General features: G+C 40.6%; 101 protein-coding genes (2 of these 101 cut by a window edge). 34 read left to right on the top strand and 67 right to left on the bottom strand.

The genetic code is table 11. The annotated features are described in order from the left end of the window. The 3 genes from HWV03_RS08565 to HWV03_RS08555 form a co-directional block, all read right to left on the bottom strand. Positions 1-887 carry the 5' portion of a hypothetical protein gene (locus HWV03_RS08565; protein ID WP_211679320.1) on the bottom strand. 487 nt of this gene lie to the left of the window's left edge, so 887 of the gene's 1,374 nt are visible here — the first part of the coding sequence; it begins with the start codon at positions 885-887; its stop codon lies beyond the left edge, outside the window. A gap of 133 nt (positions 888-1,020) precedes the next feature. Beyond that, positions 1,021-1,896, bottom strand: a complete 876-nt coding sequence (locus tag HWV03_RS08560; protein ID WP_211679319.1) for an HNH endonuclease — start codon at positions 1,894-1,896, stop codon at positions 1,021-1,023. Next, a complete protein-coding gene (locus tag HWV03_RS08555) occupies positions 1,897-3,570 on the bottom strand; it encodes an AAA family ATPase (protein WP_211679318.1) in 1,674 nt (557 codons plus the stop codon). Between the two features lie 511 nt (positions 3,571-4,081). On the opposite strand from HWV03_RS08555, the gene HWV03_RS08550 reads away from it, so the two are divergent. The 3 genes from HWV03_RS08550 (at position 4,082) to HWV03_RS08540 (ending at position 5,837) form a co-directional block, all read left to right on the top strand. Next, positions 4,082-4,297, top strand: coding sequence for a hypothetical protein (locus tag HWV03_RS08550; RefSeq protein WP_255547128.1), 216 nt, complete (start codon positions 4,082-4,084; stop codon positions 4,295-4,297). A 143-nt stretch (positions 4,298-4,440) separates the two neighbouring features. Beyond that, positions 4,441-5,202 carry an SDR family NAD(P)-dependent oxidoreductase gene (locus tag HWV03_RS08545; protein WP_211679317.1) on the top strand — a complete coding sequence of 254 codons (762 nt, stop codon included), beginning with the start codon at positions 4,441-4,443 and terminating at the stop codon, positions 5,200-5,202. After that, positions 5,202-5,837, top strand: a complete 636-nt coding sequence (locus HWV03_RS08540; RefSeq protein WP_211679316.1) for a TetR family transcriptional regulator — start codon at positions 5,202-5,204, stop codon at positions 5,835-5,837. The genes HWV03_RS08545 and HWV03_RS08540 overlap by 1 nt, the downstream gene beginning before the upstream one ends. A gap of 22 nt (positions 5,838-5,859) precedes the next feature. Here HWV03_RS08540 and HWV03_RS08535 read toward each other — a convergent pair whose 3' ends face one another. Together HWV03_RS08535 and HWV03_RS08530 are read right to left on the bottom strand one after the other, a co-directional pair. Beyond that, positions 5,860-6,510: a DUF2268 domain-containing putative Zn-dependent protease gene (locus HWV03_RS08535; RefSeq protein ID WP_211679315.1), complete on the bottom strand. Its 651-nt coding sequence runs from the start codon at positions 6,508-6,510 to the stop codon at positions 5,860-5,862. 121 nt (positions 6,511-6,631) lie between these two features. Beyond that, complete coding sequence (locus HWV03_RS08530; protein WP_211679314.1) at positions 6,632-7,369, bottom strand: hypothetical protein; 738 nt, start codon at positions 7,367-7,369, stop codon at positions 6,632-6,634. 359 nt (positions 7,370-7,728) lie between these two features. Here HWV03_RS08530 and HWV03_RS08525 point away from each other — a divergent pair, with 359 nt between their 5' ends. Further along, positions 7,729-8,061, top strand: coding sequence for a sulfite exporter TauE/SafE family protein (locus HWV03_RS08525; protein ID WP_211679313.1), 333 nt, complete (start codon positions 7,729-7,731; stop codon positions 8,059-8,061). 82 nt (positions 8,062-8,143) lie between these two features. Here HWV03_RS08525 and HWV03_RS08520 read toward each other — a convergent pair whose 3' ends face one another. Continuing rightward, the gene (locus HWV03_RS08520; RefSeq protein WP_211679312.1) at positions 8,144-9,643 is read right to left on the bottom strand and encodes an ABC transporter substrate-binding protein; all 1,500 of its coding nucleotides are present in this window, start codon (positions 9,641-9,643) and stop codon (positions 8,144-8,146) included. Then, positions 9,624-10,664: a Gfo/Idh/MocA family protein gene (locus HWV03_RS08515; RefSeq protein ID WP_211674976.1), complete on the bottom strand. Its 1,041-nt coding sequence runs from the start codon at positions 10,662-10,664 to the stop codon at positions 9,624-9,626. Before HWV03_RS08515 ends, HWV03_RS08520 begins: the two co-directional genes overlap by 20 nt. 232 nt (positions 10,665-10,896) lie before the next feature. On the opposite strand from HWV03_RS08515, the gene HWV03_RS08510 reads away from it, so the two are divergent. The 5 genes from HWV03_RS08510 to oleD all read left to right on the top strand — a co-directional run bounded on the left by HWV03_RS08510 (position 10,897) and on the right by oleD (position 16,991). Continuing rightward, on the top strand, positions 10,897-12,117 hold the full coding sequence (locus HWV03_RS08510; RefSeq protein ID WP_211679311.1) for a multidrug effflux MFS transporter: 1,221 nt from the start codon (positions 10,897-10,899) through the stop codon (positions 12,115-12,117). A gap of 106 nt (positions 12,118-12,223) precedes the next feature. Next, on the top strand, positions 12,224-13,273 hold the full coding sequence (locus HWV03_RS08505; RefSeq protein ID WP_211679310.1) for a 3-oxoacyl-ACP synthase III: 1,050 nt from the start codon (positions 12,224-12,226) through the stop codon (positions 13,271-13,273). 4 nt (positions 13,274-13,277) lie between these two features. Then, positions 13,278-14,156 carry an alpha/beta fold hydrolase gene (locus tag HWV03_RS08500; protein ID WP_211679309.1) on the top strand — a complete coding sequence of 293 codons (879 nt, stop codon included), beginning with the start codon at positions 13,278-13,280 and terminating at the stop codon, positions 14,154-14,156. Positions 14,157-14,161: 5 nt separating this feature from the next. Then, complete coding sequence (gene oleC / locus HWV03_RS08495; RefSeq protein ID WP_211679308.1) at positions 14,162-15,898, top strand: olefin beta-lactone synthetase; 1,737 nt, start codon at positions 14,162-14,164, stop codon at positions 15,896-15,898. A gap of 25 nt (positions 15,899-15,923) precedes the next feature. Beyond that, on the top strand, positions 15,924-16,991 hold the full coding sequence (oleD, locus tag HWV03_RS08490; protein WP_211679307.1) for a 2-alkyl-3-oxoalkanoate reductase: 1,068 nt from the start codon (positions 15,924-15,926) through the stop codon (positions 16,989-16,991). A 71-nt stretch (positions 16,992-17,062) separates the two neighbouring features. On the opposite strand, the gene HWV03_RS08485 is transcribed toward oleD, so the two are convergent. The 6 genes from HWV03_RS08485 to HWV03_RS08460 all read right to left on the bottom strand — a co-directional run bounded on the left by HWV03_RS08485 (position 17,063) and on the right by HWV03_RS08460 (position 22,443). Then, positions 17,063-17,599 (bottom strand): GNAT family N-acetyltransferase, encoded by a 537-nt coding sequence (locus HWV03_RS08485; protein ID WP_255547127.1) that lies wholly within the window; start codon positions 17,597-17,599, stop codon positions 17,063-17,065. A gap of 7 nt (positions 17,600-17,606) precedes the next feature. Beyond that, on the bottom strand, positions 17,607-18,449 hold the full coding sequence (locus HWV03_RS08480; protein WP_211679306.1) for a mechanosensitive ion channel family protein: 843 nt from the start codon (positions 18,447-18,449) through the stop codon (positions 17,607-17,609). Positions 18,450-18,713: 264 nt separating this feature from the next. Next, the gene (locus HWV03_RS08475; RefSeq protein WP_211679305.1) at positions 18,714-20,276 is read right to left on the bottom strand and encodes a methyl-accepting chemotaxis protein; all 1,563 of its coding nucleotides are present in this window, start codon (positions 20,274-20,276) and stop codon (positions 18,714-18,716) included. A 550-nt stretch (positions 20,277-20,826) separates the two neighbouring features. Beyond that, positions 20,827-21,015 carry a hypothetical protein gene (locus tag HWV03_RS08470; RefSeq protein ID WP_211679304.1) on the bottom strand — a complete coding sequence of 63 codons (189 nt, stop codon included), beginning with the start codon at positions 21,013-21,015 and terminating at the stop codon, positions 20,827-20,829. Between the two features lie 47 nt (positions 21,016-21,062). Continuing rightward, positions 21,063-21,944 (bottom strand): DMT family transporter, encoded by an 882-nt coding sequence (locus HWV03_RS08465; RefSeq protein WP_211679303.1) that lies wholly within the window; start codon positions 21,942-21,944, stop codon positions 21,063-21,065. A 64-nt stretch (positions 21,945-22,008) separates the two neighbouring features. After that, the gene (locus tag HWV03_RS08460) at positions 22,009-22,443 is read right to left on the bottom strand and encodes a RidA family protein (RefSeq protein WP_211679302.1); all 435 of its coding nucleotides are present in this window, start codon (positions 22,441-22,443) and stop codon (positions 22,009-22,011) included. A gap of 102 nt (positions 22,444-22,545) precedes the next feature. Between HWV03_RS08460 and soxR the strand changes: the two genes are divergently transcribed. Then, the gene (gene soxR, locus HWV03_RS08455; protein WP_342357633.1) at positions 22,546-23,007 is read left to right on the top strand and encodes a redox-sensitive transcriptional activator SoxR; all 462 of its coding nucleotides are present in this window, start codon (positions 22,546-22,548) and stop codon (positions 23,005-23,007) included. A 218-nt stretch (positions 23,008-23,225) separates the two neighbouring features. Here soxR and HWV03_RS08450 read toward each other — a convergent pair whose 3' ends face one another. Continuing rightward, positions 23,226-24,320, bottom strand: coding sequence for a YdcF family protein (locus HWV03_RS08450; protein WP_211679300.1), 1,095 nt, complete (start codon positions 24,318-24,320; stop codon positions 23,226-23,228). A 230-nt stretch (positions 24,321-24,550) separates the two neighbouring features. On the opposite strand from HWV03_RS08450, the gene HWV03_RS08445 reads away from it, so the two are divergent. Continuing rightward, the gene (locus HWV03_RS08445) at positions 24,551-25,717 is read left to right on the top strand and encodes a methyl-accepting chemotaxis protein (RefSeq protein ID WP_255547126.1); all 1,167 of its coding nucleotides are present in this window, start codon (positions 24,551-24,553) and stop codon (positions 25,715-25,717) included. Positions 25,718-25,862: 145 nt separating this feature from the next. Here the strand turns inward: HWV03_RS08445 and HWV03_RS08440 are convergent, their stop codons facing one another. After that, positions 25,863-25,991, bottom strand: a complete 129-nt coding sequence (locus HWV03_RS08440; protein WP_255547125.1) for a hypothetical protein — start codon at positions 25,989-25,991, stop codon at positions 25,863-25,865. 111 nt (positions 25,992-26,102) lie between these two features. Here HWV03_RS08440 and HWV03_RS08435 point away from each other — a divergent pair, with 111 nt between their 5' ends. Then, complete coding sequence (locus HWV03_RS08435; RefSeq protein ID WP_211679299.1) at positions 26,103-27,314, top strand: MFS transporter; 1,212 nt, start codon at positions 26,103-26,105, stop codon at positions 27,312-27,314. Positions 27,315-27,441: 127 nt separating this feature from the next. Here HWV03_RS08435 and HWV03_RS08430 read toward each other — a convergent pair whose 3' ends face one another. The 3 genes from HWV03_RS08430 to HWV03_RS08420 form a co-directional block, all read right to left on the bottom strand. Beyond that, positions 27,442-28,455: a lipase family protein gene (locus HWV03_RS08430; RefSeq protein ID WP_211679298.1), complete on the bottom strand. Its 1,014-nt coding sequence runs from the start codon at positions 28,453-28,455 to the stop codon at positions 27,442-27,444. A 79-nt stretch (positions 28,456-28,534) separates the two neighbouring features. Further along, entirely contained in the window at positions 28,535-31,213 is a 2,679-nt protein-coding gene (locus HWV03_RS08425) for a hypothetical protein (protein ID WP_211679297.1), read from the bottom strand. Positions 31,214-31,709: 496 nt separating this feature from the next. After that, positions 31,710-32,627: a LysR substrate-binding domain-containing protein gene (locus HWV03_RS08420; protein WP_211679296.1), complete on the bottom strand. Its 918-nt coding sequence runs from the start codon at positions 32,625-32,627 to the stop codon at positions 31,710-31,712. Positions 32,628-32,786: 159 nt separating this feature from the next. Between HWV03_RS08420 and HWV03_RS08415 the strand changes: the two genes are divergently transcribed. Then, positions 32,787-33,470, top strand: coding sequence for an aspartate/glutamate racemase family protein (locus HWV03_RS08415; protein WP_342357629.1), 684 nt, complete (start codon positions 32,787-32,789; stop codon positions 33,468-33,470). A 449-nt stretch (positions 33,471-33,919) separates the two neighbouring features. Here the strand turns inward: HWV03_RS08415 and HWV03_RS22740 are convergent, their stop codons facing one another. The 6 genes from HWV03_RS22740 to HWV03_RS08390 all read right to left on the bottom strand — a co-directional run bounded on the left by HWV03_RS22740 (position 33,920) and on the right by HWV03_RS08390 (position 39,942). After that, a complete protein-coding gene (locus HWV03_RS22740) occupies positions 33,920-34,168 on the bottom strand; it encodes a DUF6868 family protein (RefSeq protein WP_446724896.1) in 249 nt (82 codons plus the stop codon). A 1,403-nt stretch (positions 34,169-35,571) separates the two neighbouring features. After that, positions 35,572-35,898, bottom strand: coding sequence for a VF530 family protein (locus HWV03_RS08410; protein ID WP_211679294.1), 327 nt, complete (start codon positions 35,896-35,898; stop codon positions 35,572-35,574). Between the two features lie 324 nt (positions 35,899-36,222). Next, the gene (locus HWV03_RS08405; protein ID WP_211679293.1) at positions 36,223-36,684 is read right to left on the bottom strand and encodes a hypothetical protein; all 462 of its coding nucleotides are present in this window, start codon (positions 36,682-36,684) and stop codon (positions 36,223-36,225) included. Positions 36,685-36,688: 4 nt separating this feature from the next. Further along, positions 36,689-37,972 (bottom strand): aminotransferase class I/II-fold pyridoxal phosphate-dependent enzyme, encoded by a 1,284-nt coding sequence (locus HWV03_RS08400; protein WP_211679292.1) that lies wholly within the window; start codon positions 37,970-37,972, stop codon positions 36,689-36,691. 452 nt (positions 37,973-38,424) lie between these two features. Then, positions 38,425-39,297 (bottom strand): SDR family oxidoreductase, encoded by an 873-nt coding sequence (locus HWV03_RS08395; protein ID WP_211679291.1) that lies wholly within the window; start codon positions 39,295-39,297, stop codon positions 38,425-38,427. A gap of 27 nt (positions 39,298-39,324) precedes the next feature. Then, entirely contained in the window at positions 39,325-39,942 is a 618-nt protein-coding gene (locus tag HWV03_RS08390) for a hypothetical protein (RefSeq protein ID WP_211674954.1), read from the bottom strand. Between the two features lie 204 nt (positions 39,943-40,146). Here HWV03_RS08390 and HWV03_RS08385 point away from each other — a divergent pair, with 204 nt between their 5' ends. Then, the gene (locus HWV03_RS08385; RefSeq protein ID WP_211679290.1) at positions 40,147-40,695 is read left to right on the top strand and encodes a TetR/AcrR family transcriptional regulator; all 549 of its coding nucleotides are present in this window, start codon (positions 40,147-40,149) and stop codon (positions 40,693-40,695) included. Positions 40,696-40,871: 176 nt separating this feature from the next. On the opposite strand, the gene HWV03_RS08380 is transcribed toward HWV03_RS08385, so the two are convergent. Next, positions 40,872-41,465, bottom strand: a complete 594-nt coding sequence (locus HWV03_RS08380; RefSeq protein ID WP_211679289.1) for a type VI secretion system-associated protein TagO — start codon at positions 41,463-41,465, stop codon at positions 40,872-40,874. Positions 41,466-41,866: 401 nt separating this feature from the next. Here HWV03_RS08380 and HWV03_RS08375 point away from each other — a divergent pair, with 401 nt between their 5' ends. Next, positions 41,867-42,967, top strand: a complete 1,101-nt coding sequence (locus HWV03_RS08375) for a site-2 protease family protein (RefSeq protein ID WP_211679288.1) — start codon at positions 41,867-41,869, stop codon at positions 42,965-42,967. A gap of 57 nt (positions 42,968-43,024) precedes the next feature. Here HWV03_RS08375 and HWV03_RS08370 read toward each other — a convergent pair whose 3' ends face one another. The 6 genes from HWV03_RS08370 to HWV03_RS08345 all read right to left on the bottom strand — a co-directional run bounded on the left by HWV03_RS08370 (position 43,025) and on the right by HWV03_RS08345 (position 50,768). Then, positions 43,025-44,119, bottom strand: coding sequence for a lipocalin-like domain-containing protein (locus HWV03_RS08370; RefSeq protein WP_211679287.1), 1,095 nt, complete (start codon positions 44,117-44,119; stop codon positions 43,025-43,027). Continuing rightward, the gene (locus HWV03_RS08365) at positions 44,116-46,551 is read right to left on the bottom strand and encodes an FtsX-like permease family protein (RefSeq protein WP_211679286.1); all 2,436 of its coding nucleotides are present in this window, start codon (positions 46,549-46,551) and stop codon (positions 44,116-44,118) included. Before HWV03_RS08365 ends, HWV03_RS08370 begins: the two co-directional genes overlap by 4 nt. 28 nt (positions 46,552-46,579) lie before the next feature. After that, positions 46,580-47,257, bottom strand: a complete 678-nt coding sequence (locus HWV03_RS08360) for an ABC transporter ATP-binding protein (RefSeq protein WP_211679285.1) — start codon at positions 47,255-47,257, stop codon at positions 46,580-46,582. Positions 47,258-47,349: 92 nt separating this feature from the next. Then, a complete protein-coding gene (locus HWV03_RS08355; protein ID WP_255547124.1) occupies positions 47,350-48,219 on the bottom strand; it encodes an FHA domain-containing protein in 870 nt (289 codons plus the stop codon). Positions 48,220-48,258: 39 nt separating this feature from the next. After that, positions 48,259-49,182, bottom strand: coding sequence for a GGDEF domain-containing protein (locus HWV03_RS08350; protein ID WP_211679283.1), 924 nt, complete (start codon positions 49,180-49,182; stop codon positions 48,259-48,261). Positions 49,183-49,553: 371 nt separating this feature from the next. Next, positions 49,554-50,768, bottom strand: a complete 1,215-nt coding sequence (locus HWV03_RS08345) for a DEAD/DEAH box helicase (RefSeq protein WP_211679282.1) — start codon at positions 50,766-50,768, stop codon at positions 49,554-49,556. Positions 50,769-51,116: 348 nt separating this feature from the next. Here HWV03_RS08345 and HWV03_RS08340 point away from each other — a divergent pair, with 348 nt between their 5' ends. Continuing rightward, positions 51,117-52,214 carry a YcjF family protein gene (locus tag HWV03_RS08340; protein ID WP_211679281.1) on the top strand — a complete coding sequence of 366 codons (1,098 nt, stop codon included), beginning with the start codon at positions 51,117-51,119 and terminating at the stop codon, positions 52,212-52,214. After that, positions 52,201-53,775 carry a GTPase family protein gene (locus HWV03_RS08335; RefSeq protein ID WP_211679280.1) on the top strand — a complete coding sequence of 525 codons (1,575 nt, stop codon included), beginning with the start codon at positions 52,201-52,203 and terminating at the stop codon, positions 53,773-53,775. The genes HWV03_RS08340 and HWV03_RS08335 overlap by 14 nt, the downstream gene beginning before the upstream one ends. 59 nt (positions 53,776-53,834) lie before the next feature. On the opposite strand, the gene dsbD is transcribed toward HWV03_RS08335, so the two are convergent. The 18 genes from dsbD to HWV03_RS08245 form a co-directional block, all read right to left on the bottom strand. Continuing rightward, entirely contained in the window at positions 53,835-55,712 is a 1,878-nt protein-coding gene (gene dsbD, locus HWV03_RS08330) for a protein-disulfide reductase DsbD (RefSeq protein WP_211679279.1), read from the bottom strand. Beyond that, positions 55,709-56,584: an FAD:protein FMN transferase gene (locus tag HWV03_RS08325; protein WP_211679278.1), complete on the bottom strand. Its 876-nt coding sequence runs from the start codon at positions 56,582-56,584 to the stop codon at positions 55,709-55,711. The genes dsbD and HWV03_RS08325 overlap by 4 nt, the downstream gene beginning before the upstream one ends. After that, positions 56,574-57,782 carry a DUF3570 domain-containing protein gene (locus HWV03_RS08320; protein WP_211679277.1) on the bottom strand — a complete coding sequence of 403 codons (1,209 nt, stop codon included), beginning with the start codon at positions 57,780-57,782 and terminating at the stop codon, positions 56,574-56,576. Before HWV03_RS08320 ends, HWV03_RS08325 begins: the two co-directional genes overlap by 11 nt. A gap of 105 nt (positions 57,783-57,887) precedes the next feature. Next, on the bottom strand, positions 57,888-58,493 hold the full coding sequence (locus HWV03_RS08315; RefSeq protein ID WP_211679276.1) for a DUF4266 domain-containing protein: 606 nt from the start codon (positions 58,491-58,493) through the stop codon (positions 57,888-57,890). Further along, entirely contained in the window at positions 58,490-58,954 is a 465-nt protein-coding gene (locus HWV03_RS08310) for a TlpA family protein disulfide reductase (protein ID WP_211679275.1), read from the bottom strand. Before HWV03_RS08310 ends, HWV03_RS08315 begins: the two co-directional genes overlap by 4 nt. 79 nt (positions 58,955-59,033) lie before the next feature. Further along, positions 59,034-60,236, bottom strand: a complete 1,203-nt coding sequence (locus HWV03_RS08305; protein ID WP_211679274.1) for a TadE/TadG family type IV pilus assembly protein — start codon at positions 60,234-60,236, stop codon at positions 59,034-59,036. Next, entirely contained in the window at positions 60,233-60,844 is a 612-nt protein-coding gene (gene tadF, locus HWV03_RS08300; RefSeq protein ID WP_211679273.1) for a tight adherence pilus pseudopilin TadF, read from the bottom strand. Before tadF ends, HWV03_RS08305 begins: the two co-directional genes overlap by 4 nt. Then, a complete protein-coding gene (locus tag HWV03_RS08295; protein WP_211679272.1) occupies positions 60,834-61,340 on the bottom strand; it encodes a TadE/TadG family type IV pilus assembly protein in 507 nt (168 codons plus the stop codon). The genes tadF and HWV03_RS08295 overlap by 11 nt, the downstream gene beginning before the upstream one ends. Further along, a complete protein-coding gene (locus HWV03_RS08290; RefSeq protein ID WP_255547123.1) occupies positions 61,337-62,146 on the bottom strand; it encodes a tetratricopeptide repeat protein in 810 nt (269 codons plus the stop codon). Before HWV03_RS08290 ends, HWV03_RS08295 begins: the two co-directional genes overlap by 4 nt. Further along, positions 62,143-63,027 (bottom strand): type II secretion system F family protein, encoded by an 885-nt coding sequence (locus HWV03_RS08285; protein WP_211679271.1) that lies wholly within the window; start codon positions 63,025-63,027, stop codon positions 62,143-62,145. Before HWV03_RS08285 ends, HWV03_RS08290 begins: the two co-directional genes overlap by 4 nt. Next, positions 63,027-63,956: a type II secretion system F family protein gene (locus HWV03_RS08280; RefSeq protein ID WP_211679270.1), complete on the bottom strand. Its 930-nt coding sequence runs from the start codon at positions 63,954-63,956 to the stop codon at positions 63,027-63,029. Before HWV03_RS08280 ends, HWV03_RS08285 begins: the two co-directional genes overlap by 1 nt. Beyond that, positions 63,956-65,314, bottom strand: coding sequence for a CpaF family protein (locus HWV03_RS08275; protein WP_211679269.1), 1,359 nt, complete (start codon positions 65,312-65,314; stop codon positions 63,956-63,958). The genes HWV03_RS08280 and HWV03_RS08275 overlap by 1 nt, the downstream gene beginning before the upstream one ends. Continuing rightward, a complete protein-coding gene (locus tag HWV03_RS08270) occupies positions 65,314-66,135 on the bottom strand; it encodes an AAA family ATPase (protein ID WP_255547179.1) in 822 nt (273 codons plus the stop codon). Before HWV03_RS08270 ends, HWV03_RS08275 begins: the two co-directional genes overlap by 1 nt. Before the next feature lie 8 nt (positions 66,136-66,143). Then, complete coding sequence (locus tag HWV03_RS08265) at positions 66,144-66,767, bottom strand: CpaD family pilus assembly lipoprotein (protein WP_255547122.1); 624 nt, start codon at positions 66,765-66,767, stop codon at positions 66,144-66,146. Between the two features lie 7 nt (positions 66,768-66,774). Then, complete coding sequence (locus HWV03_RS08260) at positions 66,775-68,178, bottom strand: type II and III secretion system protein family protein (RefSeq protein WP_211679267.1); 1,404 nt, start codon at positions 68,176-68,178, stop codon at positions 66,775-66,777. Beyond that, on the bottom strand, positions 68,171-69,037 hold the full coding sequence (gene cpaB / locus HWV03_RS08255; protein ID WP_211679266.1) for a Flp pilus assembly protein CpaB: 867 nt from the start codon (positions 69,035-69,037) through the stop codon (positions 68,171-68,173). Before cpaB ends, HWV03_RS08260 begins: the two co-directional genes overlap by 8 nt. A 54-nt stretch (positions 69,038-69,091) precedes the next feature. Then, positions 69,092-69,271, bottom strand: coding sequence for a Flp family type IVb pilin (locus HWV03_RS08250; protein ID WP_211674925.1), 180 nt, complete (start codon positions 69,269-69,271; stop codon positions 69,092-69,094). An 88-nt stretch (positions 69,272-69,359) separates the two neighbouring features. Then, positions 69,360-72,608 (bottom strand): hypothetical protein, encoded by a 3,249-nt coding sequence (locus HWV03_RS08245; protein WP_211679265.1) that lies wholly within the window; start codon positions 72,606-72,608, stop codon positions 69,360-69,362. A gap of 205 nt (positions 72,609-72,813) precedes the next feature. Here HWV03_RS08245 and HWV03_RS08240 point away from each other — a divergent pair, with 205 nt between their 5' ends. Beyond that, the gene (locus HWV03_RS08240; RefSeq protein ID WP_211679264.1) at positions 72,814-74,853 is read left to right on the top strand and encodes a hypothetical protein; all 2,040 of its coding nucleotides are present in this window, start codon (positions 72,814-72,816) and stop codon (positions 74,851-74,853) included. A 63-nt stretch (positions 74,854-74,916) separates the two neighbouring features. On the opposite strand, the gene HWV03_RS08235 is transcribed toward HWV03_RS08240, so the two are convergent. The 4 genes from HWV03_RS08235 to HWV03_RS08220 all read right to left on the bottom strand — a co-directional run bounded on the left by HWV03_RS08235 (position 74,917) and on the right by HWV03_RS08220 (position 77,282). Further along, complete coding sequence (locus HWV03_RS08235) at positions 74,917-75,462, bottom strand: DUF6942 family protein (RefSeq protein ID WP_211675744.1); 546 nt, start codon at positions 75,460-75,462, stop codon at positions 74,917-74,919. A 78-nt stretch (positions 75,463-75,540) separates the two neighbouring features. Further along, entirely contained in the window at positions 75,541-75,957 is a 417-nt protein-coding gene (locus tag HWV03_RS08230) for a hypothetical protein (protein ID WP_211679263.1), read from the bottom strand. 202 nt (positions 75,958-76,159) lie between these two features. Further along, positions 76,160-76,519 carry a hypothetical protein gene (locus HWV03_RS08225; protein ID WP_211679262.1) on the bottom strand — a complete coding sequence of 120 codons (360 nt, stop codon included), beginning with the start codon at positions 76,517-76,519 and terminating at the stop codon, positions 76,160-76,162. 244 nt (positions 76,520-76,763) lie between these two features. After that, positions 76,764-77,282, bottom strand: coding sequence for an NADPH-dependent FMN reductase (locus HWV03_RS08220; protein WP_211679261.1), 519 nt, complete (start codon positions 77,280-77,282; stop codon positions 76,764-76,766). A 248-nt stretch (positions 77,283-77,530) separates the two neighbouring features. On the opposite strand from HWV03_RS08220, the gene norR reads away from it, so the two are divergent. From norR to HWV03_RS08195, 5 genes are all read left to right on the top strand, one after another. Then, positions 77,531-79,099, top strand: coding sequence for a nitric oxide reductase transcriptional regulator NorR (norR, locus tag HWV03_RS08215; RefSeq protein ID WP_211679260.1), 1,569 nt, complete (start codon positions 77,531-77,533; stop codon positions 79,097-79,099). A 183-nt stretch (positions 79,100-79,282) separates the two neighbouring features. Further along, the gene (gene hcp, locus HWV03_RS08210) at positions 79,283-80,947 is read left to right on the top strand and encodes a hydroxylamine reductase (RefSeq protein WP_211679259.1); all 1,665 of its coding nucleotides are present in this window, start codon (positions 79,283-79,285) and stop codon (positions 80,945-80,947) included. Between the two features lie 116 nt (positions 80,948-81,063). After that, the gene (locus HWV03_RS08205; protein ID WP_211679258.1) at positions 81,064-82,311 is read left to right on the top strand and encodes a hybrid-cluster NAD(P)-dependent oxidoreductase; all 1,248 of its coding nucleotides are present in this window, start codon (positions 81,064-81,066) and stop codon (positions 82,309-82,311) included. Between the two features lie 239 nt (positions 82,312-82,550). Beyond that, entirely contained in the window at positions 82,551-84,071 is a 1,521-nt protein-coding gene (gene exaC, locus HWV03_RS08200) for an acetaldehyde dehydrogenase ExaC (protein ID WP_211674918.1), read from the top strand. Positions 84,072-84,220: 149 nt separating this feature from the next. Continuing rightward, complete coding sequence (locus HWV03_RS08195; protein ID WP_211679257.1) at positions 84,221-85,078, top strand: N-acetylmuramoyl-L-alanine amidase-like domain-containing protein; 858 nt, start codon at positions 84,221-84,223, stop codon at positions 85,076-85,078. 13 nt (positions 85,079-85,091) lie between these two features. Here the strand turns inward: HWV03_RS08195 and HWV03_RS08190 are convergent, their stop codons facing one another. Beyond that, positions 85,092-85,202, bottom strand: coding sequence for a hypothetical protein (locus HWV03_RS08190; protein ID WP_255547178.1), 111 nt, complete (start codon positions 85,200-85,202; stop codon positions 85,092-85,094). Between the two features lie 157 nt (positions 85,203-85,359). Then, entirely contained in the window at positions 85,360-87,099 is a 1,740-nt protein-coding gene (locus HWV03_RS08185; protein ID WP_211679256.1) for a metallophosphoesterase, read from the bottom strand. Positions 87,100-87,483: 384 nt separating this feature from the next. On the opposite strand from HWV03_RS08185, the gene hutC reads away from it, so the two are divergent. The 5 genes from hutC (at position 87,484) to hutH (ending at position 93,935) form a co-directional block, all read left to right on the top strand. Continuing rightward, positions 87,484-88,188, top strand: a complete 705-nt coding sequence (gene hutC / locus HWV03_RS08180) for a histidine utilization repressor (protein ID WP_075473456.1) — start codon at positions 87,484-87,486, stop codon at positions 88,186-88,188. Positions 88,189-88,371: 183 nt separating this feature from the next. Continuing rightward, a complete protein-coding gene (gene hutI, locus HWV03_RS08175) occupies positions 88,372-89,583 on the top strand; it encodes an imidazolonepropionase (protein WP_211679255.1) in 1,212 nt (403 codons plus the stop codon). Then, complete coding sequence (gene hutG / locus HWV03_RS08170) at positions 89,576-90,691, top strand: formimidoylglutamase (protein ID WP_211679254.1); 1,116 nt, start codon at positions 89,576-89,578, stop codon at positions 90,689-90,691. The genes hutI and hutG overlap by 8 nt, the downstream gene beginning before the upstream one ends. A gap of 13 nt (positions 90,692-90,704) precedes the next feature. Next, positions 90,705-92,375, top strand: coding sequence for a urocanate hydratase (hutU, locus tag HWV03_RS08165; RefSeq protein WP_211679253.1), 1,671 nt, complete (start codon positions 90,705-90,707; stop codon positions 92,373-92,375). 27 nt (positions 92,376-92,402) lie between these two features. Further along, the gene (hutH, locus tag HWV03_RS08160) at positions 92,403-93,935 is read left to right on the top strand and encodes a histidine ammonia-lyase (protein WP_211674911.1); all 1,533 of its coding nucleotides are present in this window, start codon (positions 92,403-92,405) and stop codon (positions 93,933-93,935) included. A gap of 55 nt (positions 93,936-93,990) precedes the next feature. On the opposite strand, the gene HWV03_RS08155 is transcribed toward hutH, so the two are convergent. Next, complete coding sequence (locus HWV03_RS08155) at positions 93,991-94,638, bottom strand: DUF2238 domain-containing protein (RefSeq protein ID WP_370629422.1); 648 nt, start codon at positions 94,636-94,638, stop codon at positions 93,991-93,993. 233 nt (positions 94,639-94,871) lie between these two features. Between HWV03_RS08155 and HWV03_RS08150 the strand changes: the two genes are divergently transcribed. Beyond that, complete coding sequence (locus HWV03_RS08150; protein WP_211679252.1) at positions 94,872-96,464, top strand: BCCT family transporter; 1,593 nt, start codon at positions 94,872-94,874, stop codon at positions 96,462-96,464. Positions 96,465-96,518: 54 nt separating this feature from the next. On the opposite strand, the gene HWV03_RS08145 is transcribed toward HWV03_RS08150, so the two are convergent. The 5 genes from HWV03_RS08145 to HWV03_RS08125 all read right to left on the bottom strand — a co-directional run bounded on the left by HWV03_RS08145 (position 96,519) and on the right by HWV03_RS08125 (position 100,206). Beyond that, the gene (locus HWV03_RS08145; protein WP_211679251.1) at positions 96,519-97,148 is read right to left on the bottom strand and encodes a DsbA family protein; all 630 of its coding nucleotides are present in this window, start codon (positions 97,146-97,148) and stop codon (positions 96,519-96,521) included. 12 nt (positions 97,149-97,160) lie between these two features. Beyond that, the gene (locus tag HWV03_RS08140; RefSeq protein ID WP_067042658.1) at positions 97,161-97,499 is read right to left on the bottom strand and encodes a DUF1971 domain-containing protein; all 339 of its coding nucleotides are present in this window, start codon (positions 97,497-97,499) and stop codon (positions 97,161-97,163) included. Between the two features lie 95 nt (positions 97,500-97,594). After that, positions 97,595-98,986: a glycoside hydrolase family 1 protein gene (locus tag HWV03_RS08135; protein WP_211679250.1), complete on the bottom strand. Its 1,392-nt coding sequence runs from the start codon at positions 98,984-98,986 to the stop codon at positions 97,595-97,597. A 76-nt stretch (positions 98,987-99,062) separates the two neighbouring features. Continuing rightward, the gene (locus HWV03_RS08130; RefSeq protein WP_211679249.1) at positions 99,063-99,608 is read right to left on the bottom strand and encodes an FMN-binding negative transcriptional regulator; all 546 of its coding nucleotides are present in this window, start codon (positions 99,606-99,608) and stop codon (positions 99,063-99,065) included. Next, positions 99,595-100,206, bottom strand: coding sequence for a GNAT family N-acetyltransferase (locus tag HWV03_RS08125; protein WP_211679248.1), 612 nt, complete (start codon positions 100,204-100,206; stop codon positions 99,595-99,597). Before HWV03_RS08125 ends, HWV03_RS08130 begins: the two co-directional genes overlap by 14 nt. 125 nt (positions 100,207-100,331) lie before the next feature. On the opposite strand from HWV03_RS08125, the gene pdxR reads away from it, so the two are divergent. Both pdxR and HWV03_RS08115 read left to right on the top strand, forming a co-directional pair. Beyond that, positions 100,332-101,870: a MocR-like pyridoxine biosynthesis transcription factor PdxR gene (gene pdxR, locus HWV03_RS08120; protein WP_342357628.1), complete on the top strand. Its 1,539-nt coding sequence runs from the start codon at positions 100,332-100,334 to the stop codon at positions 101,868-101,870. A gap of 419 nt (positions 101,871-102,289) precedes the next feature. Continuing rightward, positions 102,290-104,383 (top strand): methyl-accepting chemotaxis protein, encoded by a 2,094-nt coding sequence (locus tag HWV03_RS08115; protein WP_211679247.1) that lies wholly within the window; start codon positions 102,290-102,292, stop codon positions 104,381-104,383. A gap of 85 nt (positions 104,384-104,468) precedes the next feature. On the opposite strand, the gene glnD is transcribed toward HWV03_RS08115, so the two are convergent. Then, positions 104,469-107,045, bottom strand: a complete 2,577-nt coding sequence (gene glnD, locus HWV03_RS08110) for a [protein-PII] uridylyltransferase (protein WP_255547121.1) — start codon at positions 107,043-107,045, stop codon at positions 104,469-104,471. Between the two features lie 344 nt (positions 107,046-107,389). Here glnD and HWV03_RS08105 point away from each other — a divergent pair, with 344 nt between their 5' ends. Both HWV03_RS08105 and HWV03_RS08100 read left to right on the top strand, forming a co-directional pair. Continuing rightward, on the top strand, positions 107,390-108,196 hold the full coding sequence (locus HWV03_RS08105) for a RecX family transcriptional regulator (RefSeq protein ID WP_211679246.1): 807 nt from the start codon (positions 107,390-107,392) through the stop codon (positions 108,194-108,196). Positions 108,197-108,368: 172 nt separating this feature from the next. Then, the gene (locus HWV03_RS08100; RefSeq protein ID WP_211674903.1) at positions 108,369-108,536 is read left to right on the top strand and encodes an SEC-C metal-binding domain-containing protein; all 168 of its coding nucleotides are present in this window, start codon (positions 108,369-108,371) and stop codon (positions 108,534-108,536) included. A 113-nt stretch (positions 108,537-108,649) separates the two neighbouring features. Here the strand turns inward: HWV03_RS08100 and HWV03_RS08095 are convergent, their stop codons facing one another. Both HWV03_RS08095 and HWV03_RS08090 read right to left on the bottom strand, forming a co-directional pair. Continuing rightward, positions 108,650-109,582: an exopolyphosphatase gene (locus HWV03_RS08095; protein ID WP_211679245.1), complete on the bottom strand. Its 933-nt coding sequence runs from the start codon at positions 109,580-109,582 to the stop codon at positions 108,650-108,652. Between the two features lie 247 nt (positions 109,583-109,829). Continuing rightward, positions 109,830-110,156: a hypothetical protein gene (locus HWV03_RS08090; RefSeq protein WP_211679244.1), complete on the bottom strand. Its 327-nt coding sequence runs from the start codon at positions 110,154-110,156 to the stop codon at positions 109,830-109,832. A gap of 396 nt (positions 110,157-110,552) precedes the next feature. On the opposite strand from HWV03_RS08090, the gene HWV03_RS08085 reads away from it, so the two are divergent. Next, positions 110,553-112,676, top strand: coding sequence for a methyl-accepting chemotaxis protein (locus tag HWV03_RS08085; RefSeq protein WP_211679243.1), 2,124 nt, complete (start codon positions 110,553-110,555; stop codon positions 112,674-112,676). Between the two features lie 107 nt (positions 112,677-112,783). On the opposite strand, the gene yghU is transcribed toward HWV03_RS08085, so the two are convergent. The 3 genes from yghU to HWV03_RS08070 all read right to left on the bottom strand — a co-directional run. Beyond that, on the bottom strand, positions 112,784-113,641 hold the full coding sequence (gene yghU, locus HWV03_RS08080) for a glutathione-dependent disulfide-bond oxidoreductase (protein ID WP_211679242.1): 858 nt from the start codon (positions 113,639-113,641) through the stop codon (positions 112,784-112,786). Positions 113,642-113,694: 53 nt separating this feature from the next. Further along, positions 113,695-114,234 (bottom strand): GNAT family N-acetyltransferase, encoded by a 540-nt coding sequence (locus tag HWV03_RS08075; protein ID WP_211679241.1) that lies wholly within the window; start codon positions 114,232-114,234, stop codon positions 113,695-113,697. A gap of 112 nt (positions 114,235-114,346) precedes the next feature. Beyond that, positions 114,347-115,343, bottom strand: partial view of a class II fumarate hydratase gene (locus tag HWV03_RS08070; RefSeq protein WP_211679240.1) — the 3' portion only. Its footprint extends 383 nt past the window's final position; the window shows 997 of its 1,380 coding nt (coding positions 384-1,380); its start codon lies beyond the right edge, outside the window; its stop codon occupies positions 114,347-114,349.

The raw sequence follows: 115,343 nt of genomic DNA, 5'->3' as shown, positions 1-115,343 counted from the left end.
CTAACAAACTCGAGAGGATACATAGTATTGGCCACTAAAGGAAAAAATGGCTGAACTGGAAATATCGATTTATCGTAAAATACCCTTCGACCATGAGCAACGCTATTTCTAGCATCAACTAAGTTTTTAATCCAAAAGGCTGTTTGATTACTGTAGAGGTCATATTTCTTAAGAAAGTATAATATTTTACCTGTTACCGATAAATCTTTGGACAGTAATCCAGATAATAACTTTAACTTTGACTTATTTTCATTTTCTAAAGATTGACCAGTTAACGATAAGATATCTTCATTATATTGCTTTACAAAAGCGTCAACCGAATCATTAGATTTCGCTATTAGCTCCTTTGAATGAAGATCACCCAATAACTCAAGAACGTGAAAATAGGCCAAAGTTGCCTCATCTGAAAACATAAGGCTAGATTCAGAATTTTTTTCCATATACCTAGCTTTTCTCCACCTATCAAGCAATGAAAAAACCAGGTGCCTTTCATGAGTCTCGAGTCCTGAAATTTTATCAATAATTTCATTAAGGTAATACGTGTTATTTACGCTATCTATAATAAACTTGTTTTCTAAGGTGCTGCTTTCACCTTCAAAAACAAAACTGCTTGAAGATGTATCATACACGTCTAGAGGATCATCAATAACGAACGACACGATTCCTAAAGCAATAAGGTATTTCGAACGTGTCAATATTGCGGAATCAGATAACGATTCATATTTTTTTAAATTAGCTTCAATAGATATCTTTAAATAGCCAAACTCTGAAGAACTTTGCTTACCATCTAATTCAGAGATATATTGAACATTGATACCATCGAACTGAAACTGAACCTCTACCGCTTTATCTAACTCACAGTAATATTCATTGATACATCGCTTCATAATTTAATTGAAAAGCCCTAGGTTAAAATTTGAATGGCACATTACGCCCAAATAACAGGCGAAAATAAGCAACGAAGGAGCCAAAGCCAGCTGATTTTAGTCCTTGTTAATTTATTTGTTAACTTCTGATTACTTAGAAATCAATTTCATCCTCAACTTCGTCGTTTTGTTGTACATTATTTTGTGGTGATAGGTTATTTAAATAAGTAATGAAATCTCTATTATCAATAATTCCAGAATAAAGAGCTGTTTTCCAGTCTTTATATCTATCCTCTACTGCGCGCTCATTAATTCTCTGTGTAAGTGCATCTTCGATATTAAAACGGCGTGAAATAAGCATGCTTTTCCATTTTTTTATTTCTCTGTAAGAATATATTTGAATACGCTCATTTAGTTTCAATGATCGAAAATGTAGTATGACTTTTTGAACCTCAGCAACACTAAGCGCCTTGGGTTTTGTTAACCTTAAATTGAAAATTACGCTTTCTGTAGCTGGAGTAAAATTAACAATAATCTTAAACCTAAACTTAGAAAGTAGATTTGAATACATGGGATGTAAAAATAAAGTACTTTCATTTTCATCACAATAGTAGCTTGAACCTTTAGTTGGAGCACACCCTCTGCATTGAGGAACTAAATTGTTTGGATTAATAGAAAACTCAGGCCAATCATCTTTTGGTATAAAATGGTCCAGAGTATCTGGTTCTTTTGGATGACCACAAAAAGGGCAATCTAATAATCCATGATCATTCCGTCTTGATAAAAGAAGCCTGTTAAGACGAGTAGGTGCCGATTCATAGTAGCTAACCAGTAAGTCTTTATGTTCATCAAACTCACTAATACTGGGTTCATCATCATAGTTAGAAATTATTTCATCATAATTTTCAAGTTCACTTTTAAGAGGATTTTCTATAGCTATTAAATCTTTAACATTAAGCTTTCTGCAACCTAATGCCAAATCAAGCCAACTTTCAGCATCACCAACTTTAAATGATTCTAAATACTTCATTTATTCATTCTCTAATATATATTCAGAATCGCCTGAAGTTTTTGATATTATATAGGCAAGAGCTTCATCTCCTACTGTACTTCCAATATTGTCAAGAATACCTTCGACGCTACTACTATCTTCTATGAATTTGTCAAGGCTAGACTGAAAAGGTTTTTCAGTCACGTAATCATCAAAAACTTCCCCTATAATAGTATCGAGTGCTTCTCCATAAGTTTCAAAATTAGGCGCATCGACTATAGTCTTAGCCCCATATTTTCTAAGAATTTTAACTCCACGTTTTTCAACTTCTCTTGTTAAAATAGCAGAATGTGTAGCTATAATAGAATACGATGATGTTTCTTCAAGAAGATATTTCAGCATATTAATTAATCCTACTTCCAAATGAGGATGCAAATATAATTCGGGTTCATCAAGTATGATTAAGCTTTCATTTTCAATCTCCGCAACAATAGCCGGAATCATATAAGAGTATATTTTTTGGCCCGAACTAAGGCTTAAAGCCTCTTGATTTTTGATGAAGTAAAGCCCATCTTCTTTAGAAGCTTCTTTTAATAAAATGTTGATATTTTTAGTCGATGCCGAGTCTATGGCTATTAATTCTCCGCTATCTTTAGATTTTATAGCAATACTTTCAAAATCCACACATAGGCTTAAAGTCTCTTTAAGTACATCAAACCGCCCACGATCTTCCCACCATTGATTTTCTTTATCGAATTCCAAAATTTTTATTAGTGATTCTACACTATGAAACTTAGGCCAATCTATATTGAACTTCCCACTTTCATTTCTAAATCCAACATAAGCATATTCATTCACGTTTAAGCGTCTTCTTAATGGTGTCTTAGATTTTCTTACCTTTTTTTTCTTAGAATATTTGCTGTCTAACTTATCAAGTAATTCATCTTTAGTAAAAAAGTCTTCAAAAGGTGAATATGCAACCATGATTAGTTTGTGGAAATATGGCCATTTATCATCTATTTCTTGGAGTCCGGTTACAATTTCACTAATTTCATTTAAAAGAAATGATTTTCCTACTCCATTTTTACCGGTTAATAAATTTATATTGGTTTTTCCAACCCCCCTATTGTTGTCGAAATAAAACTGAATAGGATCAATTGATTTTGACGATACATTAATATCAATTGTGAATGATTCTTTGGGTGTATAACGACCAATTGCAATTTGATGTCCCTTCCTCAGGATAGCTTCAGAGCTACTTCCCTCTCTCATTAAACTGCCGCTAAATCCATCCCATTCTTTATATGCTTCAATTTCATCATAAAAATAGCTAGCATCACATAGTAAAGACAATATTCTCTCAATCTTGGTTTTGGTCGTTAGCAATTTATGAAGTTTATGGTAATAGTCCATTTCTAACGGTAATGAAACCGCCAGTGTGTAATCAAATGTATTATTTATTCTATATATGTTTTTTTCTATTTCCTCACCAGTACTAATAAAATACTTAGAAGTGTCTTTATTACCATCAACTAATAGTCTAAGAAAACCTAAATTTTGCTTTTTACCATCCATAACATGATATAGCTTAAACTTAATTGTAAAATCCCAATCATCCCACGGAACAGTATGATTTGTTCCCATATGATCTTGGAGTAAATGAAAGCCATCGTAAGAATTTATCTTGAGAGTTTTTGAAAAATATAAATCCATGTGAGCCTCTTTAATAAATGGTAGATATGAGTAAGAAGCTCACATTTGTATAATAGGACATCTCAATTCTCCAAATCTGTTCATCCTAGTTAATAGCAACTAATCAAATGGAAAATAAGATAAAATGCCAATCTGACATTAAAATCGATTCTGAGAAAGTGTACAGCCCTGTTATTTATTTTTTAAGTCCTGTTAATTAATAACAAAGACAAATATACAGCTGATTCTATTGGCATTTTCATTTAACGCAAAGAGTTTCACTACTCTTTAGTAGTAAACCGTGATTCAACTAAGGGAATAGATGAATAACACAGTATGAAACTAATTTTATGGTTAAAAAAACAACGATATAATGAGGTGTGGATTAGATAAGAAGCTGAACACAACTAAATCTATATCTGCCTGATAAAACATAGACTATTGCTACAATTTATATAACTGTATATAAAAACAGTGCTTATTGTTTTATAATATCAAATACATCGATTTACGAGTTATAAAGGAGTTCATCATGTCTGTTCGCAACCTAAAAGACGGCCACAAGAAACCTTGGCTTTGTGAATGCTACCCACAAGGCCGGAACGGAAAGCGTCTTCGCCAGCGCTTTGCCACCAAAGGTGAAGCAACAGCCTTCGAACGTTACACAATGAACGAGGTTGACGATAAGCCCTGGTTAGGTGATAAGCCGGACACAAGGAAGTTATCAGACTTAATTGAATTGTGGTAACAAAGCACGCTAAACCCAGCTCTCAAATCAACAAAATACTAATATATTCTAATTTACATTTTAAATGCGCGCTTGTAGATTAAATAACTCAGGGTTATTTAACCGATTTACACTTTCTAATGACAAATACAAAAGGAGTTGCAATGAGTTATACAGTGATAACAGGGGCAAGTGCTGGTATCGGTAGTGAATTCGCGAAACAACTGGCACAGACAGGTCAAAACTTAATATTAGTTGCTCGCCGTAAAGAGAAATTAGAAGAGCTAGCGCAAACGCTACAAGCCCAACATGGTATTGATGTTAAATGCTTTGCCATTGACCTTGCAGAGCCAACTGGAAGTGAGATATTAGCGACTGAGATCCGCATTAACCACCTTGCTGTCAATGGCCTAATTAACAATGCTGGGTTTGGTGACCGCGGTAACTTTGCAGACTTACCACTGCAGCGCCAAATGCAAATGATCCAATTGAATGTAAGTACCTTAGTTGAGCTTACCCACCGTTTAGTACCAAACATGCGTGAACAGAAGAAACCGTTCATCATCAATGTCGCGTCAACCGCTGCATTCCAAGCGGGTCCTAATATGGCGGTATACTATGCGACAAAAGCTTTTGTACTGTCTTTCTCGGAAGCGATACACGAAGAACTTCGTCATCAAGGTATTGCAGTCAGTGCGCTCTGCCCTGGCCCAACCTTGTCTGAGTTTGCCGCAGAAGCGAATATTACCGATTCAAACCTATTTAAAGCCGGAGCAATGACATCAGCAGACGTTGCAAAGCAAGCGTTAGCAAACCGTCACAGTGCAATTGTGGTTACAGGTATCAAAAACCAAGTTGCTGTATTGGCTGGCAAAGTATCACCCCGCTTCATCACGCGTAAAATTGCGGGATGGTTACAAGCATAATGCAGTGTATTATTAAACGCCGCGCGACGACACCAGAGCAAAAAGCGTTACGTCTTACTCAGATCATAGACGTAACCGCCGCTCGTTTTACAACGCTCAGTTATGAAGACGTTAACCTAAAGCATATCGCTGCCGATGTCGGGATCACCAAAGCAGCCTTATATCGGTATTTCAGAAACAAAGAAATCTTGTTCCTCGCTGTGTATACACAAGAAATAGCATGCTTAGCCCAGACAGCAGCCGGTGACATGGGACAGTTGCCACTGACTGATTCAATCTGTAATACGTTAATTAAGCACCCGTTATTTTGTAAACTCAGTGCGATCATGCACACAGCGCTGCAATGTAACTTAACGCTAGACGAAGCACGTCAATTCAAAAGCACGTTATTACAATTCATTGAGCAATATGCCGCAATGATAAGTGAACATTATGCTCTGACTATCGAACAAGCGACCGAGCTGTTATTGCAGGTTCAACAGGTAATAATCGGTTGCTGGCACATGAGCCATTCAGTAGGGGCAGTTGCAGAGGTAATTAAAGAAGGACCACTACAGTTATTTGAGCTTAATTTTGCAGACATATTACGCTCGCATATAGCTCGGCTTGTTACTAGCTACCAACAGCAAACCTAGGTTGCGCCTAACCGCTTGCTGCCTATAACGAAGTGACATCAAAAAATTCACTTGCCGATACATTCCACAGCTGTGATGCAGGAGTCCCTGTTTTGTTTATGTAGTTTGAAACAATATAATAACCCAGTGTATAACCTGCATGCAGAGGTATTGCATCAGGTTCAGTCCCAAAAAACCAAGCATTATGATCGTAATTTAAATTAGCCGTTTCACTTAGCATTCTTGAATGTAAAACATCAATCATATCTTGGTTTATTGCGTTGGCGTAAAATGGAATATCACCATTTCGAAGCTCTGTTTCAAAGTGGCAGGCTAGCCCTTCGCTTATTAACGCTTCCCGAAGAGTGTCTCCATACCCTACCCCTTTATGTCGAAAGCAATGATGAATCTCATGGCCAAGGCTAGGTATGAACTCTGTATTAAGCGCCGTATTCAAGTTGTCATTATTCAAATCAAAGAACAACATTATTTGTTCAGATGATGAACTGTAACCGCTAAAACCAAATTCTGGTATGACAAAGTTACCTTCAGAAATCACCACATCAATATTGATTTCATCCAAAGGCAGTTTTTCACCAATACATTCAAGTGCTTCATCAAAAAGACTATCCAGCCGAGTCAAAAGGTGATCAAATTTTCCATGTGCATTTAACTTATGCAAGAAGATGTTCATATATACCCTAATCTCAACAGCTTATTATAGCGATTTACTTTAAAATCAATAACACAAGAAAGATATACATGGTGAAGCCTCTGGGGCCCACCACTTATTTTGTTAACGAACTAAATAATATCTAAAAGTCTTCTAAGGCAGCGAAATACGCCATCACTTCATCGATATGAAATTTACCATCTTTGTTTGTATCAGCATTTTCCATCATAAATGCATCAAAACACTCTTCCCAATATACAGAAATGCTTCTTAAATACTCAAGTTCCATACCATCATCAGGATCAATGAATCCCGTTTGATCGTAGTCGTAGGTTTCTAAGTACGCTTTAATCTGTGTTAGTTCTTCACTTGTGAAGCGAGCTGTATCATTTGAAATGATTCGGCGAAGTTGGAAATTAAACACTGCACGCCCTGCACCATCTAAGGTTACAGACAGATTTCGTTCTGTTTCATTATTTTTGATACCGAAATTGTCAGCGCTCTTAAAAGTAAGGGTTTTTTCACCAAAGTCATCATCACCACCATTGAGACTATCATCTATATCTTTCATGCTGCATCGGATAGACACTTCATGAATAGCTGGGATCTGAAAAGTATCGGTCAAATTTTTATCAAGACAATCGATGGTTTCACCACTGCTTACGCTATGGGTTTGAGTCAAATATGCACTATTATGTGATGGATCCACTTCTAAAAAGGCAACGTGGCTTGCCAGTGTTAGCATTAAATTATCTCGGTCATCTAAAGGATGCCCATTCGAAGCAGAATGCACAGCCCATTTTAAATCACCTGAGCTCCAATTATCAGAATCGTCAATAAGGTTAATTGACATTAATTGGATTTGAAATTCATTTTTCATCGTTTATTCCCTTAAGTTAATGATATATAACTTTTAATTGTTAACATTTAACTACTTAGGTGCAAGCTATCAAACTTAATTATTAATTAATAGTATTATTTTTATTGGTTTAAAAAATTTTGATAAGGCCGTGATTACTCATGACCATAAATGGCGATCCTTCATAAAATGTTAGCGACTGTCCGTAAATATTACAGGTCGAACACAGCGTCACTATGCAGAAACGGTCAATCCAGACGCTTTCAAATCAATGTCCTTACCTCTAACTTTTAATACAAACAAAAATGAAACTGAAACGTCACAATATTCACTTACAATTGCCACCTTAGTGCTGCTTATTTAAAAAGGACGATATAAAAGTGGCTAGTTGTAACTTACTTAAGTTTTCAGAGTCAGTCGGCTATGGATGTAAACCCCCTCCTAATATGTTGGTAAAAATGCTAAAAACCACCAGCAAAAATAATGCTTCTGATGATCATAAACTGCAATTTTTAATAGCAGACAGACCTGAACAATTTTATATTATCGGTAAGGTAAATTCTGGCTCCGCTGCAGTGCCCTTGATTGGTATTTTTGTCGGCGCAAAAATAGGAGCGATGATCTCATTAAAGCTCAATGAAGTTGTTTTAAGAAAATGTATTAATGTATTTGTTTTTCTAAGCTCAATAAAAATTATCTCTATGGCTTTTTAAGCAAACAAATACGTTCAACAATTTATACAGCTTTCTCTAGAAGGCATTTTTGAGAAAGCTGTAATATGAAGAAATACTATGATTAACGCGGATTTGAATCTAATGAAATCCATATCTTATTTAATTCACTCCAGCCATATCCATTCACGTTAGCGCCATTAATTTGTTCAGATAACGCGAGTACAAAAGGCTCATGCTTTAATTCTTTTATTACGTTTTGCTCACTCAACCAAGAGAACAATGCGGTCAATAAGTCTGTCGCTTGATTGAAGTCTCTCTCGTTCCGAATTGACGTAAGAGATGAGTCTAAAGCCTCGAGTATTCCAACATCCAACTCATGATTTTCAAATGGATACTGTAATAAAAAACTTAACCAAGCACTAAATGAATCATTTTCTTCAATAACACTACAAATACTGACTTGTTCAGATTGACTGTAGTCCCCATAATCCACTGAAATACCTTGATCATTCTCAGTTGATATACTGCTAAACAGTTTCTTGCATTCCGCTGTATCTTCAAAAGTAATATGCCGTTTCATCATCGATTTATGAGGGTTTTGGATCATTAAAAAGAAGGCCGATTTGTCACTTTGGCTCGTAACCGTCGTATCTGGTACCTGAAGGCAAATCTGATTTTGTGCACACGCTTTGCTTTGTGCCCATTCAGGGTAAACCCACAGCTCAACCCAGTCGAGGATAGAGGTCTCACGTGAGTAGTAAGCATTACGACTTAATCTAAGCATTTTAGAAGAGAATACTGCCAATGAGAAAGGCCCCGAACCAATAAGTCGCGTGGTCGTCGAGGTCATCTTAAATATTGACGACTCTGCCCGAGAAAGTAATCTGGGTAGATGCCAATCAGGCTGATTTAATTTAATCTCCAACTGCTCATCAGAAACAGCATTCACTTCAATAATATGGTTATAAGTCGAATGCCAATATGCATGTTGGATTAACCTATTTAGACAATGAGCAACATCTTGTGCTGTGAGTATACTTCCATCATGAAAACGTACCCCTCTGCGAATTTGAAATTGCCACCTTGTAGCACTGTCATTAGAAACCCAGTGATAAGCTAAATCACCGACTACACTCCCTTTCTCTACTGACGTCAAACATTGGCAAATTTGAGTCACCAAAAAACGTTCCGTACGCCGTTTCACCTTATGAGGTTTTAGCTCTTCTAACTCTCGATGAAAAGGCATATAAGCAATACGACGAGCTGACTGACTCGCGTCATTTAAATATGATTGAAACTCCCTTCCTGCATCTCGACCACCAAAACTAAGGATACTAAGTAACTGATCTAAATTTCCTTCATCGGCGAGTCCTCTCGCGGATTCATAGCAAGCATCAATGGGCTCGACTTGGCAAGTAAGTATCGCTTTTTTACTTCTTCCAGAGCTTGCTTCCCATTGAATCCAACCAACATTCACCAATTTTTTTAGTATAGTTTGAACATGTCGTTCAGTGACATGCAGCAGAGCCGCTATCTGGCTTATTTGACAAGTCGATACTCCAGGACCAAATGTTTGAAAGATTTGTTCGTAAATTTCAAGCTTACGCTTTAAGTTTGCCATTCAGTGTTCCAAAGCCCCCTAATTGAGTTAGGTAACCATATCCAGCGTTAATTAACCCATGTTCCATAATCGATTGGACTTGAGCTGTTACTTCTGACAATAGGATGTCAGATTCAGTTTTATTTTCAAGCACAAGCTGTGAAAAGTGATCGATTTCAAATTCAAAACCATTCCCCTCTACTGGATGATCGATGGTGAATGTTTTTCCTTGATATTCAATATCAATGACACTGGGATTCCACCATTTTTCTCGAATGGTAATGGCTAATTGATCACCACGTAATATCGCGACCCGTGGTAAATTTTTCACAATTGAAGCTGATATTTTTCCGTTAACCTGACCTGTAAAAGTAAAACAAGCATCGGTGTCAACGTATGACTCGGCCACCAGCGTTGACATCTCAACAACAGGTTCCGGGACATTAACCCCTAACGACCGACATAGGTCACAGTATAACCAAAGTCCGTAAACCCCTACATCGAGCGTTGCACCGCCCGCTAAATTTGGATTAAATATGAACAACTCGGGATCATATTCGTGTTCATTACCAAAGCTCGCTTCAATTGAAGTCAGTTTAAGGTTATGCCTGATCAGGTAGTTCTTCAATTCTTGGTAAGCTGGAAATGCAACGGTTTTCATGGCCTCTAATAATATCACCCCATTTTTTGTTGCTAACGCCTTCATAGATAACCAATCCTGTAGGTTGGTGAACGCTGGTTTTTCAACAAAGACATGCTTCTTATGGGTTAAAAATAGTTCAACTAAGGGATAGTGGTACGGATGTACTGTTGCAATATATACAGCATCAACATTAGGATCCGTTGCCATATCGTCGTAGCAGCCATAGCTCACGTTACTTTTAAACTCTTCACCAAATTGTTCAGCGCGACCTAAATCTCTGGCGGCTACAGCATATAACTCGCCATATTGACTATTGCCATTCAAAGCCGTAGCAAACCGCCTCGCAATATTGCCTAATCCAGCGATTCCCCATCTTACTCTTTTGTCTGTATTAACCATGATTTCTCTCACTATTTAACTTGTAGTTAAGAGTTTATAGGCAAAAGCATTCTTTAAATATGGAACAGATAATAGAAGTTGTTCATGATTTAGGGCGAGAACTGAATGGGGTATTTTATGGTACATCGCTATAAACACATTATTTTCGACAGACAATTAGGTCCCAGAAGGACTTAATGACGTTCCAATAAAGCTTATTGTCATTCATATAGCCTTAATATACACTGGCTACATGAAAATAAATCAAACGCCATTTAACAAAATCCCACTTGCTTTAGCCATGATGATCATTGCTACAGGACAAGTCGGTGTCTGCATTTACCTGCCGTCATTACCACTGATAAGTCGTGATCTTGGTGTGTCCCAAGCCGACATACAGCAGCTTGTCACCCTATTTTTAGTCGGCTTCGGATTATCACAGCTTTTCTATGGTCCGTTGTCAGACGCTATCGGTCGTCGTCCGGTATTTTTACTCGGTCAAGGTATCTATTTGGTCGGAACCTTAATCTGTGTGCTACTCCCCGACAGCTATACTGCACTGATTACAGGTCGCTTATTACAAGGTTTAGGTGCAGGTAGTGCATCTGTATTAAGCCGCAGTGTGCTCCGCGATAGTTACAGCGGTAATCAACTCACGCAAGCGATGTCCTATATGTCCATAACAGCATCTATTCTGCCTATTGTGGCACCTGTTGTCGGCGGCTGGGCTGCATGGCATTTTGGCTGGCAATCCGTGTTTATCTTTGTATTACTTTATCTATCGGCCATTGTCACTTTAGGATACTTTGTCTTACCTGAAACGTTACCACATGCAGTGACAAAATTTGAAATAAGAAAAACACTACGTGGCTACTGGCATTTATCACGAAACTACCAAGTGATCTCATCAGCAAGCTATAACTGGGTCGGTTACTTATCAACGCTAGTATCCGTGTCACTGCTACCCTTCTTATTACAAGAAGGATTAAAACTCAGTGCAGCAGAGTACGGAGAAGTGATGGTCATCCCATCTGCAGGATTATTAATGGGCTGCTTGATCTTAAATAAACTCAATAAACGCTTCACTACCAATCAACTAATATACTTAGCATCGAGCATTATGATGATGGCTGGCTGTTGGTTAGTGTTTAATGAGATGTCGTTGCCTAACCTGATATTTGGTTTTACTTTACTATCCATAGCACAAGGGATCTGCTTTCCATTATCGATGAGCATGTTACTGGCACCACACAGTAAGCAAGTCGGGGCGGTATCTGCATTATCGGGATCGGTACAGATGTGTATTGCCGGGCTGCTCGGTGGTTTTTTAATCAAACATTTGATCAACAATCAAACAAGTTTGGGGGTTTTCTATTTACTCACAGGTTTAACCATCGCGCTGATATTAACGCATAGCCGACATAGGCATATGAACCAATCCTATTTACCCTTAAACTCGCATGACTCGAAATAAACTTTTAGTTGTATCTACACCGCTTTCTTGCTCAAATAACGTTAACGTAATTTATGTAATTAAAATAAGGCGATAATTCGCCTCAATTGAGCAAAATAACCTAGCCATGAAATATAACCGCGTTTTTATTAATAGCCTGACCTATGAACTGGCTCCAGAGATCATAACAAGTACAGCACTAGAACTCCGCTTAGCTCCTTTATATCAAAAGTTACGAATTCCTGTCGGTCAACTTGCCGCACTCACTGGTATTAGCCAACGTCGCTGGTGGCCAAAAGACTACATGTTATCTGATGGCGCATTAACTGCCGCACAAAAAGTCCTTGATGAAACGGGCATCAATGTCAGCGATATCGGCGCTGTGGTATATACCGGTGTCTGCCGTGACCAGCACGAACCAGCAACAGCATGCCGTATCGCCGCAAAATTGGGCGTATCTAATAACACCGCCATTTATGACATTAGTAATGCCTGTTTAGGGGCCTTGTCCGGCATGTTAGATATCGCCAACCGCATCGAATTGGGCCAGATAAAAGCGGGTTTAGTGGTTTCTTGTGAATCTGCACGTCATATTGTTGATGTGACTATCGATGATATGCTAGCCGATCCGACCATCAGAAATTATGCCACATCACTGGCAACCTTAACTGGCGGCTCTGGTGCCGTTGCTATATTGCTTACCGATGGCAGCTTAAATTTAGCTGGGTCTCGAAATCACCAATTATTAGGGGCCACGCACTTATCTGCGCCAGAACATCACGATCTATGCCAGTGGGGATTGAAAGAAATCGATACTCAGTTATACCGTGAATATATGCGTACCGACGCAGTCAAATTACTCAAAGAAGGCGTCGCACTGGCGCAAGATACCTGGCAACAATTTTTAGAACAACGCCAGTGGACCCCCGAAGATGTCAATAAAGTAATTTGTCATCAAGTGGGCGCAGCCAACCAAAAGAAAGTACTAACCGCCTTAAATATTCCGGTTGAAAAAGAGTTTCCGACCTTCAAATACCTAGGGAACATGGGCACAGTATCACTGCCGGTGACCGCAGCGATGGCCGACGAAGAAGGCTTTTTGAAGAAAGGTGACAACGTGAGCTTCTTAGGAATAGGCAGTGGCTTAAATTGTATGATGCTTGGATTAAAATGGTAACCCTATGTTAGATAAATTATTCCCGTTTAAACGTAACTACCTTGATCGTAACGGTCAGCAATATCATTACCTCAATGAAGGAACCGGAGAGCCTGTCGTTATGGTTCACGGCAACCCGAGTTGGTCGTTTTATTATCGTAATCTGGTCTCGGCATTAAGCACCAATTATCAGTGTATTGTACCCGACCATATTGGTTGTGGTCTTTCTGATAAGCCCGATGATAACGATTACGACTATACCTTAACCAGCCGAATTGATGATCTGGAAGCATTACTTGAGCATCTGGATATTAAAGAAAACATCACCTTAGTCGTCCACGACTGGGGCGGCATGATAGGTATGGGTTACGCAGCACGATATCCAGAGCGGATCAAACGCCTGGTGATCTTAAATACAGCGGCTTTTCATCTGCCTTTATCAAAAGCGTTTCCGCTACCATTATGGATCTGTCGAAATACCGTTGTCGGCACGTTTTTAGTGCGTGGTTTTAATGCCTTTTCATCTATCGCTTCGATTGTTGGCGTTCGTCGCAAAGCAATGAGCCAAGATGTTCGCCGCGCTTATGTGTCGCCTTTTAACTCTTGGCGTAACCGTATTTCCACCTTACGTTTTGTGCAGGACATTCCGCTAAAACCTGAAGACCGCAATTATCAGCTAGTCTCTGATATTAGCGATAGTCTGGCTAAGTTTTCGACTGTGCCAACCCTGATTTGCTGGGGATTAAAAGATTTTGTGTTTGATAAACACTTTTTAGCGCAATGGAAACAACGCATGCCGCACGCCCAAGTGAATGAATTTGATGACTGCGGTCATTATATTCTTGAAGACGCCAGTGATGAAGTTATCGGGCTAATTACCGATTTCATGACAGATAAGGGCTAAATTGTATGGCAATTAGCGCAACCTCAGAGGCGATGAACTTCTGTCGCCATCTCTCCCACGCAGCATTCGCGACCCCCGACTCTCTCGCTGTCGCCGTGCAGCGTAGCAGTAGAGGTCAATTGGTTTATGACGAAATTAATTTATCGTCTCTTGATCAGCAAAGTGATGAACTCGCCTATGCGCTAAATGCTTATGGCATAAAACGAGGAATGAAAGCCGTATTAATGGTCACGCCAAGCATTGATTTCTTTGTCTTGACCTTTGCATTATTTAAAGCGGGTATCGTACCGATCTTGGTTGATCCAGGAATGGGGATCCGCAATTTAAAACAATGTTTTAGTGAATCGGCTCCCGATGCTTTCATTGGTATTCCCAAAGCCCATATCGCGCGTAAACTGTTTGGCTGGGGTAAAGACAGTGTCAGATGTAGCCTGACCGTCGGCGGCTGTGAAATACTGTCTCGCCTCACCGGACAAATGAGCTTACAGCGTTTATTAACTGAGTATCGTGCCAATTTAACCCCAAATAAACATCAAAATGAGCAGGTTAAACCTTATCCTATCGCCCTATTTGATAACAGTGAATTGTGCGCCATATTATTCACCAGTGGCAGTACTGGCGTACCTAAGGGCGTTGTTTATAGCCACCAAATGTTTGAAGGGCAAATACAAGCGCTCCGCGATGATTACGGTATAAAGCCCGGAGAAAGGGATCTCAGTACCTTCCCGTTATTCTCGCTATTTGGTCCAGCACTGGGCATGGCGTCAATTATTCCAGATATGGATGCCAGCAAACCGATAACCGCTAACCCGAACTTTATCTTTGCTGCCATTGAAAAATACCAATGCACTAACCTGTTTGCTAATCCGGCATTAATCGAGATCCTTGGTCAAGCAGGCTGCAAACACGGTCAACCCCAGATATTAACCAGCTTGAAACGCGTGATATCTGCTGGAGCGCCAGCAACCTTATCGTCAATTTCACGCTTTACTCGCTTGCTTAAAACCGATGTAGAAGTATGGAATTCTTATGGTGCCACAGAGTCATTGCCCCTCACTAAGATTGGCAGTAAAGCACTACTAACCATGCAAGACATTACCAATAATGGCGGCGGGATCTGCGTTGGCCAGCCAATCAAAGATGTTGAGATCGCTATTATTGAGATCAGCGAAGACGTCATTACAGATTGGGATAATGACTTAACCTTACCAACCCAACAAATTGGTGAGATCGTCGTGAAAGGACAAGTGGTCAGTCAGCGCTATTATCGCCGCGACGTCGCCACCCAACAAGCCAAGATCAAAGACCCAACGAGCACTGAATCACAGCCAGTGTTTCGACACCGCATGGGGGATCTGGGATATGTGGATGAACAAGGTCAGTTATGGATGTGTGGACGTAAAGCGCACAGCGTAGCCACGCCGAGTCAACGCTATTTTTCGATCCCTTGTGAGCGAATATTTAATACCCACGAACAAGTGAAACGTACCGCACTGGTGGGGATCCAATACCAAGGTAAAACCATACCGTTACTGTGTGTCGAATTAGAAAATGATGCTGTCATCTCGACTGAACAGTTATTTAACGAACTTAACGCGATTGGCAATAAACATCAGCAAACATCCGCGATCAACGCGTTTTTAATTCACCCTGATTTTCCTGTCGATATTCGCCACAATGCCAAAATATTTCGTGAGAAATTAGCTCTTTGGGCACAAAAGCAAGCACCTTATAATCGTTAACAGTATGCTAAAACAAGGTCTTAATATGACGAATTTCAGTTTACGTCCGCCCGCAGAACAACGTGCACTGACTGCATTATCTGCGACCACCAAACATGTATTTGTCACTGGTGCCGGTGGTTTTTTAGGGACCAGTATCTGCCTAGCATTAAGTGCGGCCGGAATTAAAGTAACCGGGTTCGCCCGTGGCCATTATCCGCACTTATCAACGTTAGGTATCAACATGGTGCAAGGCGACATCAGCGATTTACCGGCGCTCACCGCGGCGATGAAGGACTGTGACTTGGTCTTTCATGTCGCATCGAAAGCAGGTGTATGGGGTTCGAAAGCTGATTATTATCGACCTAATGTGGAAGGTACTGCCAATATCATTCAGGCCTGTCAGTCACTGGCTATCGAGCGCTTAGTATATACCAGCACCCCAAGTGTGACATTTACGGGCGAAGACGAGGCAGGGATCAATGAATCGCAACCTTACGCCCAGTCATTCTTAAATTATTATGCGCAATCCAAAGCGCTTGCCGAGCAAATGGTACTGGCCGCGAATAGCGATAAATTAAAAACCCTTGCTTTAAGGCCACATTTAATTTGGGGACCCGGTGATCCGCACCTAGTGCCACGCGTCATTGCTCGAGCCAAACTCGGTCGATTAAAATTAGTCGGTAAAGAGGATAAACTGGTTGATACTATCTATATCGACAATGCCGCCTATGCCCATATTCTGGCGGCGCTAAGGCTCGCCGAACCCACGCCAAGTTGTGCCGGTAATAGCTACTTTGTCAGTAATGATCAACCTATCACGATGGCCAGCATGCTCAATAAAATACTCCATTGTGCTGATTTACCACCGGTGACGAAACGCGTACCAGCACTACTGGCCTACTTAGTCGGCACCGTACTGGAGAAGATATACCTGTTGCTTGGCAAGACCCAAGAACCAATGATGACGCGTTTTGTCGCACGTCAATTATCAACCAGCCATTACTTTGATATCAGCGCGGCTAAAGCGGATCTGGGTTATCAGCCTCTGGTCTCTATTGACGAAGGTATGCAGCGTCTGAGAGCCTCTTTATCAGGAGACATCAAAGTTTGACCGTTTTTAAAGTTTCGTCTCTTTAAAGATGACTATTAAGCGCCTTTGGGGAAGATCTGAGTCAGTCTAGTTTAGCTGACTCGATTCTCCCATTCACTACGAAGGATCCCATATTTAATCGAATCATAGTACTCTCCTTGGTAGTAGCGAACCTTACGTAAGCAGGCTTCTTGTTGAAAGCCTAACTTCTCAGCACAAGCCATCATCCGAGGATTTCCAGACCAAGTAGTTAAACCAACCCGCTCAATATCCAAAATAGCGAATAAGTAGCGGGTCCATTGTGGTAGCGCTCTATAAGCCAAACCTTTACCCCAAAAATTAGAGTCGTAGATTACAATCCCCATTTCTAGCCAGCGAGTAGACTCACATTCCCAGTAATAACTAACAGTACCAACTGGCACGTCATTTACTGTAACTAATTGGATATCTGAACCATCGCATAAACGTGAGAAGGTATTTCTTGAAAACTCGTTCAATGATGGCGTTGAATATGGAAAATAAGGAGCATTAAACTTAGTCCACTCTTCATCGCAAGTTATCAGGTGATAAATTGATTCCAATTCACTAGGCTTTGCTCTACGAATTTTCACTTCATCAAGTTCCATCATGGCGTGCTTAAACCTTTTCTGAAAGTAATCGTACTTCACGTTGTGGAAAGGGTATGGTGATCCCGTTTTGTTTCAATGCCTGAAACATCTTTAGGTTAGCGCTGTATTTCACTTCAAAATAGTTTTTCGTCGGCACCCAGAAACGTATGCCCAAATTAATTGAACTATCGCCAAAGGCTTCGATGCCAATTTGCGCGGCAGGATCTTTGGCTACTGCATCTATGCTAGCCAGCACTGTACCCAAAGTGGCAATAGCCTGTTCTGGATCATCGTTGTAACTAATGCCGATGGAGGCTTCCACCAACATGTATTCGAAGGAATTATGCAGAATTTCACCAACGATATGCTTGTTGGGGATACTGATTTCATCACCCTCTTCATTCGTGAGGATAGTCATCCCGAGAGTGATCTCTTTAATCACGCCAATGACACCCTGTATTTTGACGGTATGACCCACCACAAACGGACGGGTTAAAATAATGGTAACCCCCGCTGCATAGTTTGACAGCATACCTTGCAGGGCCAAACCAGCACCCAATGCCAACGCACCGACGGCAGCAATAAACGGCGCCACACTGATCCCGAGTTTGCCCAATGCAATCACTGCGACCATCACAATGACGAGCATGCGCACAGCATTGGAAATAAATCCGCTCAGGGTGACATCAACATCATGCTTTAGACATTGGGCTGCAATAAAGCGTTGAACTTTACCAGCCACCCACAAACCGATGATGAAAATAATCATCGCACCAAAAGTCTGGAAACTGTATTGCACCACAAATTCAGTTATGATGGTATACACGTTCTGCAGTTGTTCTAGCTCTTCTTGTAACGCGATCTCGTCCATATTGTTGTCCTTTAGTCCTTTAAATTCCCTGAATAATGATATTGCTTGCCAATGCTCATTGGCGTTCGATCGATTACGTTTATGTCTTACCTGTTTATCTCATCACCGCTATGACACGGAACTCTGTATATAAGATTAGGTTATCGATAACAAAAGAGGTTATTTTCCGCTGACATGAGCTTGATATTTAGATAGTGAGCGTGACGTCGTTACACTCACTATCTGAAAATAATAAAGAGCCCCTAGAATTAGAAGCCTTAAATATTATATTTTGAATGACCCTACATGAAGATCTAAAGTTTGAGCAAGCTGTTCCAGAGTTTTACTAGACGCTTCTAGCTCTTGGCTAGCGATCAAGCCTTCTTGAACAGAGTTATTGACCGAATCCATATTCATATTGATTTCATTTGCTACACAAGATTGCTCTTCGGTAGCAGTTGCGACTTGGGTATTCATATCAAGGATAGTAATGACTTGCACTGATATATTTTCGAGAACTTCCAGAGCTTGAGCTGTGGTTCTTGTACCTTCTTCTGTTAAAGATCGACTACTTTCCATCGCCTCTACCGCATTTTGGGCCTCATGCTGCAACTGATTAATCATACTTTGAATTTCATCGGTTGACTGTGCAGTTTTAGTAGCAAGATTTCTGACTTCATCTGCGACGACAGCAAAACCTCGGCCAGCCTCACCCGCTCTGGCAGCTTCAATTGCGGCGTTGAGAGCAAGGAGATTAGTCTGCTCTGAAACACCTCTGATCACGTCGAGTATAGACCCGATTGACTGTGTTCTTCCCGCTAATGCTGTGATAACCGATGACATGTTACTCATTTCACCACCAAGGCTATTGATGGTATTAGATGAATCTTGTAATGTTTTACGCCCAGCTTGAGTTTCGCTATTTGCACCATCAGCCGAATTTGCTGCACCCGCAGCATTTTGCGATATCTCATTAATAGTCGCGATCATTTCATTTATTGAAGTTGCTACTAATAACGTTCGATCGCTTTGCGCTTGACCTCTTGATAAACCAAGCTGAGATTGACTGCGAAGTTCAGTCGCTGAACGACCTATACCTAACCCCGTATCTACTACTTTGGAAATTATTTCATTAATATTACCCACAAAAATATTGAATGCTTTAGAAATATGGGCAATTTCATCCGTTCCTTGCACAGGTAATCTAACGGTAAGGTCTCCATCGCCTTTTGATATATCGTCTAATGCCTGTTGCAAGCCAGCAAGGGGTTTGAAAAATCGACCCAGTAGCCACATCAACACGCAAGCACATATCAGAAAGATAACAATGATTGCGATTAACTGAGTCATCACAATATCTGCTACAGCATCATCTACTTCTGAAATTGGGATACCAATATCAAAACCACCCAATAACTCACCATTCTTATCATAAACGGGGACGATTATGTCGTACACCCACATGTCTTGCACATCCGCATACCATTTAGAGTATTTTTGCTTGCCTTTCCCTGCAGCTTCTACAGTGTAGCTATCTTTATAGATCTTATTTAACTTGCTTATATCGCTATGTGCAACGGCTTGAATGTTTCGGTCTATGAAAATCGCGTAGCTAATATCTGAACGTTCTGAAAGTGACAGTACTAACTCTTGTAAATCAACCAATGGCTGGGAAGACTTTTGTAATACATACTCAACGTTTTTAGCAATGACTTCAGCCTTTGCTTGGGATTTTTTTAATATAATGCCATCAATTTTTTGATTCGATATATAAGCAGTAGAGGTGATACTTGTTATGCCTGCGATCGCAAACATAACGAATACCGTTATTAATATTAAATTTTTCATACACGACATCCTTGGTGTTATCATTCAGTTACAGTAATTAAATACCATGTATTCATTCCACTTGTTATCATCTAGAATCAGCAGACTACAATAACTAAAATATTCTACCCCGCTTTTAAATCAGAGCATAGATTGAAAAGTCAGAATACCATGATGCTATGTTACAGGACATTGAAACTTGTTCATTTAAGGTGAGGTTTACCGCTATTTAATCTACTTTTTACAATTGTAATGGCTCATTGGAGGCTTTCTTTATCTAGAAAGAAAATCGTCGATATACGGCCTATTGAAGATGAAGATGCTAATGCGCAGGTCATGACTATGCAGGAAAAAGTCCTCTCTAACGCTTATTCTACCCCTTTAGAATCAATTTTATCCCGTAATTCTGGATGGACCATTTTACACTGCGTTAGTGAATCCCACTTTCGCGTCGATTCTAATGGAAATACTTATTTCTAATACTTTTGTAATATGCGATACAAGTCACCAGAAAGGGAGTTCACCTTGAATAATATTTAATCTAATCAAGGCTAGATCACAATTTAATTCGTTATACAAAAGCTGCCATTAAGCCAGTGAGTAGCTGTATTGGTATTGCTGGCCACGCCATTAACAAACTCAAATAGTTCGTCCATTCAGATTGAAGGTCATAAGAAGAATTTATTTGACTATGCTTAAGCATTTTGGATTTAAAGGCACTTGTTATGTGCTGATTACTTTTCGCATTTGCATCAATCATCTGTTTGTAGCTTTCCTCCGTGTCGTAGCTTTAAGCCTGCTGGCATATCACGCCGTTTGTTTATGTCTAGATAAAATCTGGTTGATAAACAATGCACAAAGAATCATAAGCAGTGCCACCCATGTATTAGTTTGAATTGAGTCATTCGTTACAAGCGCACCAATGAAAACACCAACTGCAGGTACAATGTAGTTAGTCATTGAGGTAAACACCGAGCCTGCATTTTTAATACACATCATATATAAGTAATAAACAACGCCAGCGCATATCGTCCCTAAATAAAGGATCGAGAATATAGCGGTTGTCGATGCAACTTGATATTCAAAAGGGGCAGTGATAAGTGCAATAACGATTAATTGAATACTTGCCGTCAAAAGTACATTTTGAGCAACAATTAAAGGATGCTCATCCCTAACGCGATTAAGCAATAGCAATGCAATGGCAAAGCATACCGCAGCGACGATAATAGCCGACGCACTGACTAAGTTTATTTCCCCTGCCCCTGAAGATAACTCAGGATAAAATAAGACCAACAACCCACTAAATCCGACTATTACACTAATACTATTGGCCGCATTAATCGTTGCCCCTTTGACAAAAATAGGCGCTAACAATAATACATAGAATGGTAGAGTTCCCATCAATATTGCGGCAATCGAGCTATCTAAATCTTGCTGTCCCCACGGCACAAGCACAAACGGGATTGCAGCTTCAAGTAATCCGATAACGCTAAATAAAACCCATTGATTACTTGATCTTTTAACACCCAATGACTTACAAATAACAACCAAAGTGATTGCACCGATAGCTGCACGTGTGGCACCAATCCAAATAGGCGAGAAACTCACTAGAGCGATGTCCTGAAATATAAATTGAGATCCCCAAATGAATCCAATCGCTAATAACGTTAAATAATTTTTAAGAAGCATGAAGGTTAACCTCAATAATGTTTGTAAGTTGGTATTTAATCAACAACAGCTATACAGCATGCTTTTAATATGTGGTGTTGTAGTTCTCTGATTTGAACGCGATGGCCTCAACCTCTATTTGCATCCCTTCAAGCGCAAGTGCTGATACCGGGATTAATGTACTGGCTGGTAATGCATTAACCATCCAGTATTTATTCATTTCTTCACCCCAGATTGATAATTTTTCGACATTATGATCAACAATTAGAATGGTTATTTTCATTACATCTCTGAAGCTTAATTGATGGGATTTCAACGCAATCTCTAAATTTTTCAATAGCGACTTTACTTGATGGCGAAAATCTTCGCTTAATGTATGGTTTATTCCTTCTCCGCCACTTTGACCTGATATATATACGAGTTCTCCATTTGAAGGCGCTTTTACGGTGTGACAAAAGCCATAAGGTGTTGGGTCAAATAGTTCAGAAGGATTGCTGAAAGAAAGTGTATTATTTATCATATTATGAACCTAATAGTCGTTGTTTTTTTAATGAGGCATGCAGTATAATTGTTAAAGTTAACTTTAAGTCAATGCTTTAATTTAAACTATTTAAACATCCCAATGGAATGGTACAACATCATGATAAATAAAAATTATCTAACCGTCGGTCAGCTATCTGAACGAAGTGGAATTGCAACCTCGGCACTACGTTTTTACGAAACAAAAAATTTAATATTATCGTTCCGAACGAGTGGCAACCAGCGTCGGTACAACACATCAATGTTACGGAGAATTTCATTAATTCAAGTAGCACAATCTGTCGGTTTTACGCTTGAAGAAATTACACGTGAACTAGAAAGCCTACCGATGAACAAAACACCCACTAAACAGGATTGGGAGCGAGTAGCCAAGAAATGGGAGAAAGATCTCGATAATAAAATGAAAAAGATAGCATCGTTAAGAGAGAATCTGACAGGTTGTATTGGCTGTGGTTGTTTAAGTATGAAGAAATGCCACTTACTTAATCCCGATGATATTCTTCATGAAAATGGGGATGGTGCACAGAGGTTAGTGGATGGATAATTAACCATCATTTAATGGCTGTGAACTAGATAGCGAAAGGATCTCGTCATTCCCTCCACTAACCATAACGTGCGCCATGTGCACCAAAAGCGACATTTCTATCGGTGAGAGCACATGACATCTAAAATGGTATTCATTAAAATCAATTCTGAACAAGAAATGACACTCATAATGACATAGCCGATTTTAGTTTAGTATCATTTAGAGTGACAGAGCAATTAACGCTGCTCTAAAGGATATGAGCGATAGCTCCACATACCATATACGCGTAAAGCATCACGGTAAATACCTAATAATTCACCATCACTTGGTACTTTAAGCTCTTCTAATGGTCTGTCATTCGCAGCATAAGTGTCAAAGGAGATACCTTTAGGACCAGTCTGCCAGCTTGCTACTTCAAATAATGTTTGTCCGCGGCGAACATGACTTGCAGAACTGATAATCGTTGCATGATCAATATTATGACGAGCCAAAGCGTAGCTGCTATACAGTGCATTTTCTACCGTACTTCTCGCGTAGTTATCTTCTATAATACGAGATGAATCAATACCATGTTTCACTAACCAATCAGCCATTAATTTACCTTCGGTTTTGTGGTTTTTAGGCACGCCACCAGTAACCACAATATAGGACTCAGGGTTCTTTTTCGCCATAGTCAAGGTTGCGTTAAGTCGGTCAATTAAAATTGGGTTCATGCTACCATCTGGATTTAGCGCGTAACCTAACGTTATGATCGCGTTATTACCTTTAGCTGATTTTTTGATTTTATTGCTTAGTGGCGTTTCGACAATGCGGTCAATGGTAGATATGATTTTCTTCAAGTCCGCTACGCGTCCTTTATTCAGTCCTTCTAATGCGTTTAGATGGCGAGAAACTTCACTTTTGTTGCCTTTAAAATTCTGCCAAATAACTAAATAAGAGTGTGCATCTACGTCATCTGGAGCCACGCTTAAAATTTGGGTGAATAATTCAATCGCTCGGTCTACATTCTTGTTATAGATCTGAGCATTGGCTGCAGAAAATAGCAAATCGATTCGGTAAGGTTCTAATTGATAAGCATCAAGCAAGTTATTGGTGATGATTTCCATATTGCTTGGCATTTTTGCCGTAAAACCAGCATGAGATATACGAGCTGGATTTTTGAAGGCTTGATAAGCATCGTTAAGTAGTTGATCGACTACTTGACGTTGGGATGTCATGTCCGTGTAATTTGCTCGCGGCTGAATAACATCTGACGCAGCAACAGTTTGCGCTGAATAAATAGAACTTGAAAGAATAAGTGCAAGGGTAAGTGTTGATAATTTGCTTTTCATGGTTGTACCGAATGTATAAACAGGTGTCTTATCCTACAGTGATAAAGCTTCGGTATAAACCCAAAGAGTTTCTCCGATTAAGAAATCACCTTAATAGCCGCTATAACAGAAGTATGATGATGAATTATATTGTATTTTTCAATTAACCCTATAACATACATTTAAAATGTTACTTATATGAGTATACAGACTCAGCGAACTTGTAACCATACAATTTATAGGAAAAATTTATGCGCTCACTATTTTTACGAATGCGTTTTATTCACTGGCTGGGTGCTGTTGCACTGTTTATTAACGCGCTATTTTTAACTGATAATCTAACTGCACAGATCATTCAATATATCGTTATAGTATTTTTAATCCTCCACGACATCGATGAAAAATACTGGGGAGTAGACTCATTAGAAAATGTCACTGGATACATGAAATCTTTTGAGAAAAAAGATCTTTCAATCCCTTGCGACTTAGATAGCCGCTACAACAGTGAGATTGGTAACGTGCTAGATGTAATCAACGCCTTCCGAATAAATGTGAAAGATGCGTTGGTCGATATTCAAGATCAAGCGAATACCTCGGATGATATTGCAGAGCTCCTTAAACTAAAAGCACAAAATATCTCTTCACGCATTCAAGAACAGGATAATCATGTTGGTTATCTGACGGATAGAATCGACACTTTGGACAGTACTTCTGTTGCGCTACAAGAAAAAGCAGAAGAAACGCGTCTGCAAGTAGAACGAACCCACGCAGGACTAATTATATCCAACAATAATATGGGGTCGATGTCCAAAGGACTGAAATCATACATCAAAAGTAACGACGAGTTACACAGTAAATTCAACCTGCTTTCAGAGCAAACGAAGTCAATCGAGAATGTGGTATCTGTGATACATAATCTAGCCGATCAAACAAATTTACTCGCATTAAATGCAGCTATTGAAGCAGCTCGAGCAGGTGAACATGGCCGAGGCTTTGCAGTAGTCGCTGATGAAGTCAGAAACTTAGCTATATCGACTCAACAAAGTCTGGTTCAAATTAACCAAATCATCGCAAATATTTCTGCCGCCGTAGTCGATGCTGGTGAACAAATGAAAATACAGTCATTAGCCATCACTTCACTATCGGAACACACAGCTTCGAGCCAATCAGAATTGGAGGTCGCTTGTAGTAATATAGATGGGATTTTGTCATTAATCGGCGAAAATGAAACTAAAGATAATGTAGATATTCAATACATTAATCGCTTAGTGAGAGATGTTGCAGGCGAAATTGAAAAACTTAAAAACCTCTCGGGTTCCAATGCTCATGACAGTAGCGAATTGGAACAACAAGGCCATCGTCTAAGTGAGGCTACAGCACAAATTGTAGTACAACTTGGCAGTTTTAAAACTCGCTAACGCCAAATTTAATTTCACCAACGCTAGCAGCCTAGAGTAAGCTTTAATAGAGAGGCCACATGAGAATGACTCGTTTCACCGATTATAGCTTACGCACCTTGCCAAAGGCAGTTATGTGTAATTTTCCAGTAATTCGAATACGCTATTAGGTTAAATTACTGCTTTCCCATAATACCGCGCCTTTGCCTGTCTGAGCTAAGATGTCTTGCGGATTTCTTAGTTTGCACTTATTGATAGATAGGCAACCACAACCTTGCCCAACACTCATTTCCATCTGATTTCCCTATCTAATTTTATATTTAAGTTTATGAAAATAGGACTTTACCTCAACATAGGTTGAGGTATTAGACTAGCACTAATATAAATAAAAAGCATGGAGCATAAAATGAAAAATAGAACTATTCCCTATCTATTCGCGCGATTTTTTGATGGTATTTCATCTGGAATGTTTATGATGGCGTTACCATGGATCATGCTTTCAGAAGAAGGGATGGGGTTGTTTGTGGCGATTACGGCATTGGTCTGTACCTCTTTATCATTTGTTTTCACACCCTTTTTTGCCACTTTGATAGATCGCCATTCTAGAAAGAAAGTGTTGGTCGTCATGCAGTTAATACAATCAAGTACCGCATTGATGGTGTTCATTGCTTATTACAACGGTATGCAGTCTCACTGGCTTTTGGCTTTTGCTCAGTTAATATTTTGGTTAAGTAATGATTTAGCGTGGAGTTGTAATAATGCTTTCACACAAGAAAACTATCGCCAGGATGAATACGCGAAAATATCCAGTTATCAAGAAATCGTTATGCAAGTCACAACACTTGGTGCGGGCGCATTAGGGATTATTTTACTTGAATACTGGTCAATGCTTGAGTTTTCATTTTTGGCTACATTCGCTTCACTCTTGTCTGGATTATGCTATATAGCGATCCCTTACAAGCGCCAATTCAGTCCATCCTTAAAAGAGGCATTCTTTAAGCAACTTGTCGCAAGCAAAAGCATATTTTCTAAACAAAAACACTTTTATGCATTTTTGGCATTATCTTGCTTATCTTATCCAGTATTGACCTTTCTGGTAAAACTTGTCCCTATATATTTCGCAGAACAAGGCATCAGTGGTAGTTGGTTTGCGGCATGGGAAATGAGCTATGGCTTAGGTGCGTTACTAAGTGGATTGCTGATTGCTCGCCTTTTAAGGCGTTATGAGCATGAAAATGCAATGATAGTTTCAATTCTAGTGATGGCGATCTTACTTCTTTTGATGGGATCTTACCTTTCCCCTACTTTGATTATATTACTTACTATTGGCCTTGGTTTTTTCAATTCATATAATCGTATTGCAAGAACCAATAAGATGCATCATGTCATTGCGATGGAAGAAAGAGGACGCGTTGAAGGTGGATTAAAACTGTTCTCTACACTAGCGCAAAGCTTGAGTTACGTCGTTATTGCGCTGTTAAGTTATTTACAACTCACAGCCTTAGGTTTCATTATTATCGGGATAGTATTGCTGATCGCAGGGGTGATAATGCTGCACTTAAAACAGCGTTCAAATATTAAAACATTTTTGAATCAAGCTGAAATTATCGGTCACTAGTCTATTGATAGAAACTATACGACCGTCGTTGCTTGCTGTATTAAAATTTAACGAATATTTAAGTACCACTACTAGACAGTAGTGGTACTTAATAGTGGCAGAGCTACTCTTGTTAATCGGCCGAGTATTACAGCTGCCCAGCAAACAATTCAAACACGGGGATTTCATTATCGTCCAGCATGCCCATGGCTTCGGGGTAGCCCACCACATGCTGGTATATACCTTGCGCCAAATAGTTATACAACAAAGGCTTAAATCGACCTTGTATAGGCTCAGCGTCAGCCTCAATTTGTTGATAGCCTTTATGCCACGACAAGGCTAGCATAGCCGAGATCATGCTTATCACAAGCGGCCCTGGCAGCAGAAAATGGGACTTGTATAACAAGAACAACTTGCGCAGAGACTTTTGATTCCAGGCATGGGGGGCTACATCTAAGGAGTTAGCTACACGAATACACTCGCCCTCTGCAAAGCGCTGATCGGAATACGTGGCGAAGTCTTTATTACCTGCGGAAGGGCCCGCAAAAGCAACCGTCGATATTTTTGCGCTCTCAGGCAGTTTTTCGCCCTGGGTATCCTTCAGCCACAAAGCCAGTGTCGGCGCTAAAGCACCACCTAGACTGTGCCCCGTCACGCAGATATCAACGGCGTCTTTACCCTCAATGTCGCCCTGCAAAAATTCTAATAAGCTCTTACCCTCTCCTGGTACGCCGGATTCCGCAATCATTTCCTGTAACTTGGTTATCCCAATTCCAATGCTCTTAGAAATTTTTGGTTTCAACTTAGCTGCAGGTTTTCCGTACTGCCACGGCACCATGCTAGCCACTTGAAAATCTTCTATTAACCAGTCTTTCAGCCCCACCGGGTTAGTGCCGCGTATGCCTATAACATAACGTGACGGATCTTTAATATTACGCACCAGGTACATTAAGTTGTCATCAAACAAGGCATTGTCGAAGATAAATACTCCCGGCCCCCAGACCAACTCCCATTCATCTTTAACAGGTGCCCAGCTGATTAAGGCATGCTTAATATCTTTCTCAATTTTTTGAGCATTACACTTATCGGGACCAATTAAATCAAATCCATAGTAAGACATATAAGCAAAGGCCAACATGGTTTGGCTTTTTGAATAACTCATGATCTATTTCCTTTTCATTCGGCACGGTAAACCCGCCATCAAGCAAATGCTTAACAGAGGGACTTAATTACCGCGTTAATTAATAACCAGGTCCGGTATGCAGTACTGAGGGTACTGAACGGAAATAGTTGTAGTTGTGCTGCTTATCTTCTTCCGTAGCAGTCCACTCCGTCTCTAACTTAGCAAGATCTTCTTGCAGCTGGTCAAACACCTTGTGCATATCGTCCTTATACTTCGCATCGACACCATTGAGCAGGTTAGTAAAGTCACCTTGCAGTAGAGTGAATCGAGCCTTGCCGGTTGCCAATGCCACGAATGCCAAAGAACGCCATTCATTTATAGCGGTAGTGCCGCCATCCATAGGCACTTGAACCTTGCTAATGCGAGGGTCCAGAGCCGCACGTATACCCGTTGTGCCATAAACTTGATGACGAATAACCGTGTGGTGAATAGTGTCCGAAGCAAAGCGTGCAACACCCGCCTTAGTCTGGAAGCTCTCGTAACGTGCAGGTAAACCCTTGACCATGACCTGTAACAAACCAGCGTGGAAATCTTGTAAGTACTTATCCGCTTGTACCGCAGCATCATTCGTATAAATAATATCGATCAATGCCGTGGTATAGCCATTCCAGATTTTAGCGTAATCTAACTCCCACTTAATACAGGCATTCGGCAATAGCTCGCCGGGCTTACCCGCAGAACCCTGCATAGTTAGCATCGCAGCACGCGCTTCAAAATCTTCATCTGCGCCATACTCGAAGTTGGAGTAGCAGTCGTTTAAGTGGTGCACCAAACTATCATGGGTGGTAGCAAAAATTTGACTAAATACCGCGCCCTCTTGAACCAAGTGTTCGGTAGTAATCCCTTCCGCCAATTCATGGGCAAAGAAGTGCAAATACATGAATGTTCTGAATGGATGCGCCCACTGCCCTTGCGCCTCAAAGGCGTCATGCATCGCCACTTCAACCAGGTTATAAGTCATATGTATTTCAGCCAAGTGCTTACCGCTGATCACTTGATAATACATAGAAGCTAATACCAAGCTTTCCGCACGACGGAAGCTAGGGCTGCGCGGGTCTGCTAGCAATACATCAGTGGAGTGAGGCGCCACGACAGAAATCAATTCCAAACGCTTCTTTGTGCTGTTTACTTTAAAGTAAGCCGCACCGCCATAGGACTCATAATCAGGCTTGGTTTCATAGTTCTCTAAGAAGCGGAAATCAATGGTCAACATACCCTCGCCCATTTCTGGAGCAGGCTTTAAGAAAGGCGATGCCACACCAGACTCGGCCAAATACCCCAACAACTGGCCTTCTTTAAAAGCAGCAATCGCAGGCTCAGGCGCTGTGTCCACCTTGCCGCCGTCGGGTAGATGTAAACCAAATATTTTCTTCGTAAACAAGCTAGGCCAGTATTCAGAACCGTCGCTCCAAATAGCCATACGCTTTTTATTGGTCAAGGGAATTTTAACATTCGCTTGAGGCAGGTAGTGATCCAGTATCGCCATGACAGAGAAAGCGGTCCTTGCTGTCTTTATCAATTTTTTAAACAGAGTGACTGATTCCTCTATATTAACAACGGCAGGAATACTCAAACGCTGCAGTAAAAACTCCGGGTGCACTTGATAGTATGGCTTCAAGGTGGTTTTTGAAGGTGGCTTTTTACCACCATAAACTTCCGTCAAATTAAGCGGATGAGGAAAACGGTCTGCGCTAACTAAAAAGAAATACACCGGCGACCAAATCGTATTACTCAACATGACGAGGAAACCACCGAGGGTCTTCGGCAATAAAATCACCGTCAATACCAAACCTGTAATACAAGCACCCACAAAACCCCATAGAGCCAAAGAGCCCTCTGGTAGCACCACTGCAACTGACTGAGAAAAGCCAATGTCTGCAGCCGTCACTTTTAAGATTGCGCTGTACAGTAAAATACCAGAGATAGTACTAATAGTATGGAAGGCTGTGCTCCTCCAGGGAGTAGCAGTACCGATCAACAATGCCGTTAGCTGCGATGCAGCCTGCCCCACTAGCAACCACGCAATGATTTCTCCGCCTGCTGGGATTGTACCAGTTAGCACCATGATTATTTGAGCAACCTGAATACCTGCCAGCGCGAATGCCACAAGGGCCTGTGCACCGCCAAAGAACAAAGCGAAACCCAAACCAAAACAGGCGCCGCCCGCAAGATAGAGCATGGCAAAGCGCATGTCTGCATGAGTCACAACCATACAAGTAATAAAAAAGAAGATGGTAGTAACCACAGGGGCTAAATTTAATAGACGAAGATTTAAAATGAATACGCCAAACTTAGTTCGCGTTTGCTGAAAGGCATGACCGCTCAGTAACAAACCCAATTCAAACAACATACCTAAAACACTACCAATGATAGTGAACAAGAAAGGTAGCCACATCCATGCGGCCATATTCGCCCCAGCCTGAGGCGGTTTCAAAAAGGTAAACAAATCACCCAGCCAAGCCAAGCCCGTAACAGAGGGATTGAGCAGCTGAATAAACATAACGCTAGACAACGCTGCCATAAACAACAAACTCAATATAGAAAAAATTGAGGGCAAGGTTGCATAGGTAGGCTGTTCTGGCTTTTGAAAGCGGACTTCATCCGCATATTGAATAGGTATGGGGGTAGGTATAGGTGATCTTTTTATTTGTCTGACGACCTCGTTACCGCCTCTTTTAATTGATGCAGGATCCTGTCCCGCATCATCCTTCAGTTGAACTGCAGTTTCATTTTTCATATTTGCCCTTTTTGCTTATTTATTATTTAAGTGAGAGTTTTATTCGACATTCCGCACGTAGTTTTTTTGTGATTTTCGAAGGAGTTGCCTACACGTTCGTAAAAGATACGATTGTTGCCCATGATAGATTTTTAAATGTGAATAAGAATGTAATATGAAATTTAAGCAATGTACCACCTCATCAATAATTCAGAAGAAAGACATTAATATGGCATGGAAACTTTTTAATATTCAATAAGTAGTAATTATAATTACACTTACTGTGATCTACTCAGCAATAAGTATAATTATTTAGGGGTACGGTACGTAGGTTTTATAATTATTACTAACAAAAAACTGGACATTCGCCGTTAGAAAAATTATTGCGACCTAATTAAACGGTCGAAGGATACTAGTTTGCTAACGCAGAAAGGGGGAAATAACGCCAGAGGTTGGCATAGCTGGTTTGGGAGCTTATGATTACTTTGGACAATAATGTGCATTGCGCAACAAATTTTTAAGCACAATTATTGAGTGATTGATGTATCAAAGCTTCTTTTTTCAACCATTTGATAAACACAGAAATGCGAGACTTTCTGATTGAACCTGAATGATATACTGCTGAGTACTCAACGCCTGGTAGTAGGCTTATATCAAATGGCTTTACGAGTAACCCTCTTTCGATAAAGTCTCCGGCTAGGCTATCTGTTCCTGGACAGACACCATGGCCTGCAATTACCGCATTTAACCCCATATCTATTGTTTCAACTTCCATCGACTGAAAAGCTCTTTTTTTAATATCGACATTAGCTTTTTGGAACCATTCTTCCCAAGAGAAGTGGTGATTGCGAATCCCTTTAATCAACCAACAATCAAGAAGATGCTTAGGCTCGGTAAGTTTCATATTGTTAGCAAGTTCTGGAGAGCATACTGGAAACACTGGCTCATCGAACAAGTGCTCTCTGACGAGGGATGAATCGTCATTACTTCCAACCTCACCGATTGCTACATCAACTTCACCTGCAAGTCCTACTTCCGGTTTAATAGAAGAGCTAATACGTATGAGTGTTTCGGGGTACTCTATAGAAAATTTCCACAGCCTAGGCATTAGCCATCGGGAAGCAAAAGAAGGCGTTGTAGCAACCGATAGTACACCTGCTATCGGCTCGGGCTGAGTAGCGTTTAATCCCTCAGTAATTATTTCGAACGCCTGAGATACTTTTTCATAAAGCCTCTTACCTTCAGCCGTCAGCACCATATCTCGCCCTTTACGAATGAATAGTTTACAGCCTAATTCTACCTCAAGTTGCCTTAACTTCTGACTGACCGCAGCTTGGGTAACACATAATTCATACCCTGCTTTGCTATAGCTTCCCAGTCGTGCAGCAGCCTCAAGATAACGCAGGTTACTTAAGTAGTGTAGTCTTTTGTCCATAAGCTGTTCTTATATGTCCTGTTAGAAACCATCGTTCGTAATTTATAAAAGATTAGTGGATAATAACTATAAAATCAAAGACCTTTAGGAATGTAGCTATATAAAATTTTGTAGTTACAACCATTTGTTGGTTAAGGAGAGCTTATTAAAAAAATTGGATTGGTTGGAGGGTTGAGCTATGTCTCAACACTCGAATACTACAGGCTTATCAACGCGATGGTCAGGCAAGAACTCGGTGGACATTCCTCTGCTCGTTTGGTTATTGAAAGTCTGGATGAACGAGAGTTTTTGGATAAGAAAAAAGAAGATGAAACTGAAAAGGCTTGTGAAGAAATGATAGTTGATGCTGTCGGAAGCTTGATAAATGCTGATGCGGAAGTTATTGCCTTATGCGCTAACGGACTGCATCGTTTCGAAGATGCAATAAGAGAAGCTCATGGTATTGAGCTAATAAATATTGCTGAAGCTACCGCTGCAACTCTTTCTGGTCAGCACATATATCAAGCTGGTTTATTGGGTGTTAAGGCAACGATGGAAGGAGACTTTTATAAGGAGAAGCTTCTCAAGTATGGTGTTGCTCCAATAATCCCTGACACTTCAGAGCGTAACTTAGTGCAAGAAAAGATTGTATCTGAGTTAGTTCTCAATCAATTTACTTTGGAAACAAAAAATGAGTTCTACAGCATCATCGAACAGTTAATCGACCAGGGATCACAAGGTATTATTTTGGGGTGTACAGAGATCCCACTACTGATAACCGAACCTTTATGGCAGGGCGTACCTTTGTTTTCTACAACAGAAATACATTGTAGAGTAATTGTTAACAGCGCATTGAGTCTATAATCTATGATTAACTATCACAATTTCATTTCAGAACTGCACAAAAGAAGCTATCAAGAGCAGAGTTCAACTTCTCATTCGTGTCAAAAAATGAAAAATAACAATGTGGTCGAATTCAGAGCACTTGTGTTACTCGTTATTTTTTTCTCGGTATTATTGGCTCTTTTTTGGAAATAGTGATCAATCAAACGCCTACGATTTGTATCTCTTGCAGGAATAGATATACAAGATTACGGAGAAGTGACTATTGTTGCGCGATCTACAACCGAGTAATTACGTTAACAAAGAAAGGGACGATTTTGAGTTAGCAAGGCTAGCTAACTCATTATTGGACAGAAACGGCTTAGAGCTAATGCTTCAATAAGGACGTTTCGCATTACTGAAAGTAAAACGACTTTTACATCAACGCCGCCCTTACCGGAGATCATTTTTTCTGGGCCTTGTTAAGCACTTTACTGACCCATTATTTTGAGAGCAATGTATGGTGCAATTGCGAATATGAGAGTGAAAGTTTGATAATTTGCTAAGTACTTGAAATAGATTTTCGGCAGTTCTTCTTCGGGGACACTGAATAGTTTGCTGTGTAGACCTGTGACGAATGGTTTCATTATAATCAGCACAAAAGCAGCGAAAAGCAGCATCCCAATATTTAGTATTGATACCCACCCGAGAAGCTCTGTTAATTGTGAAAGTGTGATCATAATTATATATCCTTATTTTTATTTAAGTACCAACGCCCGCATAATGGGCGGATTAGCTTGGTTATACTTAGCGAAGAATGAGCACCAACCAAGCGTGAGACCTCCATATTGATGCGTTTGTTATGTATTATTTTCGCTTATATAGGAGACCAAATGAACCTTTTGACCAAGAATCGGAAAAATAATCTCCAACTTTTAAAGATTCAAAGTTCCTTTTACCTTTCCTGCTTTCCTGCTTTCCTGCTTTCCTACTTTCCTACTTTCCTACTTTCCTACTTTCCTACTTTCCTACTTTCCTACTTTCCTACTTTCCTACTTTCCTACTTTCCTACTTTAATCGGGGACTTTAAAAAGGTAAACATAAAAACAAATCGCTCCTATTGGAAAGATAACTATTTAAAAGCCCAAACATATATTCATTAAGAATAGTCTCGAACATAAATGTTGGAGCGATATTATACTAAACACGATACCTGAACCAAATTGAATTAATGCCCATTTACCATATATATTTTGCCAACTTTGAAAATTAAAGCCTGACTCAAATAGAAATGAAATTGCTTGCCCAAATGGGAGCAAGACACCAACAAACATTGCACTATACATTGAATAAGCGAGGACTATTTTAAAAGCTGCAATTTTATAATTACGTCTGGCCGTAAACAGAGATAATACAAAAATTAAAACTAGAGCTGCTGGGACAATATATATCGAAAATTTTCTTTATTCATAAATATGATCAACTCAGCCGATCAATTTTGCATGATAAAATGTATGGTAACCGATGTGGATATATAGTTGGTGAGTAGAGGCTCTAACTCACTTTGGGGCATAAACGGCTTAGTGCTATTGCACTTTATTCCAATGTCTTTTCACTGTAGCAATGCCCAAACCTAATACTTCAGCTACTTTAGATTGCGATAATTTGATTCTCGGTTATTATGCTGTTAACTATGGGTGGCGGTTTATCAGTATTCGCTTTGGAGATGATGCTTAATGCTAATGGCAGTTTTGGTGCAATCTTGTTCAGTGGCTAGCAGATTGGCCTTTACACATGGTAAGTATTTTATGCCCATTACTGTGCACCATAGTCCTAAGAAGTACTGCATATAAAGAATTTGTTGAATATTATTATCACCTGCAAACCAATCGTAGACGTGAACGTAAAGCATTGAAGACCGCTATTGAAAGATTAAAAAAATAATAGCACACAGTAAAAGCAGCTTTAAATAATAACCACAAAAAAGCCTTAATCACGATATATCAGATTAAGGCTTTTTTAATTTCTGAGGTTTAGCGTTTAATCGCTAGCAGCAGAGATGTAATCATGAATACGGTCTTATTTTGAATAGATAAAAGCATACAAGATTTTCAAATACTTATGTCTTCAGTGCGACATAAGTCTATTTTTTCGATGTTGGCCAAACAAAGGGAGCTGGCTTGGTGGAAGTCGTTTCTGCTACTGCTGTATTCTGGGCGAGTATCGCCCTGATTAATTTCCCCGTTTCTTTATGCTTACTACAAAATGTTTTTAGGTATAAAATTTCAACTCTACTGCGTGCCCAAGGGGTTGTACGCAGAAATTTCAAACTTGACTTAAGACGCGCTTTATTGGTAAAACAACGAATATTAAGTAATTCCCCCATCTTATCCCAACCAATTTTCTTCTCTAGCTCGGTTAGAATCTGTTCAAGTTTCACGCCGTGTAGCGGATCATTACTATTATTCATAGTCTACCTAAAATCAAAAAATAGCATTGTAACAAGTTTCCTAAATATTGACAGACTTATGCGTTTAACTCAGGTGAAAGTGCACCAATAACTTTATGGAAAAGCTAATGTACCCAATGAGCTTACTGCAGATCTTTAAAGAATAAGTAAACTAACGTCAGAAATATGCATAATTAAGACAGGAAAATATTGTTAGCATATTAATTCACCATCAATAATAAAGCCCGAATATTTCTATTCGGGCTTTATTTTAAATGATTAGAACTGTGCTATATTTTGGGCTTTAAAGTATGTGAATCGCATCATAGAAAGCGGTATTAGCGCTCATTTGAGCGCCTCTTTTTGTTCATGTTTTAAAGCATGACCATTATTGAAACCTTGTTCTTTTACTATTTTCCAATAACCGAATAGCTGCAAAATACCCCATATAACTTCAGGGACAAAGTAAAACCAAATCACACCAGAAACATTAAAATTCGTTATATAGATAACCATCCATACAGCAAAGATCAGCCTTGCGACTCCGTCATATAGCCCCAGTATAACCATCGGGTAGCAGACCCTTAGAGTCGACCACGTCAAAACCAATGTTGCAAGTAAGCTAACAAATAGTAAGTGAAAGTAGTCAAATTCAGGCACAGTCCCTGATAATGACAAAGTTTCATGGATATATGAAAAATTGCCAATATGCCAGATAGCCCACGCTGGTAATATGAAAGGGATAATTATCACAATGTCATAAATAGCACTCATTCTTAACAATGTACTATAAGAAAGTTTTTTCATCAGGTTAGGTCTCATTAGATTTCAGAATACCAAGCTCAAGAGCTACGTTAGTCATAGCATCGGCTGCAAAGTCTAGCTGCTCTGTAGTGTGACTTGACGTCACGATGAAGCGAAGCCTCCCTTCTGTACTGCCCACTGCAGGGTAAGCAATAACGGTAGTGAAAACACCATTATTGAGTAATTCCCGACATAGATCCTGTAACTTTTCATGGTCACTGACATAAACAGGAATAATAGGGCTTGTACTTTCACCTAAATTAAACCCCTTTTCGAGGAGCGCTTGTCTTAAATACGCATTATTTTTCCACAATTTCAGGCGATAAGAGTTATCTGTAGACAGTACTTCTAGTGCTTTTTGTGCAGCACTAGTGGATGAAGGGGGCAAAGTAGCCTGAAACATAAACGGCCTTGAGATAACACGCAAATAGTTGATATAACGTTTATCACATGCAACAAACCCTCCTAGTGATGCTGTAGTCTTAGATAAAGTCGACATTATAAAGTCTACCTGATTGGTACACCCTTTTTGATGCACTAGCCCTTGTCCATACTCACCATAGATGCCGAATGAGTGAGCTTCATCTACGAATAAATAAAAGTCGTACTTTTGTTTTAGGCGACATATTTCTTCTATGGGGGCTTCTTCACCGCTTAGCGAGTAAACTGACTCAATAATAACAAAAATATTTTTGAATCCCTTTTCAGTTGCGCGGGCTAGTCTCTCCTCTAGCTTAGCTAAACAATTATGCTTAAAGGATCGGAATGGAGCTGATGTGTTCAATATTCCTTCTATAAGACTGGCATGGCACTCTTTGTCAAATATCACATAATCGTTTTTTGTGATAAGAGCACTGATGAAACCAAAGTTTGCAGTAAATCCTGTAGTAAATAACATTGCACATTCTTTTCCTACAAATTCAGCTAAGCTATTTTGTAAAAAATGGTGTGAATCAATTAGACCGCCAGCCATAGCGGAAGTCCCTGTGCCTGTTCCGTATACTTTTGTTGCTCTCACACTTGCCGCAATCACTTCGGGATGTCTGTTAAGTCCTAAATAATGATTGGTGACAAATGAAACACATTCACGTTTGGTATTATTATCTGGGTCACACACTATTGAGTTAGCAGCGTGGCCATGTTCAACATAACGATTGTAAGAAAATAAGTCTTTTTGGATCAGCTTATCTACAGCTTCATCACAGGCTGTCACTTTTTCTTTTAGTGAGATGTCGGATGTCGCAGCTTTTTTTGCAATTAAACCCCAATTAATTGAAGTTGTATCTTTCATAATAAATCCCTTTATATATATGATGTTATATATTTAGCATAACACTTTGGGGATGGTCAATTATTAATACTAAAGACTGGATGTTAACAAGTTGGTGTTGTGGTTGTAAGTTGATAATTCAAAGCCTTTCGTCACGATTGTTTAACGTTGAAAATGCACTTATCTAAGTTAAAACATGAATAAAAGGTATTGCCTAAGCCATATTTGGACAAAAACGAGCCAGTGACTTTTCTAATTTAGCTATCCTTGAATAACTTTTTGTATCCCAAAACGTACCAACCACCATTTTCATCGGTGGTCGATTTACAAGAAAATGGACGATATCTTTCACTCGTTATTTGAGTTGCCAGCATTATTTTATGCAGAACTTGCAAGAAAACATTCAGTACATCGCTCATCTCTGAGATATTTTTGCCCCGAAACATTTTAGACTTTCTTAAGACTCTTTATTATCATGGCTGGTTTACCACCGTAAATACTTCCGTATAGTAATCCCTAATTTTACGCTCTCCATAGGTTGGAGCAATACTGTCATTTCCCATAACAGTTAAGAAAAACTCAGCAGCACCACCCCATTTCTCAGGTAGGTGTTTCATTAAACACAAAGTTAAACGCCTTAGACAGTCAGGTAATCGAATAATATTCACGTCTTTATACTGTGCTTCAAAAGCAAACTGTGCAATCTGAGTTATTGTTAATACTTCAGGGCCACCTATGTCTAGTTCTTTCAAGTTAGAATTAATAGCTTCAATACAAAATGCAGCGAGGTCTTCACCATGAATTGGGTTTAACTTTATCGATGAAGAGCCAAACAAGTAAACACTACCTTTGGTTGCCATGTGATAGATTTCTTCTAAATCAGAGAAGAAGCCGTTTGGTCTAATAACGCATGGTTGTAGTCTTTCTGAGCTGAGTAGGCGTATAGAAAACCTTTCTTTAGCTCTCAACATACGAACATTGGAATATTTTGGCGCATTGAGCGCTGAAATATAGATAAATTTCTCAACTCCTGCTTTTTCAGCCTCTAGCAGAATGTTTAGATTGGCTTGGTAGTCGATATCCATATACTTCAAACCATCTTGCTGTCGAGTAATACCTAAGCAAGAGATAACGACATCGACATCATTGCAAATGCCTTCAAGTTGTTGCTGGTTAGTAACTTGCACCTCAATAATCTGTGCTTCATTTACCCCGTTTATTAGTAACTTTTGTTTGTTGCGAGCCAGCGCAACAAAGTCCTGTCCACGCTCTTGTAGTTGCTTAACGATATGTAGGCCTAAGTAGCCAGTCGCACCCACAACTAAAACCTTTTTTGATGTCGTCATCATATTTTCCTTACCTTTTACGGCTAATTACTCCGCTAATGTTCGGCGATACGGTTCTTCTCTTACGCCATGAGAAAGTACTAACTTCATTATGAAAATTGGAGCTATCCACTCAAGACCGACAGGGGAAGGTATAAGCTGAGCAAGAATGATCGATAGCATTACGATCAACAATGCGACAGCGCGTTGTAGGTACAAAGGTATAAAATGAATAAATACAATTGATACCATCATCATGCCATACCAAAAGAAGGCATAAGACCATGCGATGTCAAAACACAGTGGAATCGCAAACAATTGAAAGTGGATAGCTGGGAATAGAAATTTACTTCTAACCAGTTTTCCCAGCCAATTAACATCTAGGTTTTGGTCGGTATAAAGATAACGCTTCATTGAACCAAGCGAGTTTGTTAGCACACCACCAATCATATCCAAGGTTAAAACGGCTGCTACGATAATTTGTAATACACTCCAATCAAGCTCTTTCCACGCAAAAAAGTATAGGATTGCTGGTGCTATGAATGCAGCATAATTTGCAATTGCACTCTCAGCTTTAGTCGCACCATAGCCTGTTGTGAAATTAAACTTCCCGTTGCACTGCCAGTTAATAGGTGCACCTTTTAAGGTTATTTGATCTTTGGTCATGTTGTCCCCTTCATTTGAAATTATTACGGACGAGCAATATACAACCTTATTTAGTCCGATCGGTCCAAATAAGATTAACCGATCAATTTGGATCTTGTCAATGTTTTTAGTCCAACTGGTCTTTTAAATGTTGGTTTTTATCGTCCAGTGGACTTTTAAAGGAAATGAGAATATAGTCCTAGGGACTTTAAAAGGGGCGAAACCATGCCAAAAATCGTAGATCGAGAAGCATACCGTAATAAATTAATCACCAAAGCAGTTGATATTTTTTCAGAACACGGGCTGAACGGGTTAGGAATGCGAGGCATTGCAGAAGCATTGGGTGTATCCAAAAGCGCTCTTTATCATTACTTTTCAAGTAAAGAAGAGTTATTTACCGCCTGTACAGAGTTTGTGCTAGAGCCACACTCACTTTATGGCGTAGATAGTACTTCAGCTCTACCTGAAGACAAGGAGCAAGCCATAGTCCAATTGATAAAGACCTTGGATAGCCGTTTTAAGGGCGAAATGACGGTGCTACTGGACTATGTCAAAAATAGGGACAGCCAAGATATAGCGAATGATAAGCTTCTAAAAATGGCTGACAGCAAATTCCTAGCTGAGCTAAATAAAATCGTAGGCAGAGGGAATGCTAATCAGGCGTATGCTTTGTTACTTGGTGGTTTAATGACCCGACTACTAAATGGCAACCAAACCAAAATTGAAGAGATAGCGTCTTGGATCCTCCAACTTTCAGGGGGGGATGCGAGCTAGCGGATATTCTTTTTTGCTCTGGAAAAGGAGCGAATTAGACCAAGGGTACTGACACTTTCTGCCCCGAACCGTTCTACACTCTGCTCTGCTCTACTCTACTCTGCCATAACGACAAGTATCGCAAACTCAGCAGCGTCATCCGTTGCTGAATAATCACACTAAGTTATTGATACAAATTACCAGCCACAACGTTCTCTAAGTGGCTTTATGATATTTTCTAAACCAGAGGTATTGAAAACAGCTGTAATGGCGCTTTTATTGTACAACGTTACTTGAGTCACTAACTTAGGAGAATCAAGCATCTCTTTTATGAAAGGAATTGGCTCGTTGTGATATGTGGTATTTTTGTCAGTAGACATACTCCAGTTTTGAATCATTGCTTTATGCGTACCGACTTGGGTCAGAACCGAAGCTTCGAGACCAAGATAGTCGTTCCAGCCAATATAGAGATCTGTTGTATTATTTTTACACCTTACAACCAGAGAAACCGGTTTACCCCATCGGTTTTTTCCAGAATCAGCATTCAAAGTCAATGTGATGGCCTTAGAACCATCTACGGATACATACCACTTTCCTTTGCCCACGAACGACGCTGGTTTAACTTGACGGACATTAAGCTTTTTAGCTACAGCCAAATTATCAAAACACTCAAGTCTAACCAGATCCCCTTCAACAATAGCGCATTTAGCATATTCTTTTTCAGTTATTGCAGCGCTAGCGTTTGCAGCCAACAACAGTGAGGCTGCTACCAGTAAAATTTGTCTCATCATCTTCAGCTCTATCCTTGCGATGCTTAACGCTTTAATACTCTTTATGAACAATACCTTACCAATTTATTGCTGCAAGGTAAACGGCCAGCGACTATTGATGATTACTCTCGTGCGGTACGCCGCATTTCTGCTTATTTTGACCTTTCATCAGATAAGTTTACGACCTCGAATCTAAGCCTGCAACAATTGCAAAAGACATGACCAAAAGGCAAGTAACCAAATGAGAACAATAGTCCTCACGTACAGATAACGTCGAGCAAATCCATTCAGCTGGTACTGTCATCGCGTTTTTCTCTTTGCTATACTTTTTGCTATACTCTGCCGTCGGCAAACATACTGTCACGACAGTAACTTAAACTCTATTACTCGGCATCACGACCGCATAGATATAAAGGCTTAACTTGGAATTATTAAACATTGACTGCCTTGGCAAATCGCTGCGGCTAGAAGGCTCGCTAGCAGGCTGGCAACAAGTATTTTGGGACGACAAACTCGTGTCGGTGATCAACGCCTCTAGTGACAATGAGGGCAGTAAAACCCATGAATTTGAACTCAACCAACACAGCGATGATACGCAACCACCAGCCAGCATCCTTATAAAGCTAACCACCGAGCTACTCTGGCAACCCTTTAAAATAGACTACGCCTTGTATGTTGATGAACAGCTCATTAACCAAGGCCAGCGCGACACAAAAGATATTGAACGGCAAACCCCGCAACATCCAGTTGTTGCAAAGCAAAAGTTTAGCTTAATTGGTTTAGGCTCGCTGGCGTTAAAGTTATTGAAGAGTGCCAAGGTTATCAAGGTAGTGCTGGCCGGCGCCAGTCTGGCTGCTTATTCATGGCTATTTTCATGGCAGTTTGCCCTCGCCTTGATTGCTTGTCTGGTGTTTCATGAATACGGCCATGTTAAAGCCATGAAATACTTTGGTATGAAGACCAAAGGCATTTACCTGATCCCGTTTATGGGCGGGTTAGCATTAGGTGATGATAAGATTAATACCCGTTGGCAAGATGTGGTGATCTCGATTATGGGCCCCACCTTTGGCTTGCTCATGTCGCTGCTGTCTCTTGTCGCCTACTGGCTAACAGGGGAAATATTCTTTGCCGGACTGGCCAGCTTTAACGCCTTGCTGAATCTATTTAACTTGTTACCGATTTTACCGCTCGATGGTGGCCACATCCTAAAAAGCATTAGCTTTTCGATGAACAGCGTCGTAGGCCTAGTTGCTTGTATCGCTGGAGCCGTGGCCGGGGTATTCATCAGCTATAGCTTAGGCCTAGCCCTGCTTGGCTTCATGCTGTTAATTGGTAGCGTCGAGATCGTATTTGAATGGCGTAGCCGTCATCAAAGCCATTTATTACCCCTCGACAGATACGGGCAGCTGTTTTCCGCTACCTGGTATATGGCAACAGTAGGCGCACTTATTGGCGTAATTTGGTACTTTGCCGGTATGGGCGATGAGTTACTCTCCTTGCCACTGCAGATATTACAAAGCTAATAACCAGCGGTACCACCAGCCCATTGCGACTTGATTTTCTGCAATGGGCTTCATTGTTCACTCGTTTACATAACCCGTCATTTCCACAAACCCCTCTCCGTCATGAGAACCTTTAAAACTGACCATTCCCTCAAAATATTCAATACCAAAGCGCATGATCTGTTGCTGATTAATCACAGCCACGCGTAAATCAACATTTAAACCAATACTTTGTTTTTCTACTTGTAAGTCAAATGCATAGGGATAATCTAGCCTATCGTTAACATGACTGACCAACTTAATATTATTCGCATCAAGAATATCAATAGCGCCATTAGTATGCATCAAGCTACCATAGATAAAATCCTGTTCAGAAGAGCGAATACGGTAAATCATCAAGGCTTTATCTGTTGATACACGCAAAGAAAACCAGTCCCACCCCAGCTGATCTTGCGCGAGCATTGCCGATCCCCACTCGCGGTCAAACCAAGCCGAACCAGTCACATTGAGCCATTGTCCTTGCCATAATATTTTACCTTCTACGTCGATAAAGGGCTGAGAATAATAATGGCTCGCGATCGCCTCACGCTGATGCTTTTTACTATAGCCCTGCTCACCTTGCAGAAAAAATGGACTCGCAGTCACTAGCGATAATTTTACCTGCCACGCTTCATTATCGGTACGCGCAGATCCATAACTGAGCTGCGCAGGTAATAATGCCGCCGACGACTGCCATAACCAATCATCAATTGCAGCAGAAAAAGGTTGCTCAGTAATAGCCACATTAGCAAACTCTTCCCTTCCCTGACGAAAGGCAGCAAGATGCACCTTAGTATCCGCCAACGCACCATGAGCAAAATACCACTGCGCCTGATTAACCGCGGTACGGAATAACGTCCATTGCGTAGCAAAAGGTATTCCGGAGTCACTCTTTAAATTAGCCGTTAAGTACCACCATTCATGGCGATAATCTTTATGTGGCGAATGTGCTTGAGGAAAACGAAACTGATGCTCAGGTAAGGCCTGCGCATATTGTAGTTCCTCACCTTCTCCGACTTTAAGCGGACTTTTATTCAGCTCAGGTAGTGTTTTGACTTGTTCGCCACAGGATAATAATAAGAGTACGACTAATACTACAAACACGAACAATTTAAACATTTTACGTGGTTTCATCTGCGACTCCTTAAATTCAATTTAAACAGCGGAATACCGAGTGCTGGCAATAAGAATAACAATCCGAATATGCTGCTGACAGCAAAGGACCCCACATTGAAGATCAGTGGCATTGACCAACCAAAAGAAGCTGGTAATGCCTGACTCACCAACGCATGGGCTAATATTGTGGCGATTGGCCAGCTTAAAAGTACGCAGCCCACAGCAAGTAAGCACCATTGCATCAGCATATGAACAAACAGCTCGGCCTTGCTATAACCCAAGCTGCACAAAATGTATAAATCGGCTTTACGTGCCAGCTCTAAACCATTAGCCGATAAAAACAGGCCAAAGCAAGCAATCACCAATAATATAACCGCAATCAACTGCGTTAATACAAAGGTCTGTGCAAATACCTTCAGCGCTATTTTTTTTACTTGTGAGGGTTCATAGATTTGATCATCGGCCAATCCCAACGCCAAGCCCATAGCTTGTTTATCGATAACAGTACCGGAACGAAAATACACACCGAAACCACTATAAATCCAGCCCGTAAATGACCGATTAGCTTGTGCGGTATCTAACGTCAGTGAAAAACCCGGGTAGCCATATTCATAATAAACACCTTGAATGTGACAGCTGTATTGCATATCCCCTTGATGAAAATGAATTAATTGATCAACGGCCAATTGGCGTTTAAGCGCGAGCTGTTCATTAATAAAGCACCCCTGCTTAATCTTAGTCGATAACAACTTTAATAATAGCGATGACAGCTGTTGGGGTGACTGATAACTGGATACTTTAACGGCGTCATTCTCTACCCTCGCCCAAGTATGCTGATGCAGAGTATATTCATCAATATCATTGTTATTTTGCAGCCAATCTTCCACCTGTGGTTTTTGGCCATGATGATAACGGATAAGTAAATCTGCACTTAATTGTTGATCAAGAAAGCGCACAAACGCCCCCTCAAAACTGTGTACCATTAAAGCGGCTGCAATACTGGTTGTTAACGCAAGATAAAAAGCAGCTAGAGGTAAGTAACGTAGTCTGATCTGATTACTGGCATCTTGAAAAATATAGTAAACCCGGAAAGCGTTAAATCCAAAAGACCTCACACACAGCCCAATTAAAAATAACATGCCTTGTAAAAAATGGGGTAAAAACACCACACTCGCGCTCAATAATAGGCCATACTTAACCATGATCTGATACCAACTTTGGCTCGGCCACCCGCTAAATAACAGCAATAGAATAACCGCTCCCGCTAACGTGACCAATCGAGGAAGGTAGCCTGTTACCGTACTTGTAGAAAAAGTAACATGCGCAGTACTGATCCGTTTAAATTGTTTTGTTAATGCCAGTAATACCGCAACAGATGAAATAAGCAACGCCCATAATGCGTATTGCCATTGCCAAGCAAAGTGACCGCTCATATTCAGCGAATAAAGCTGGCTAAACGTGAGGCCCAATAAGGGCAACAACACAGTCACCAACGCGACGGCAATCAATACCCCGACAATACTGGCAACAAACACCAGAAATAACGCTTCAAGCAACATGGCTATTTTGATCGTATGTAGTGCAACCCCCAACAAACGTAACTGCATCGCTAATTCAGCACGTTTATGCCAAGCCTGCTCACCAGCCTGAAACGCAATAAACATACTGACAATAAATCCTAAAACAGCCAATGCCATTAAGTTAAGGTGCAGCGCATCGGCAAATCCACTGCGTTCTTGATATGACCAAGGTTCATTGAGGGATAAATGCGCGGGCAATGCAGCCTCTAACGCCTGCTTCTGCGGTGCTGTCAATGGCGCCACCATTAACGCGCTAAAATCAATCTGCTGGGGAAATAACTGCCAAGCGAGTGCAATATCAAGCAGTGCAACCCGACCCCATTGTTCGCTTGTGGTTAAACGAATGGGAATGGGGGTTTTGTCAGCCAATATCAATACAGAATTAACGTCGGGGTTGATATCGATATCAACATCCAGTGACGCCAAATGCGCTTTAGTGAACAAAACGGCTTGATGATTGAATTGGACAGGATTAGCAATACTCAGCCCTAGCATATCAATAGCAAGGAACTTCAAACGTTCGCCATTCGCAAGATTCTTTCGAAATGTTAATACTGGCGTAATGTGAGTGAAGCCTTGTCTGCGCAAGTGAGCAAAGTCACTCTTACTCACTCGACCACCTTGCTCAGCGACAATATAAAAACCGATAGGACTCGTTAACTGTGCATTGGCTTGGCTATATTGTTGTTTGCTCGCATGATTTAAGACCAGAATACAAAGCAAGGTGCTGGTAGCGATGGCTAAGCTGAAAATGAAACCCAAATGTAATAAGCGATGATGATTATATTCTGCAATCTGGGTTTGTAATGCCAGCCACAATTCTTGCCCGTCTACTCTGCGGATGAAACTAATAGCATTACCATCCGTCATCGTCTCTACCGCCCCAACTCGATTATCTCTATTTATAGACGTGGTTGATTAAGCTTAGCTGACCATCCGCTAATTGATAGATCTTATCCATTTTGGCCGCAACGTTATAGCTATGAGTAACCAGTACGAGTGCGGTATTGTGGGATTTAGCTAATTTAACTAATAATGCCACGACACGGCTACTATTATCGTCATCGAGATTACCCGTTGGCTCATCGGCAAGTAATAATTTAGGTTGTGCACTCATCGCTCTGGCAATCGCCACACGTTGTAACTCGCCACCAGAAAGCGTCGAAGGATATTGATTTAATAAAGAGTGGATGTCTAACTGTTGAGCCAAGTTATAACACAGAACAGTATCGTAGCGCCCAGCCAAACGGGCACTAAAAGCAATATTGTCCTGAACCGACAAACTCGATAATAAATTATATTGTTGAAAAATGATTCCTAACTGTTTCTTTCTCAGTTCACTGAGCTGCTGTTCACTCGCCTGTGCCAGTTGAACCCCTGCAAGCGTGATCTGTCCTTGCTGTATCGGCTCTAACCCAGCAATAAGATTAAGTAAGGTAGTTTTACCGCTGCCACTGTCCCCCATCAGGCCAATACATTCCCCTTCGCCCACGGCTAAGCATAGATCTGACAACAACTTTCGCTGGCCATGGCCGTCCGAGACCTGGTGGCTAAGAGCCTCAATGGTTAATGGCACTGTTACTCCTTTTTGAACTTTCACAGGAAAGACATCACTTTGCTTGTGTCGCTAATATTAACGACACACGATTGATACATTATATTGTTTAATTATCTTCTCTTAAGTCTAGCGGTTGATGTACCTTTAGCTGGAACAACCTCTGCACCACCAATGATATTCACGTTGTCATAAGCAAAGCGAATTTCTCTTGTCCGCCGTTCAATAGCTTGCGGTAAACTAGATGAATTAGACAATAACTGAACGATTTGTTTACGAAAACGATATATTTGAATGTTGATATGGTTCTCACTCTGCCCCAAGATCTTACTCAGTAACTCTTTATCAATCCAGCCTTGCTCATCAGCCCTCACCCCTTTAATAGCGTCATCGAGACGTTTTCTAGCCAGGATTAACATTAAATAGTGATGATTGCGTTGCCCTAGATCGAACACCTGGCCACCCATCGTTAATTTCATCGCAACATGTTCTTCATTTTGACTAACCATGAATTGTATTGATACTTGTTCAACAGTTTCAAGCTCAGACACATCATTCTGCAACCTTTCAGCTGTAGAACTGGCGCCAATAAAAAGCCAAACTTGTGCTCGTCGACTAACCAGTTCAGTCACTTTTGGTACCCTAGCCGGTAACCCAAGTGTAACCAATATTAATAAGCTATTTGGCGAAGACAGCTCAACAATACGCCATCCTTCTCCGGACAGACTGCCGAAATTAATCAAATCATTCAGATGTAAATGATACTCACGTCCTCCGTGAATTCGTTTGCCATTAACATAAGTACCATTACAACCCAAATCTTGCAGTACCCACACACTCCCATTCCAAAAAATTGTTGCATGCATACAAGAACTATCTGGCTCGAACAATAATGAATGTGGCGCATTAAACTGCCTACCAAAGAGATGCTGTGGCATCAACGTAACTTTCTCTTCAGTATTAATATTGATAATTTTTGCCATAAAAAATTCCATCTATAATTATTAATTTAATCGTATCCGTTACATACATAATTCTGTGCCAGCAGCCAATTCAGCACGGTTTCGCCCTTTCGCTTTCGCTCTGTACAACGCTTTATCCGCACGAGCAAACAAGGTATCCAATGTATCTTCACATTGAAATTCGGCACTGCCGATACTACAAGATAGATTAAACTCGGATAATGAATGGTTTATGGTTACCGCATTTTGAATCCCCTGTGCAAAGCATGAAATGAAATGTTTATCCACACCATTAATCAAAATAGTAAACTCATCTCCAGCGAATCGAAAAATTTGTACTCGTTCACTACTGAACTTCAATAATAGTTGCGCAAAGTTGGCTAGCACAAGATCCCCTGTTTGGTGGCCATATTTATCGTTGACCCATTTAAAGCCATCAAGATCAATGATAAGTAATGATAAGTCCAATTGTTTTTTATGACTATTTTCGGATAATTGTTGAAAGCAATGCTCAAATTTATTTCTGTTAGCGAGCCCTGTCAAGCTGTCTTTGAATGCCAGTAACTTCATTTTCTGATATTCCAGCGCATTATATAATGGATTGCTCAACACCTTAGACAACTGGGTTAATAACGCTTGTTGTACCATGGTTAGACGTTGTTCTAAGTCGCACTCTAACTGACCAAAAACATAGTCGTTATTAAATAAATCTAACCTTAAATTAACATTATCGGGAGCAGATATTTCAGCTGTCAAAATATGACGTCCAGTATGAAATTCAAGATGACAGAGAGGTATATATTCACGGACGCTTTGCTTAAAAATAGCCAATAAGACTTCAGGATCTAGACTGGATTGTAATTTACTCGCTAAATTGACATAGGCTCTTTCTGCTACTTTTGATTTGATCAACATATTTAACAATAGCGGGTGTGTGAAACTAAGATTAAATAACTTATACGATAACCAAGTGTGTGCTGTCATTACTATTATCACCAACTTCTATTTTCAAGTCAGTAATATTAAGCATCTGACTTTCCTCGGGTTATTATTAAAATAATAACAGGACTCATCACTGTTTTTATACCAGTTGCCAAACAGCAAACTATATAAACAGTTTAAATGCAGATTACCACTTTTGAGATCTAAAAAATATTACACCTTATTACACTTACAATTATTACACTTGTAATAAGCTACTAAATTACATGTATTTTCTGGATTGAAAATATATAAAAAGTGAAATAAGATTAAAATAAGTGTGCACTGATACTCAGCTCGATTGTTTTAGGGCAGATCTAAAAAAAGCGACTCTAAGAGTCGCTTTTTTATTTACACTTATTGTTATTTAAGTACTATTTTTTCTTCGCTGGACGACGGCGACGTGGTGGTTGTGAGCGTTTTGGTACATAACCTAAGATAGACTCAGGGATACCAACTTTCGCTTCAAAACCTTCAACTTCTTTACGATCGATAACATGGTCTAGCAATTGTTCGATAGCGCATAAGTTACGGAAATCATCACGAGATACAAATGAAATCGCTTCACCTGCTGCACCAGCACGACCAGTACGACCAATACGGTGAACATAATCTGCTGCTTCTTCAGGTAAATCGTAGTTTACTACGCGGTCTAAATCATCAATATCAATACCACGAGAAGCAACACCAGTAGCAACAAGTAAGCCTAAATCACCGGCTTTAAATTCTGCTAGTAACTGCTCACGCATCGCTTGGCTACGACCACTGTGGAATGATTCAGCTTTAATGCCACGTTTTTCAAGTTGGCTTACTAATTTAGCTGCACCACGTTTTGTTTCAATAAAGATTAACGCCTGCTTCCAGTCATTTTCAATAATCATGTGGCTAAGCAATGCCGATTTTACATCTTTATCAACAACAGTTAACCACTGGTCAATCTGTTGTGCAGTTGTATGCTCTGGTTCAATCGAAATTTCCATTGCATAGTTAATTGCTGTTTTTGCCAAGAAACGTACTTGACTAGACAAAGTAGCTGAGAACAGTAAGTTCTGACGTTCTTGCGGTAAACGCTCGATGATTTTGTTGATATCGTTAACAAAACCCATGTCTAACATTCTATCCGCTTCGTCGATAACGAGCACTTCTAGTTCGTCAAAGTGAAGCGCACGTTGATGAGCCATATCTAATAAACGACCAGGCGTCGCAACTAGAATATCAACACCTTCAATAAGGCGTTGTTTTTGTGGTTCCATATCAACACCACCGTACATCGCCATAGATGTAAGGTGTAAATTTTTACCGTATTGCTCAACGTTTTCTGCTACCTGAACTGCCAGTTCACGAGTTGGAGTCAAGATCAGCGCACGAATACGCTTAGCACGTAGTGTATGTTTGTGGCTGAACATTTGTAATAGTGGTAATACAAAACTTGCTGTTTTACCCGTTCCTGTTTGCGCTGCTGCAATCAGGTTTTTACCCGATAAAATAGCCGGAATTGCTTTTTGTTGAATCGGCGTTGGTTGCTCGTAGCCTAACTCAGCTACTGCTTGGGTAATTAATTTGTTTAATCCAAACTTAGAAAATGGCATTTGTAATCTCAGGTATTTGATAAATAAGTAAAATAGGTAAACTGTTAGGATTGGAATAAGTAACAGTTGGATATTGGCGTGCATTCTAACACGAAGCGAGGACTAGCGGGATAATTTAACGTTTACTGCGTTTATTTCGATACATGCACCTATCCGCTTGCTCAATCATATCTTCAAGCACTGTTATCTGTCCATTATTAAATGTTTGGCAACCATAACTAACCGATGTTACGCCACCTACATCGAATTATGGATAAATGACTCGACGTTTATGTCATATTATAAATAAGTGTTTAAACGAATATGAATCAATACCTTTTCACCATTAACACAAAGAGCCCTTAAGTTATGTTTGATGCCATTAAAGAATTCATCAACCCAAGTGAAAATGCCAATTTATCAAAAGCATTCGAGTATCAAAATACGCACTTACCAACATTATGGTTACTGGGTAAAACAGGCGCAGGTAAATCGTCATTGATCCAAACGATTACTGGCGATAGTGATGTTGAGGTAGGTAATGGTTTCGAACCTTGCACAATGACATCACACGCTTACAGCTACCCTAAAGCGACCCCTTTACTGCGTTTCCTTGATACACGAGGATTATCAGAGGCGGACTACGACCCGGCTGAGGATATTAAGATCAGTGCGCAACAAGGCCATGCTTTACTTGTCATAGCCAAAGCTGAAGAACCGGAACAAAGCGATGTGCTTAATGCACTAAAAAAGATTAAAAAACAAAATTCAATCAAGCAGATTTTAATCATTCATACAGCCGTTAAACAACTCTCTGCTGATGAACAAACCAAAACAGTACAATATAACCAACAGCAATTTGAAAAAATATGGGGTGATGAACTGCCCTACCTTGAAGTCGATTTTGAACTCGCGAACGGCGACACACTTGGCATTCCAGCTTTAAAAAATAAGCTAACGGAATTACTGCCAATTATCCAACAGTTTAACGACGTACAACAACACGCGGACACAGAAAGTGCTAATTTTCAAACGTTAAAAACAGAAGTACTCTGGTATGCAGGTTCGGCTGGGGCAGCAGATGCAATTCCAGCTGTTGGATTGGTTGCAGTGCCGAGTATTCAAGCAAAAATGCTACACAGTTTAGCTAACCAATACGGTATCGATTGGAATAAACAAGCTTTTGCAGAATTTATCGGGACCTTAGGTTCAGGTTTTGCTTTCCAATATGCATCGAAGTTCGGTATTCGCCAATTAGTAAAATTAATTCCTGCTTACGGACAAACTATTGGTAGTGCATCTGCTGCCGTGATCAGTTTTGCATCTACGTATGCCATTGGCCGTGCGGCTTGCAAGTACATGTATCACAAAAGCAAAGGGGAGACGGTGTCGAATAAAGACATGCAAGCGGTATACAAGGACGCACTATCAAATATTAAAGAGGTAGCGAAAAATGAAACGCGTTAAAAATAGTATCGCACAGCTTAATAACCTCTCGGCGGGTGTAACAACTGTACTTACATTAGCGGTATTCCTGCCCATACTTGTACTGTGTGGCTTTGGTTTATACGCCATTATTCAATATGGTTACACCCTGCAGTTTGCAATTGTATTAGTGGCTACATTTCTCATCTCTTATATCCCCCTGTTACTATTACGTCGAAAGACACAAGTGAAAGTCGCTGAATTGCTCATGTCTGAAGACCGTTTATCTGAAGGAAGAAACCCAGAAGGCAGCTTAGTGAAATCCTCTGCCGATTGGTCTGATGCCGAAAACGCCATTTGGCAACGTCTTAACCAAAAGATTGAAGCGCAGCTCGCCGAAAATGATGAATGGGGCTCGTTAAAAACACACGGCCTTGTTATCGCAAATACCACAGCCCAAGCGTTTTCCCGTGCTGACTTTCAATTTTCAGTCACCGACGGATTAAAGCTATTAGAAGAAGTAAGCCGTCGCTATCGCGTCATTCTCAAAGAAAACGTACCCTTTGTTGAAGATATTAAAGTCTCTCACTTAAAGTTTGCTTATGATCATCAAGATCAAATTGAAACCGGCAAACAAGCCGCAGACTTACTCAGTAAAGCGTATCGTGTTTATCAATTCATCAACCCTACAGCGGCGATAGCGAAAGAAGTGCGTAACAAGTTACTCGGGGATATGGCTGGTAATGTCGGTGCCAATTTACAACTCAATATAAAAAAAGCGTTTCTACAAGAAGTCGCGGCAGTTTCAATTGATTTATACAGCGGTCGTTTTTCTATTGAAGAAAGTGACATGAACAAAAGCACGATCGCAGAGGAAGATGAAAATCGTCAGCCAGAGCAGCTTGAACCCTTACGTATTGTGGTAATCGGGCAAATCAGTGCCGGTAAGTCGTCGCTTATCAACACGATAAAAGGGACCCTTGATGCAGAAGTAAGCGCACTCCCCTCCACCAGCGAAGTACATGTTTATAGTTGTGTAGTGGGTGATATTGAAGTGCTAAACTTGGTGGATTTACCCGGCCTTGATGGTAGTGAAAAAACCAGCAAAACAGTGCTTAAACATGTAACCAATGCGGATATGGTGTTGTGGGTATTAAAAGCAAACCAATCATCACGGCAACTTGATCGTCAATTCATGCTTCGCTTAGATGAGTTTTACGCGCATAAAGACAACTTACACCGTAAAAGACCTGTATTCACGGGTATTTTAAACCAGGTGGATAAGTTAAAACCCTTGGCTGAATGGTCACCACCGTATGATTTAGCCCAGTCCGACTCAGCAAAAGTAGTGACGATTAACAAAGCGATTGATTACAACCAAAAGTTACTTAACTTCGATACTATCATCCCGACTTCGTTTTCAACTGAATCGAAGACGTGGGGACAGGAAAGTCTAGCGCAACTGATTGCCAATAATGTGGATGAAAGCATTAACGTGCAACGTAATCGTCAACGTTTAGAAGGGAGAAATAACGGTGCATCTGAACAATTAAAACGTGTCTTTAAAGGCGGGAAAAGCTTATTTAAAACCTTATTTAAATAATGTAGGGAGGATGACGACTCCCCCCGTATTAATGTGTAATGCAGAGCACTTGAGTTGAGCTAACTTAACGGAACCGCTTCAGCGACTAATTTAAGGTGTGCTAAAAACTGTTGTTTGTCCATCTCACCAACAACACGTAAGTGCTCTATTTCATTACCGTCACCATCAAAGAACAACATACTTGGCGGTCCAAATAACTTCGCTTTCGTCATCCATTCTGATTGCGGCTTGGTATTGTCCGTAATATCAAATTTAAGCGCATTGATTGCGGTCATTGCAGTGGCAACACTTGGGGCTGAAAACACGTGTTTGTCCATCACTTTACACGATGTACACCAGTCTGCGTAGAGGTCGACCATAGTCACGACTTTCGGCGCTTGCAGATTATTAATCGCATTATCAATATTTTGTACCGACGCAGTTTTCATAAATAGCGGCCGCGCATCATTCTCTGAACCCGTGCTAATAGCGCCACGCTGGGTGATATGCTGCAACGGGTCTGTCATATCATCAGCGCCCGTCATCATGCCCACAAATAACATAGCGCCGTAAACCAAGGATACGAATACCACGACATGACGTAACCACAAACGACTTGCTTGTATATTCGTGATGTTATGAATGTACATTGCACAACTGATAATAAGTAATGCCCACAATCCTAATGTCACACTCGGAGCAGCAAACCGGCTGATAAGTAAGATAGCGATCGCCAGTAGCATCACGCCAAACCCTTGCTTAACACGGACCATCCAAGGGCCGCTGCTTGGTAAGAATTTACCGCCCGACGTACCGATTATCACCAAGGGTACGCCCATGCCTAATGCCATCACGAATAACACACCACCACCAAACAACCAATCTTGAGTGGTAGAAACATATAATAATGCACCCGCCAGCGGCGCTGATACACAAGGCGATACCACTAAGGCTGAAATAGCGCCCATCATAAATACCGTTATCGCTTTACCCCCTGTTAAGCGTTGCGATTGGTTATTTAATGCAACTTGTAAACGCGATGGTAATTGCAATTCATAAACACCAAACATAGCTAACGCTAACAACACAAATAGGCCTGAAAATATAACTAACAACCAGGTTTGTTGCATCGCCGCTTGTATATTAACGCCCTGCCCAACCGTCGCCATTAACACGCCAATCAATGCATAGCTTGATGCCATACCCAACACATAGGCTAACGAAATATAAAAGCCTTTCCAGCCCGTCATGCCAGTGCCTTGACCACCAATGATGCTCGATAAAATGGGGATCATCGGCAATACACAAGGAGTAAAAGCAAGCCCTAAACCAAGCACAAAGAAAAGTAACAAGGCTTGCACTCGCCCAGCCCCCGCTAGCACACCCGCTAAACTTTGGCTGTCATTTGCTGAAGCCCCCGTCACACTCATCAAGGGGGTTGACGCTGGACTGATAGGTTCAACAACAAACGGTATAACCGAGCTATTGGTCACCTTAGCTTCAAGTTCAATCACTTTACGCTGTGGTAAATAACATAAACCACTGTCAGCACACCCTTGGTAGCGGACCTTAACACTGCCACTTCCCGTAAACGGTAAAGTAACCGTTAGCGGTTGATGATAAACCTTCACTAAACCAAAATTAGGATCTTGTTTTTGTTCTGCGACAATTGAAAATTGTGGCTCAGCCAAGCTGACATTGCCACTCGTGACATTAAAAGAAAAGCGTTTGTGGTAAAGGTAATAACCCTGCTCGGTCGCAAACGTTAATACCAATTTATCGCCATCTTCAGCGTTTAATACTTGTGATGAAAATGGAAATGCTTGGTTAACCGTAAGGAATTCAGACTCAGCATTACTGCCCGCTTGCGTCTGTGCAATAGCGCTTACACTGGTTAACAGCAGCAACATGATACATAGCTGCTTCATTGCATCATTTAATTTAAAAAGTAACGTCATGATAATAAAAAATCCGTATTTTGATGAACATTCAACTGCTCATCAACTAATGCAAACCCAATTTCTTCGGGAACCGTTAAGCGAGGGTTAATCGTTAATGCTGTACTTATGATCCCAGCTTGCAATGCGCTATCTGCAACAACCGTCACTGAAATAACCTGCTGGTGAGTATCTTGTGACGCGAGAATATGAGAACTTTCTTGGTCTGAAAACTGTTGTCGTCTTGCATAATGCGCTGATGTAGTCAGAGCCTGATTACGTAGTGGTAAAGCAAACAGCGCTTGCGTCTGTTCATGTGGGTTAACCACTGCCACCACAAAGTCACTGCCATCCACTTTACAGCCCGACGCACGAACATCACCACCAAAGTTAATTAACGCACCACTACTGGCTTGTTCTGCAATGGCTAACGCCTGATCAACAGCGACTTCTTTAATCACGCCACCGAGATCCAATTGCGTAATAGGAAAATGCATGATCAAGATATTATCTTCTATATCCCAGGCCGCTAACCCCATATAAGGGGCTGCATCTTGATAGACCTGTTCACGTGTTTTAGCATTGCTTTGCAATAACGTTTTGACCGTACCAACCGTAATATCAAAGATCCCCTGCGTCGCAATACTATACTCTCGCACCTTAGTTAGAATATCCAGTGTCTCAGTATCGATAACCACGCGTTTACCACTGCGCTGGTTAATCGTTTTCGTTAACATTGAGGTATCAGAATAGAAATTAAATTTTTCTTCTAAACGGCGTGTATTCGTTTCTATATCCCGCGCTAACGCCGCAGCTTCCGATGCAATCAAAGTCGCTTCGCAAGGTACTGTCATCGCCATAAAACGATGTACACAAGATTGCTTAATAGTCATATGTTACCCCTACAGCCCACCAGCGACTGGCATAACCATTACTCTGTTCATAATAAGCCGCTAATGCATTCATCCGCCATTTACTTGATAACTTAAGGCTTACACCCAATTCATAGGCATTGGCATTAAAATCACCCAAACGAATGTCTGTAGTGGCATAACCTTTTGAGGCGAATGTTGGATCACTGGATTTCGGGTCAATAAAGAAATTCGCACCTTGCTGACTATACCAAGAATAACCCGGCGCCAGCATTAACCAATCCGTGATTTTGATACTCATTTTACCACCCAGCTGATGTGACATTACGCCCCAATCATCGGTAAAAAATTTATAACGCGGACGCACAACTACACGATCAGTCACACTGTAAAATGTTTGTACATTAATCCCACCAGAAATACGTGTATCAGGGCGCGAGTCTTGAGCCAAAAATACTTCATCATCACTAATTTTACCGTCATCATCAATATCGACTTCACGTAATACCGTAAGATAATGATTGCTCAAATAACCACTTTTATAACCGCCGTAGGCCGTAAAGGTTGCATACAAATTAGGAGTGAATACTTGTGACATCCCGACTTCCATACTTGATGTAAAGATGTCTTTCCATTGCTGTTCATTGCCGCCATCTTGATATTCCTGAAACGCCAATGTCTGATCAGCAAGGACTGAACCACCAAGGCTAAATGAACGGTTTTTACTGCTATCTGTATAGAGCAAGGCTTTCGCATTCGCGCCCATACTTTTATAATCATCTTCTTGTGAGTAGTTCACGCCCAGAGTCCATTCATCTCGGTCTTTATCCCGGAAGGTCACATTTGTTGCCGCAGAATAGCGCGTATCCTCTAACTCAACGGGACGCATCTCATAATTACCGCGGTAAGGGTCATAACCCGCACGGATGACTTCCGACGTCTTATCTTGTGCTTCTTGCGTACGTTTTCCCGCAATAACACCCGATGATGGCGTTGTCGGCACCCAAGCTGGTGAAGCTCCAGATACAGTGTCATAACCAAGTTCGGCTGTGATGGTCCAATCCAAACCAATATTCTTCTCTAGCGAGAGAATGTTGTCTCCGGCTTTGATCTTATCGCCGTATTCTTCAAAACTCAAATGATGGATCGATACATGGTCTGCAGCAGATACAGAGCCAGCAACAAGGCCAAATAGGGTTAACGGTAATTTTATATTCATTTTTATCATTCATCTTTAATTGATTACAACCGTGATTTATCAGCAATACCGTCTAAATCACTAGTCACAGAACAAGCGTCTATTTACGCGCGTAACAAGGTACTTTTAATTACAGCCACAGCCGCCACCACCGACACCATTACCGCCAATCGAACCTTGTTTATAAGCAAATACTTTTTCTGAAAACACATCAAACTCAGGCACTTCTCCACCGGGTTTCATGGATTTTTTCGCCAGAGTCCCTTTTTGCCAAGGTTTAACAGGCTTAACGCTAAACCAGTCACTAATCGCCGAGAACAAAGAAGGTTCTTCATCTACATCATTACTCACAGGTGCGGGTAATACCGATGCACTCAATACAGGATAAACAGGTATCGGTGCTGGTATCACTGTGGGTAAAACTCTTGGTATAGGGGTTGGTAAAGCACTTGGTATAACTGCCGGTAACGCGCTAATAACAGATTGTGATGGCTGGTGGTTCTGCACATTCACAGGCCTGATCACAACGATTGTCGGTGTTTCAGCTGTATGCTGACGAGAAGATGCCGACACTTCTGCGATTGTTTCCTGGCTTTTGTAAACCACATTAGAAATAGACTCCGTCACTTGGTAAGGTGAGTCTTGGCCTGTAGTCGTTACTTCGGCTTGCAGACCAAAACAGGTCAATAGCAGCGAAGAAGACAGTAAGGTTAATTGTGCATAAGGTTTCATTGACCTAGCCCCATATCTTTCAAGTCACTCATAATGACATCTCCAATATGATTAATCGCACCATAACGCACATTTAACACCTGGCCTTGGTAAATGTAATACAGCGCCGGCATACCAATCGGTTGAAAATCATCAACCAGCGTTTGATCGGCATCGTTAACAACGCGGAATTTGATTCCCAACGATTTCTGAAATGCAATACCAGCAGCCACATCCTCATCGACATCGACACCAACAACATCAACCCCTAATGCATACAATGAAGGCACTAACTGGTTTACTTCTGGCAGTTCAGCACGACAAGACACGCACCACTCAGCAAAGAAATCAATTAACGACACTCGATTGGGGTTTAACCCAAGTTGTTCCTGAGCGGCTGCAGAAAGCATTTCGCCTCGTTGATAAGCGTGCGCTTGGCTAGACAACAATAATGTGAACACCACAAGCCATTTTTTAAACATAAGTACCTCTAATACAATTAATTTAACTAATTCTGAATTATTACTCTTAAGCCCTAGATAACATCACAACGCTAAACATCTACTCTCCCAGTACAATACGCACTTTGGTTTCAGTATTGACCCTGATTGCATCCTTAAAATAGGCAGCTAACTCCGCAGTATTGTTCGCATCAAACACGGTGCCATTACTACCCGCACATTGCCGGAATTGCTTAATCCGTGTTGCCGATACCCCAAAACCGATGAAACTGACTTCAATATTAAGGTTTTGCTGAATCTCATAGCACAAACCAGCACGCATTAAGTCATTGAAATAATCTTGTCGACTATCACTACCATCGGTAAACAAGATCAAGCGCTGAGTCAGCGAGGTTGACTGTACGGGTGTAACATTCCACTCTTTTTGCCACTCCTCAGTCAAGGTGCGAACACCCCAAATAAACCCTTGATAAGAAGCAGTACTCCCACCAGTTGTTTCTAATAATTCAACATAGCGAATGACATTATCAAGATCGTTTGTCAGTGGTAAAATAAATGAGGTTTCGCTACAACGATCTAAAAAACGATCCGGTGTTACTTCATTAAAATCCAATTTTTTAGAAGGATAATTTAACGACTGCACGGTTTTATCTGCATCTAAATTTCCGTTTGTATACACCAGACTATCCACACATTTAGGACTGTCTTCAGAACTAAGTAACCAAGGCGCACCGGTCACACCAACACCCGTTTGAAAAGGCACAATAGAAAATCGAACCTGATTACTATTTGGATCAATATCGTTAATCACATCAGTAATGATTTTTTTTAATTCAGGTAAATCCCGTGACATCGAACCTGATATATCTAGAACGAGGGAGAAATCTACCGGGTCTTGAATCACATTCACATTACGGATCAATTTAGAGCGTGACAGACTGTTTGACTTCATCTCGACACTACCTTTAATATCAACGGCTAGTGATTCCAGCATCGCCGGTTTAAAGCGATATTGCGCCTTAATCTGACAGCCATTCTTGCTATTGAGGCTGACACTTTTATTCAGTACCGGTAGCACGAAATTGGGCCTGTAGTATTCCAAAATATTCTCTGTCACCTCAGTATTGTTACTTTGCTGATAAGCACAGGCAAGCACAGCTGAATCAGTCGCTTGTCCCGCACGAATAACAACTTGACTATACATAGAAAAAAATACAGTCATGGCTAATAAGCTCACTATCGCTGGCAGCATAAAAGCAAAGGTTAACGTGATCGCGCCGCGTTGACTTTGTATAAAACTCATAGTGATCGCCCTATTAATAACGCTGAACTCTGATAATAACGGTCGTTAAAATTGCGAATTAACAAAGGCGTTAAATTGCCTGCAATGCTATTTATGCCTTTAATACAAACAGTGACTTGGAATATTTCGGCATGTTGGCCCGCATTGAAGCCTTGAATCGAGCCAATTGGAGACAAATCCGTTAAGGACAATAACTGCGGCCTCGATAAGCATGCCGCCCCAGCATTAATATCGTGTAACCTTGGTTTCTGTGTTGCTGCATCAAATACCACTTGTTCAACATGGATCCCCAGTTCTGCTGTGGATTTTGAAATCAACGTATTAAAACGACGTTGCGCAACCTGCAGTAAAAACTCAGTTAAGGCGGTTGAAATGACTCCGGATGTCGATGATTTAGAGGCCGAAATCAGCATGGCATTGTCACACTGCTCACACGCCACGATAGACGTGAGTGAATATGCCAAATTATCAAGTTTATTTTTTTGGCTAATAGCTTGATTTATATTCACTATAAACAAGACCAAAACCACCATAACAAATGTGATAACGGGTAATTCGATCACACTACTGCCACGCTGTCCCGTACGCATACCCCATTTAATTCCCATGGCTGGCCCCCCGCTCTAACGTCACTAAAATCGTACGATTAAAACTCGTTAAACGCTTAAAGCTATCAATCTGACTAGGCATAAATAAAGCTTGGTAAGGATAAACCAGCGTGAACTCAGCAAAATCCTGATTCTGAAAACCGTCTAACCCCGAGCCATTAGCAAGCGCCGTCAAAGAATCGAAGTAACGCGCTTTAACAGTCATCTTACTGCTATTCAATAAAGGTAAATGCTGTTCAGACAAGGTCCGCTTTAATTCCCCCGTCAGATCTTGACCTGCCTTCGTCACGACTAATTGTCGAGTCGCAGAAACCAACGCGACATCGATAACACTCCCCACCATCATAAAACGGCTAATTTCGATAAGCGCTAACAACAATACAAAAAAGGGTAAAATACTTACCGCGAATTCAATGCTGACACTGCCTTTCTGACGGTGTTTTGTTTGACTAGACTTCATTGTCTTACCAAAGTTAATCGCGTTACTAACACTCATGGCTTAACCAGCTGTAACTCTTGTTGCTGCTGTAATTGTTGGTAATAAGCGGTGTTACTTTCCAGTTCAGCTTTAGTCAGATCTTGTTTTGCAATGGTTTTAGCTGCTTCAACATCCCCTTTCATGGCAAATGCGAGTGCTAAATTCTGACGACTCTTTGATGTTGAACTGCCGCGTAAATAATGCGAATAAAGTACATTAATACCTTGCTCTGGTTGACCGTCTAAAATCCAAGCTAAGGCTAAGTTATTACGATACTCTAGATTTTCAGGCTCGTTGGCTAACGCGCGAATAAAGGCAGTTCTTGCTGGGCTATAATCTTTAAATAATGCGTAATTAATACCGAGGCTGTTTAATGTTTTCGCATCATTAGGTAATAACTCTACTGCTTGTTTTAAATCCACTAATGAGAGTTTAACTTGCCCTAACCCTTGTTTTGCATTGCCCTTTTCACGTAATATTTGGCCACGAGTTTCATCCGATTTAGGCGATTCATTCGATTCAGACCTTTCACTGGATAACAGAGACTGCGCTTTATTAAGGTAATGCAAGGCTAAATCAAACTCAGACATTTGGTTGTAAGCAGTTCCTAAAGCCAATAACAACGAAATATCCGTTGGCTGTAGTTTAAGTTGCTCGCGATAGATAGTAATCGCGCTTTCTGGTCGGCCACTTTCAAGCGCAAGTTGCGCGAGTCCACGGTCGTTTTTCATCTCTTCAGTGACATTAGCTTGGTGAGAGCTACACCCGGCCAACGTCAGGACGCAGCAGGCTAACAGCCATTTTAGTAAAAAAGACGTCATCATAATCCTCCTATGCTGTCTAATAAAACGAGAATCGTTGGCGCAACGATCAGTACGACCACAGGTAACATAATTAAAAGCACCACAGGTAATGACATTTTCGCTGGAATTTTTCCGACTCTCTCCTCTAAACGAAGGTACTGATATTGACGGCTATCACTGGCTATCAAACGCATCGTTGGGGCAATCTTACTGCCGTATTTTTCAGCCTGAGACAATGCAATGACCATATTTTCAACTTCAACTAAGTCAGTCCGTTTGGCTAAGTTATCCAGTGCGGTTAAACGAGAGTCTAATAATCTTAATTCCGCTTCGGTAATTAGCCATTCACGAGATAACTCAGGTGCAACAGCCGCCATTTCATGACCAACGCGTTGAAATACAGCTTCTAACGTTAAACCCGATTCAACACAAATCACCATCAAATCTAATGCATCAGGTAACGCCAGAGCAACACGATAATTGACTGTACGTGCCCGCCACTTCAACCAATGTTCGGCAAGTAAACCGCCTGAAATAGCGAAGACTAACGTTTTGGCTAACACAAATTTATCCAAGTCAAAATCGACATACCATTGCCAAGCCAATCCACTGATTACCATCAAGCTTAATTTACTCACCAAAAAATACGCACCCGCTCGAGAATCATGAAAGCCTGCTTTAACCAATAATATCGCGATATCTGGCGCGACGGTTAAACGCTGCCATAAGCTTGATGTTGACTCCGTGTTAAGTGAACGAGACAGGTCACTATTTTGTTTAATCGATACCAATGCAAGACGCTGCAACAGCAACTCTCGGCGTTGAGCTTGACCATTAAATATCAACGCCATCACCGCGCCACTGATGAGCAACACGACTGCGATCCATAAAGATAAAGTCATTAAGCGCGCACCTTAGTTAACAAATGAATGACAGCTAAACCAAGCGCCATACTGGTCACTACATACCCCAACACTAAATGACCACTGGCACTTTGGGTTAAGGTAATAAAAGCACTTGGATTTTTGAAAAACATAACAGCAATCAGTATTACCGGTAAGCTTGCTAAAATTGCCGCCGTCATGCGAGGCTCAGCCGTTAAACTTTTGATCTTCATTTTAATCGCGGCATTGTCATGCACAGTACGACTCAAACTATGTAATACTTCACGAAGCTGACCACCGTTCTCTTCATTTAAGATCAGCGCGACACGAAAGAAGTGAAAGCTAACATAAGGTAAACGGATACTGGCTTGATCCAGCGCTTGCTTTAAACCAATACCAATTTCTAACCTATCGCGGATCAAACTAAACTCTCGGCCTAACATCCCCTGCTGATAATCAGCAATTTGCGCAATGGCTTGTGGTACAGAAATACCCGCCGATACAGCACGGGACATCTGCCCTAATACTTGGGTAAAGGCGGCTTCAAATTCACGATGTTGACGCACTCGCATCAGCCAATAACTCGCCCCAGCAATGCCAATAACAGAAATTACAACAATCATCATTCTCATCAAGGGTGAGAAAAATGGCATGAAAAACCAAGTTACCAGGGCCGCAGAAACTAAGGTTATCAATAACCAACGTTTAGACTGACGATCAAACAGCGAATCAATGCGCGACTGTATCTGCGACCAGTATTGCAGCAAAAAACCTGTTTTCTGCTGCCAAATAAACAAGGCTGAAGTTGTTGTATTCACGGTTGAATCAACTACGGAGACTAAATTTAGTCGACGCTTTAATATCATTCGTTGTCGCTGGTATTGCAGTACTTTATAACTGCTTAATAGGAACACTAAAAATAATAACGAACCAATAATGACCTGCATTATCGCACCCCTAGCGCTTGCTTTAACTGCGATTCAAGTTGGTAATAACGCGCTTTTTCACTAAATCTCGGTAATATTTTTGCCGATAAAAATTGCCCAACAATATCACCATGAGCATCCGTGTGTTGATAATCAAAATGAAATAAATCATGGGTAAGATATTGATCACCTTCAAGACCAACAATTTCGGTAATATTAACAATGCGGCGTTTACCATCTCTCATACGCTCCACTTGCACAATGACATCTAAGGTACTGGCAATTTGACGACGTAAAGCCGATACAGGTAAATTAACTTCTGCCATCAATAACATATTTTCTAACCGAATTAAGGCATCATGTGGGGAGTTCGCGTGAAGCGTTGACATCGAACCATCATGACCCGTGTTCATCGCTTGCATCATATCAAACGCTTCAGCACCACGAACCTCACCTAGAATAATACGATCAGGACGCATTCGTAGCGCATTACGTAACAGCTCACGTTGACCAATTGCAGGCGCACCTTCGACACTCGAAGGGCGCGTTTCGATACTCACAACATGGGGTTGTTGCAGCTTTAATTCTGCCGCATCTTCAATCGTAATAATGCGTTCGTCTGGTGATATGCCAAATGACAGCGCATTCAACAACGTCGTTTTACCTGCGCCAGTACCACCAGAAATCAATACATTAATGCGTGAACGGGCAATAATATTAAGTACACTCGCCATTTCTGTCGACATCGCACCCAACGCCGAAAGTTGCTCTAAGCTGTGCTTTTTTTCATTAAATTTACGAATCGAAATACACGTACCATTTAATGCCAACGGTGGAATAAGTACATTCACACGGCTACCATTTGGCAAACGAGCATCGACCATCGGCGTTGTTTCATCGACACGACGACCAATTCGGCTCACTATCCGTCTCGCCAAGTTCAATACATGCTCTTCATCGCGAAAACTGACATCAGCTCGCTTCACTTTACCCCGCAGCTCAATGAAGACTTCTTTATGCCCATTGACCATGATATCGGTGATTTCAGGATCGTCCATCAGCACCTGCAAAGGACCAAGACCAAGCATTTCATCGACAAGGCGCTGACTAATATTGCGTTGTTCGATACCGCCAATTGGAAATTGCTGACGTGCTGCAATGCTTCCAACCGCTTCAAATGTGCGTTCCTCAAGCTCTTCCGGACTTAAGGTGACAACGACAGATGGCGCAATAATCGCCATAATCTCTTGCTGAATAGTGCGAAAACGCTGTTCTTCAATATTGCTTGTCGAAGACACATCCGCAATCGGCACTGATAATGATTGTGTCGTAGATGATGTTTCAGATTGCGTAGCTGTCGTTACATTAACTCCAAACATTACGCCCCCTTAAGCCAGCTAAACAAGCGTGATTTAGACACTTTAGGCTCGCCACTGACTAGACTTACTAATTTTTTCAGTGCTTTAGCATTTCGGCCTTTTTGATTAATAGCCAACACACCCAATGCGTTACCTCCTCGCATGTCTGCTGGCGAATAAGGAATTTCCACATCGAACTTTCGACTTAGCGTCGATGCTACATCATTCGCTGTAATCAGAGACAGAGCCTCAGGTTTAGTATGATTAAGCACCACTAACGTCCGTGTTGACGATGATTGCTCTAATTTAGCCAACAACTGGTTAGTACTACGAATAGACGCCAATGTTGGCTCAACGATAACCACACGAATATCACTGCTATTTAGCGTGTCAAAACCGACTTTATCGCGTAGACAAAACGCCGGGACATCCCACAACAAATGTGTAGCTTGCTGCAGACAGAAGCGAGACACTTTTTGCATACTGAGCACATCTGGCCAAAAGTGTTGTTCAAAACCAGATTGATAGCCAGTAAACACATATAAATCATCATTTACCTTAAGACCGCTGCGCTGATAGATAACGGGTTCTAGGCAGTCAGGAAATTGCAGCATTTCTACTAATGCATTGTTTGCCTGCACACTAAATTGCAGATCCAAATCGCCAGTTATAAAGTCCAGATCCGTACAAGCAACATTCATCCCTTGCTGCTGTGATAAACCCCAAGCAATATTCGCTAATAAAGACGTTGTTCCAGCGCCACCTTTGGCACTAACTACCGTAATTTGACTACCACGAGGTTTACTATCTAGGGTATGCTCATTCGCCATTTGATTAGACATATTCACAATTATTGACCTCCTAAACTAGCAGCGACGCTACTCTTTTTATCTTTCTCTTGGTTATTACTCGCAACAGGCTGATAATAAGCTTCAACAGTGGCAACCGCTTTGCGTCCATCCGTCGCGTCGAGAGTACGTCCCACAATTAAATCACGTGGTGTTGCGACCATTTGCGCCAACGCACTGGTGTTAGCACAACCAAAGTTATCGCTGCTTCTAAATGCATTTAGCACTATATGTTTAGCTTTACCCGCCTGGCAACTTGGAACAATACTGCGGTAAGATTCAACAACTATCGCAACATCCGCGATTGAAGACGACTCGCTAAATTGACTCGAAACCTGAGATGGATAAATACCAGTCTGTTTCAAAATTGCGATTAACTCGGGTACTGCTTTATTACCTTTATCGCTATAACTATCAATTCTGACCCGCAGTGCCGAAAGTTCGCCTCGTTGATAAATAAACTCAATAAGCGCCGCTTTATCACTTTCATTCAGCTTTTCAGAATCTAGCTGTATCGCTATTTTATGCGTTACAGCTTCTACTTTTACGTGTGGTTGTCGTTGCACAGAGTTACTCGAACAAGCACTCAACAAACCACAAACGATTAATATCAAAAATATCCGCATAACTACCTCAGTAATAAAATCCATTATCGCCAAGCAGTCGCGGCTGGCGATTGTTAGTGCGACTTTCATTGTCTGTTGAATTTGTGACATCCCTTGATACTGGCCACGCTAATAAACGCTCAACATCACTCATCGGGATCAAGCCATCTGTTGGTAAGGGTAACGAGTCTGCACGGGTTGGTTGCACAAGATACGCCGTGGCAATAATAATTAACTCCGTCTCTTCGCGCTGAAAACTCGTTGAACGGAACAGTGCTCCTAACACGGGAATATCACCCAGTAATGGCATCTTTTGTAACTGTTCAATATCTTTTGATTGCAACAATCCACCCAAAGCAAAACTTTGACCACTTGCCAGCTCGACGGTGGTGGACGCTTGACGACTGACAAAAGTAGGCAGTGATGATCCTCCAATTTGGATACTGGTTTCTGAAGACACAGAACTCACCTCAGAGAACACTTGCAGACTGATTTGATTAGCACTTAATACTATTGGTTTAAAATCTAGTTTCACACCAAACTTTTTATATTCAATTGATGCGGTATCACCGTAAACCAAAGGTATTGGGATCTCGCCACCGACTAAGAACGAAGCTTCTTCGCCACTCATTGCCGTTAAGTTTGGTTCTGCTAATACCGACATCATACCGTTCGTTGCTAATGCATCGACAATCACAGAAAGATCTGCCCAACCCGCTGGATTTAGCCCACCGATATTACCGCCAGAGCTATCTAGAAAAGAAAACGTACCCGTACCAAAGCCTTGCGAACCCCACTTAATGCCCAACTTATTGGATACTTTACGTGACACTTCCGCTATCCTGATTCGTAAATTTACTTGATTAGGCATGGTAACCTGCAGCTGATTAATTAACTCATCCTTATCAATCTTGTTCTCTGCCGATTTATCTTTATTATCTGAACCTGTTGAATTCTGCGTGTTACTGCCTTCCTTACTATCACTGGACTCTGTGTTAGCTAGTGCTGACACATACCCTTCGGATAAACGCACTATCTTTTCTGCCATGCTCGGTGTTGGAACTTGTCCTTTCAAGAACAACTTACCAGCAGTCGATTCTGCGTTAAATATCGCATCAGGAAACTCGTTATGAATCAGCGCATTAAGCTCTATTACATTGTGGTTAACCTTAACGGTTGCAGAATAAATAACGTTTTCTTTCGCATCAAGGACATACAAAGACGTGCTACCGGTCTTTTTACCAAACACCATAATTTTGGTATTCGTTAACGTTTGGTAATCCGCAATGCCATTGCTGGCAATAAAGATAGATTTCGCTGTTTTCGGTAATACCACCAAGCGGGCTTTATTCAATACCACATCTAACGTTTGTGCTTGCAACAGAGTACTAAGCAGTAATAACGACAATGCACTCACTAATTGTTTAATCATTTTCGTTTCCTGCATTGCTCATCACTCGTTTATCTTTAGCACGAAATTCAATTAAGCCGATATCCGGTTGCACTTGCTTAATTGCAGGCAAAATATCATCGACATGAATTGCTGGAATCACAGCGATATCAGTTTTGTTACTGTTTTTACTGCGTAAGACCATCGACAATGTGCCAAGTTGATTAGCTAAGGTGATTTGATTGGCTTGTACGGGTGACACTTCTAACGTCACCGTACTGTTATCAGGAATCACACCTTTGCTATTCTTTTGTTTTTCTATATAACGCGAGATCTGTACCGCGTCATTAAATGCCAATACTCGAACATTCTGAGCGATAGTTTTCACATATAAACTTTGAGTTTCATTACCACGAGAGCGTAACTCTTGCGCTTTTGACGCAAGCAGTAACACATCAACGTGATCACCCGGACCAATTAACCCCGAATTCGCAGTTACTTCATCAACAGGGATTGATACCGCGCGATAATTTGGACGTAACATCAGGGATAAAAAACCACCTTGCTCTGGTTTTAAGAAATCCGACGGACTGAGTATTTTCCCCGTAATAAAATCACCCGCGGCGACCGTGTTCTCTAAACGATCCATAGAAAAATTGGCTTTATCAATAAAATCGATACGATCACGTACACTCGCTTCCTCTACTGTTTTCCAAGCAAATAACGAAGCACGATAAGGACTACCGATAACTACTTTTTGTGCCGCTACCAAGACTTCATAAGTTTTTACCATGTTCTGTCTCGTGGTGCTTTTTACTGGTGCAGCCAAACTGAAGAACAGCCAAATTAACCCCAATAACGACAGACAAACAGAAAAGTAAACTAAACGTTTTGCATTCATAATTATTACTTCTATCTAATACGGTAAAACGTAATCACGCTAAATTAACGTGTATCATTCGCCGCCATTCACAGTTTCAAGTTTGCTAATCACAGACTCATAAGTAGTATTTATTGCGTTAGTCAGGTCGCCATCGGTACCTAAAAATTGCAACATAATTAATGACATTGCAGCCGCTAAAATTGCATATTCAATTGCCGCTGCACCGCGTTGTTTTTGTTTATTGTTTTTCATTTTTTATCTCTATTATTTTTATGGTGACGTTAACAAATAGGCTATTAGCTGCAACCAACAGCCTATTTATAAACAATTAATGAATTGATTAATCGACAGACATCAAACGATATACATATTGGCCTGAATAAGAATTGGATTTATTTACATCCGAGGTTGATTCGGTGACCATATTGAGACATTTTTGACGTTCATATTGCGCAGAATCTGCTGTTACATAGCAAAGTTGTGAATCGTACTTTTCGACAGTATTTTGACGAAATACGCTATCATTCATAGGCAAGAGCATTTCTAATTGAGCTAAGCTTGGTACTTGCCAGTTACTCTTATTACATAACTTTTCAGTATTACGCTGCGCGACCTCAGCTAATACAGTGCCAGCATCCAAGTTAGACTGACCATAATATTTAGCTCTTGTTGCAAGATCAGCATTATCAAACAGCTGCCAAGTTTTCTTTGTTTCCGGCTGATATGCACATACAGCGGCATCAACATCAGTAGTCACAGAGCCAGCACTATCAAGTAGTTGATATGACAGTGTAATTTCACTGACTACACGCCCCTGTACGACTTTATCTTCATTACCTTGTTTTAAGGCAGAACTAGATGCTGCGGATTTGTGTTGGGTTTCATAGCGATAAATTTTTTGTTCGTCACTGTTTCTTTCTTCTTTAGTCCAATACCAAAATAGAGTTGGGTCCGGGGCACCAGATAACCAATCATTAATGTCATATTCCGGTTTTAACGCAAAGTGATGCGGGAATACGTCAACATCAATTGTTGCTTTGTTATTAACCGTTCCAGTCTCGAGTGAAGTCAACTGCCCCTTAGTTGGCAATGACCAATCATTACGTCCACATAACTGGGCAGTATTCGTTGACTCAACTAAACCACCAGCCCCCATTACACTCGCAATACCAGCTCCAGACGCATCAAATGCTAAATCATCTGCGCCATTTGGTAGCCCGTCTTTAAGCAATGTCCAAATTCGTTTACGCACAAGATCTCGGTTATCCATCACACAACGCCAGCCTTGTGCATAGGTTGTCGCGCTTGGAAGGTAGTCACCATTCATATCAAGTTTATAAAAGTGTGTTCCAACCACGGCATCTGCGGCAGCAACTTCATAACCGGCATCTGACGCACGCTTTAAGCCCGCTTCTGCGACTGTATTTAGTGCATCAGCATCTGCTGAAGTTGGTAAATCATTAAACATTACCCACAGCTTATTTAATGCTGAAAACAAGGCTGTATTATCCTCTTTCGACAATTCATCTGTTGCGGCTTTAAGATCCGCAGTAATTTTAATGTTAGCTTTAATAAAATCACTAATGGTTGAGGCCGCATCAAATAAATCTAAACTCTTAGCGTGAATAATTGCACCATCACCCGCAGCGATTAATTCATCTTGGGTGGTGTTAGCAGCAATATTTTGATCCGTTAATTGAATCAAAGCTGTTAACGCAGAGCTTACTTTCAAACCGGTGAAAAATGAGGTATGTAACGCCGTAAACTTAATGAACTCTGCATTGGCTAATGCAGTATTTTCTTTAATTTTCACTTTAATACTGTTATCAACACTTGTATCATTTTCAAGCATCGTCGAATAAAGCGCTAACAAACCAAGTCTTTCTTTATAGTTAGCTAGCTCCAATTCTAATGCATCAAATGTCGTTTTAGTCTTGGTTTCTAACGCTTGTACATCGGATAATAGTGGAGACAAAGGATTGTCAGAGAGAGCATCAACATCATTGATAATAGTAATAATGTCAGTTGAAGTCGTTTTCCATTTTCCGTCATGTAACAAGACTGAAGCTTGAATATCAGTATTTACCGTCTTGCTTTCAGCAACGATGTCTGCAATTTCGGGTAGAGTCCAGCTTTTAATCGCTTTTGCACTCTTGTAGGAGGTTGTAATCTCTTTACCTGCACTGATTTTTTTCAACGTCGCAACGTCATTTTTAGTTTCTGAAGCCCAATGCGCATCATATTGTGAATCGCTAATTAAATAGTCACTAAATGTGCTGGCTACAAAGCTAGAATCGACCAACGTTTTAGCTGTCATTTGAGTTATATCGACTAAACTCCAGTTTGGCATATTACAAAATTCAGTCTTCAATAATTTGGCTACATTACTCGCTGTCGACGTCCCGCCAGCATAAGCCCAGAATTGTGGGTTTTCACCATTTACATCGTATTCAATATAACAACCATCATCGTCAGCCTTAGACCAATTACCCGTTGATGTTAAGTCTTGCGCTTGGTTCCAAGCTTTCATTGATACAACGCGAGTCACGTAAAAATTTTCACTCGCCGCCGCGGCAAACAATACTTGACCAGCAGGATTGACTTGATTCGTGATCGCATTTCTCTTAACACGAACACCGACTTTAGTTTTATCATAAGCTTTTGGACCAACATGTTGGGGTTTACTCGTCACAGCCTGCCAGGTAACACCACCGTCATTAGTAAATTCGTAATACTCAGGTTTATCGTAACCAGCTACCCATTCCCAGCTAAAACCATTGGTTTTAATTTCATATGGATAACCTGTGTTACCAATATTGACATTGACGATATTAGGCAGAGTTGGCGCATCGATAACGATTGGTACACCCGCAGTAAATGCTTGTGTACTGATCAAAGCTGCACCAGCGGCAGTGCCAGTTGCAACATTTTCTTTAACGCGTACTTGCACTTGCCCTGCATCAATATCAACATCGCCTACCATTAGCGGCTTATCCACAACGGTTAACCAATCTCGTCCGCCTGTGAGCGAATATTCATAATAGCTCACACTATTAAAGCCACTAACAAACGTCCAATCGAACGTATTTAAAGCGTCATTTTGTAAAGGGTTGGTTGGTGCAGCAGGTCGTAACGGACCTGTATGTCCAGTATAAGGAGACGTATTAACAAGCGCGTCACTCACACTTCTGTTTGTCGCAGAGTCAGCTTTAACACGTACCTGAATCTCCCCAATAGCGTAAACAGCATCAATGGCTAACTGATGAGGATTCCCATTAACCGCTGTCCACTCTTGGTCTTGTACTTTAATTTCATAAAACTGTTTGCCATTGAAATTATTACTCCAGGTCCAACCAAACTGATCTAAATCATCATTAGTAATTGGGGTTGTAGGTGCATCAGGTTTAACAATCGGCTTCGTCGGATCTGTTGGCTTCGTCGGATCCGTTGGCTTCGTAGGATCCGTTGGCTTAGTAGGATTCGTTTGATCCGTTGATTTTGGATCCGGACTGCTATCGTTACACCCCGTCAATAATGTGCCTGCAACCACTGTCAATGCGAGCAGTGATTTGTTAACCCTTAACAACATATAACCTGTCCCTTTTTAATGTAGATTTAAATAACCTAATGAAAACTATAGTCAAACATAAAATTTCGCATATAATAACGATAATGATAGTGATTATCAATTGTATTCGATCGGTATACTCCGATAATATTCTTTAGTGAACTAAAAGTGACCATAATACGAACAATGGTTAGTATGAAATTTCAACAAGCGAAGTATTATTTTTATGCATGGAAAGTACAAACTGTCGAAAATAGCGACTATTTTAGCAAGCTGCAGCCTTGTTATTAGCTGTGGTGGTGAACAAACAAGTAAGACAACATCTGATATTTACGACTACAGTAAATTACCAATTTGCTTGGATGCAGATCGTAATAATGCGTGCGGTCAACAAGAGGAGCAAGTACCGAGCTTAAAGAGTGTTTCCAGTGCTAATACGGCACCTTACTTAATTGATAATTCGGGGTATTTTTTCACCGCGACAGCGAATGCAGCAGTAATCAGCCCATTCACAACCTTAATCCAAAATGAAGTACTGTTTAACCCGCAAGTTGCGGGTAGTGAAGAACAAGCTAAAGCACTTTTAAAGGAGATTTTTGGAACAAAATATAACATTGATTTTTATAAACTAAATGATATGCACGGTCCAAAAGAGCCCACTAAATTATTACTTGCTTCATTCAAACATGCACTGTCCTTGCAAGGTGATTCAAAAGCGTTAAAAATCTCGGCTGCTGTCGATAAAATGGTGAGCAGTCGTAATTTTGATATTACCGAAAGCTTGTCACAAGCAGATCTAGACAATAGCTATGTTAACTTGAGTAACCGCTACCTAATCCCAGGTTCTTATCCTGTAAATACTCTCTTTTCGTCCTCTCCAATTACCATGAATGAAAATACAGGTATGTTACTTGCCCTCGCCCACGGTGATAAATTATTACAAGTAGATACCACGACTGGCTCGAGTCAATTATTTACACCTACAAGTACAACACCATCACTACCGAGTATGTCGACATTTGATGATCATGATGACGACGACGATGATGATCATGATGACGACGATGATGATGACTGTGATGATGACGATTACGGTTATAAGGATCACTGTGATGGACAAACACAACTTACATCCACAATGACATTTGCAGCACAAGGCAAACATGATAAGAACGCTTATTTAATTTATCAACCGACTATTTATGGTGACAGGACTGTCAGTAAGACATGTAATAGCACGGGTAATAATGGCATTTATCTAACCGAATTAGGTAAAAATAGCAAAGCATCACCTTTATCTTCCGCACTAAGTATAGATACGTTCAGCAAAGCGTCAGGTGGAGGTGAAGTAACCCCCGTAGAACCCTCACTGCCAGATTCATCGGCCGACTGTAAAAACAACAATATCAGCAACTTAGCAGTTTCTTACAATCAAGATTGGGTCACGGCCGTATTTACAAATGGTTATGGGGGAAATGCTGAATTACAACAATTATCAAGCTCCACATTAAAGCAAACAGGTAAGCGTTATACATTATCTTCAAGTCAAGCAGACCTCATATTGAGCAAGGAGCAAAAATTATTACTGGTGTTACAAACTTCAGGAACCGCCGCAGCAGTTGTCGATGCCGAAACCTTGGGTCTGCGTGGCGAAATCATGAAGGACAACATTGATTTTGCCGCCTTCGTCAATGACGATAAATCTTTGATTGTCAGTGATAAAACTAATACCTTAAGTTGGTTTAATATCGCTCAGCCAACATCACCGAATGCGACCTTAGTATTGTCCGAAAACGTAACTAAATTAGCTTCAGATCCGACAGGTAAGTTTAGTGCCGCACTCACCAGTAAAAAAATATATCTCATTGATAATAAATCACAAACCGTTATTTATTCACAGGATTATTCGCAACGATATGTCTACGGTATGAGCATGTTAAGTAACCGTATCATTATTAGTCGTTCAGGGGCTATTGATTACATCCAATTTGATAATTTGACTGGTTCACCGATTAAAGTGGCAGAGCAGATGTTATCAAAAGACTTGCTAACTCGCTGGTCTGCCATCTCTGGCCGTTCATTAGTCGCAATGACATTAGCTGAATTATTACAAGATAGTGGTGAAGAGGATGCCATAAGTCAGCCATTTAGTGGCATTGATTTGCAATGGCTACCAACAAGCGCAACAACAATTGAAGAGGTAAAAGAAGTCGTGATCAGCGGCGTTTATCGCGATGAGCGTATTAGCTTATCTAAGGTGATATAAGTTCTGAATAAACCTATCGAACCGCCTTGCGCCTTGATAGGTTTATTCAACATTGTAGCTGTATTAGTACTTTGTTTTCATGTTATTCACTAACTGACTTAACATCGCTGATAAACGTTCAATTTTGATATTGGATAATTGTCGGTAATCAAAATAAGGGCAAACAATTAAACGCTTTGCAGTATCAATAGCAAACTCTTCATCTAACCAAATTAAGTTAGCCTCTAATTCACCGGATGCTAATAGTTGCTTGGCATAAGTACGTCCACATATAATATGAATTATCTGTTCATTAGCATCAAACAAAGGTGGGCTGAATAGCAATGCTGTTTTACTACCTGCTTGTAACAAATGTTCGTCTCGATACATTTGCCAAGTAGGCGCCCGCTGCGCAAACGAAAAATGATCCGGATTTAATGCATACAACAATTTGGCATACACGTTAAAGACTTTACGCCAGCCATTACCACATGCTTGACCTATGGCATTAACTTCTCCAGTCACCAGTGAACTAACGCTATTTATACCTTGGTACTCCAACATATTGGGAGTATTTGCTAGGTACACAGCAAAAGTAAATTTAGAACAACCAAGACCTTTGTTTGTCATCACGCACTACGCCTATATTTCTATTATTAAACAGCGCATATTATACATAGCTATAAGCAACTTAAAACACGCTTCAGCTTAACCAAGTACAGAAACACCCGAAGCTTTTATTATTGATAAAACTAAACCAACAGAGAATACCGTATTTACAACCAGAAAAATTAAAGATATCGATATCGCTAATCCATTATCACGATATTTACCGACCAAATAATTAAACACTTTCCGAATCATTGCCAGAGCAATAAAACATAAGCTCACACCAGACACAATACCGATTACTAATGGTACAACGTCACTGGTTTTATCATATATAACAAATAATAGACCTGTTACGCCTAGCCAGCCTAACCATGAAAACCACAAGTTAGCATACTTTTTGTCGAGCGCTAATTCGCCCAAATCAATCAGTATTTGAAAAAAGATAACGGCGATACTTTTATTTACTGAACGATTTCCCGAACTACTTCCAGTTCTATTTCCAGACCTACCCATAGCGACACCATCCCAAATTATAAGCAATTGTTTATAATGACTTCCTTGTGTCTAATCACAGTTGATACAACACAATTATCATCATTACATTACTTACTTATAAGCATCAAACTAAAATCTAAATGAAACAAAAATTTAATAAACTACACATCATGAATCGCTTTATATCCTTAGTAGACAACTTATTTTTATAAATTAGACACTAAAAATCAGACTTTTTTAAAGACAAATTTATTACGATATACATAACCACTGCGTTGAAGATAAATGAAGAAAGGCTTTCCCCTAACGATGGTGGTATAAATTCATCAAACAAAGCAGCTAAAATATAAAGAGTTATTACGCAACATCCACTACCAAATATAGAAAAAAATATACTAATCTTGTTTTCTGATAAGTTAATGTAACCAGTTCTAATTACAATCAAAGTAGTGATTACTAGTACTGCAATATTCAATCCAACCGTAGGTGAAAAACCAAGCAGTCTATTTAGATAAATTGAAAAGAAAGTAAATGGTACGTATATAAAAAAAAACATACTTGAAGATTTTATAAAATTCATAATTATCCCTATCTTATACCTTTTCTTCGTTCTAATTCGGTTGAATATTTTTTCGTTTCACTATAGGAAAATTCATGTAATCCCATAATAACTAACGATGTGACTAAAACTGCTATATTTTTTGTCGATTTTCCTTGTTTGATAAGACTCCATACTGATGCACCAATACCATAACCTCCCGGATTTCAACCAACAAGACTTGATAAACGGTTTAACTCATTATGAAAACCCAAGATTTCAGTTATTAACTGATACCGACGTAAAAATCATTAATCGCTGTTTTGATCGATTCTGATATAACATGATCTTCCACTATGCCTTCTGCAGTTAAATTGCTACCAAGTAAGGGTACAGTGATGCATGCGCTATCTATGATATTTCCAGACATGGTACGAATAATTTCGTGCAGAGAATCTAACGCATGCGAGGCTCGTGGAGAGGTATTAAAAATAGCGACTGGCATATCAACAAACTCTTCGCCACTTACCAGCCAATCGAGTGTATTCTTTAACACACCACTAATGCCATGTGCATATTCAGGGCTCGATAAGAAAAGCCCATCAGCTTCTGCAAGGCTATTTTTAAGGGCGATTACACTCACAACTGTATTTGGATCTATATCTGGATTGAACAGCGGTATGCGGCCCAATTCATCAAAGAATGTAATTTCAATATGTTCTGGTGCTAGCGCTTTCATCGCCTTAAGTAGCGCCGTGTTATAAGAGTCTTTCCTTAGACTTCCCGATATTGCTAATATCTTCATTAAAAATCCTTCTATCTTTCAGTGCTTGTTCATCATTAAGCATTAACCTTAGTATCCATAATACAGTGATTTTTATTTATAAAACCACCTAGAAATCAGTCTTTAAAATAATACTTAATAAAATAATCCCTTATAATATTAATCAAGATCAACAAAGCTTTTGTTATCCAAGCCTTTCTGCACACAAGTATTTACAGCCATTAACCTCGATGTAAAAATCACATCACTCTCGATATTAAGGCCTACGTATGCAAACTCCTCTCGACCAAGCGATGTTACAAATTGCACTCGATCTCAATTTAAATTTACCGTCAGGTCATCATTACCAACGTTTGATGCAGTCGTTACAGTCGGTTCTACCTTGTGATGCCAGTGCTTTGTTCATTCTTGACGATGAAGGGTTATTATCGGCAGCTGCCGTCAATGGCTTATCAGATGAAGTATTAGGCCAACGATTCGACCCGCAGCAGCACCCTCGCCTACAAGCTATTCTAGCCAACCGAGAACCTGTGCGCTTTCCCGCAAGTTCAACTTTGCCCGACCCCTTTGACGGGTTATTAAAAGACGATCCGAATCGCTCGATAAACGTGCATGACTGCATGGGCTGTAGCTTATATGTTGAAGATCATTTGGTTGGCCTTATTACCCTTGATGCTATGCAAGTCGGTGCATTCAAACGCATTGACAATATAACCGTAGCGACCTTTGCTGCATTAGCCGCTGCAACCATTCGCAATGTAAATCAAGTTGAAGCCCTACGAAAAAGCCACCAGCAACAGCAAAATATGAACCAAGTGCTCATTCAAGAAGCCCGGAATAAAGGCGGTGAATTGGTCGGTATAAGTCCCGAAATGCAAGCCCTGCGTAACAATATCAACATGGTGGCTTATTCCAATTATGCTGTATTAATCAGTGGTGAAACAGGTACAGGGAAAGAGTTAGTCGCCCATGCTATTCACTCCAATTCCTCACGCGCAACACAACCTATGATTTACGTAAACTGCGCGGCATTGCCCGAAAGTCTGGCTGAGAGTGAATTATTTGGTCATGTTAAGGGGGCATTTACAGGTGCTATCAGTAATCGGACGGGTAAATTTGAGTTGGCCGATGGCGGCACTATATTCTTAGATGAAATTGGTGAATTACCCTTATTAATGCAGGCCAAACTACTGCGCGTTATTCAGCAAGGTGAAGTACAGCGAGTCGGTTCAGATAAGAACTTAATGATAAATGTCCGCATTATCGCTGCAACTAACCGTAATTTAACCGAAGAAGTCGCAGCAGGCCGCTTTCGTAGTGACCTGTTCCACCGTTTAAATGTATTTCCTATTAACGTGCCACCACTGCGAGACCGCAGGGGGGATGTCGCGGTATTATCTGGGCATATTCTTGATCGGGTTCGTTCACAATTTAATGTGGCTAAATTGCAACTGCACCCACAAGCATTAACCGCACTTAATCACTACAGTTGGCCAGGGAACGTACGTGAATTAGAACATACCTTAATGCGTGCAGGGTTACGGGCTATTCAAGCACAACAAAGCCTGATTTTACAACAGCACTTATCCGATGAAGTAAGCCAGACTGCCTCATTCGAAGCAGAAACAGAAATAAATGACTTGCCTACGACATCGTTTGAACTACGGGGCGCAGTAGAAGTGTATCAAACCAAGATCATTTCGCATGCCCTACAGCAATCAAACTTTGTTTGGGCACAAGCCGCAGAATTCTTACAAATGGATCGCGGTAATTTATATAAAATGGGAAAAAAACTCGGTATTAAGCCCAAAGCCTTACGTGCAGTCGCGTTAGTTTAAAACACATCAACATTGATGTACTAATCACATCAGTGTTGATGTAGTTAGTACATCAAACTCAATATGTAAAAAACATAAAATCGATAAATATCAATCAGATAAGAGTTGGCACGTTCAGTGCAATATAGATTCCGAGATCATCGTTAATTCGATATCAATAATATAATTATAATGGAGTCTTAAATGTTCTGTATTCAATGTGAGCAAACTGTTCAAACCCCTGTGTCGAAAGGCTGTTCTTATACTCAAGGTATGTGTGGTAAAACGGCTGATGTTTCAGACCTACAAGACGTACTCGTGTTTAATTTACAAGGCGTGTCTTTTTGGGCCGAGCTAGCACGTAAATACAACATCATTGATGCCGAGATCGATGCTTGGGCACCACGTGCATTCTTCTCTACGTTAACCAACGTTAACTTTGTGCCAGAGCGTATTACTGAATACACTGAAATTGCTGAGCGTTACAAAATCCAACTACGCACGCAAGTAATGGCTGCTGCAGCGGCGGCGGGCGAAGCGTTACCTGAATTATCTCCTGCTGCACAATTTGTATTACCAGCAACCGCTGAAGAAGTCATGAATTTTGCACCCGAAGCGGCGGTTAACCGTGGTCATGACGAATTACACGAAGACATTATTGGTTTGCGTTTATTATGTTTATACGGCCTTAAGGGTGCTGCAGCATACATGGAACACGCAAACGTACTTGGCCAAAGTGACGAATCAGTGAGCGGTGAATATCATCAGATCATGGCATTCTTAGGCACTGAACCGACGGATGCAAATACGTTATTAGAAACATCAATGCAAATTGGTTTACTAAACTACCGTATTATGGAAATGCTAGACAAAGGTGAGACAGATACCTTTGGTCATCCACAACCAACTCAAGTAAACGTAAAGCCGGTTGCTGGTAAGTGTATTCTGGTTTCTGGTCATGACTTACATGATTTAGAAAAGATCCTGCAACAAACCGAAGGTAAAGGGATCAATGTTTATACCAACGGTGAAATGTTACCTGCACACGGTTACCCAGAACTTAACAAATACCCACACTTGGTTGGCAACTTCGGTAGTGCTTGGCAAAATCAGCAAAAAGAATTTGCTAACTTCCCCGGTGCGATCGTAATGACATCTAACTGTCTAATCAATCCGAATGTAGGTCAATACGCAGATCGCCTATTCACCCGTAGTATTGTTGGCTGGCCTGGCGTTGTTCATATTGAAGGCGATGATTTCTCACAAGTGATCGAATGTGCCTTAGCTCAATCTGGTATTGCGCACACCGAAATTGAACACAAGATCACAGTCGGCTTTGGCCGCAATGCATTAATGGAAGCGGCACCTACCGTTATCAATGAAGTGAAAGCAGGTAATATCAAACACTTCTTCTTAATCGGCGGCTGTGACGGTGATAAGTCAGAGCGCAGTTACTTCACTGATTTAGCCGTGAATACGCCGAAGGACTCGGTAGTATTAACCTTAGCTTGTGGTAAATACCGTTTCAACAAAAAAGAATTTGGTGATATCAATGGTATCCCACGTTTATTAGATGTTGGTCAATGTAACGATACTTACTCCGCTATCCAACTGGTATTAGCATTAGCAGAAGAGTTTGATTGCGGCGTAAACGAACTGCCATTAAGCATCGTATTGTCTTGGTTTGAACAAAAAGCCATCGTGGTGCTACTGACGTTATTCGCGTTAGGTATCAAAGGTATTTATACCGGTCCGACAGCGCCAGCGTTCTTGACTGACAACTTGATCAAAGCATTACAAGATAACTTTGATATGCGCAGTATTGGTGACGTTAATGCTGACTTAGCGACCATGTTAGCGGGTAAATAATACTAGCTGGTAAATAGTATTCTCTAGCCAATGCGATCATATTCGCATTGGTTAAAGTACATTCGACACGCCATAAACCATCCAAACCTTCAATTATCACTGCGATAGGTGCAATCATGTCTTCTACAAAAACACCATCTTCAACGCTTTCTCCACCTGTACTTAAGTCTCTTAAATTGAATAGCTCAGGATTAGGTCAAGCGACACCGAAACCTTTATCACCAAAACTGAGCTTCTCACTTGGTGAAACAATCACGAAGCCCAGCTTAAAACCAGCAGTATGGTCGCCTTCGACAACACCATTAGTCTTAGTTAAGCGTGAATCAGAAACCCATGACTCGATGAGCTTTACCTTTGCAGCTGCAGATCAAGCACTATTTGATTTTAAGCCCGGTCAATTCGTCACTTTAGCAGTGAAGATAGAAAATAAAACCCATTATCGCGCCTATTCAATTAGCTCAGCACCACAACAAAAGCTGTTACGTTTGACCATTAAACGCGTACCCGATGGCTTAGTCTCTAACTGGCTTGCAGATAACTTAAGTATCGGTGATAGCTTGTCAGCATTAAACATTGCGGGTCAATTCAATAGCAGTGATTGTAAGCACAAATCTAAACTGCTGCTTATCAGCGCAGGTTGTGGTATCACGCCAGTCATGTCGATAGCAAAGACATTATTAGCGCACAATAGCGATGCTGACATTGAATTTTTACATTGTGCCCGAGATAAAGACAACGTTATCTTCCATGATGAAATGCAGACCTTACTTACGCAATATAGTAATTTCAAAGTGCAATTGCTATTAGAAAACAGTGACGGCTTTGCGAGTTTCAGTGCTAATGACAATACGAATGAAAAGACGAATAGCAGAGCCTTGTCGCATCAAACAGGCATGGTCACTGCCGATGTGATTCAACAGTTGTATCCAGATCTAAATCAACGCACTATTTTCCTATGCGGTCCTGTCGGCTTCATGAAAGCGGTTGAAAATATAGCCCAAGAAAGTGACTTTGATATGGCCAACTTCTTCCAAGAAAGCTTTACACCTGCAGCAGATAACAAACAACAAGATCAGATCTCATCAGGCGCTACAGAAACAAGTGTCATGCTACACGTCCCTGACTTTGCGGTTGAAGCAGAAGTCATTCAAGGTTCATTGTTATTAAATGCATTAGAAAAGCATGGCGTTCCCGTTATTGGTGCATGTCGCGCCGGGGTTTGTGGATCTTGCAAGTGTAAAGTAACCAAAGGTTCAGTAACGTCGACAAGTACCGAGACCCTCACCGAAGAAGATGTTGAGCAAGGGTTTGTATTAGCCTGCTCAAGTACTCTTAAAGATGATGTGACTGTCGCATTAAGCTAATGAATCATCTTGTGACTTAAATCCTGGTTCCCAATTCGATAATACAGCCATAGTACACCGCTACTATGGCTGTATTATCGAATTTTTCGACCCAGTGTTATATTACAGTTAATGCATTACGTTACATATCTTACATTTACCCCTAATAGGTTACATTCCGTTACATTTCATTATGTTTAATTACATTTGCATCATGATAGGATTATTGCTTATCAAAACAATAACCGAAGGAAAGAGTTATGATCTATGCAGCACCAGGTACTCAAGATGCACTTGTTAATTTTAAACCGCGTTACCAAAATTTCATTGGCGGCCAATGGGTAGAGCCACAAAACGGCTGTTACTTTGATAACATTAGCCCAATAAATGGCGAAGTCATCTGTCAAATACCACGCTCAAATCACCTTGATATCGAACTTGCACTAGATGCCGCCCATAAAGCCAAAGATGCTTGGGGTACTACATCTGTTACTGCCCGTTCTAATATACTGCTAAAAATAGCCGATCGTTTAGAAGAAAACCTGACTCAACTCGCAATAGCAGAAACCTGGGATAACGGTAAAGCAATCCGAGAAACATTAGCTGCAGACATTCCTTTGGCGGTTGATCACTTCCGTTATTTCGCAGGTTGTTTACGTGCTCAAGAAGGTAGTATCGGTGATATTGACGAAAACACAGTGTCTTATCACTTCCATGAACCTCTTGGAGTCGTAGGTCAGATCATTCCTTGGAACTTCCCTATTCTTATGGCTGCATGGAAACTCGCACCTGCACTGGCTGCTGGTAACTGCGTGATCCTTAAACCTGCAGAGCAAACACCTGCATCTATTTTAGTATTAATGGAATTAATTGAAGATCTATTACCAGCCGGTGTACTGAATATCGTCAACGGTTATGGCGCTGAAGCAGGTCAAGCCCTTGCTAGCAGTACTCGTATTGCTAAAATAGCCTTTACTGGTTCCACTCCTGTTGGTTCACATATCCTGAAATGTGCAGCCGAAAACATTATTCCATCAACGGTCGAGCTGGGCGGAAAATCACCGAACATCTTCTTCCCAGATATCATGGATCATGAAGATGCTTATCTAAGTAAATGTATTGAAGGTGTAGTACTCGCCTATTTCAACCAAGGTGAAGTCTGTACTTGCCCATCTCGATTACTGGTTCACGAAGACATCTACGAGCAATTTGTCGCTAAGATCATCGAACGTACCAAATTAATCAAACGTGGTAACCCGCTAGATACCGAAACTATGGTTGGTGCGCAAGCGTCACAAGAGCAATTTGATAAGATTTTAAAGTATATTGAAATTGGTAAAGCTGAAGGCGCAGAGCTACTCATTGGTGGCGATATTGAAGAAGTACATACCGATTATGAAGACGGATTTTATATCCAACCAACGCTGCTTAAAGGCACGAATGATATGCGCATCTTCCAAGAAGAAATTTTTGGACCAGTGATCGCAGTAACCACCTTTAAAACCGAAGAAGAAGCGCTTGAATTAGCCAATGATTCTGAATTTGGCTTAGGTGCGGGAGTTTGGAGTCGCGACATGAATGTAGCTTACCGCATGGGCCGTAAGATCCAAGCAGGCCGCGTATGGACGAACTGTTACCACATGTACCCTGCCCACGCAGCGTTTGGTGGATATAAAAAATCAGGTGTCGGCCGTGAAACTCATAAGGTTGCTTTAGAGCATTACCAGCAGACCAAAAATTTACTGGTCAGTTATGATGTGAACCCGCTAGGTTTTTTCTAATTAAACCTCCCTCTATTCTGATTTAATAAATTAGCAGCTTAATGGTTAGCCCATTATCGTTAAGTTGCTAAATTAAACCTCTGCCCCTAATCAAAAAAGCCTCCAATTAGGAGGTCAAATTAAATAAACCACTAAAATGGATTTTTATTATGAAGTTAAAAGTTTTACCAATATCTTTACTCACAGCACTATTGTTTAGTACCTCAAATTATGCGGCACTAGGAGAGCATGATGTTAATTTTGACAACGATGCTTTAACTCATAAACATAAAGTTCGTGACTTTAAATTTTATGCATCTCTGTATGAGAAAAAATCTAATAAGCTTGATCGTATTTTACAAAGAAATCAAAGCAACCAAAAAAAGATTAAAGCTATTTCTAAATTATTCTTAAATTCGTCCTATGTGAAAAACCGTCTTATTGGCTCTGATATAGAAAAAGAAAGGTTTGTAGCAGATTTCAGATCATTAGATTGTTTTACCTTTTTAGATTATGTAGAAGCTTTAAGAAAATCATATGATTTCTCATATGATTTTTCAGATAATTTAATCAACACGCGATATAAAAATAGTGAAGTAAATTTTTTATTAAGAAAACATTTCTTTTCAGACTGGACTTATGTAGATGATAATGGGGACAGAAATGCTGAAGATGTGACAGAAGATTTAACAGATAACACGAAAACGATACAAAAAGAATTAAATCAAAAAGAGAATGGTGGAACTTACATCGCGGGATTAGCAATAACCTCAAGAAAAATAACATATATTCCTGGGGAAAGTATAGATGACAGTGTAGTGAAGAATCTTAAAAATGGTGACTACATTGGTATATATACAAACATAAAAGGACTAGATGTAACCCATACTGGGATATTCATTAGAGGAAAAAATGGACCTGTATACAGAAATGCATCATCTATCTCTAAAAATATGAAAGTCGTTGATACACCATTTTTAGAGTATGTTCAGGATAAACCTGGAATTGTAGTCTACAGAGCACTTTAAAATTTCGATTAACTCAACATATTTTTATGACGATGCTGATATGACTGCTACTAATGAAATCTAATTCAAAACTAACCTGTGTTATCTGCATGCCTGTTTTAATCAGTTCAGTCGCTTTCTTCAAACGTTGCTGCTGTTGAAATGCCAAGGGTGTACAACCAAGGTGTAATTTGAATTGATTAGCAGCTTAACGATGACCTCATTACCTTTAAGCTGCTAAATTAGGTCTATAACCCTGTCATTGAATATTTGAAATTAATTAAAAATAGATAAACCTACGTTTATTTATTATTTGTGTGAGCATTCAGTGTCCCCCTACAGCTTGGTGAGCTTCCGAGAAATTCCCAATTATTCCCACTGGTGCCATTACTTGGGAAATTACCATAAGACGATGATTGAAGCTTGAAATAGTCAGTACGATTCATTGCATAAATGTTTATATATTTGTAGATGTCTCCTGGATTACCGCGAAGAGAAGGATCCCAAAAGTGACAAGCTGGAAGTCTACTGTGAACTGTATTACTACCCTTCTCTGCGCCTGAAGCACCTATGTTTTTTACAGTAAGTGCACCGTTGTCATAGGTGGCACTACTAAACTGGCTGTGATATAGCGCATCAGTAAGAAATACAGGCGTGCCAGTAAAGGGACCGACTCCATTTTTAAAAAATTGGAAATAGTGTTCATGGCCAGCCAATATTGCTATCGGTTTATAGGTATCCATAATAGATTGTAATCTGGCTAAATCTGTTGGTGATGAATCTTTAACTACATGGTCGTCAGCATCATGCATATTAATAATAATGTCCTGTACATTTCTTTGTTCCGCTTTCTTTAAATCATCTTCGAGCCAGTCTAGTGAATTTTTGATACGATAATCAACACCAATGCTACCATCACCTATGGTAGCTGTGTATGTTGGGTAGTTTTGAAGTTGAACAAAGTGTACTCCTTTATAGTCCCAAGAATAAGCCAGACTTCCAGTACCGTTGTAAAGCCCCTCGTCGACCCAATCAGAACTAAAATTAAGTAGTGTCTCGGAGTATTTCATTATGAAATACTCCATATTGTTAACACTGTTAGCAGCACATCCATCTGCACCACCTCCAGTGCCTATGTCCCAACAATCGCCAATACTATTGGCATAGTCATGATTACCAAGACCAAGATAAAAAGGAAGGTTTATACTCGCCAATGTACTCAACGTAGCTCTCCATGATCTCGGCCTGCCATATTCAGTTATATCACCATTAGCAATACCAAAGTCATGAGGATTTGTTTGAATATAACGATTGATAGATTCTACGCCCTTATTCACAGCGTCGCGCCAAGGTTTGTTGTCCTCGTCAACAGGCTCAGTAGTTTCACTTCGGAATGATTGTGGGTCAGGGGTTAGAATAAAACTAAACTTATTTGATTCTGGCGTGAAATCTCTTCCAATCCTATAATTAATGAGTACTGTTTCGTCATCATCCGCTTTTTGCTTACCGCAACCAGGGTAATTGTCAGGAGTCTCTAAGTAAATTCCAAATCCGTCTGTGCCACACTTGGGTTCAGTCCCGATCCATTCATTAATATCCCACGAATTCGTAATCCAAGATCCATCGAAGTACGATGTTGTAGTATAAGTATCAAGAATATTCATGTCCTTATCTTTAAGCGTGTACGAAAAGGTGACATGACCTTCATCCCCCCTTATCTCCCCCAAGTATCCGTTAATGTCACTAGCACAAAACATGTCAGTTCTCCCTGCCGGGATCAAAAAAGCATGTTGACGTGTTCTTCGGTCTAACGTGCGACCTTCAATCGCGCTTCTTACCGTAACATAAAGATCGCTATTGTGAGGTGTAAGCGTTTGAGCACAGAGCCTTGCACGAGCCACACCCCAGATTGTTGCTGACTTCAGGTTTACCTCGCTTGCTGGTTCTATATCATTTTCTTTATTCGGTATTAAATTACACCCTGTAAGAAAACTTGACATGGCAAGCGTAAATAAAAATTTTTCCTTAAATTTAAAATTCATACTATTCCTTTGTATATTTTTATATAAATAAAATCTTAGTTAAGGAGCGTTGTTCATCCATGATTAGTTTTTGATCAACATGGTAAAAGGGAGATAATTACTTTCGTCAAAAACCAACAACACTCAATTACCATGCAAAATAATACTAACTTATACATAATATTAAACACAATAAAAATAGATGTATCATATTGATTATATTATAACAAAAAAGAATATAGGTAAGTTTTACAAGTATCAGAAGCCCCACTATAACGAATATAACTAACACATAATAACTTGCATTTTATTGCTAACTAATAGATCATTTGTATAGTCAATTAAGTTTAATTGATTACGCCATTATACTGCTATTAAAGTTAGATGTTATTAAGGTTAGACGTTATGAACAGTTCGCCGCGCTATATTCAAATCCAAGACTTCATTCTTGAAAAAATCAATTCTCACGTTTGGATGCCAGGAAGCAAGATCCCGACAGAACTCGAATTAACCAAACAGTTTAGTGTTAGCCGCATGACGGTAAATAAAGCGATCCGCGATTTAGTCAACAAAGGTCTACTGGAAAGAACGCCACGATTAGGTACGTTTGTCTGCCAGAAAAAGATAGAGTCATCACTGAGTGATATTCGTAATATTGCTGATGAGATCCGTCAACGTGGTAAAAACTACAGCAATAAAGTGTTAACGAAAGTGGCTATACAAGCGGATGATGAGATTGCTATGAGACTAGGCGTTAAGCTTGAAACACCTATATTCTTCAGTGAAATCATTCACTTTGAAGATGATATTGCACTGCAACTTGAGTTACGCTGGGTTAATCCAGAATTTGCACCAAACTATCTCGAACAAGATTTCAATCTGGCGACACCCAATGAATACCTCACCAAAAACTGCCCATTAAGCTCGATTGAACATACTGTTGAAGCAATAATGCCAAGTGCCTCTATTCAGCAGCACTTGAATTTAACAGCGCAACAACCTTGTTTATTACTCAATCGTCGCACGTGGAGCAAGCAAGATTTAATCAGTGTTGCGCTACTGTATCATCCAGCAGATAAATACAAACTCAGCCTAAAAGCCGAAATATAGCACCCGTATTAAAATCATTATGCCAAACAATGTGTCGGTTTTTTCAAATCGACCATGATCAAAAAAACACATTCATTTCATTAACAAAACCAGTACTTAGTCACAACAAGTTAATTTAAAACTTGCCATTTATATCTAAATTGTCTATTTATTTGTATATACATTAAATGACGTGAGATTCTGATGAGTTTACTGCTAACGAATACAACAATTGTATCCATGGATCAAAGTGATTCAGATTACCAAACACAGCCTCATTGTTTCATTGCAATTACCCACGGCAAGATAGTCGAAATAGGTCCAATGCAGCAGTGCCCGTCAGCAGACTACTCACACATTATCGATTACCAAAACCGCCTTATTACACCGGGTCTTATCGACAGTCATACCCATCTGGTTTTTGCAGGTAACCGTGCCAAAGAGTTTGAGCAACGCTTAACTGGTGTGCCGTATGAAACAATCGCCAAACAAGGTGGCGGCATCCTGTCGACCGTAAACGCGACTCGCGCAGCAAGCGAAAGACAACTTGTTGAACTCGCCCTACAACGTCTATCTGCACTGACCGCAGATGGCGTTACCACGATTGAAATCAAATCTGGTTACGGCTTAACGCTGGAAGACGAATTAAAAATGCTACGCGCAGCTAAACAATTAGAGCTGCATGCCAGTATTAAAGTATCAACTACACTACTGGCCGCACATGCCGTACCACCTGAATATAAAGACAATGCCGATAGCTATATCCGCTATGTGTGTGACGAAATAATACCAGCCGCAGTTGCAGCTAAACTCGTGGACTCTGTGGATGTATTCTGCGAAGGCATTGGTTTTAACTTGGCACAAACGAAAACCGTTTTCGAGGCAGCTTTATCTTATGGATTGGGCATCAAAGGACACACAGAACAATTAAGTAACCTTGGCGGAAGTGAACTTGCCGCAACAATGGGCGCGACCTCGGTTGATCATATCGAATTCCTTGACGAGCAAGGCGTGAAAGCACTTGCTGAACATGGCACTGTCGCTACCTTGCTTCCCGGCGCATTCTACTTTTTAAGAGAAACCCAATTACCACCCATTGAATTACTGCGTCAACATAACGTGCCAATGGCATTAGCAACCGATTTTAACCCAGGTACCTCACCTATCGCATCGTTAACTATGATGATGAATATGGGCTGTACTTTATTTAGATTAACGCCTGAAGAAGCATTACGTGGTGTAACTTGCCATGCAGCGAAAGCGTTAGGGTTGCAAAATTCACGCGGCCAAATTCGAGTTGGCTATGATGCTGATTTGGCAATCTGGAATATCGAACACCCAGCACAGCTCGCTTATGAAGTGGCCACACCAAGGTTACACTCTCGCATCGTTAACGGAGAGATTTGTGATGACTAAAACAACTGATCCAGCAGGCTCTCAACATACAATAACAAATCATGCCGCGACTAATGCTGATATTTGGCAGGGTCGAATTGACGCCGAAGACGGTGAAGCAGGCATGCGTTTTCATCAAAAAGTCATTTTAATCGGAGAAGACGAACGATTAACAAATGGCAAACAACCTATAAACCACGCAGGAGTTGTCCTACTCGGTTTTGCTTGCGATGAAGGTGTAAAACGTAATAAAGGCCGTGTTGGCGCAGTACAAGCACCGGATCTTATTCGCAAAGCCCTCGCAAATACCGCATGGCATCATGACAATGCTGCTTTTACAGATAGAGATAGAGATAGAGATACAGGTACTAACACGTCAACCCTTGTTGATGCAGGTAATATCTATTGCAACGATACTGATTTGGCTGCCAGCCAAAAAGAACTGGCTAATCATGTCGAAACAGCCCTCAACCAACAAAACAAAGTGATGGTATTAGGGGGTGGGCACGAAATCGCTTGGGGAACATTCCAAGGATTAGCTCAGCATTTCCAAACAGCAAAAGTAAACAAACCGAAAATTGGCATTATCAACTTTGATGCCCATTTTGACTTACGCACCTATTCAGCAGACGAACAAGCATTCCCAACTAGCTCAGGCACGCCATTTAATCAGATAGCGAAACACTGCCAACAACTCGGCTGGGCGTTTAATTATGCATGCCTTGGTGTCAGTCGCGCCAGTAATACCCAAGCGTTATTCACCCTCGCAGATCAACTTGGAGTACATTATCGCGAAGACCACCAGCTAGCTTCTTATCAGCTTGCCGAGCGTATCGAAGAATTAATCGCATTTATTGATAACGTGGATTACCTCTATCTGACCATAGATATCGATGTATTCTCTGCGAGCACTGCGCCCGGAGTTAGCGCACCAGCAGCACGTGGGGTGAATTATGAAAGTGTCGAAGCATTACTACAACCCATATTTAACGCTAGAAATGCAGCAGGCCAAGCAAAATTGCTAGTCGCAGATTTAGCTGAATACAATCCCAATTTTGATATAGACAATCAAACTGCAAGACTTGCAGCACGATTAACGTGGGATATTACCCGCGCAATGTTTAAGTGAAAAGGAAATCCTAATGACTGATAAACGTTTAGATACGTCTCGTACTATCATTGCCCCTCACGGCACCCAACTCAACGCTAAATCATGGCAAACCGAAGCGCCATTACGCATGTTGATGAACAATCTACACCCTGATGTTGCCGAGCATCCACATGCATTGGTTGTTTATGGCGGCATTGGTCGCGCGGCGCGTGATTGGGAATGTTACGACAAAATAGTCGAAGTACTAAAACGTTTAGAGGATGACGAAACACTCCTTGTACAATCAGGTAAACCAGTTGGCGTATTCAAGACCCACAGCAATGCACCGCGTGTACTGATTGCTAACTCAAACCTAGTCCCGCACTGGGCAAACTGGGAACACTTCAACAAGCTCGATAAAGCAGGCTTGATGATGTACGGGCAAATGACCGCAGGTTCTTGGATTTATATTGGTTCACAAGGTATTGTGCAAGGTACGTACGAAACATTTGTAGCCATGGCTAAACAACATTTTAACGGCCAAGCACAAGGTCGCTGGGTATTAACAGGTGGTTTAGGTGGCATGGGTGGCGCACAACCGCTTGCAGCTACGATGGCTGGTTTCTCCATGATTGCCGTTGAATGTGATGAATCACGTATTGATTACCGCTTGCGTACAGGTTATGTCGATAAAAAAGCAACAAGTCTTGATGAAGCATTAGCGCTACTTGATGAAGCAATCAAAAACAAGCAACCAACTTCGATTGGCCTACTTGGTAATGCCGCCGATATTTTCCCTGAATTAGTGAAACGTGGTGTCGTTCCAGATTGTACTACCGACCAAACATCAGCCCATGATCCACTTAATGGCTATTTACCTCAAGGTTGGACGATGGCACATGCCGCGTCAATGCGTAAAGAAGATGAAGCGGTTGTCGTTAAAGCCGCGAAAAAATCAATGGCGGTACAAGTACAAGCCATGTTAGCACTGCAAAAAGCAGGTTCAGCAACGGTAGATTATGGTAATAACATTCGTCAAATGGCACTGGAAGAAGGCGTTGATAATGCGTTTGATTTCCCCGGGTTTGTGCCCGCCTATATTCGCCCACTTTTCTGTGAAGGCATAGGTCCTTTCCGCTGGGTTGCATTGTCTGGCGATCCAGAAGATATCTACAAAACAGATCAAAAAGTAAAAGAGTTGATCCCAGATAATCCACAGCTACACAACTGGTTAGACATGGCACGCGAACGCATTCAATTCCAAGGCCTGCCAGCACGTATTTGTTGGGTTGGCTTAAAAGACCGTCAACGTCTTGGTTTGGCCTTTAACGAAATGGTTAAAAATGGCGAACTTAAAGCGCCGATTGTAATTGGCCGAGATCACCTTGATTCCGGTTCTGTTGCGAGTCCTAATCGCGAAACCGAAGGCATGATGGATGGTTCTGATGCCGTTTCGGATTGGCCACTATTAAACGCTCTGCTCAATACAGCAAGTGGTGCTACTTGGGTATCACTGCATCATGGCGGCGGCGTTGGCATGGGCTTCTCTCAACATTCAGGCATGGTGATACTTTGTGACGGCACCGATGATGCCCATGAACGTATTAGTCGTGTATTACATAACGATCCAGCCACAGGTGTCATGCGTCATGCTGATGCGGGTTATGATATTGCCAAAACCTGCGCGGAAGAACAACACTTAGACCTACCGATGCTTAAATAATTGGTATAAATAATTTTGGAGAAAAACATGTACCAACTAACAATTAAGCCTGGACAACTTACCCTAGCACAGCTTCGTCAAATCAGTCGTGCCCCTGTGCAGGTGTCGCTCGACCCTCGCTGTTACGATGATATCCATGCCAGCACAGAAATTGTAAATAACGTCATTGCCGAAAACCGGGTTGCTTACGGTATTAATACCGGATTTGGCCTGCTTGCTAACACCCGTATCGCGCCAGAAGATCTCGAAACATTACAGCGTAGTATCGTGCTATCTCATGCAGCAGGTATCGGAGAGTTCATGAATGATGAAACCGTACGGTTGATGATGGTACTTAAAATTAACAGTCTCGCGCGTGGTTTTTCTGGCATTCGTTTATCGGTTATTGAAGCGTTAATACAACTCGTTAATGCCGAAGTTTACCCGTGCGTACCGAAAAAAGGCTCTGTGGGCGCATCAGGCGATCTCGCCCCCCTTGCCCACATGAGTACAGTATTACTGGGTGAAGGTGAAGCGCGCCATCAAGGTAACGTCATTTCTGGTGAAGAAGCATTAACGATTGCAGGCATGCAGAAGATCACGTTAGCGCCGAAAGAAGGGTTAGCCTTGTTAAACGGCACACAAGCATCTACTGCGTTTGGCCTTGAAGGGTTATTTGCTGCCGAAGATCTGTTTGCTTCAGCAACCTTATGTGGCGCAATGACAGTGGAAGCAGCGCTTGGTAGCCGTCGCCCGTTTGATCCACGCGTTCACCGAGTGCGTGGTCATCGATCACAAATGGACTCAGCAACTATGTATCGTCACATACTTGAATTTAGCAGTGAAATTGGTAATTCTCACACGGCATGTGAAAAAGTCCAAGACCCTTACTCACTCCGTTGTCAGCCACAAGTAATGGGCGCATGTTTACAGCAGATCCGTAATTCAGCTGAAATTTTCGAAATCGAAGCCAATTCAGTGTCAGATAATCCGTTAGTGTTTGCCGATGATGGCGACATTATCTCGGCGGGTAACTTCCACGCAGAACCCATTGCGATGGCCAGTGACAATCTTGCGCTTGCGCTTGCTGAGATAGGCAGTTTATCGGAACGTCGCATGGCACTATTGATTGACAGCAGCTTAAGTAAATTACCGCCATTCCTCGTAGATAATGGCGGCGTTAACTCTGGCTTTATGATCGCACAGGTAACTGCTGCAGCGTTAGCCAGTGAGAATAAGTCATTAGCCCATCCAGCATCGGTTGATAGCTTACCAACCTCAGCCAACCAAGAAGATCATGTATCTATGGCGACCTTTGCTGGGCGTCGTTTAAAAGACATGGCTGAAAATACCCGTGGTATCTTAGCGGTTGAGCTGTTGTCTGCGGCACAAGGACTTGATTTCAGAGCGCCGCTAAAATCATCCCCATTAATTGAACAGGCTAAAGCAGAATTACGTGAACGTGTCTATTTCTATGACAAAGACCGCTACTTTGCACCCGATATTGCCAAAGCTAATCAACTGCTCCTAGAAGCGGCCCACAACAAGCTTGTTGCAAGAGACATGCTGCCTAGTTTCTAACAACTTAAATAATATAAAAGCCTTAAACCCTGATTTTATACAAACATAATCAAATTTAAGGCTTTGCTATATCATTGAGCTGTCGGTCGTGGAACTTAGATAGTAATAATACTGAGACTATCGCCCCTAATAATGCAAGCCCCATATCTGATTGGGTATCCCATATATAGCCTTGTGTACCTAAAAATGCTTCAGCATTCTCTCCTGTCGTTAACGCCACCCACCATTCGATAAGTTCGTAGAACGCACTAAACGCGAGACTCACCGAGATAATAAACAGTACCCGCCAACGATCACCATTAACCACGTTCTTTCGTATCAATAATTCTCTGGCAATTAATGCAGGTACAAAACCTTGGAAGAAATGCCCGACTTTATCGTAATTATTCCTTTCTGCACCAAATAAACCATCAAAAAAAGGGACTTCGGCATACGTGTAATGACCACCTATCATCAAGACAATACAATGCGCCAAAATGAAACCATACAGTAGTGAAGTCAGTCTAAAACTATTGTAGGTTAACGCTAGAATAACAGCGCCGATGATTGCAGGCACGACTTCAAGGAACCAAGTAAATTGATCTTTTGGGTCAATACCAGACCAAATAAGTACAACTGCAAAAGTTAAAGTCCAAAAGTATTTAATAACGCTACACTCCCAAAATAATATGTATGTCGCTGAGTATATTAATGTAAACGTCATGTTAAAAGTAGAGTAAGATCAAAAAATAACCACACTCTAAACGACGATTAACACAAAATATTACCAACGAGGTACGACCTACCCTAAGTCACTGACAGCATTGATTTTAAAACACCGAAAAAACAAACGTATTGGTTAAATATATCGCAAAACATAATCGGCAGGAATGTTGAACTGGAATATTAATAAAATACTGGTAATATACCGCCCCTCACACCCTAAGTGAGAATTTTATGCAACTAAATGCATGCCAGATTGGCGAAGAAGTACCCGTAATACCGAATACCTCAACGTGTCGTAAAAGCGACAAACTGGTTCCAGCACTAACAATTGGCTTCATTAGCTTATTCTTATTGGCTGCGATCATTGACCTCCCTCGTTTCACTACCTTAATTCAAGACTTATTTTCAGCAGCTGCTGGACAATTTGGTTACTTTTGGCAATGGCTAATGGTGGCAAACTTTGCTGTTGCTTTATGCATTGCGGCAACCCGTTACGGTAAAACTCGTATGGGCCTGAAAACTAAACCTGAAATAGGCACGTTCCGCTGGTTAGCAATGATCATGTGTACGCTTTTAGCAGGTGGTGGTGTTTTCTGGTCTGCAGCAGAGCCTATTTATCATTTCATTACGCCACCTGCAAGTTATCCTGACATTACAGGATCAACTGTTGATGCAGTTGTCCCAGCACTTAGTCAAAGCTTCTTGCATTGGGGATTCCTTGCGTGGTCAGTGCTTGGCACACTCGCAACGATTGTATTAATGTATGCACATCACCATCATGGTATCAAGCTGCGCCCACGTGCGTTACTTTTCCCTATCGTTGGTAATCGTCTAGAAAACCATTGGTTTGGTGCTGTCATTGACGCATGTTCAATTATTGCGGTTGCAGCTGGTACGATTGGTCCAATTGGTTTCTTAGCATCGCAAATGGGTTATAGCCTTGAAGTACTAACAGGCCTTAAAAATGACATGAATTCTCAGCTGATGATATTAGCAGTGGTTGTGTTGATTTGTGCGCTATCAGCCGCATCTGGCATGGACAAAGGTTTACAGTGGCTTAGTCGCTTAAACGTCATTGGCGCATTTGCATTACTGCTCGCAATACTGATTTTAGGCCCAACACAATTCATTTTTGAACAGTTTGGCCGTGCATTCGCAACTTACTTGCAAGACATACCAACGATGAGCCTGACTCACGACAATCCAGGTTGGAATGTTTGGTGGACTTGGTTCTTCTGGGGCTGGTTCATTGGTTTTGCACCTATGATGGCGATTTTTATCGCACGTATTTCAGAAGGTCGTAGTATTCGTGAGTTAGTATTGGCTGTTGCCATTGGCGCTCCGATTGCAACAAACTTCTGGTTCTCGGTATTAGGCGGTACAGGTATCTTCCTCGAGTTACAAGCACCAGGCATTATTTCAGGTCCATTAAATGAAGCTGGCTTGCCTGCGGTATTGTTAGCAACATTACAACAATTACCATTAAGCGAAATTTTGCTACCTGCATTCTTGGTACTAACAACAACGTTTGTGGTTACCACTGGTGATTCAATGGCTTATTCTATTGCGATGGTTGTATCAGGCGACAATGAACCCGACCGTAAGCAGCGCATATTCTGGGCTGTTATCATGGGTTGTGTTGCTGCAGCGTTATTACTCGCGGGTGACGGCGGTTTAAATGCACTGCAATCATTCATTGTGATTACTGCTGTACCAGTATCGTTGCTTATTGCCGCAACCTTGTTAACAGGGCCAATGGCTGCAATTAAGATGACTAAAGCACAAGATGCGCTACTTGCAGAAAAAGCACTAGCAAAAGCATAATAAACAAAACAGCCTGATTAATAAGCAATGTTAGCTTAATATTATCAGGCTGTTTTATTCCTCATCTCGAATAACATTTCTTATCAATTCTACCGTCAGTCCAGCATTTTTATAATCAATCGGTATTTCCACGCAACGTCCTTCTTTTTCAATAAACAGAGACGGAAAACTCGTCCCCCCTATAGAACGAGCAAAGGCAATTTCAGTTAATAAATCTTGATGAAGTTGTTGAGATACAAACACAGTTTCAAATTTATCCGAGTCTAGACCAAGCTGCTTCGCTAATTCAACCAAAACTGTATTATCACTGGGATTTTTGGCATTAAGATAATAAGCAACTTGTATCGCATCAAGCATCGCCTGTTCTGCACCTTGAGTACGTGCAGCAAGAATTGCTCTACATGCCGGATAAGTGGAACGTCGTGGTGTATTTTCAGTCCAAAATTCATAATTAAATGTCGTGCCAAGATAATTTTCAATCTTCTTCCAGTAAGATGCAACTTGCGCCTGCATCATTTCAGGCATTGGCTCATCACTATCAGGTGCCAATCCCCCCAATAGATAGATAATGTCTACATCATCAGCAACAACCTGCTTAATTTCATTCCATACCGGTTTATAACCCCAGCACCACGAGCACATAGGATCATAAACATAATACAGCTTTGGTTTTACTGATGGCATTTGACAGTTTCCTTAATCATTACGCTCAGAACGGTTTTCAGCAACAATATCAGAGTCTTTCTGTGCGTAAAAATCAACTCTGAATTCGGTATCATCCGTCATAAACTCAACTTTATGCCAATACTCAGGCGGTGAAATAGCCGATTCATCTTGTTCAATCACAATCTCTTGCTCTATCGCACCTCGTCTTTCGGTAAAACCATAAAATTTCAACGAACCACTAATAACCTTAATTTTCCCATAAACACCTGCGCGGGTATTATGTAAGTGTAAGAACATTTTAGGGATATTATTCGGCGTAAAGACTGGCGTTGATTTGTAGTTCACAAAATCAGTTGGGATTGTCGGCATAAGCACACTCACTCGTAGTAAAGATAATGATTAATAGGTATAAAATATACGCCCATTATCCATGAGCGCAAGTAAGATATCCCAGCGATTAGATCTTAAACGTTAAGTGAGGCTCCGCGCGTTTGGATCACATCCCGATACCAGAAAAAACTTTCTTTACGGATACGCTCTAAAGTACCACTACCATCGTCACGACGGTCAACATAAATAAAGCCATAGCGTTTATCCATTTCAGCGGTTGAGTTGGCCACTAAATCAATCGGCCCCCAACTGGTGAACCCCATAAGTTCAACACCATCTAAGATCGCCTCCCTTGCCTGTACTAAGTGATCGTTCAAATATTTAATACGATAATCATCAATGATCTCGCCATCCGCAGTAACTTCATCACGCGCCCCTAAGCCATTCTCAACGATAAACAAAGGCTTTTGGTATCTGTCATACAAGAAATTCAATAATACCCGTAAACCTTTCGGATCGATTAACCAGCCCCACTGACTTTTTTCTAAATAAGGATTCGGCACACTATCAATAATGTTACCGACTTCCTTTTGCTTGGGGTCAGCACTGGCACAGCCGCTGGCATAATAACTAAACGAGATAAAATCGACACTCGCTTCAGCCAGCGTTTCTAAATCCCCCTCTTCCATTCTTACTTCGATATTATTGTCTCTGAAATAACGCAATATATAACCAGGGTATCTACCACGGGTCTGCACATCACCAAAGAATAGCCACTTGTTATTCTCGTGTACCGCAGCCATAACATCATCGGGATTACAGGTATAAGGATAATTAAGCGCACCCAACAACATATTACCAATTTGGGCATCTGGAATTATTTGTTTACACAAGGTCACCGCTTTGGCACTGGCAAGGAGTTGATGATGAATTGCTTGATAAATGGCTTGCTCGTCTGCGGCTTCGGGTAAACCGACACCGGTATACGGTGCATGTAACGACATATTAATTTCATTAAAAGTCAGCCACAATTTCACTTTATTTTGGTAACGCTCAAACACGGTTACTGCATAGCGTTCAAAAAATTCAATCAGTTTTCGATCCGCCCAGCCACCATAGTGGTCAACTAACCCCACAGGCATTTCATAATGTGATAACGTCACAAAAGGTTTAATATCATGCTTGGCTAATTCATCAAAAATACGGTCATAATAAGCAAGACCCGCTTCATTCGGCTGACTTTCATCGCCATGAGGAAATATACGCGTCCATGCAATTGATAACCTCAAGCAGGTAAACCCCATCTCTTTGAATAGTTGAATGTCTTCCGGGTAGCGGTTATAAAAATCGATAGCAAGATCTTTAATACCCGCGGTTTTATCAGCACGCTCTTGATGCGCACTTAAAATCCCTTTAGGCAATAAGTCCGCGGTCGATAAACCTTTACCGTCTTGATTAAACGCACCTTCGGTCTGATTCGCCGCAATCGCGCCGCCCCATAAGAAATCCTGTGGAAATAAATTCATTTGTTCCTCAACTCATAAAACAATCCATGTTGAATGCGATGATAAACTATAATAAATAATGACTAGTTGAACACGTTCACACTTTTAAAATTGAATTTAGCTCAATAATCGATACTTTAAATACCGTAATCGCATTCAGCATATGTGATACGGCGGTTCTGGGCACTTTATCCATCGTCCAAGGTGTCGTTTGATTTAGTTCAAAATAAGCACTTGTTAATACCATTTGCTGGTACTTATCTGCTCTATCAACGATTTCAACTGCCACACCTACTACATGAGTATTAGAGTATTTCCATGTGGGAACCGTTTGAGGCTTTCGAGCAGATGGTCCTACATCATTCGGAGACATGTAACGACTCTCACCATGAAACACTAGACTAAGATCGACTCCTTCCCTATCACACCCTTGTCCTTTCAACTTTTTGGCTAATACGTGTCGATTGCTAACATGACCAATTAAATAACGCTCATCAGCACTTAAATGAAAAGGAATATGGCTAATATGCGGTATATTGTTAGCGTCGATAAATACCAGCGTCGCTAATGGGTGTTGCTTAATGATCGTAAACGAATAAATCATCTTTTTTGCTGCATCATTATCATGCTTAATTTGAGACATAAGAAAACACCTCTTTACACTGACCTGTTTTTAATAAGTTCGCTTTTACTTGCGGCCACTCGTCGTTAATAATACTAAACAAGGCCGTGTTTCTATAACTACTATCTTCTGCACGACGATTCTTTCTTAAAATACCTTCAAACTGGCCACCGATACGCGCAATCGCACGACGTGATTGTAGATTGTCTTCATGTGTACAAATTTCAACACGAGTGAACGCTAATGTTTCAAAAACATATTCAAGCAGTAAATATTTAGCATGGGAGTTAACATGGCTGCGTTGAAATCCAGGAGAGATAAAGGTATGTCCGATTTCCAAAGTGCGATCGACTTCATTTACACGAAACAAACGCGTTGACCCCACTATTTTATTGTTCTGCTTGTTAATAATGACAAACGCAACTTGTGATCCCGTGGCCATCTCATCAATCATGCCGACAATCCAGGACCGTGCAATTTCGACATTTTCACAAGGGTTTGACTGCATATAGCGCCAAACTTCAGCAAAGTTCCCCGCATTATAAAAATCAGATAGATGCTCCATTGTTATTGGTTCTAATTTGATCAATTCACTTTCAAGAGTCACTGGTTTTAGCATAAGTTAGATTTCCTTATTCTTATTTTGAATACAAAGTGTTGAATACAGAGTGTTGAATGTTTTCTAATTATGCGTTTATTTGGTATAACTACTACAACCAGAATTTATAAAAATGGTAGACCAGTTTGAAATTACTTAGCCTAACACTTGCCATCAATGCGCACATAACGGCACAAACCAGTGTCAAGACTGAACAAAAGATGACAGAACAGAAAAGAAAGCGCCGAGCAAAATACTTACTCATCGCCGATGCATTAAAACAAGCAATTAAGCAAGGACAGGTAGTTCCAAGTGAAGCACTTCCCTCAGCCCGCACATTAGCCACACAGTTAAATGTTAACCGGCATACCATTATGGCTGCAGTCGCAGAATTGGTTGCCCAAGGTTGGATTGAAGCCAAAGAGCGTTCGGGATATCGGATCGTTAATAAGTTACCCATTCAAACAAGCAAGACGATAAGCAACCTCACTGTTGAGCATCAAACTTTTGACTGGCAGTTTCGACATAAAAAGACCACTGCCATTGCCCCGACTAAAGGGGCCACTGCATATAGATACAACTTTTCAGGAGGCCAACCTGATAACCGCTTATTCCCATTTAATGAATTCAAACACTATTTTTCACAGCTTTGCCAGCACCCGAAATTTACCCGTTTAGGTTATGATAATAATGTCGGTGAAACGGATTTAGTCACCCAAATTTCAACCTATTTACGTCGTGTCAGGTCGATAATCGATAAAGAAATCATGATTTGTAATGGCTCTCAAGAAGGCCTGTACATGGTATCTAAACTGCTATTACAAGCAGGTGATAAAGTGGCAGTAGAACAGTTCGGTTATCCACCAGCATGGGCTGCCTTTAAAAGTTCTGGCGCTGAACTGGTTGTGATAGAGCAAGACCATAAAGGCATCATCCCTGCACATTTAGCCACACAGCTTGAAAAAGGGCATATTAAACTCATTTATCTGACGCCATTACATCAATACCCGACTACGGTGACATTGGAGGCCAGTAGAAGAATGCAGATATATCAGCTCGCCGCACAATACGGCGTCGCGATTATTGAAGATGATTACGACCATGAGTTTCATTACGACTCTCAACCGATTGCCCCGATGGCAGCAGATGATCCACTCGGCTTAGTGATCTACATTTCAACCTTCTCCAAATTAATGTTCGGTGGTGCCCGTATTGGTTACGTGGTAGCAAATAATGCATTAATCACAGAGTTAACCGCATACAAAACGTTAATGAACCATAAGAGTAATGTGTTAATGCAACAAGCAGTCGCTAAGTGGATGCAACAAGGTGGTTTTGAAAGTCATTTAAGACGCATGACCCGCTGCTACCATAAACGCCGTGACTTTTTAGTTAACCTATTACGGGGCTATCAACAACAAGGTTTGCCAATCACTTTTGATTGCCCCGCTGGCGGCATGGCGCTGTGGGTAGATATGGGCGTATCAATTGTTGGTCTAAAACAAACGTTGCTGACCAAAGATGTGTATTTACAGACCGAAGTTGAATTTAATTTGGTAACAGAGCATTTGATAACCGAACAAAAAAAATCGCAATATCGGTTTATTCGGGTGGGGTTTGCTTCCATGAATGAAGTCGAAATAACGCAGGGAATGAAGATTATCGTTCAAGAATTATATGGTTAATTTACTCAATAATAGCTCGAGCTAATCGATGTAATACCTAACTCCTTTCGGTTTACTCTATAGGAGGCTAGCTGGAACTAACTTTCAAAAATAACCAGCAGCCGACAAAAGATGATCGAAGTCAATAATTTATGATAAAAAAACCAAAAGCCATGCCTCCAATTTTATTAAGAGAAAGAATTATTCACTATTTCACTAATCCCACAAGCTTATAATACCAATCCTAAATACCTTTTTAGTCCAATGTAATAATAGTACTAGTTAAAAAATCCAATTTATACATCTAAACTGTGCGGTTATACTTTTGTTCGATAAGTAACCACCCCGATAAACACATAATTGAGTGTGGAACAATATATGTATACTCATTTCACGACAATCAGTTACAAAACACAGTTCGGGAATGAGTAAGGGATCACATGTTTAAAAGTATACGGACGCGTATTGCCATTTGCGCAGGGTTAACAATGGTCTTTACCTTATTAATAGCGATGGGGATGACAACCAACGCCTTTACTAAAGTCAACCAGGAAATAACAGAAAAAGTAAAAGTACAACTAACCAATGCGACCACTTTGAACTTACGTTCGACCGCAGATAACCAAGCTAAAACTATCGAGAATCAACTATCCCCAGTTTTAGCAAACCTAACTCAAATACGTTCCATCATTGAACTAAGCGCACAAACCCGAGCAGATGCTGAGACAATTGTTAAGCAGTTCACAGCCTCACTTGAAGTACAAGACAAAGCTGTTTTTGCTGGATATATGGTATGGGAAGAAAAAACGTGGCCACAAGAGTCAGAACCGAACACGGCAAAAGCATTCAATACTAAAGGCTATTTAGCACCATTTTTTTCACCTAATTCAAATAACAGCTTTGATATTGTCGCAATGGATAGTTTTAACAATACAACTCTGAACGCAAATGGCGAACGAACCGATGATTGGCACTTAATCCCTTATGAAACTGGACAAACTTTCGTAATGGAACCCTATATGTATCCAGTTCGAGGCCAAAAGGAACTGATAACTACAATTAGCCAGCCATTAAAACTAAACGGTAAAATCATAGGTTCACTTGGCTTCGACCTCTCTTTGACAGAACTGCAAGGCCAAAGTGAAAAACTCGCCAAAAAACTCTTTGATGGGAAAGGTAATATCATTATTTCTTCATGGAAAGGGGCTTTACTGGCTAATAGTAAAGATAACAGCCATGTAGGTAAAAAAGTACCTTCAGCATTGTCGTCGCAGTGGAAAAAGATCCAAGACTTAGCGACTCAGAATGATATTGGTATGATCACTATTGGTAATGATGAGTACGCGATCACCTCTATCGATACTAGTGGTGCGCCTTGGATTGTGATGGTATCGGTTCCAACCAACGAACTGACCCAAAGTGTGGCAACATTTGAGAACTGGAGTCATGAACAAAATTCAGAAGCACTCAATCAAGGTATTTTTGCAGGCGTAATCGCTGTTATTATTGGTATTGCTGCAATGAGCTTTATTGCAAACTCTCTTGGTAAAGTACTGATTAATTTAGTCGAACGCTTTAAAGATGCAGCCCAAGGCGATGGCGACTTAACCTACCGTATAGAAGTAAAAGGTAAAGATGAAAGTGCACAACTGGCACACTGGTTTAATATCTTTTTAGAGCGTATGCAAGAGATGTTGCGTGCTGTAATGACAAGCGCAAACCAAGTTGATCAAGGGGCTGGCGCAGGCTTACAAGGTGCAGCCAGTTCCAAAGAGCAACTCGATATTCAAGTCAATGAAGTTAATTCGTTAGCAACCGCAATTAATGAAATGAGTGTAACAGCTCAAGAAGTCGCTAACTCAGCTATGCAAGCAGCCACAGCAGCAAACCAAGTTCAAACGAATAGTATAAGCGGCATTCGTCGAATGGATACAGCTGTATCCTCTGTTGACAATTTAGCGGTTCAAATTAACAACGCTCAAAATCAAACTCAAAACTTGGTTGAATCGAGCACCTCAATCCAAGGAATACTCGGAGAAATTAGTAGTATTGCAGAACAAACGAATCTACTTGCTTTAAATGCAGCAATTGAAGCAGCACGCGCTGGTGAAGCTGGACGTGGGTTTGCGGTAGTTGCAGATGAAGTGCGTAACCTTGCAACCCGCACGCAAACTTCAACTAAAGAGATTGGTGCTATGCTGGCAAGGCTAGAACAAGAAACACAATCCATTGTGATATCAATGCAGCAGGGACAGCAACAAGCTGTTGAGACTAAAAAAGAAACGCAATCTGCACAACAAGCGTTTGAGGAAATAAACCAAGCAATTGAAGTGATCAACGATATGAATAATCAGATCGCATCAGCGGCAGAAGAGCAAAGCTGCGTATCTGAAGAAATTAACCGCAATGTTGTACGTATTAACGATACCACAATGGAAGTAATGGAAGGTATGAGTGCTTCAGTCATAATTAGTAACGAGTTAACTGACAGTGCGACGAATTTACGTGGAGAATTAAGCCATTTCAAAATCTAGGACTTAACTTAATCTAATTCACATCACAATTAGTCCTACATTGTGATGTGAACTTGGATTTTAAAGCTTTAGGGCTAGTAGCGAATTACGCAATTCGACATACCAGTAATTCATTTAAATGTGTTTGCTCTTCATTGGTGATTTGTTCCCCGCTATTCTTGGAGATTAAAAAAACGTTCTCTGTCGATTCACCAAGAGAACTGATCTTCGCAGAGTGAATCGTTAAATCACTTTGTGAAAATACAGAGCAGATTTCCTCCATATAGCAAGGATCATCCAATGTGTTGATTTTTAGGAGTGATTTATTTTTTTTACTTGATTTTAAAAACTCGACAACTGTTGTGTTTTCAAAGTTTTTCACAAACCTCGGTGTAGACAAATTGTTGTACGATATTTCATTGTTAATTGATTTTTTAACTCGATTGACTATTTTATCAAGTCGAATTTTTTCAGTTATCGGCTCATTTTTGCTATCAAGTAACTTGATTATTTCTAATACCATCCCGTCTTTTGTTTGCATAATTTGCGCATCTTTGATCTTTAACTTAGCCGTAGCTAGGGTGTTGAATATATCAACAAAAAGCTTAGGTCTGTCTTTGGTATAAACGATTAAGCAGGTTGAGCTAGGCGACAAACTATCGGAAATGAAAATCATATCTTGTCTCACCGAGCCCTTTAAAATTTGCTCTGTAATACAACTAATCTCATCAACACTGTTACTGCTAAAAAAGTGATTAGGTAAAGTTGACCATAACGACGCGATATCTTGTTCGCTCCAGTCCACGCTAGTTAGTTTACTTGTTGCGTCATTTCTATTTTCTCTGATAAGGGTACGAACTTCGAATATATTTTCTATACCTTGCCTTAGCGCATCTCGAGTTGATAAATACAGCTGTTTGAGTTGACACTCGTGCCACTCATTCCAATATTGCTCGTTTGTAGCGATCATATCTGCCACGGTAAACACGTAGAGCGCGTTAAGCTTGTCAAAAGAACCGACCTGTTTCGCAAATTGCTTGATAACATTCGGATCGTTAATATCTTGGGTTTGAATCGTACCAATAAGAAGATCTTGGTTTGCGACTAACCAGTAAACCAGTTTAATACTTGAGTGTTTTAGTTGGTGTACTTCTGCAAATTCTTTGGCAATAATGGCACTAAGTTGGCTATTCTCAACAGCTTGCTTACCTGATATATGGTGACAAAGCGTTGCTAGAACAAGCGAAACCCTATCTTTAACATGTTGATTTACATTATAAATAAAACTTTTATTATTGAAATCACGACTAAAACTGTCAATTGCTTGCATCGCTTTACAGGTATGTTCATCGATGGTGTAAGCGTTATGCATATCGTATTGCATTTGACCTTCGATTTGCTTCCAATGTGCAAAATAGGACGCTAAAATACCGTATCGATGCATTAAACTGAACGCAGTTTTTAACCCGTCAGGTTGTTTTAAAAGGGCGATGAATTCTTCTCGACATCCTTGATAACAGCTAAGTTCACCCAGTAATGTTCGCCGAGTTTGTCTCAATAATCTGAGTGTTTCTGGCGCTATTCCGTTAATATCGTTATGTTTAGCAATCAACAAAAACAGTCTCAAGACTTGACGCTTGTCGATAAAGACTTCTTTATATCTTGCTTCAATGAGGTTATTTCGAACCATAAAATATTCATCAATAATGCGTTCAGGCTTCTTGGGTTGGTACTTTAAAATATCAAATTGAAAAGAATCACTGAGCATTTGATTCAATTCGCGTATACGCGTCATCGCAGTAAACAAGTAACCCATCATGCTTTCAATTGCATGCTGGGAATTATCATCGCCACCGAAACGCATAAATTCAGCGACAGCCGATTGATAATCAAACAGTAGTATTTCTTGTGGCCTGTTAACAACTGAATGTAACGCCCAGCGTATTCGGCAGACAAAATCATAGGACTCTAATAGTTCAGAGGTTTCATCTGAGGTTAAAAAACCTGTCGACTCTATTGTTTTCGGATTATCAATTAGAAAATGCTTTTGTGCTATCCAATGTATGGTTTGTACATCTCTCATGCCACCCGGATTATTTTTTAAATTAGGCTCTAAGTACAACGCGGTATTTTTTGCATGTTTATGGCGGCTCTCCTGCTCTGTTAGCTTCGCATGGAAAAACGCTTTACTTGTCCAAACCTTGTTTTGAAAAAGCGCATCCTTGATCATTGATGCGTGAGACGATGGCCCTAACAATGGACGAATATCGAGCAAATTTGTCGCGATGGTAATATCTTCTGCTGCCAATTGAATTGCTTCTTTGAACGTTCTGACAGAGTGACCAATGTCTGTCCCTAAATCCCAAAGCTTAGTGACAAAACAAGACAGTTTTTCTTCAACATCTGTGGACACCTTACCATCACTAATAATGGCCAGATCTATATCTGATTGAGGATGAAGCCTTTTTCTTCCGTAGCCACCAACTGCATTGATGGATAAAACTGACTTATTTAATTCAAATGAACACCAAAGTGCAATAAGCAGTTGATCAAAATACTCGGATCTTTTTTCCATTAATGATTGAATTGAATCAGTATGAAATTTTTGGTTTAACTCACGATCAAACTCTGCGATGCGTCGACGTAATTCCGCACCAGAAGTTTCCATTGAAACGAAAGACATGTTAATCATCCTTTATAATAGCTTGAATCAGTATTTAAACTGTCAAACTTTCCCTTAAAACCTCACCAACAATAGTTATAGTTAAAATGATAACAGCTCTAACTAAATCATTCAATTACACTGTGGTTATTGCTCTTCTACATATATCCGGTGAGTTTCGTACACATATAAATGTTAGAGCACTAATCAATTAGCATAGAGTACGTGTATGAATCAGCCGTGTATGGATCATGTTTATCGCTATTTATGTCCATAATCTTGTTAAAATTAACAACATGTATAATGTAGATAAAGCGTATAATATAAGTCACTCAAAAATAATATGTTACAGGTTGGCTAAAGACATGCTGCAAAAAGAACTACGACAAGCTAAATCGATAGATAATGTCTACAACTCGGCATATTGGCATTTGGCTCAAAAGGACTACACTCTTGCAGAAATACGCACCAAGCTTGAACGTAAGACAGACAATCAAGAGTGGATAGAAACCGTATTAGACGATCTAGTTAGTAAGAACTACATCAAAAGCGATTTTGACTTTGCTGTTCTTTTTGCTGAATCCGCCTTTCATAATGAACAAGGTAAATCTGCCATCTCACGTAAATTACGTGCCAGAGGCGTAGATGAAAAAGATGCAGCAGCAGCGATTGAACAAGTGATGGATGATGAGGAGATTGACCAATTTGAGTTAGCCGCATCACGATTAAGAAGCTCATTTCAAACCTTTCACTCAACAACCAAAGAGAAAGTGTATTCGCAATTCACCACCAAAGGGTTTTCACGTGCCGAGATTGATCACGCATTGGCTATGCACCCAGAAAAAGACACCTTAAGATCCAAACTCGAAGTCAAAGCTGAAAAAGCAGACTTGAGCCAAGAAACCATGAAACTATACCGTAAAGGTAAAGGTAAACGCGTCATACGCAGTGAATTGCGCAGCAAGTTAATTGACGTTGAAGATTTTGATAGCGTGATAGACCAACTTGAACTGGCTGGTGATATAGACTTTTATCAAAGCTGTTTAGATGTATTAAATAAGAAACGTTACGACATAAGCAACAGCGCGGGTAAATCGAAAGCTTACGCCTATCTATCGCGTAAAGGTTTCGACTCAGATGAAATCAAAGAAGCACTCAATCCATCAGATTAATTGCGAACTTAATTGATAAGTTGAATTCAATTGGTCAACAAGAATGCTGCTTATTTAGCTAATTTTGTTCCCAAGGCAATTTATTTACAATAACTTTGGCAAAAACCGAGAAACTTTGTTATATAGTTTCATTAAAGATAACAAAGTACCAATATCGAATAAAGGAATCACAATGACAAACCAACACGCACACGGCGAAGAAGGTCACGTACACGGTCCAGGCTGTAGTCACCACCACGAACCACAAGCTCCGATCGTAAGAGAAGGCGCTAAAGTTGGCCGTAACGATCCTTGCACGTGTAACAGCGGTAAGAAATTTAAGAAGTGTTGTGGTAAATAATCACACGCTTTATTAAATAGTACTTTTGACTAAATTAGTAGACGTACTAAATAAACCATAAGTACTAAAAAGCCTCCACTGCTATTATTCAATATAGCTTTGGAGGCTTTTTGCTAACCGTCTGCTGTAATTGCTGTAATCAATTCTTGCAGAATCACTTCTGATTTATCAGTTTCAATCTGGCAAGTACCCGCAGCTATATGGCCACCACCACCGTATTGAAGCATTAGCTCTCCCACGTTAGTTTTCGAGTTACGATCAAAAATAGATTTACCTGTCGCAAATACAATATTTTGCTTTTGAAAACCCCACATTTTATGGATAGAGATATTACATTGTGGAAACAGTGCGTAAATCATAAATCGATTACCAGCGAAAATAGTCTCTTCGTCAGTTAAATCAAGTAACACTAAATTACCATGAACAGTTGCACAACGCTGAACCTGTGCTTTAAACATAGTTTCGTGTTCACGGTACAAATCAATACGTTCCTTCACATCTGCTAATGCCAAAATGTCATCAATGCTGTGATCTTTACAATAATCAATCAAGTCCATCATCAAAGCATAGTTCGAGATTCTAAATTCGCGGAAACGGCCTAACCCTGTTCGTGCATCCATTAAGAAATTGAGTAAATTCCAGCCCTGAGAGTCTAATACTTCATCACGATTGAACTGTGCAGAGTCACCTTTATCAACCGCGTCCATCATTTCAACCCATTCAGCAGGGAATGTGTCGAGACCGCCATAATAATCCCACACCACACGTGCAGCAGAAGGCGCATCTGGATCAATAATGTGATTAGCGCGTTCGCCAGTATTACGAATAGTTTCAGAAAGGTGATGATCAAACGTCAGGTGGGCATTTTTAACATAAGGTAAATTTGTCACGATATCATACGGAGTAATATCAATTTTACCGTCTTGCATATCCTTAGGGTGAACAAATTTTATATCACTAATGAGATCTTGTTGTTTCAACAGCACTGCACATACTAGACCATCAAAATCACTGCGCGTTACTAATCGATATTTTTGTTCTGACATATTAATTCCTTTGTCACATAAGTTTAAACCTAAGATAACTAAAGATAACCGTATAGAAGAGTGAGAATCAAGCGGAGATTGTACGAGAGAGGTTTTGTAACTACCCAAGCTTGAACTTGCGCGCAAAACAAACCTAAGATGGATGAATAACAATCACAATTTATGACCAAAATTAAGGTACTACGAACTCATGCATTGTAGCAATATTGAGTCCATAGTGAACTGATATTAAAACACATAAACTACTTCATTTTAATTTGACTACATCACCAGACACTGTCGTTTGATACCCGTTAAGTATCCACGCCCAAAACCAATCTTCTTGTACTTCAACATTAATCATTGCATCACCACCTTGCGATGCAATGGCAGCCTTTTGTGCACGAACAAAACGATCATTTTGTTGAATAGGAATAAAGGTAAATAACATGATCCCCGTCGCTGTCGCTTTTCCTGGACCTATAACAGTGTATTCACTTTCGTTTAGGTTTTGCGTTTTCATCGAAACACCAGTACAACCAGCTAGCATCGCTAAAGTTAATAAAACTGTACTTAACGCTTTGATCATTTTCATTTAGAAACCCTCAAATAGAAGTTAGAACGTACAAATAATGTCAATAGTACTAAGTCTAGTGATAGCTAAATCTAATGCCCACATGTTGCAGCGAATAACGGCTAAAAACCTTATATTTACTAATAACATGTGATTTATTCATGTTTTTATAAAACAGAATAACCGTGAGATCACCCTTCAATAATTCGTTTCGACTCAGTTATAGCCGATAAAATAGATGGCACTTTCGCATTACTCCAAACTACAACTTCCACTTGTTACAACTTTAATTTCTTTGCAACACTTTATTAATCTTGTGTAACTTGGTATAAACATAGTTAATATACTTAGTTAGGTATTAATTTGAAATATAAACCTAACTGATGTAACTATATTAGGGTATTAAAGGGAATTAACATGGGTTCATTATCAGTTCAGTGGAAGATTACTTTGCTTTCAGGGTGTTGCATTTTACTTGTCGCACTATCATTAATCAGCTTTACGCTTATATCATCAACCTCCAATCAAAAAATAATACAGGTCCAGAGCAGCGAATCTGTTGGTGAAAAGTCCGAGCAATTATTGATGAGTGAAGCAAATACACAAGCATCAATAGTCCAAAAATATTTAGACGAAGCAACATACCGTGCAGAAATGTTAGCCGAGAGTATTGCATTTCTGCAGTTTAACGCTGAAGAAAATTTTACCAATAGTGACGAATTACGAAACTCTGTCTCGGAATTATTAAAGCGCTCGGTGCAAAATTTCGACAATATGCACGCCGCATTTACCACTTTCCTTCCCAACACGTTAGATGGTGAAGATGCCAATTATGCTAATGCCGATTATGTCAGCTCTAACGATCAAGGCCGCTTTTCTGCTTACTGGTATAAGAACAACCAAAATGAGCCAACCCTAACAATCAAAAATGAACAACAGATCAATAATACAACGCAGGCCGCTAGTGGACAGGCAAATAATTTTTGGTATAGCTGTAGCATTACCAATAAACGCATGTGTGTGATTGAACCGTATTTATACAATGAGAATGGTGCAACTCGATTAATCAGCCCCATTACCGTTCCATTACGCAAGCAGGGTAAAATAATAGGCGTAACAGGCATAGACCTCAAAATAGATGTTTTACAACAATATGCACAGCGTGCAGATCAAGCATTGTTCACAGGTGCTGGTAAAGTTCGTATTGTGAGTAACAATGGACAACTGGTTGCTTCTGATGATGACAATGCTCCGATTGGTAAACAAATCGCAGACCCACAATTAAAACAATGGTTAGCCAACGGTGTAACGCAATCACAGTGGAGTGCAGATCAGCAATCTCTAACCGTCTTTATGCCGATTAAGCTCAGCGCGGTCAACTGGGGGATTGTTATCACCATGCCAAGAGAAACCGTGATGGCAGATGCGTTAGCGCTTAATCAACTCATTGAAGAGCAAGCAAACGAAACCCTTAAAATTCAAATTATCACAGGGATTATCGTTACTCTACTAGGCCTACTTATTATTTGGTTTGCAGCCGTTAAGTTGGTCGCCCCGATTAAAGATGTTGCAACTCGTCTACAAGATATTGCGAGCGGTGAAGGCGATTTAACCCAACGGCTTGATGTTAAATCTACCGATGAAGTGGGCGAACTCGCCATTTGGTTTAATCGCTTTTTAGATAAAATCCAAGCGACGATCAAAGATGTGATTGAAACCTCTGATGCCATCAGTAAAACATCCAAAGAAGCCAGTGAAATAGCCGAACTATCACGCCAAGGCAGTGAGTCACAATTTAGAGAAGTGGACATGGTCGCAACCGCCTCTGAAGAAATGACACAAACATCAGCGTTAGTACTAGAAAATGCAGATAAAGCCGCCGAAATGGCATGCCAAGCAGAACAATCAGCACAAGGTGGCCAAACCGTCGTGCAACAATCTGCAGATACAATGCAGGAGTTAGTTGAAAGAATGGCAATGGCTGTTCCGATTGCTGATGAACTAGAAAAAAACAGTGGTAATATTAGTACTATATTGTCGGTTATTGAAGGTATATCAGAACAAACTAACTTACTCGCCCTTAACGCTGCGATTGAAGCAGCAAGAGCAGGCGAACAAGGCAGAGGGTTTGCTGTCGTTGCCGATGAAGTGAGACAACTTGCAAGCAGAACTCACGATTCAGTAGATCAAATCCGAGTGGTTATCGAAGATTTACAGTCCGGTACACGTAGTGTCACAACAGCAATAGCAGAAGGTAATCACCTTGCCCTTGAAACCGCAACGCAAGTTAAGCAAGCCGTAAATAGCTTAGCGGATATCTCATCATTTGTTACTGATATCCAAAGCATGAACAGTGAGATTGTCAATGCGGCCAGCGAGCAAAAAACAGTCTCGACAGAAGTGAATGGCAATGTTGCTAATATTCGTGATTTAAGCCAATCAATTTTAGACCAATCGACCACGGCAGAAAAAATAGGTCATGATATTGCGAAACTGTCATCACAGCAGCAAGTATTGGTTGGGCAGTTTAAAGTCGAGTAGTCGTAAATTTAACGAATTGAAATAGAAACAATAATGACCAGCACAAGCACCATTGTTCGGCTTGTGCTGGTCATCTGCATATAACACCACGTTTCATGATATACGTGTTAAGGTTTTAGCTTTAAAGCCTCAGTGATATCAGCAGCACTATGGCGTTCACTTAACACTTCCCATGCTTCGCCTGATGTACGATTCACGATTCGACCACGCTGCACAGCAGGACGGTCTGCGATATCTTGAGCCCAACGTAGCAGGTGCTTATAACTTCCAACATCTAAAAATTCAGCAGCATCATATGCCTTACCAAGCACCACGTTGCCATACCAAGACCAAATCGCAATATCGGCAATACTATATTCATCACCTGCTATAAACTTATTCGCAGTAAGTTGCTTGTCTAACAAGTCGAGTTGACGCTTAATTTCCATCGTGAAACGGTTAATTGGATATTCAAATTTTTCTGGTGCGTAAGCATAGAAGTGACCGAACCCACCACCTAAATACGGAGCAGCTCCCTGTAACCAAAATAGCCAATTCAATACTGTCGTGCGCTTCACGATATCTTTCGGTAATAAATGGCCGAACTTATCGGCAAGATAAAGTAAGATAGCACCCGATTCAAACACTTCAATCGACGGTTCACCAGATTGATCCACTAATGCAGGGATTTTGGAATTTGGATTAATACCAACAAAACCGGATGAAAACTGATCACCCTCACCAATGTTAATAATGTGAGCATCATATTCAGCCTCAATCACGCCCAAGGCTAACAACTCTTCCAACATGATCGTGACCTTTTGACCATTTGGCGTTCCCAACGAATAAAGCTGTAAAGGATGAATGCCAACGGGTAATACTTTGTCGTGGGTAGCACCAGAAACAGGGCGATTTATTGATGCCCAAGTACCGCCATTATCATTATCGTTTGTCCAAACTGCCGGTGGTATGTATTCGCTTTCCATAATCTTTCCTTAGTGTTATCTATTGGTTCAGTGAACCGAACAAGCCCACTCGTTTAACTAATACCTTGCCAGTCAATTGCCAGCACTGCCATCATTACTTTATCGACAAATTTACCATTGCGGTAACCCGATTGCTTTTTAACGCCTTCATGAACATAACCGGCTTTTTCATATGCGCGGATCGCTGATGGGTTATTGGCATAGGCCGTTAATTCAATTCGGTGTAAACCCAGCGTGTTAAAGCCATAGTCGGAGATCACTTTGGTAACCTCTGTACCAATACCTTTACCCCAATAACTTTTATCACCAATAAGAATAAAATATTCACCCGAACGATTGAGTGTACTGATTGACGCAATACCTGCATAACCAATCAATTTACCGGATTCAGCACAGCAAATACCCAATGACACGCATTTTGAATTGCTATTAATACTTGATAACCAGGTTGAAATATCCGTTTGGGATTGCGGGTAGGCATAAGAAGATAAGCTAAATTGAGTCACGTCTCGGTCGCATGACCATGCGTAGAATTCGGCGGTATCACTCATATCGAGCGATCGTAATTGCACTCTATTTGTAACTAAAAACATCCTTTTATACCTTTAATATTTAACGCTAATTTTAATATATACAACATAAACTAACATAATTAGCGAAAATATAAAGTACAAGTCCCTTGCTCTCACAAGGGACAAATTTAACTTAAAGACCACCTTGAGTCAGTTTCAGCGGATTGAGTAATTCACTCAATTTTTCACGTGATAACTCAGTGTGCTCTAGCGCTACATCAATGATCGCGCGTTTCTCTTTGTAGGCTATCTTAGCTATTTTAGCCGCTAGTTGATAACCGATAATAGGATTAAGTGCTGTCACTAAAATTGGGTTTTTATCCAAGGCTTGTTCTATATTCTGTTGCTGTACTTCAAAAGTCGCAATGGCTTTATCAGCTAATAGCACCACGTTATTACTCAATAAATTCAGGCTATTAAGTAGGTTGTTAGCAATCATAGGTAACATAACATTAAGTTCGAAGTTTCCTGATTGTCCACCTATCGTGATAGCGGTGTCGTTACCGATAACCTGCGCACAAACCATCGCCATTGCCTCTGGGATCACAGGGTTTACTTTACCCGGCATAATTGAAGACCCAGGCTGCAGTGCTTCAAGGGCGATCTCACCAAGACCAGACAGTGGACCAGAGTTCATCCAGCGCAAGTCGTTCGCTATTTTCATCAATGATACTGCGGTTGTTTTTAGCGCACCAGACAATGCAACAGCGGTATCTTGTGAGCCAATTAATGCAAATAGATTATCTGCGGGCGTGAATTCAAGGCCTGTTGCAATACTTAATTGTTGATTGAATACACGGCTAAAGTCTGCATGAGCATTAATCCCCGTCCCCACCGCTGTTCCACCTTGCGCCAAGCGCTGAACCACAGGTTGTAGCGCCGTTAAGTTATTAATATTTTGCTTAACCTGCGCGCTCCAGCTATGCAAACTTTGGCTCATTTTAACGGGCATCGCGTCCATTAAATGAGTGCGCCCTGTTTTCACAAAATGATCAACGCTTTGCGCTTTTGTCTCAATAACTTGAACTAAATGATTTAATGCCGGTAATAACTGATTAGCAAGCGCGAGTGCGGCACTTACATGGATTGTACTTGGGATAACATCATTACTACTTTGACCATAGTTAACA

It is taken from the genome of Moritella sp. 36 (genome assembly GCF_018219415.1).
GTDB lineage: Bacteria > Pseudomonadota > Gammaproteobacteria > Enterobacterales > Moritellaceae > Moritella.
This window is presented reverse-complemented; position numbering and strand designations above follow the sequence as displayed.

Coding starts and splice junctions, on each gene's coding strand:
- HWV03_RS08515 (WP_211674976.1), bottom strand. CDS start 10,664: ATGGTTAATACAGACAAAAGAGTAAGATGGGGAATCGCTGGATTAGGC.
- HWV03_RS08465 (WP_211679303.1), bottom strand. CDS start 21,944: ATGCTTCTTAAAAATTATTTAACGTTATTAGCGATTGGATTCATTTGG.
- HWV03_RS08185 (WP_211679256.1), bottom strand. CDS start 87,099: ATGAATTTTAAATTTAAGGAAAAATTTTTATTTACGCTTGCCATGTCA.
- HWV03_RS08395 (WP_211679291.1), bottom strand. CDS start 39,297: ATGACGACATCAAAAAAGGTTTTAGTTGTGGGTGCGACTGGCTACTTA.
- hutG (WP_211679254.1), top strand. CDS start 89,576: ATGACTAAAACAACTGATCCAGCAGGCTCTCAACATACAATAACAAAT.
- HWV03_RS08285 (WP_211679271.1), bottom strand. CDS start 63,027: ATGACTTTATCTTTATGGATCGCAGTCGTGTTGCTCATCAGTGGCGCG.
- HWV03_RS08225 (WP_211679262.1), bottom strand. CDS start 76,519: ATGAATTTTATAAAATCTTCAAGTATGTTTTTTTTTATATACGTACCA.
- HWV03_RS08075 (WP_211679241.1), bottom strand. CDS start 114,234: ATGTTTTTAGTTACAAATAGAGTGCAATTACGATCGCTCGATATGAGT.
- HWV03_RS08310 (WP_211679275.1), bottom strand. CDS start 58,954: ATGTTTAAAAAATGGCTTGTGGTGTTCACATTATTGTTGTCTAGCCAA.
- HWV03_RS08550 (WP_255547128.1), top strand. CDS start 4,082: ATGTCTGTTCGCAACCTAAAAGACGGCCACAAGAAACCTTGGCTTTGT.
- HWV03_RS08095 (WP_211679245.1), bottom strand. CDS start 109,582: ATGTCAGAACAAAAATATCGATTAGTAACGCGCAGTGATTTTGATGGT.
- HWV03_RS08270 (WP_255547179.1), bottom strand. CDS start 66,135: ATGTCTAATCAAATGGCGAATGAGCATACCCTAGATAGTAAACCTCGT.
- HWV03_RS08145 (WP_211679251.1), bottom strand. CDS start 97,148: ATGCCATCAGTAAAACCAAAGCTGTATTATGTTTATGATCCTATGTGC.
- HWV03_RS08475 (WP_211679305.1), bottom strand. CDS start 20,276: ATGAAAAATTTAATATTAATAACGGTATTCGTTATGTTTGCGATCGCA.
- HWV03_RS08545 (WP_211679317.1), top strand. CDS start 4,441: ATGAGTTATACAGTGATAACAGGGGCAAGTGCTGGTATCGGTAGTGAA.
- HWV03_RS08420 (WP_211679296.1), bottom strand. CDS start 32,627: ATGGACAAAAGACTACACTACTTAAGTAACCTGCGTTATCTTGAGGCT.
- HWV03_RS08505 (WP_211679310.1), top strand. CDS start 12,224: ATGAAATATAACCGCGTTTTTATTAATAGCCTGACCTATGAACTGGCT.
- norR (WP_211679260.1), top strand. CDS start 77,531: ATGCAAACTCCTCTCGACCAAGCGATGTTACAAATTGCACTCGATCTC.
- HWV03_RS08275 (WP_211679269.1), bottom strand. CDS start 65,314: ATGTTTGGAGTTAATGTAACGACAGCTACGCAATCTGAAACATCATCT.
- oleC (WP_211679308.1), top strand. CDS start 14,162: ATGGCAATTAGCGCAACCTCAGAGGCGATGAACTTCTGTCGCCATCTC.
- HWV03_RS08315 (WP_211679276.1), bottom strand. CDS start 58,493: ATGAAACCTTATGCACAATTAACCTTACTGTCTTCTTCGCTGCTATTG.
- hutH (WP_211674911.1), top strand. CDS start 92,403: ATGTACCAACTAACAATTAAGCCTGGACAACTTACCCTAGCACAGCTT.
- HWV03_RS08410 (WP_211679294.1), bottom strand. CDS start 35,898: ATGAATAATAGTAATGATCCGCTACACGGCGTGAAACTTGAACAGATT.
- HWV03_RS08220 (WP_211679261.1), bottom strand. CDS start 77,282: ATGAAGATATTAGCAATATCGGGAAGTCTAAGGAAAGACTCTTATAAC.
- HWV03_RS08435 (WP_211679299.1), top strand. CDS start 26,103: ATGAAAAATAGAACTATTCCCTATCTATTCGCGCGATTTTTTGATGGT.
- HWV03_RS08235 (WP_211675744.1), bottom strand. CDS start 75,462: ATGACAAACAAAGGTCTTGGTTGTTCTAAATTTACTTTTGCTGTGTAC.
- HWV03_RS08400 (WP_211679292.1), bottom strand. CDS start 37,972: ATGAAAGATACAACTTCAATTAATTGGGGTTTAATTGCAAAAAAAGCT.
- HWV03_RS08480 (WP_211679306.1), bottom strand. CDS start 18,449: ATGGACGAGATCGCGTTACAAGAAGAGCTAGAACAACTGCAGAACGTG.
- yghU (WP_211679242.1), bottom strand. CDS start 113,641: ATGGAAAGCGAATACATACCACCGGCAGTTTGGACAAACGATAATGAT.
- HWV03_RS08115 (WP_211679247.1), top strand. CDS start 102,290: ATGTTTAAAAGTATACGGACGCGTATTGCCATTTGCGCAGGGTTAACA.
- HWV03_RS08345 (WP_211679282.1), bottom strand. CDS start 50,768: ATGCCATTTTCTAAGTTTGGATTAAACAAATTAATTACCCAAGCAGTA.
- HWV03_RS08230 (WP_211679263.1), bottom strand. CDS start 75,957: ATGGGTAGGTCTGGAAATAGAACTGGAAGTAGTTCGGGAAATCGTTCA.
- HWV03_RS08280 (WP_211679270.1), bottom strand. CDS start 63,956: ATGCAGGTCATTATTGGTTCGTTATTATTTTTAGTGTTCCTATTAAGC.
- HWV03_RS08340 (WP_211679281.1), top strand. CDS start 51,117: ATGTTTGATGCCATTAAAGAATTCATCAACCCAAGTGAAAATGCCAAT.
- HWV03_RS08265 (WP_255547122.1), bottom strand. CDS start 66,767: ATGCGGATATTTTTGATATTAATCGTTTGTGGTTTGTTGAGTGCTTGT.
- HWV03_RS08355 (WP_255547124.1), bottom strand. CDS start 48,219: ATGGCAAAAATTATCAATATTAATACTGAAGAGAAAGTTACGTTGATG.
- hutI (WP_211679255.1), top strand. CDS start 88,372: ATGAGTTTACTGCTAACGAATACAACAATTGTATCCATGGATCAAAGT.
- HWV03_RS08370 (WP_211679287.1), bottom strand. CDS start 44,119: ATGAAACCACGTAAAATGTTTAAATTGTTCGTGTTTGTAGTATTAGTC.
- HWV03_RS08090 (WP_211679244.1), bottom strand. CDS start 110,156: ATGAAAATGATCAAAGCGTTAAGTACAGTTTTATTAACTTTAGCGATG.
- HWV03_RS08470 (WP_211679304.1), bottom strand. CDS start 21,015: ATGATTGATGCAAATGCGAAAAGTAATCAGCACATAACAAGTGCCTTT.
- HWV03_RS08305 (WP_211679274.1), bottom strand. CDS start 60,236: ATGAGTTTTATACAAAGTCAACGCGGCGCGATCACGTTAACCTTTGCT.
- glnD (WP_255547121.1), bottom strand. CDS start 107,045: ATGTCTTTCGTTTCAATGGAAACTTCTGGTGCGGAATTACGTCGACGC.
- HWV03_RS08540 (WP_211679316.1), top strand. CDS start 5,202: ATGCAGTGTATTATTAAACGCCGCGCGACGACACCAGAGCAAAAAGCG.
- hutU (WP_211679253.1), top strand. CDS start 90,705: ATGACTGATAAACGTTTAGATACGTCTCGTACTATCATTGCCCCTCAC.
- HWV03_RS22740 (WP_446724896.1), bottom strand. CDS start 34,168: ATGATCACACTTTCACAATTAACAGAGCTTCTCGGGTGGGTATCAATA.
- HWV03_RS08440 (WP_255547125.1), bottom strand. CDS start 25,991: ATGGAAATGAGTGTTGGGCAAGGTTGTGGTTGCCTATCTATCAATAAG.
- HWV03_RS08365 (WP_211679286.1), bottom strand. CDS start 46,551: ATGACGGATGGTAATGCTATTAGTTTCATCCGCAGAGTAGACGGGCAA.
- HWV03_RS08510 (WP_211679311.1), top strand. CDS start 10,897: ATGAAAATAAATCAAACGCCATTTAACAAAATCCCACTTGCTTTAGCC.
- hutC (WP_075473456.1), top strand. CDS start 87,484: ATGAACAGTTCGCCGCGCTATATTCAAATCCAAGACTTCATTCTTGAA.
- HWV03_RS08125 (WP_211679248.1), bottom strand. CDS start 100,206: ATGCTAAAACCAGTGACTCTTGAAAGTGAATTGATCAAATTAGAACCA.
- HWV03_RS08500 (WP_211679309.1), top strand. CDS start 13,278: ATGTTAGATAAATTATTCCCGTTTAAACGTAACTACCTTGATCGTAAC.
- exaC (WP_211674918.1), top strand. CDS start 82,551: ATGATCTATGCAGCACCAGGTACTCAAGATGCACTTGTTAATTTTAAA.
- HWV03_RS08250 (WP_211674925.1), bottom strand. CDS start 69,271: ATGAAAAACAATAAACAAAAACAACGCGGTGCAGCGGCAATTGAATAT.
- HWV03_RS08380 (WP_211679289.1), bottom strand. CDS start 41,465: ATGATGAGACAAATTTTACTGGTAGCAGCCTCACTGTTGTTGGCTGCA.
- HWV03_RS08425 (WP_211679297.1), bottom strand. CDS start 31,213: ATGAAAAATGAAACTGCAGTTCAACTGAAGGATGATGCGGGACAGGAT.
- HWV03_RS08290 (WP_255547123.1), bottom strand. CDS start 62,146: ATGATGACGTCTTTTTTACTAAAATGGCTGTTAGCCTGCTGCGTCCTG.
- HWV03_RS08195 (WP_211679257.1), top strand. CDS start 84,221: ATGAAGTTAAAAGTTTTACCAATATCTTTACTCACAGCACTATTGTTT.
- tadF (WP_211679273.1), bottom strand. CDS start 60,844: ATGGGAATTAAATGGGGTATGCGTACGGGACAGCGTGGCAGTAGTGTG.
- HWV03_RS08135 (WP_211679250.1), bottom strand. CDS start 98,986: ATGAATTTATTTCCACAGGATTTCTTATGGGGCGGCGCGATTGCGGCG.
- HWV03_RS08260 (WP_211679267.1), bottom strand. CDS start 68,178: ATGATTAAACAATTAGTGAGTGCATTGTCGTTATTACTGCTTAGTACT.
- HWV03_RS08520 (WP_211679312.1), bottom strand. CDS start 9,643: ATGGCAAACTTAAAGCGTAAGCTTGAAATTTACGAACAAATCTTTCAA.
- HWV03_RS08240 (WP_211679264.1), top strand. CDS start 72,814: ATGCATGGAAAGTACAAACTGTCGAAAATAGCGACTATTTTAGCAAGC.
- hcp (WP_211679259.1), top strand. CDS start 79,283: ATGTTCTGTATTCAATGTGAGCAAACTGTTCAAACCCCTGTGTCGAAA.
- HWV03_RS08405 (WP_211679293.1), bottom strand. CDS start 36,684: ATGAAAAAACTTTCTTATAGTACATTGTTAAGAATGAGTGCTATTTAT.
- oleD (WP_211679307.1), top strand. CDS start 15,924: ATGACGAATTTCAGTTTACGTCCGCCCGCAGAACAACGTGCACTGACT.
- HWV03_RS08130 (WP_211679249.1), bottom strand. CDS start 99,608: ATGTCTCAAATTAAGCATGATAATGATGCAGCAAAAAAGATGATTTAT.
- HWV03_RS08325 (WP_211679278.1), bottom strand. CDS start 56,584: ATGACTATTAAGCAATCTTGTGTACATCGTTTTATGGCGATGACAGTA.
- HWV03_RS08445 (WP_255547126.1), top strand. CDS start 24,551: ATGCGCTCACTATTTTTACGAATGCGTTTTATTCACTGGCTGGGTGCT.
- HWV03_RS08430 (WP_211679298.1), bottom strand. CDS start 28,455: ATGAGTTATTCAAAAAGCCAAACCATGTTGGCCTTTGCTTATATGTCT.
- HWV03_RS08105 (WP_211679246.1), top strand. CDS start 107,390: ATGCTGCAAAAAGAACTACGACAAGCTAAATCGATAGATAATGTCTAC.
- soxR (WP_342357633.1), top strand. CDS start 22,546: ATGGAATGGTACAACATCATGATAAATAAAAATTATCTAACCGTCGGT.
- HWV03_RS08085 (WP_211679243.1), top strand. CDS start 110,553: ATGGGTTCATTATCAGTTCAGTGGAAGATTACTTTGCTTTCAGGGTGT.
- HWV03_RS08560 (WP_211679319.1), bottom strand. CDS start 1,896: ATGAAGTATTTAGAATCATTTAAAGTTGGTGATGCTGAAAGTTGGCTT.
- HWV03_RS08150 (WP_211679252.1), top strand. CDS start 94,872: ATGCAACTAAATGCATGCCAGATTGGCGAAGAAGTACCCGTAATACCG.
- HWV03_RS08155 (WP_370629422.1), bottom strand. CDS start 94,638: ATGACGTTTACATTAATATACTCAGCGACATACATATTATTTTGGGAG.
- HWV03_RS08245 (WP_211679265.1), bottom strand. CDS start 72,608: ATGTTGTTAAGGGTTAACAAATCACTGCTCGCATTGACAGTGGTTGCA.
- HWV03_RS08485 (WP_255547127.1), bottom strand. CDS start 17,599: ATGATGGAACTTGATGAAGTGAAAATTCGTAGAGCAAAGCCTAGTGAA.
- HWV03_RS08350 (WP_211679283.1), bottom strand. CDS start 49,182: ATGACAGCACACACTTGGTTATCGTATAAGTTATTTAATCTTAGTTTC.
- HWV03_RS08385 (WP_211679290.1), top strand. CDS start 40,147: ATGCCAAAAATCGTAGATCGAGAAGCATACCGTAATAAATTAATCACC.
- HWV03_RS08535 (WP_211679315.1), bottom strand. CDS start 6,510: ATGAACATCTTCTTGCATAAGTTAAATGCACATGGAAAATTTGATCAC.
- HWV03_RS08530 (WP_211679314.1), bottom strand. CDS start 7,369: ATGAAAAATGAATTTCAAATCCAATTAATGTCAATTAACCTTATTGAC.
- HWV03_RS08555 (WP_211679318.1), bottom strand. CDS start 3,570: ATGGATTTATATTTTTCAAAAACTCTCAAGATAAATTCTTACGATGGC.
- HWV03_RS08205 (WP_211679258.1), top strand. CDS start 81,064: ATGTCTTCTACAAAAACACCATCTTCAACGCTTTCTCCACCTGTACTT.
- HWV03_RS08295 (WP_211679272.1), bottom strand. CDS start 61,340: ATGAGTGTTAGTAACGCGATTAACTTTGGTAAGACAATGAAGTCTAGT.
- HWV03_RS08460 (WP_211679302.1), bottom strand. CDS start 22,443: ATGATAAATAATACACTTTCTTTCAGCAATCCTTCTGAACTATTTGAC.
- HWV03_RS08100 (WP_211674903.1), top strand. CDS start 108,369: ATGACAAACCAACACGCACACGGCGAAGAAGGTCACGTACACGGTCCA.
- HWV03_RS08320 (WP_211679277.1), bottom strand. CDS start 57,782: ATGAATATAAAATTACCGTTAACCCTATTTGGCCTTGTTGCTGGCTCT.
- HWV03_RS08335 (WP_211679280.1), top strand. CDS start 52,201: ATGAAACGCGTTAAAAATAGTATCGCACAGCTTAATAACCTCTCGGCG.
- dsbD (WP_211679279.1), bottom strand. CDS start 55,712: ATGACGTTACTTTTTAAATTAAATGATGCAATGAAGCAGCTATGTATC.
- cpaB (WP_211679266.1), bottom strand. CDS start 69,037: ATGAATGCAAAACGTTTAGTTTACTTTTCTGTTTGTCTGTCGTTATTG.
- HWV03_RS08140 (WP_067042658.1), bottom strand. CDS start 97,499: ATGCCGACAATCCCAACTGATTTTGTGAACTACAAATCAACGCCAGTC.
- HWV03_RS08450 (WP_211679300.1), bottom strand. CDS start 24,320: ATGAAAAGCAAATTATCAACACTTACCCTTGCACTTATTCTTTCAAGT.
- HWV03_RS08390 (WP_211674954.1), bottom strand. CDS start 39,942: ATGACCAAAGATCAAATAACCTTAAAAGGTGCACCTATTAACTGGCAG.